This window comes from Epilithonimonas hominis (genome assembly GCF_003730015.1).
Classification (GTDB): domain Bacteria; phylum Bacteroidota; class Bacteroidia; order Flavobacteriales; family Weeksellaceae; genus Epilithonimonas; species Epilithonimonas hominis.
Genome location: NZ_RJTU01000053.1, coordinates 1 through 104,822, shown reverse-complemented (window position 1 = coordinate 104,822; position 104,822 = coordinate 1). Strand labels below are relative to the sequence as shown.

Annotated in this window: 75 protein-coding genes and 1 pseudogene; 36 read left to right on the top strand and 40 right to left on the bottom strand. The window is 37.3% G+C overall.

What is annotated here, in order from left to right:
• Nucleotides 1–255: 255 nt before the first annotated feature.
• Nucleotides 256–1,887: a M1 family metallopeptidase gene (locus EGH73_RS07775; RefSeq protein ID WP_123281371.1), complete on the top strand. Its 1,632-nt coding sequence runs from the start codon at nt 256–258 to the stop codon at nt 1,885–1,887.
• 66 nt (nt 1,888–1,953) lie between these two features.
• Here the strand turns inward: EGH73_RS07775 and guaA are convergent, their stop codons facing one another.
• The 11 genes from guaA to ilvE all read right to left on the bottom strand — a co-directional run bounded on the left by guaA (nt 1,954) and on the right by ilvE (nt 16,130).
• Complete coding sequence (guaA, locus tag EGH73_RS07770) at nt 1,954–3,483, bottom strand: glutamine-hydrolyzing GMP synthase (RefSeq protein WP_123281370.1); 1,530 nt, start codon at nt 3,481–3,483, stop codon at nt 1,954–1,956.
• 328 nt (nt 3,484–3,811) lie between these two features.
• Nucleotides 3,812–5,050: a phosphoribosylamine--glycine ligase gene (gene purD, locus EGH73_RS07765; RefSeq protein WP_123281369.1), complete on the bottom strand. Its 1,239-nt coding sequence runs from the start codon at nt 5,048–5,050 to the stop codon at nt 3,812–3,814.
• Nucleotides 5,051–5,233: 183 nt separating this feature from the next.
• Nucleotides 5,234–5,950 (bottom strand): pirin family protein, encoded by a 717-nt coding sequence (locus EGH73_RS07760; RefSeq protein WP_123281368.1) that lies wholly within the window; start codon nt 5,948–5,950, stop codon nt 5,234–5,236.
• A 201-nt stretch (nt 5,951–6,151) separates the two neighbouring features.
• Entirely contained in the window at nt 6,152–7,420 is a 1,269-nt protein-coding gene (gene ilvA / locus EGH73_RS07755; RefSeq protein ID WP_123281367.1) for a threonine ammonia-lyase IlvA, read from the bottom strand.
• A gap of 191 nt (nt 7,421–7,611) precedes the next feature.
• A complete protein-coding gene (locus EGH73_RS07750; protein WP_123281366.1) occupies nt 7,612–9,066 on the bottom strand; it encodes an ATP-binding cassette domain-containing protein in 1,455 nt (484 codons plus the stop codon).
• Nucleotides 9,067–9,082: 16 nt separating this feature from the next.
• Nucleotides 9,083–9,370, bottom strand: coding sequence for an antibiotic biosynthesis monooxygenase family protein (locus tag EGH73_RS07745; RefSeq protein ID WP_123281365.1), 288 nt, complete (start codon nt 9,368–9,370; stop codon nt 9,083–9,085).
• 2 nt (nt 9,371–9,372) lie between these two features.
• Nucleotides 9,373–10,854: a ketol-acid reductoisomerase gene (gene ilvC / locus EGH73_RS07740; RefSeq protein WP_123281364.1), complete on the bottom strand. Its 1,482-nt coding sequence runs from the start codon at nt 10,852–10,854 to the stop codon at nt 9,373–9,375.
• A gap of 100 nt (nt 10,855–10,954) precedes the next feature.
• Nucleotides 10,955–11,545, bottom strand: a complete 591-nt coding sequence (gene ilvN / locus EGH73_RS07735) for an acetolactate synthase small subunit (protein WP_123281363.1) — start codon at nt 11,543–11,545, stop codon at nt 10,955–10,957.
• A gap of 186 nt (nt 11,546–11,731) precedes the next feature.
• Nucleotides 11,732–13,474, bottom strand: a complete 1,743-nt coding sequence (gene ilvB / locus EGH73_RS07730; protein WP_123281362.1) for a biosynthetic-type acetolactate synthase large subunit — start codon at nt 13,472–13,474, stop codon at nt 11,732–11,734.
• A gap of 75 nt (nt 13,475–13,549) precedes the next feature.
• A complete protein-coding gene (gene ilvD / locus EGH73_RS07725; protein WP_123281361.1) occupies nt 13,550–15,235 on the bottom strand; it encodes a dihydroxy-acid dehydratase in 1,686 nt (561 codons plus the stop codon).
• Nucleotides 15,228–16,130: a branched-chain-amino-acid transaminase gene (ilvE, locus tag EGH73_RS07720; RefSeq protein WP_123281360.1), complete on the bottom strand. Its 903-nt coding sequence runs from the start codon at nt 16,128–16,130 to the stop codon at nt 15,228–15,230. The genes ilvD and ilvE overlap by 8 nt, the downstream gene beginning before the upstream one ends.
• A gap of 516 nt (nt 16,131–16,646) precedes the next feature.
• Between ilvE and EGH73_RS07715 the strand changes: the two genes are divergently transcribed.
• On the top strand, nt 16,647–17,996 hold the full coding sequence (locus EGH73_RS07715) for a sigma-54-dependent transcriptional regulator (RefSeq protein WP_089769212.1): 1,350 nt from the start codon (nt 16,647–16,649) through the stop codon (nt 17,994–17,996).
• Nucleotides 17,997–18,032: 36 nt separating this feature from the next.
• Here the strand turns inward: EGH73_RS07715 and EGH73_RS07710 are convergent, their stop codons facing one another.
• Nucleotides 18,033–18,959: a 1-phosphofructokinase family hexose kinase gene (locus EGH73_RS07710; protein ID WP_123281359.1), complete on the bottom strand. Its 927-nt coding sequence runs from the start codon at nt 18,957–18,959 to the stop codon at nt 18,033–18,035.
• 399 nt (nt 18,960–19,358) lie between these two features.
• Here EGH73_RS07710 and EGH73_RS07705 point away from each other — a divergent pair, with 399 nt between their 5' ends.
• From EGH73_RS07705 to EGH73_RS14295, 9 genes are all read left to right on the top strand, one after another.
• On the top strand, nt 19,359–19,436 hold the full coding sequence (locus EGH73_RS07705; RefSeq protein WP_089769290.1) for a potassium-transporting ATPase subunit F: 78 nt from the start codon (nt 19,359–19,361) through the stop codon (nt 19,434–19,436).
• Nucleotides 19,437–19,608: 172 nt separating this feature from the next.
• A complete protein-coding gene (gene kdpA, locus EGH73_RS07700; RefSeq protein WP_123281358.1) occupies nt 19,609–21,306 on the top strand; it encodes a potassium-transporting ATPase subunit KdpA in 1,698 nt (565 codons plus the stop codon).
• 17 nt (nt 21,307–21,323) lie between these two features.
• Complete coding sequence (kdpB, locus tag EGH73_RS07695) at nt 21,324–23,345, top strand: potassium-transporting ATPase subunit KdpB (RefSeq protein ID WP_184808083.1); 2,022 nt, start codon at nt 21,324–21,326, stop codon at nt 23,343–23,345.
• 112 nt (nt 23,346–23,457) lie between these two features.
• Nucleotides 23,458–24,018, top strand: a complete 561-nt coding sequence (locus EGH73_RS07690) for a K(+)-transporting ATPase subunit C (protein WP_123281356.1) — start codon at nt 23,458–23,460, stop codon at nt 24,016–24,018.
• A gap of 15 nt (nt 24,019–24,033) precedes the next feature.
• On the top strand, nt 24,034–25,122 hold the full coding sequence (locus tag EGH73_RS07685; RefSeq protein ID WP_123281355.1) for a porin: 1,089 nt from the start codon (nt 24,034–24,036) through the stop codon (nt 25,120–25,122).
• 79 nt (nt 25,123–25,201) lie between these two features.
• On the top strand, nt 25,202–26,323 hold the full coding sequence (locus EGH73_RS07680; RefSeq protein WP_123281354.1) for a sensor protein KdpD: 1,122 nt from the start codon (nt 25,202–25,204) through the stop codon (nt 26,321–26,323).
• A complete protein-coding gene (locus EGH73_RS07675) occupies nt 26,323–28,053 on the top strand; it encodes an ATP-binding protein (protein ID WP_123281353.1) in 1,731 nt (576 codons plus the stop codon). Before EGH73_RS07680 ends, EGH73_RS07675 begins: the two co-directional genes overlap by 1 nt.
• A gap of 76 nt (nt 28,054–28,129) precedes the next feature.
• The gene (locus tag EGH73_RS07670; protein ID WP_123281352.1) at nt 28,130–28,618 is read left to right on the top strand and encodes a hypothetical protein; all 489 of its coding nucleotides are present in this window, start codon (nt 28,130–28,132) and stop codon (nt 28,616–28,618) included.
• Between the two features lie 71 nt (nt 28,619–28,689).
• Complete coding sequence (locus tag EGH73_RS14295) at nt 28,690–28,815, top strand: hypothetical protein (protein WP_262605832.1); 126 nt, start codon at nt 28,690–28,692, stop codon at nt 28,813–28,815.
• 226 nt (nt 28,816–29,041) lie between these two features.
• On the opposite strand, the gene EGH73_RS07665 is transcribed toward EGH73_RS14295, so the two are convergent.
• The 8 genes from EGH73_RS07665 to EGH73_RS07630 form a co-directional block, all read right to left on the bottom strand.
• Entirely contained in the window at nt 29,042–30,421 is a 1,380-nt protein-coding gene (locus EGH73_RS07665; RefSeq protein WP_089768669.1) for an MFS transporter, read from the bottom strand.
• Between the two features lie 80 nt (nt 30,422–30,501).
• Nucleotides 30,502–31,017 carry a nuclear transport factor 2 family protein gene (locus EGH73_RS07660; RefSeq protein ID WP_123281351.1) on the bottom strand — a complete coding sequence of 172 codons (516 nt, stop codon included), beginning with the start codon at nt 31,015–31,017 and terminating at the stop codon, nt 30,502–30,504.
• 7 nt (nt 31,018–31,024) lie between these two features.
• A complete protein-coding gene (locus tag EGH73_RS07655; RefSeq protein WP_123281350.1) occupies nt 31,025–31,498 on the bottom strand; it encodes a DUF1572 family protein in 474 nt (157 codons plus the stop codon).
• 203 nt (nt 31,499–31,701) lie between these two features.
• Nucleotides 31,702–33,549: a glycoside hydrolase family 13 protein gene (locus EGH73_RS07650; protein ID WP_123281349.1), complete on the bottom strand. Its 1,848-nt coding sequence runs from the start codon at nt 33,547–33,549 to the stop codon at nt 31,702–31,704.
• Nucleotides 33,550–33,787: 238 nt separating this feature from the next.
• Complete coding sequence (locus tag EGH73_RS07645; protein WP_123281348.1) at nt 33,788–35,944, bottom strand: glycoside hydrolase family 97 protein; 2,157 nt, start codon at nt 35,942–35,944, stop codon at nt 33,788–33,790.
• An 80-nt stretch (nt 35,945–36,024) separates the two neighbouring features.
• Complete coding sequence (locus EGH73_RS07640; protein ID WP_123281347.1) at nt 36,025–37,038, bottom strand: SusE domain-containing protein; 1,014 nt, start codon at nt 37,036–37,038, stop codon at nt 36,025–36,027.
• 20 nt (nt 37,039–37,058) lie between these two features.
• Entirely contained in the window at nt 37,059–38,639 is a 1,581-nt protein-coding gene (locus tag EGH73_RS07635) for a RagB/SusD family nutrient uptake outer membrane protein (RefSeq protein ID WP_123281346.1), read from the bottom strand.
• A gap of 12 nt (nt 38,640–38,651) precedes the next feature.
• On the bottom strand, nt 38,652–41,372 hold the full coding sequence (locus EGH73_RS07630) for a SusC/RagA family TonB-linked outer membrane protein (protein WP_123281345.1): 2,721 nt from the start codon (nt 41,370–41,372) through the stop codon (nt 38,652–38,654).
• A gap of 694 nt (nt 41,373–42,066) precedes the next feature.
• On the opposite strand from EGH73_RS07630, the gene metG reads away from it, so the two are divergent.
• Nucleotides 42,067–44,100 carry a methionine--tRNA ligase gene (metG, locus tag EGH73_RS07625; RefSeq protein ID WP_123281344.1) on the top strand — a complete coding sequence of 678 codons (2,034 nt, stop codon included), beginning with the start codon at nt 42,067–42,069 and terminating at the stop codon, nt 44,098–44,100.
• Nucleotides 44,101–44,153: 53 nt separating this feature from the next.
• Here the strand turns inward: metG and EGH73_RS07620 are convergent, their stop codons facing one another.
• Complete coding sequence (locus EGH73_RS07620; protein ID WP_123281343.1) at nt 44,154–44,858, bottom strand: class I SAM-dependent methyltransferase; 705 nt, start codon at nt 44,856–44,858, stop codon at nt 44,154–44,156.
• Nucleotides 44,859–45,155: 297 nt separating this feature from the next.
• Between EGH73_RS07620 and EGH73_RS07615 the strand changes: the two genes are divergently transcribed.
• Together EGH73_RS07615 and EGH73_RS07610 are read left to right on the top strand one after the other, a co-directional pair.
• Nucleotides 45,156–46,298 (top strand): vWA domain-containing protein, encoded by a 1,143-nt coding sequence (locus tag EGH73_RS07615; RefSeq protein WP_184808082.1) that lies wholly within the window; start codon nt 45,156–45,158, stop codon nt 46,296–46,298.
• Nucleotides 46,299–46,379: 81 nt separating this feature from the next.
• Nucleotides 46,380–47,834 (top strand): sigma 54-interacting transcriptional regulator, encoded by a 1,455-nt coding sequence (locus EGH73_RS07610; RefSeq protein ID WP_123281342.1) that lies wholly within the window; start codon nt 46,380–46,382, stop codon nt 47,832–47,834.
• Nucleotides 47,835–47,992: 158 nt separating this feature from the next.
• Here EGH73_RS07610 and EGH73_RS07605 read toward each other — a convergent pair whose 3' ends face one another.
• The 13 genes from EGH73_RS07605 to gpmI form a co-directional block, all read right to left on the bottom strand.
• Complete coding sequence (locus EGH73_RS07605) at nt 47,993–49,585, bottom strand: MFS transporter (RefSeq protein WP_123281341.1); 1,593 nt, start codon at nt 49,583–49,585, stop codon at nt 47,993–47,995.
• Nucleotides 49,586–49,587: 2 nt separating this feature from the next.
• A complete protein-coding gene (locus tag EGH73_RS07600) occupies nt 49,588–50,709 on the bottom strand; it encodes an HlyD family secretion protein (RefSeq protein ID WP_089768699.1) in 1,122 nt (373 codons plus the stop codon).
• Between the two features lie 21 nt (nt 50,710–50,730).
• Nucleotides 50,731–52,038, bottom strand: coding sequence for a TolC family protein (locus EGH73_RS07595; protein ID WP_123281340.1), 1,308 nt, complete (start codon nt 52,036–52,038; stop codon nt 50,731–50,733).
• An 88-nt stretch (nt 52,039–52,126) separates the two neighbouring features.
• Complete coding sequence (locus tag EGH73_RS07590; protein ID WP_123281339.1) at nt 52,127–52,972, bottom strand: helix-turn-helix domain-containing protein; 846 nt, start codon at nt 52,970–52,972, stop codon at nt 52,127–52,129.
• A 97-nt stretch (nt 52,973–53,069) separates the two neighbouring features.
• Nucleotides 53,070–54,473: an efflux transporter outer membrane subunit gene (locus tag EGH73_RS07585; protein ID WP_123281338.1), complete on the bottom strand. Its 1,404-nt coding sequence runs from the start codon at nt 54,471–54,473 to the stop codon at nt 53,070–53,072.
• Between the two features lie 19 nt (nt 54,474–54,492).
• A complete protein-coding gene (locus EGH73_RS07580) occupies nt 54,493–57,639 on the bottom strand; it encodes an efflux RND transporter permease subunit (RefSeq protein ID WP_123281337.1) in 3,147 nt (1,048 codons plus the stop codon).
• 77 nt (nt 57,640–57,716) lie between these two features.
• A complete protein-coding gene (locus EGH73_RS07575) occupies nt 57,717–58,865 on the bottom strand; it encodes an efflux RND transporter periplasmic adaptor subunit (protein ID WP_123281336.1) in 1,149 nt (382 codons plus the stop codon).
• A 218-nt stretch (nt 58,866–59,083) separates the two neighbouring features.
• Nucleotides 59,084–59,851: a class I SAM-dependent methyltransferase gene (locus EGH73_RS07570; protein WP_123281335.1), complete on the bottom strand. Its 768-nt coding sequence runs from the start codon at nt 59,849–59,851 to the stop codon at nt 59,084–59,086.
• Between the two features lie 24 nt (nt 59,852–59,875).
• Nucleotides 59,876–60,685 carry a type I methionyl aminopeptidase gene (gene map, locus EGH73_RS07565; RefSeq protein ID WP_089768708.1) on the bottom strand — a complete coding sequence of 270 codons (810 nt, stop codon included), beginning with the start codon at nt 60,683–60,685 and terminating at the stop codon, nt 59,876–59,878.
• 47 nt (nt 60,686–60,732) lie between these two features.
• On the bottom strand, nt 60,733–61,083 hold the full coding sequence (locus EGH73_RS07560) for a four helix bundle protein (protein ID WP_089768710.1): 351 nt from the start codon (nt 61,081–61,083) through the stop codon (nt 60,733–60,735).
• 48 nt (nt 61,084–61,131) lie between these two features.
• Nucleotides 61,132–61,563 (bottom strand): BT0820 family HAD-type phosphatase, encoded by a 432-nt coding sequence (locus EGH73_RS07555; RefSeq protein ID WP_089768767.1) that lies wholly within the window; start codon nt 61,561–61,563, stop codon nt 61,132–61,134.
• 110 nt (nt 61,564–61,673) lie between these two features.
• Nucleotides 61,674–62,651 carry an acyl-ACP desaturase gene (locus tag EGH73_RS07550; protein WP_123281334.1) on the bottom strand — a complete coding sequence of 326 codons (978 nt, stop codon included), beginning with the start codon at nt 62,649–62,651 and terminating at the stop codon, nt 61,674–61,676.
• A 150-nt stretch (nt 62,652–62,801) separates the two neighbouring features.
• Nucleotides 62,802–64,328, bottom strand: a complete 1,527-nt coding sequence (gene gpmI / locus EGH73_RS07545; protein WP_123281333.1) for a 2,3-bisphosphoglycerate-independent phosphoglycerate mutase — start codon at nt 64,326–64,328, stop codon at nt 62,802–62,804.
• Nucleotides 64,329–64,699: 371 nt separating this feature from the next.
• Here gpmI and EGH73_RS07540 point away from each other — a divergent pair, with 371 nt between their 5' ends.
• The 7 genes from EGH73_RS07540 to argS all read left to right on the top strand — a co-directional run bounded on the left by EGH73_RS07540 (nt 64,700) and on the right by argS (nt 72,595).
• Nucleotides 64,700–65,032, top strand: a complete 333-nt coding sequence (locus EGH73_RS07540) for a translation initiation factor (RefSeq protein WP_123281332.1) — start codon at nt 64,700–64,702, stop codon at nt 65,030–65,032.
• 83 nt (nt 65,033–65,115) lie between these two features.
• Nucleotides 65,116–65,970 carry a nucleoside phosphorylase gene (locus EGH73_RS07535; RefSeq protein WP_123281331.1) on the top strand — a complete coding sequence of 285 codons (855 nt, stop codon included), beginning with the start codon at nt 65,116–65,118 and terminating at the stop codon, nt 65,968–65,970.
• A 167-nt stretch (nt 65,971–66,137) separates the two neighbouring features.
• Nucleotides 66,138–66,476, top strand: coding sequence for a hypothetical protein (locus EGH73_RS07530; protein WP_184808081.1), 339 nt, complete (start codon nt 66,138–66,140; stop codon nt 66,474–66,476).
• A gap of 94 nt (nt 66,477–66,570) precedes the next feature.
• Complete coding sequence (locus EGH73_RS07525; RefSeq protein WP_123281330.1) at nt 66,571–67,740, top strand: M28 family peptidase; 1,170 nt, start codon at nt 66,571–66,573, stop codon at nt 67,738–67,740.
• A 255-nt stretch (nt 67,741–67,995) separates the two neighbouring features.
• Entirely contained in the window at nt 67,996–69,180 is a 1,185-nt protein-coding gene (locus tag EGH73_RS07520) for a sigma-54-dependent transcriptional regulator (protein ID WP_123281329.1), read from the top strand.
• Nucleotides 69,181–69,299: 119 nt separating this feature from the next.
• On the top strand, nt 69,300–70,658 hold the full coding sequence (locus EGH73_RS07515) for an MATE family efflux transporter (RefSeq protein WP_123281328.1): 1,359 nt from the start codon (nt 69,300–69,302) through the stop codon (nt 70,656–70,658).
• Between the two features lie 173 nt (nt 70,659–70,831).
• Complete coding sequence (argS, locus tag EGH73_RS07510; protein ID WP_123281327.1) at nt 70,832–72,595, top strand: arginine--tRNA ligase; 1,764 nt, start codon at nt 70,832–70,834, stop codon at nt 72,593–72,595.
• Between the two features lie 76 nt (nt 72,596–72,671).
• Here argS and EGH73_RS07505 read toward each other — a convergent pair whose 3' ends face one another.
• Nucleotides 72,672–74,759, bottom strand: a complete 2,088-nt coding sequence (locus tag EGH73_RS07505) for a S8 family peptidase (RefSeq protein WP_123281326.1) — start codon at nt 74,757–74,759, stop codon at nt 72,672–72,674.
• A gap of 133 nt (nt 74,760–74,892) precedes the next feature.
• On the opposite strand from EGH73_RS07505, the gene dnaE reads away from it, so the two are divergent.
• The 3 genes from dnaE to EGH73_RS07490 all read left to right on the top strand — a co-directional run bounded on the left by dnaE (nt 74,893) and on the right by EGH73_RS07490 (nt 82,542).
• On the top strand, nt 74,893–79,545 hold the full coding sequence (gene dnaE / locus EGH73_RS07500) for a DNA polymerase III subunit alpha (protein WP_123281372.1): 4,653 nt from the start codon (nt 74,893–74,895) through the stop codon (nt 79,543–79,545).
• 195 nt (nt 79,546–79,740) lie between these two features.
• Nucleotides 79,741–81,327, top strand: coding sequence for a T9SS-dependent choice-of-anchor J family protein (locus EGH73_RS07495; RefSeq protein ID WP_123281325.1), 1,587 nt, complete (start codon nt 79,741–79,743; stop codon nt 81,325–81,327).
• A gap of 237 nt (nt 81,328–81,564) precedes the next feature.
• The gene (locus EGH73_RS07490) at nt 81,565–82,542 is read left to right on the top strand and encodes a T9SS type A sorting domain-containing protein (RefSeq protein ID WP_148041688.1); all 978 of its coding nucleotides are present in this window, start codon (nt 81,565–81,567) and stop codon (nt 82,540–82,542) included.
• A gap of 240 nt (nt 82,543–82,782) precedes the next feature.
• On the opposite strand, the gene EGH73_RS07485 is transcribed toward EGH73_RS07490, so the two are convergent.
• Nucleotides 82,783–84,807, bottom strand: a complete 2,025-nt coding sequence (locus EGH73_RS07485) for a M13 family metallopeptidase (RefSeq protein WP_123281323.1) — start codon at nt 84,805–84,807, stop codon at nt 82,783–82,785.
• A 249-nt stretch (nt 84,808–85,056) separates the two neighbouring features.
• On the opposite strand from EGH73_RS07485, the pseudogene EGH73_RS07480 reads away from it, so the two are divergent.
• From EGH73_RS07480 to EGH73_RS07425, 12 genes and pseudogenes are all read left to right on the top strand, one after another.
• Nucleotides 85,057–86,664, top strand: a pseudogene (locus EGH73_RS07480) (Na+/H+ antiporter).
• Nucleotides 86,665–86,930: 266 nt separating this feature from the next.
• Complete coding sequence (locus EGH73_RS07475) at nt 86,931–87,386, top strand: MarR family winged helix-turn-helix transcriptional regulator (RefSeq protein ID WP_123281322.1); 456 nt, start codon at nt 86,931–86,933, stop codon at nt 87,384–87,386.
• Nucleotides 87,383–88,765, top strand: coding sequence for a TolC family protein (locus EGH73_RS07470; RefSeq protein WP_123281321.1), 1,383 nt, complete (start codon nt 87,383–87,385; stop codon nt 88,763–88,765). Before EGH73_RS07475 ends, EGH73_RS07470 begins: the two co-directional genes overlap by 4 nt.
• Nucleotides 88,766–88,770: 5 nt before the next feature.
• Nucleotides 88,771–89,727, top strand: coding sequence for an HlyD family secretion protein (locus EGH73_RS07465; RefSeq protein WP_089768741.1), 957 nt, complete (start codon nt 88,771–88,773; stop codon nt 89,725–89,727).
• A 2-nt stretch (nt 89,728–89,729) separates the two neighbouring features.
• Nucleotides 89,730–90,890 carry an ABC transporter permease gene (locus EGH73_RS07460; protein ID WP_123281320.1) on the top strand — a complete coding sequence of 387 codons (1,161 nt, stop codon included), beginning with the start codon at nt 89,730–89,732 and terminating at the stop codon, nt 90,888–90,890.
• Between the two features lie 59 nt (nt 90,891–90,949).
• Nucleotides 90,950–91,825, top strand: a complete 876-nt coding sequence (locus EGH73_RS07455) for a helix-turn-helix domain-containing protein (RefSeq protein ID WP_123281319.1) — start codon at nt 90,950–90,952, stop codon at nt 91,823–91,825.
• A gap of 98 nt (nt 91,826–91,923) precedes the next feature.
• Nucleotides 91,924–93,513, top strand: a complete 1,590-nt coding sequence (locus tag EGH73_RS07450; protein ID WP_123281318.1) for an oleate hydratase — start codon at nt 91,924–91,926, stop codon at nt 93,511–93,513.
• A 168-nt stretch (nt 93,514–93,681) separates the two neighbouring features.
• Nucleotides 93,682–94,641 carry an alpha/beta fold hydrolase gene (locus EGH73_RS07445; protein ID WP_123281317.1) on the top strand — a complete coding sequence of 320 codons (960 nt, stop codon included), beginning with the start codon at nt 93,682–93,684 and terminating at the stop codon, nt 94,639–94,641.
• A 36-nt stretch (nt 94,642–94,677) separates the two neighbouring features.
• On the top strand, nt 94,678–95,439 hold the full coding sequence (locus EGH73_RS07440; protein WP_028122566.1) for an MlaE family ABC transporter permease: 762 nt from the start codon (nt 94,678–94,680) through the stop codon (nt 95,437–95,439).
• A gap of 9 nt (nt 95,440–95,448) precedes the next feature.
• Nucleotides 95,449–96,216 carry an ABC transporter ATP-binding protein gene (locus EGH73_RS07435; protein ID WP_123281316.1) on the top strand — a complete coding sequence of 256 codons (768 nt, stop codon included), beginning with the start codon at nt 95,449–95,451 and terminating at the stop codon, nt 96,214–96,216.
• Between the two features lie 3 nt (nt 96,217–96,219).
• Nucleotides 96,220–97,218, top strand: coding sequence for an MlaD family protein (locus EGH73_RS07430; protein WP_123281315.1), 999 nt, complete (start codon nt 96,220–96,222; stop codon nt 97,216–97,218).
• Nucleotides 97,219–97,344: 126 nt separating this feature from the next.
• Nucleotides 97,345–99,114 (top strand): oleate hydratase, encoded by a 1,770-nt coding sequence (locus EGH73_RS07425; RefSeq protein ID WP_123281314.1) that lies wholly within the window; start codon nt 97,345–97,347, stop codon nt 99,112–99,114.
• A gap of 107 nt (nt 99,115–99,221) precedes the next feature.
• On the opposite strand, the gene EGH73_RS14345 is transcribed toward EGH73_RS07425, so the two are convergent.
• The 4 genes from EGH73_RS14345 to EGH73_RS07405 form a co-directional block, all read right to left on the bottom strand.
• The gene (locus EGH73_RS14345; RefSeq protein ID WP_123281313.1) at nt 99,222–101,027 is read right to left on the bottom strand and encodes a 3-hydroxyacyl-CoA dehydrogenase; all 1,806 of its coding nucleotides are present in this window, start codon (nt 101,025–101,027) and stop codon (nt 99,222–99,224) included.
• 62 nt (nt 101,028–101,089) lie between these two features.
• Nucleotides 101,090–102,226 carry a catalase family protein gene (locus tag EGH73_RS07415; protein WP_123281312.1) on the bottom strand — a complete coding sequence of 379 codons (1,137 nt, stop codon included), beginning with the start codon at nt 102,224–102,226 and terminating at the stop codon, nt 101,090–101,092.
• Between the two features lie 11 nt (nt 102,227–102,237).
• Nucleotides 102,238–103,596 carry a Dyp-type peroxidase gene (locus tag EGH73_RS07410; protein WP_123281311.1) on the bottom strand — a complete coding sequence of 453 codons (1,359 nt, stop codon included), beginning with the start codon at nt 103,594–103,596 and terminating at the stop codon, nt 102,238–102,240.
• Nucleotides 103,597–103,599: 3 nt separating this feature from the next.
• Nucleotides 103,600–104,151 carry a hypothetical protein gene (locus EGH73_RS07405; RefSeq protein WP_123281310.1) on the bottom strand — a complete coding sequence of 184 codons (552 nt, stop codon included), beginning with the start codon at nt 104,149–104,151 and terminating at the stop codon, nt 103,600–103,602.
• Nucleotides 104,152–104,822: the final 671 nt, after the last annotated feature.

Here is a 104,822-nt window from a genome sequence, read left to right as displayed (position 1 = left end):
TCAATAATAACCAAAAAAAATCCGCCTCAGTTGTGAGACGGATTCTTTATTTTTTATCAATGTACAAACGTTGATGCACCAACAAAATCCATAGCCCCGATAGAAACGGCATCCTTTTTCTTTTTCTTACTAAAAAAGAAAATGATATAATGGATAGCGGGATTAAGCTCCTAATAATGGTTTTATGATATACTTTTATTTAATTTTGTAACGTTTCATTTCATAAGTGGAACTAATTATAAAGAAAAATTAAAAATGAATAAATTATTACTTCTCGCCATATTAATATCGGGAGTTTCACAAGCTCAGTTTTTTGAGGAAGCAAAACCTACAAAAATAGATACTTTAAAGGGTTCTAATACAGAATTCAGGAACTTTTGGGATGTCAAGAAATATGATATTGTTCTGGAGCCAAATTTTGAAGCAAAAAGTATCAAGGGAAGTAATAAAATCAGTTTGACGATTGAGAAAGATGTTGTGAATCCGGTTTTTCAAATCGACCTTCAAAGTCCGATGAAAGCAGATAAAATCACAGCAAGTTTTCCAATTGCCGAGAAAAAAATTGACGGAGATTTCATTTTCTTAACTACAAAAAAGAAATTAAAAAAAGGAGAAAAATATACGATTGCTATTGATTATTCCGGAAATCCTGTGATTGCAAAACACGCCCCTTGGGATGGTGGTTGGATGTTTACACAAGACAAAAACGGAAATCCGTGGATGACTGCGGCTGACGAAGGAATTGGCGCGAGCATTTGGCTTCCTGTAAAAGATATTTGGAGTGATGAGCCAGATAACGGAATTACTTTCAAAATCATCACGCCAAAAGATCTGGTGGGTGTAGGCAACGGAAAATTAATCAAAGAAGAAAATCTGGGTGATAAAAAGTCTTGGCTTTGGGAAGTAAAAAGTCCGATCAACGATTATTCCATCATCCCATCGATTGGGAAATATGTGAATTTTAAAGATACTTTTGACGGCGAAAAAGGAAAATTGGATCTGGACTATTGGGTTTTGGATTATAATCTTGACAAAGCTAAAAAGCAATTTGAGCAAGTAAAACCAATGATGAAAGCTTTTGAACATTGGTTTGGACCATATCCTTTTTACGAAGATTCTTACAAATTGGTAGAATCACCACATCTTGGGATGGAACACCAAAGCAATGTTGCTTACGGAAACAAATATCAAAATGGCTATCTCGGAAGAGACCTTTCCGGAACAGGAATTGGTCTGAAATGGGATTACATCATCATCCACGAAACGGGACACGAATGGTTTGCGAACAACATCACAGCAAAAGACCAAGCCGATATGTGGATTCACGAGAGTTTCACCACTTATTCCGAAACCTTGTTTGTGGACTATGTTTTTGGGAAAGCCGATGGTAACAAATATCTGCAAGGTTTAAGAGGCAATATCCAAAACGATAAACCAATCATCGGAACATACGGAATCCGAAATGAAGGCAGCGGCGATATGTATCCAAAAGGTGCGAATATGATTCATACGATTCGTCAGGTGATTAATAATGATGAGAAATTCCGTCAGATTCTGAGAGGTTTGAATAAGGATTTTTATCATCAGACTGTAACCGCATCACAAATTCAGAATTATTTTTCTGAAAAATCAGGCATTGATTTGAAATCAATTTTCGACCAATATCTTACGACCATCAAAATCCCAACTTTGGAATATAAACAGAATGGAAATCAACTAACTTACAAGTGGACAAATGTAGTTCCGAATCTGAAACTTCCAATCAGACTGGCTGATGGACAGGAATTGAAGCCAACGGAAGAGTGGCAAACAGCAACACTTAAGTCTTCTGATGAGTTGAAAGTAGATCCTAATTATTATATTTTTACGAAGAAAATCAACCCATAAAAACCAAAAACCTCCGAAAATTCCGGAGGTTTTATGATTTATAGATTATAATTTATCAATTATAAATTACTCCCATTCAATCGTTGCAGGCGGTTTTGAACTGATATCATAAGCCACTCTATTGATTCCTCTCACTTCATTAATAATCCTACTGGAAACGGTGTCCAAAAATTCATACGGAAGTCGGCTCCAAGTGGCCGTCATAAAATCAATCGTATTGGCTGAACGTACAACTGCTGTGTATTCATAAGTTCTTTCGTCACCCATCACACCTACAGATTTTACTGGGAGAAGAACTACGAATGCTTGAGATACTTTCTCATACAAATCGTTTTTATATAATTCTTCGATGAAGATATCGTCGGCTTCCTGCAGGATTCTAACTTTCTCTGCATCCACTTCGCCCAAAACCCGGATGCCTAAACCTGGACCTGGGAACGGATGTCTGTACACCAATTCGTGCGGGATACCCAATTCCTCTCCTACTTTTCTCACCTCATCTTTGAACAATTCTCTCAATGGTTCCAACAATTGGAATTCCATTTCTTCAGGAAGTCCGCCTACATTGTGATGGGATTTGATAACTGCAGAAGGGCCTTTCACAGATTGAGATTCGATGACATCTGGATAGATTGTGCCTTGTGCCAAGAATTTCGCTCCTTCGATTTGTTTTGATTCTTCATCGAAAACGTGAACAAACTCGTTACCAATGATTTTACGTTTTTCTTCAGGGTCACCGATTCCGGCTAATTTTGAAAGAAATCTTTCGGAAGCATCTACCATTTTGATGTTCATATCGAAGTGCTTTCCGTAATTTTCCATGACTTTTTTACCTTCGTCTTTTCTCAAAAGTCCTGTATCAACGAAGATACAATTCAGTTGGTCACCGATTGCTTTGTGAATCAAAACCGCAGCAACAGAAGAATCTACACCGCCAGATAAACCAAGAATCACTTTTTGGTCACCCACTTTTTCTTTGATTTCTGCAACGGTTTTCTCGATATAATTAGTCAGTTTCCAATTTTTATCTGCTTTACAAATTCCGAAAACGAAGTTCTCAATCATTTTGCCACCTTCTTCGGAATGCGAAACTTCCGGATGAAACTGTACTGCATAAATCTTTTTTTCAGGATTAGAAATCGAAGCGATAACACCGGATTTTGCATTGAGTTCAAAACCTTGTGGCAACTCTGCAACCTCATCGAAATGACTCATCCAAACGACAGAATTCTGATAAACTCCTTTAAGTAATTCATTTTCTTTAACGATTTCGAGGTGTGCTTTTCCATACTCTCCTTTTTCGCCTTTAGCCACTTTTCCGCCTAAAAGATGTGCAGTTAATTGCATTCCGTAGCAGATTCCTAAAACCGGAATTCCTTGCTCATACAATTCTTTTTCTACAAGGTGTGCGTTTTCTGCGTTCACAGAACTTGGACCTCCGGAAAGAATGATTCCTCTTGGTTTTTTTTCAAGAATTTCTGATAATGGTGTGTTGAATGGTACTATTTCCGAATAGACTTCCATTTCACGGATTCTTCTTCCAATTAATTGGTTGTACTGTGAACCGAAGTCTAAAATGATAATTCCGTTTTGCATATAATGTTGTAATATTTTTTATTTTCACTTTTGTCATTCCGTAGGAATCTAAACTATGCTGAGATTCCTACGGAATGACAAACTTGTGTTTTGATGGTAATTTTAAAATTTTTAATATTTGTAAATCTTCTATGAATTGATAAATATTCAATTGTTGTTGTAACCCATAGCCCCGATTGTAACGGCATCCTTTTTTTTTATTGCGATTGCTGAATGGTTCTACGGATTGCTTCACTTCGTTCGCAATGACAAAAAAGATATAGTGGAAAGCGGGATGAAGCTTCTTAAAAAACAAAGAGACATTGGTCGCCCAACATCTCTATATATTTTAGAATTTCGCAATATCTTCTCGGTAAAATCCGTAGTCGAAATCTACAGGAACTGCGTCTTCATAAACTTTTTTACGTGCCTCTTCAAAGGTGTCTCCAAGTGCTACAAGGTTCAGAACTCGTCCGCCTGTAGATACAATTCTGTTTCCTCTGTAATCTGCGCCGGCATATAGCAATTGGCTGTTTTTTACTTTTTCTGCGCCGGTTATTTCGTATCCAGTCTCGTGATTCTGAGGATAGCCGCCAGAACAAACCACCAAACAAACTGCTTTTTGATTTTTGAATTTCAGTTCCAATTCTTTTCCTTGAAGACAATCCTCGATAACATCTACCAAATTGTTCTCCAAAAGAGGTAAAAGAACCTGAGTTTCTGGGTCGCCTAATCTCATATTGTATTCCAACAGATAAGCGCCTTTTTCAGTCACCATTAATCCGAAGAAAATAAACCCTTTGAAACTAAGACCTTCTGTTTTAAGACCTTGAACTGTTGGATTCATAATATTATTAACGAAATCTTGGAAATGCTCGTCTTTGAATTCCGGACTTGGCGCCGCAGAACCCATTCCGCCAGTGTTTGGACCTTTGTCACCGTTTCCTACTTTTTTATAATCTTTTGCAGGAACGAAAGGGAAAATCTTATCTCCGTTGGAAACTCCAATAATTGAAGCTTCGAAACCTTGTAAAAATTCTTCTATTATCACCTGAATCCCAGCATCGCCGAAAATTCTTTTAATCATAAAATCGTGAATCGTTCCTTCTGCTTCTTCCAAATCTTCTGCAATCACAACACCTTTTCCACCAGCCAGACCGCTTGCTTTGATAACAATTGGGAATGTTTTATTTTGAAGATATTCTTTAGCATCTGCGTAAGAATCAAAGGTTACAGACTCCGCTGTTTTGATTCCGTAAGTTTTCATAAACTTCTTAGAAAATGCTTTACTTCCTTCTAATGAAGCCGCTTTTTTTGCAGGACCAAAAACCTTGAGGTCAACTTTTTTGAACTCATCTACGATTCCTTCTACAAGAGGTTTTTCTGGACCAACAATCGTCAAATCTACTTTGTTCTTGATTGCAAAATCTCTAAGTACGATGATATCCGTCTCGTTGATATTTTCTCCTAGTTTTTCGGTAGTGGCGTTGCCGGGAGCAAAAAACATTTTTGTAATTCTGCTGTCCTCACTCAGCTTAAGCGCCAGAGCCGAAGCACGCCCACCATTTCCTACAATAAGTAATCTCATTATGTTTTCAGTTTAACTTTTTAAAGTGCCAAATTTAAGATTTTTTGAGGACAAATGTTATACTGTTAGAATGGTATTTTTCTTAAAAATCTATTAAAATATTTGAAAATCTATAAAATACACAAAACAATAAACGGTGAATTTCCAATTCCTATTCAAGTTATTTCTTCTGGAAAGTTTAGATTATCTTGGCAATTCCATTGGGACTTCCATCAATAATATTTCTGAGCTTTCCTGAGCTTCTAAAGTAAAACTGTTTGTATCCCAAATCCCTAAACCATCTCTTTCATCCAGAATTTGTTCACTAACTTTTGCTTTTCCTTTGATCACGAAAACGTAAACACCGTTTCCAGATTTGTTGATTTTATATTCTTTGGAAAAACCTTTGTCGAATTTTGCCAAGTTAAACCAAGCATCCTGATGAATCCAAACGCCAGCATCATCTGCATCTGGCGAAAGAATTTGCTGAAAATCATTCTGAACTGATTTTTCCTCGATGTTTATTTGATCATATCTTGGAGTTACATCAGTTTTGTTTGGGATAATCCAGATTTGCAAGAATTTCACAGGTTGTTGCGTTGCATTTTCTTCGCTGTGCATTATTCCGGTTCCGGCTGACATTACTTGAATATCTCCTCTTTTGATAATTCCGGAATTGCCCATATTATCGCCGTGACGCAAATCACCTTCCAAAGGAATTGAAATAATTTCCATATCGCGGTGTGGATGTCTCCCGAATCCCATTCCGCCTTCTACGTAATCGTCATTCAAAACTCTCAAAACTCCGAAATGATTTCTTTCCGAATTGTGATAATTGGCAAAGCTAAAACTATGATGACTTTTCAGCCAACCGTGGTTAGCGTAACCTCTGCTTTCTGCGCTGTGATATACTGTTTTCATAACTGATGATTTATAAATGATAATTGATTTGTTTTTATGTTTACAAATATCTTCTATTACAAATCCTTATGCATTGATGTACGGTAAGAATGAAAAACTCCGACGATTGTCGGAGTTAGAAGTATCTTAACACAAAGGCAAAAAGATTTTACCAAATCACCTCTATGCTTTTAAGGCGCGAAGATTTTAACTTCGTTAAAATCAAACAAGCATACTCAAAACATCCGGGTTATCATTCAAATAAGATTCAAAATAACCGAGGTTTTGCATTCTTTGTTTCAAACCATGGAAATCAGAGATATTAGAAAGCTCGATTCCGACGATTGCCAAAGCCGTTTCTCGTGAGTTTTTCTTGGTATATTCGAAATGAGTAATGTCGTCGTTTTCTCCTAAAACATTCAGAACAAAATCTTTCAAAGAACCAGGACGCTGCGGAAATTTGACCATAAAATAATGTTTCAAACCATTGTAAAGTAAAGCTCTTTCTTTGATCTCCTCCATTCTTGTAATGTCGTTGTTGCTTCCACTTACGATACAAACTACGTTTTTACCTTTTATTTGATTTCGATATTGTTCCAAAGATGAAATAGACAAAGCTCCGGCTGGTTCCAAAACAATTGCATCCTTGTTATATAACTGAAGAATTGTTTCACAAATTTTCCCTTCATCCACAGGAATACAATCTGAAAGTGACTTTCTGCAAATCTCAAAAGTCAAATCTCCTACTCTTTTCACTGCCGCACCGTCAACAAAGCCGTCAACTTCAAGCAATTCTGTATTAATATTATTATCTATGGAAGTCCTCATAGAAGGCGCTCCTTTTGGCTCAACACCGATTAATTGAGTTTCTTGTGATAATTCTTTAAAAACTGTTGAAATTCCCGATGCCAAACCACCACCGCCAATCGGAACGAAAACAAAATCAATAGTTTCTTTTTGTTGTTCTAAAATTTCCAATGCCAGAGTTGCCTGTCCTTCAATAATCTGAACATCATCAAAAGGATGAATAAAAGCTGCTCCCGAAGTTTTTGCAAATTCCAAAGCTGCGTTTTTTGAAGCATCAAAAGTATCGCCGACCAATTTGATTTCGGCAAAGTTTCCACCAAACATTTCTACTTGCTCCAATTTTTGTTTTGGAGTTGTCACAGGCATAAAAATCGTTCCTTTGATTTGGAGTTGTTTACAGGAAAAAGCTACACCTTGCGCGTGATTTCCCGCACTTGCACAAACAATTCCTTGCGAAACTTTTCCTTCGTTGAAAAGAGTTTTAATTTTATTATAAGCCCCTCGCAATTTGTACGACCTTACAGGTTGTAAATCCTCTCTTTTGAGGAAAATATTGGCACCAAATTTTTCTGACAATCGGGAATTATATTGCAAAGGCGTATAATTCACGACATTTTCTATACTTTTTCGAGCTTCTTTAACCGCTTCCAAGGTTGGAAATATCAGCGTTTCGTTCATCTTCATTTATAATTTTTATTTTTTAAACCACAAAAGTCACAAAAGATATTATTTTCTTAAAGTTTAAATAGTTGAAAATAAGAAGCTCACAAAATGTTCATCATTTTCGACATTCTTTTTGTGAACTTTAAACACATCTTTTTAAAGCTTAAAAAAACTTTTGTGCCTTTTGACTTCGTCGAATCTACGATTTGTGGTCAAATCATTTCTTTAATTCTTGTTGTTCCGTTTTCCAGAACGAGTTTGTGACTGAGTTTTTTTGGTAATTGAGATTCAAAATGTCCAACATAAATCAACGATTGTCCCTGAGTGGCCAAATCATCAATTACCTGATTGAAATATTGCGTCTGTTCATTATCCATTCCCTGACAAGGCTCATCCAAAATCAGGAGTTTTGGTTTTTTAATCAATGTTCTTGCGAGCAAAGCCAGACGTTGTTTTCCTAAAGGAAGTGTGCTCAACTTTTTGTTTTTATCATCTTTCAAATCGAAGAAATAAAGAATCTGTTCCAATTGTTGTTGCTGGTCAAAACTCAGTTTCTGATACAAACTCATCGAATCAAAAAAACCAGAAGCAATCGTTTGTCCGACATTCGCATTCATATCAAAATACCAATGTAATTCGGGAGAAATCATCCCAATTTTTTCTTTGATATCCCAAATACTTTCACCACTTCCCCGCTTTTGTCCAAAAAGATGAATTTCATTGGCATAAGCTTGCGGATGGTCGCCATTTAATAAACTTAATAATGTTGATTTTCCAGAGCCATTATGACCTTGCAACAGCCATTGTTCACCGGAATTGACTTCCCAATCGATATTTTTCAAAACTTGTTTTTCGCCGTAAGAAATATTGATATTTTCTAATTTGATGAGACTCTCCTGTTCATTTTCCTGATTATTTTGTAAGAAAAACGGAAGCGATTTCGGAATTCTTTCTTCGCCCTTGGAAAATTCTTTTGGAGAATTTCGATGAACTAATTTCCCATTTTCTATTTCAACAAAATACTGAACACTTTCTGGATATTCGTCATCATTATTAATTAAAACCAATGTGACATTTTCCTTTATTAAATCATCAAAAGCCTGATTCAAAAACTGTCTCGATTTTACATCCAAACCTGTGTAAGGTTGGTCTATAATCAAAACCTGAGGTTTTATCCAAAGTGCTTTCAGTAATTGTAATTTCTTGTGTTCGCCACTCGACAATTCTATTAATTGCTGATTTTTAAAATTTTCAAATCCAAAAGGTTGTAAATAGGATTCTAATATTCTGAAGTCCAGATTTTCCTCTTTCCCGAAATGATTCAGTTCTGCAAAAACAGTAAGTGTATCATTTTTTACCTGTTGATTATAACGTTGCTGATAATAAAAATTACGGTCGCCTTCCAGATTACTGAACTGAAACCAATTGGAAACGTACAGAACTTTCTTTGGCAATTCTGAATTTTCATTAAAATTGACCTCAACTTTTCCTTCAAAATTCTTGACTTCTCCCGAAATGATTTTGGCTAAAGTTGTTTTTCCGCTTCCACTTAATCCGCCTAACATCCAACATTCTCCGGAAGATATTTCCCAATCTAAGTTTTCCAATACAGCATTACTACCGTATTGAAAACTTAAATTTTGGATTTCTATAATCGACTTTATCATTTTTGTAAATCAATTACTAGATATTAACATAATGTTCCACAACAGGAAAAGGCTTATAATAATGATGTAACAATTTTTTCCATTCCAAATACTGTTCAGAAGTTCTAAAACCAATTGTATGGGCTTCTAAAGTTTCCCATTCAACTAATAAAATATACTTATTCTCTTCCTCCAAACACTTTTTCAAAGAATGCTTGATATAACCTTTTATAGTGGAAATGTATTGTTCTGCAATTTTAAAATCCTTCTCAAAAGAACCTTCCTTTCCTGCGATCACATTTAGAATTGCAACTTCTAAAATCATTATTAAACTGTTTTGATAGATTTCATCGCAGTCATTGCAGAGCGCAGTTTTCTGCCGACAACTTCTACCGGATGATTTCTCAAAACATCGTTCACGTGAACCAATTGCGCGTTGTCTACAGAAGCATCTTTACCTTCGTTAAAATCTTTTCCAACCAAATCTGTATCCACGGATTTCATAAAATCTGCCAACAACGGTTTGCAAGCTTGGTCGAAAAGGTAACAGCCGTATTCTGCCGTGTCGGAAATCACACGGTTCATCTCGAACAATTTTTTTCTGGCGATGGTATTGGCAATCAAAGGGGTTTCGTGAAGAGATTCATAATAAGCGGATTCCGGTTTGATTCCAGCTTCAACCATTGTTTCGAAAGCTAACTCAACACCCGCTCTGATGAACGCTGACATCAAAAGATAATTGTCAAAATATTCTTGCTCATCTATTTTTACATCGCCTGCAGGTGTTTTTTCGAAAGCGGTTTCTCCTGTTTCTGCTCTCCATTTCAAAAGATTTGCATCGCCATTTGCCCAATCTTCCATCATTGTTTTGGAGAATTCTCCCGAGATAATATCATCCTGATGTTTTTGGAAAAGTGGACGCATAATGTCTTTCAATTCTTCCGAAAGTTCAAATGCTTTTAGTTTTGCAGGATTGGAAAGTCTATCCAACATTCCGCTCACACCGCCGTGTTTCAAAGCCTCGGTGATGACCTCAACGCCGTATTGAACCAATTTGGAAGCATAACCTGCATCAATACCTTTCTCCACCATTTTATCGAATGAAAGAATAGAACCCGTTTGTAAAAGTCCGCACAAAATAGTTTGCTCTCCCATTAAATCGGACTTCACTTCGGCAACAAAAGAGGATTTTAAAACACCAGCTTTGTGACCGCCAGTTCCAACGCAATAGGCTTTTGCTTCTGCCCAGCCTTTTCCTTGAGGGTCATTTTCTGGATGAACGGCAATCAAAGTTGGAACACCAAAACCACGTAGATATTCGGCACGAACTTCGGAACCTGGACATTTTGGAGCGACCATAATTACGGTCAAATCTTTACGAATCTGCATTCCTTCTTCCACAATATTGAACCCGTGAGAATAAGACAAAGTTGCGCTTTGTTTCATCAAAGGTTGAACTGCATTGATTACTGAAGTGTGTTGCTTGTCCGGCGTTAAATTGATGACCAAATCCGCAGTTGGAATGAGTTCTTCGTAAGTTCCGACTTTGAAATTATTTTCGGTTGCATTTTTCCAAGAGTCTCTCTTTTGGTCGATTGCTTCCTGACGTAATGCATAAGAAACATCCAGTCCACTATCTCTCAAATTAAAACCTTGATTCAGACCTTGAGCGCCGCAACCAACCACTACGATTTTCTTTCCTTTCAACGCAGAAACGCCATCAGAAAACTCTGAACTATCCATAAATTCCGCCTGTCCTAACTGATGCAACTGGTCTCTGAGTGATAAGGTATTGAAATAATTTGCCATTATATTATAATTGATAAATGATTAGTGATAATTGATTTTGTTTGAACTTTGAACATTAGCTCAAAACTATTTTGAATATGAATTTTAATTTTTTTAATAATTACATTGTGAAAACGTCGTCTCTTTTGTCGAGGTATTCGTTTTCCACAATCTCGTGAGAAGGTTCTCTTTTTTCGAACTCAATTACTTTTTCGTGGATTCCTGCGCTGTTTTTGATGATTGCGATTCTTGCTCCACGAACGAATTCGATGAGTCCGTATTTGTTGAGTTCTTCTGTTAATCGATCAATTTCTTCACGATGTCCTGCAGTTTCGAAAACGATGTAATCCTGACGAATCACAACTGTGGAAGCGCCATACTGACGAAGCAATCTTTCTACATAAACCTTTTCTGTCACCACATTTGCGGGAACTTTATAAAGTGCCTGTTCCTGCCAAACAATCTCATCGTCAGTATTGAAATAAGCTTTCAGAATATCGATTTGTTTTTCAAGTTGGCGGCAAAGTTTTCTGACAACTTCTTCGGTTTCATTAATGAGAATCGTGAATCTATGAATGCCTTCAACCTCAGATGGAGAAGTATTTAAACTCTCGATGTTGATTTTTCTTCTAGAAAAAATCCCTGAAATTCTGCCGATTAATCCAACCGAATTTTCTGTGTATAACGTGATGGTAAATTCTTGTTTTTCCATTTTATGATAAATTAAAGTTCCAAAGAGTTGGAAATGGTTTGCAGATATTTTTTAAACGCAAAGTCCGCAAAGTTTTTTATTTAATTCAATGTTTTAAAGTTCGCAAAGGCGTAAAACTTAGCAAAGTTTATTAGACTGATAATCTATCTCCTAATTTCTTTGAATTGTTTTATAAATAATTATAAATTATTTAAGTCTGATTTCCGAAACCGAAGTCCCTTGTGCTACCATTGGAAAAACGTTATTTTCTTTTCCAACCATTACTTCCAAAAGATAAGCGCCATCATGATTTATCATTGTTTCCAGAGCAGTTTTGAGGTCTTTTCTTTCGGATATTTTTTGTCCGTCGATGTAATAACCTTTCGCAACGGCTACAAAATCAGGACTTGTGATGTTCACAAAAGAATAACGTCTGTCGTGGAAAAGCTGTTGCCATTGTCTAACCATTCCAAGGAATTCATTATTGAGAATCAGAATTTTAACCTTCGCACCGAACTGCATAATTGTTCCTAATTCCTGCAAAGTCATTTGAAATCCACCATCGCCAATGATCGCAACAACCGTTTTTTCAGGTGCGCCATACCAAGCTCCAATTGCCGCAGGCAAACCAAATCCCATCGTTCCCAAACCTCCTGATGTTACGCTGGATTTAGAATTATTGAAATTAGCGTAACGACAAGCAACCATTTGATGCTGGCCAACATCTGTTGTGATGATGGCGTCACCATTTGTCAGTTCATTCAGAACTTTGATAACCTCTCCCATTGTCATTACATCAGTTTTTGGATTAAGTTCGTCTTGAATAACTTCTTTGATTTCTTCTTTTTCCAACTCGCGGAATTTTTCCAACCACGCTGAATGGTCATTTTCTTTAAGAAGCGCCGTCAACATTGGAAGTGTTTTTTTACAATTTCCCCAAACAGGAACTGTGGTTTTCACATTTTTATCGATTTCGGCTGGATCAATATCAAGATGAATAATTTTTGCTTGTTTCGCATATTTGTCCAAACGACCAGTCACTCTGTCATCGAAACGCATTCCGACCGCAATCAGAACATCACATTCATTAGTCATTACATTTGGCGCATAATTTCCGTGCATTCCTAACATTCCGACGTGTAAGTTGTGATTGGTCGGCAATGCACTCAATCCCATCACCGTTGCTGCTGCAGGAAGATTAACTTTCTCAATAAAAGCTTTGAATTCTTGTTCCGCTTTTCCTAAAATCACACCTTGTCCAAAAAGAACGAATGGTTTTTTTGCCTGATTAATAAGCTCTGCTGCTTGCTCTATATATTCATTTCTGATTTCAGGTTCAGGACGATAACTTCTGATATGATTGCACTTTTTGTAACCTAAATATTCGAATAATTGTAACTGAGCATTTTTGGTAATATCAATCAAAACCGGGCCGGGACGACCTGTACTTGCAATATGAAAAGCTTTGGCGATTGCTTCCGGAATTTCTGTAGCGTCAGTCACTTGATAATTCCATTTTGTAACTGGCGTTGTAATGTTGATAACATCTGTTTCCTGAAAAGCATCTGTTCCCAAAAGTGAGGCAAAAACCTGACCTGTAATGCAGACAATCGGGTTGCTATCTATCATCGCATCTGCCAAACCCGTTACTAAATTGGTTGCCCCGGGACCACTTGTTGCAAACACAACGCCTGTCTTTCCTGAAGTTCTCGCAAATCCCTGCGCTGCGTGAATAGCACCTTGCTCGTGACGAACCAAGATATGTTTCAGTTTTTCGGAATAATCGTACAAAGCGTCATAAATCGGCATAATCGCACCACCTGGATAACCGAAAACCGTATCAACATTTTCCTGCAACAAAGCTTCCAAAACGGCTTTTGAACCAGAGATTTCTATCGCTTTCTGCTGTTCAGATTCTGCTTTTTCTATTTGTGAAATGGTATTACTCATACTAAATATTTTAAGTTTTGGCTAAAGCCCATAATTTCTGTTTACAAAAACGGGCTAAAGCCCATTCCTATTGATTTATATATCGGTTACACAACCTTGTGATGCGTCTGCTACAGATTTAGCGTACTTGTATAATACACCGCTCTTCACTTTGTATTCTGGTTGTTGGAACTCGGATTTTCTTTTAGTGATTTCTTCGTTTGATAATAAAGCATTGATCGTATTTTTCTCTGCATCCAATTCAATGACGTCACCGTCTTTTATCAAGCCTATCAATCCTCCAGCAAAGGCTTCAGGTGTTATATGACCAACCACAAAACCGTGCGTTCCGCCTGAAAATCTTCCGTCTGTGATTAAGGCTACATTTTTACCTAAACCAGAACCCATCAAAGCAGAAGTTGGTTTCAGCATTTCTGGCATTCCGGGTGCGCCTTTTGGTCCTTCGTTTTTGATAACTACAACGTTTCCTTCTTTGATTTTTTTATCTTCGATTCCTTTGATGAATTCTTTTTCTCCGTCAAAAACAATCGCTGTACCTTTAAAATAAGCACCTTCTTTTCCTGTAATCTTCGCAACAGAACCTTTTTCAGCAAGGTTTCCATACATAATTCTGATGTGTCCCGTTTCTTTGATTGGATTTTTGATATCGTGAATGATATTTTGCTGTCTGTCGATAATTGAAGTGACGTGTTCCAAGTTTTCTGCAATGGTTTTTCCTGTAACTGTTAAACAATCGCCGTGAAGTAAGCCTAAATCCAATAGATATTTCATCACCGCCGGAACTCCACCCACTTTATGAAGGTCTTCCATCAGATATTTCCCACTTGGTTTAAGGTCTGCCAAAAATGGAGTTTCATCACTGATTTTCTGGAAATCATCCAAAGTCAAATCGTATCCAATAGATTTTGCAATCGCTATAAAATGGAGAACCGCATTGGTACTTCCACCTAAAATCATAATCAGCCTCAAAGCATTTTCGAACGCTTTAGGAGTCATTATATCGGATGGTTTAATATCTTTTTCCAAAAGAATTTTAATATAATGACCGGCAAACTGACATTCTTCTTTTTTCTCTTTGCTTAATGCTGGATAAGAGGATGAATAAGGCAAACTCATTCCCAAAGCTTCGATGGCAGAAGCCATTGTGTTCGCAGTGTACATCCCGCCGCAAGCACCTGCACTTGGACAAGAATTTTGAATTACTCCTTGAAAATCTTCCTCAGAAATTTTACCTGCGATTTTATTTCCTAACGCTTCGAAAGCTGAAACGATATTCAAATCTTCGCCTTTGTAATGTCCCGGTGCAATACTTCCACCATAAACCATAATCGAAGGACGATTAAGACGAGCCATTGCCATCAGAGAACCGGGCATATTTTTGTCGCAGCCGGGAACAGTAATTAATCCGTCATAATATTGTCCGGCGCAAACAGCTTCGATGGAATCTGCAATGATATCTCGGCTTACTAACGAATAACGCATTCCGTCCGTTCCGTTGGTCATTCCGTCACTAATACCAATCGTATGGAACATTAATCCAACTAAATTTTGTTCCTTGACTCCTTTTTTTACAATCTCGGCAAGACCATTCAGGTGCATATTGCAAGTATTACCATCGTAACCCATACTTGCAATTCCAATCTGTGCTTTGTCGAAATCTTCTTTTTGAAAACCAATTCCGTAAAACATCGCCTGAGTTGCAGGCTGAGTCGGGTCTTTCGTGAGTGTCTTGGAATATTTATTAAGTTCTACGTTACACATATTGCAAGTCTGATTTTAAATAAGAGTAATCCTCTTCTAATACTAAATGACGATAAGCTGTCTGAATTTTTGATGATAAACTTTCTTCCCAATTCAGTTTGAAAGGAACGTTATCAAGAGAATCCAAGGCTACAATTTCTGCTGCTGTTCCGCAGAAAAATCCTGCGTCTGCGCCTTGCATTTCTTCCGGTTTGAAGAATTTTTCTTCATAAGGAATTGCAAGATTATCACAGATTTCAAAAACTGTTGCACGGGTAATTCCTGGAAGAATACTTCCTTTTGCCGGAGTGAACAGTTTTCCCTCTTTCTCAAAGAAGATATTAGCTCCTGAACTTTCAGCAACATTTCCTTCTGCATCCAGAACCAAAGCTTCATCAAAGCCTTTATCTTTCGCTTCCTGACAAGCCAAAATTGAGTTTACATAATGTCCACTGACCTTTGCTTCGACCTTGAAAGCTTTCGGGTTTGGACGTTCAAATGACGACGTCATAATTCTCATTTTATTTGCCATATAACCGTTATCCCAATTCCAAACTTCTATAACGAGATAGCTTTTTTGACCTTTAGACAAAGCCATATTCGGAGAGCAAATCACTAATGGACGGATGTAAGCATTGCTTAGATTATTTTGTTCCAAAAGTTTGTAGGTAATCTCAATCATTGCTTCGGTAGAATAATCGAAAGGCATCATCATTGTTTCGGCAGATTTTCTAAGTCTGTCGTAATGTTTTTCTGCTTTGAAAATCTTGGTTCCGTTGGCAGTTTTGTAAGATTTGATTCCTTCGAAAACAGCATATCCGTAGTGTAAAGATTGACCGTACAGGTCGGTTTTAGCATCTTTTGCTTTCACATATTCCCCATCAAAAAAGAGAACACTGTCATCATTGTAATACATTTTGTATCGGTTTTATATTTTATTAAATGTTTTGTTTTCTTACATAAAAAAACCATTCTCTTGATGAGAATGGTTTGTATTATTTCAATTTCAAAAATTATCACAAGCCATCACTCACCACCGGAATCCGATAATGACAGAAATGACAATAATAATTATTGAGTTATGCATCTGTTTGTTTTGAACGGTACAAATGTATAAACTTTTTTATTACAAACAAGTCTTATCATTAATTTTTCCACAACAAAATTCTGCAAAAAACATCAAAAACATATCTAAAATTTGTTTTTATACGATATTCATCAAAACTTAATTTCAATTTAAAGCATTGGCAATCAACTGTTGAAGTTTTGAAAAAATACGATGTCTAAAATGTTATTTTTTTTTTGATTTTTAATCAAGCATAACTACTTTTTTTCATACGGGACTATACGGGATATGTACGGGACTGATAAGAAATATATAAAAGTAATTTATTGGGTATGATTGATTACATTTGCTTCAAAATAATTGCATTTGAACACTATTCTCATCATCGACGACGAAGAAAAAATCAGAACACTGCTTTCCAGAATTATCAGTTTGGAAGGTTTTGATGTATCCCAAGCTTCTGATTTGAAAAATGCTAAAAAACGACTTGAGATTTCTGAATTTGATGTCGTTATCAGCGATGTCAAACTTCCCGACGGAAGCGGAGTTGAATTTTCTAAAATCATCAAAGAAAAATATCCTGCAACCGAAGTGATCCTTCTGACAGCTTATGGCAATATTCCCGACGGCGTTCAGGCGATAAAAAACGGCGCTTTCGATTATATTACGAAAGGCGATGATAATAACAAAATCATTCCGTTGGTTTACAAAGCTGTAGAAAAAGTAGCGCTTAACAAACGTGTTATTCAGCTCGAAAAACAATTGGGAGACAAGCTTTCTTTTGATAATATCATTGGAAAATCAAAAACTATTCAATCTGCCATTGATTCTGCTAAAAAAGTAGCAGTGACAGATGCAACCGTTCTTTTGACAGGAGAAACCGGAACCGGGAAAGAAGTTTTTGCTCAAGCGATTCATAATGCGAGCAACAGAGCCAAACACAATTTTATTGCCATCAACTGTTCTGCGTTTTCTAAAGAATTGTTGGAAAACGAATTATTCGGACACAAAGCTGGTGCTTTTACAGGCGCTGTGAAAGATACGAAAGGAATTTTCGAAGAAGCGAATAATGGAACGGTTTTTCTCGATGAAATTGGCGAAATGGCTTTGGATTTACAGGCAAAACTACTTCGTGTGTTAGAATCGGGAGAATTTCTGAAGGTGGGAGATAACAAACCTACGAAGATTAATGTACGAATCATTGCGGCGACTAACCGTGATTTGCAAACTGAAATTGAGAATGGTAATTTCCGGGAAGATCTTTATTATCGTATTAATATTTTCAATATTCAGCTTCCGCCATTGCGGGAAAGAGTTGTTGATATTGAGGAATTGGCTAAATATTTTTTAGTAAAATTCAGTCAGAAAGCCGGAAAAAAAATGATCGCGATTTCTCCCGATTATGTAGAAGCTTTGAAACAACATTCCTGGAAAGGAAACATCCGTGAACTTCGAAATATCATCGAAAGAAGCCTTATTCTAAGTGATAATGAAGAATTGAAAGTAGAGAGTTTACCCAGCGAATTTCAAAGTCCATCATCGTCTAATTCTCAATTTTCAACCAAACCTTTGTCAGCTTTTGAATTGGCGAGTGCAGAGAAAATCCACATCCAAAAAGTTCTGAATTATGCCAACGGAAACAAAACCAAAACCGCAGAATTGTTGGGAATCGCACTCACAACTTTGTACCGAAAAATAGAGGAATATCAGTTGTAAGAAAAAGTGAGAAGTACAGATTACACTTCTTACGTTTCACATCTCGCGTTTTACCTTTCCCAAAAGTTTATCAACGTCAGATTTGTTGAAAAGTCCGGTCCCGTTGACCATTGTTGTAGCAGAACCGCAAGCAATGCCTAGTTTTAAAATTTCTCTTAGACTTTTGTTCTTTGATAATGCGGAAACCATCCCCGCAACCATACTGTCACCTGCACCAACTGTGCTTTTAACCTCAACTTTGGGGGCGCCCACAAAGATTTTTTCTGTTTCGGAAAATAGAAATGCGCCTTTTCCGCCCATAGAGACTACCACAATATCTGCTTTTCTGTTTTTGATGATTTCTCTTGCAGAATTTTCGATGGAGTTTTCATCAAGTTCTTTTTTATCTGTGAGAGTTGCTAATTCACCAATATTGGGTTTGATAAGAAAAACACCTTCTTCAGCAGTTTTCATCAGCGCTTCTCCGGAAGTATCGACAATGATTTTCGAATTTTTATTTTTAAATATTCTAATAATCCCAATCAGAAAATCTGAAGAAACATCTTGAGGAAGGCTTCCGCTAATTACAACCCATTTTGGAAATATATTATCGAATGATTTCAGAATATTATTTTGGTCTTCTGCTGTAATTGTTTCCCCGGGAAATCCAAAACGAAACTGTTTTTCTGTTATAGAATCTTGTACAATGAAGTTTTCCCGGGTTTCATTAGATACTTTGAAAGGATGAATTTTGATATCTTCTTTCTCAATAAGATTTTCCAGTAAATCACCAGTTCTGCCGCCGGAAACGAAAAACGTCTCAGCTTCTGTTCCCAATCTTTTCAGTGCTCTGGAAACATTGATTCCGCCACCGCCCGGTTCATATTTAGGAGCCGTGCAGCGCAGTTTTTTTTCGGGTTCGATTCCTTCAACAGAAGCGTTTTTGTCAACAGAAGGATTCAAAGTGATTGTTAAGATTTCCATTTACTTGATTATATCAAACAAATATATTACAAAAAACTACGTAAACCCTTTCAAAACGACAGTAATGATCCTTTCAAAATGAAAGGGTTTTTGTTTTAAAAAATTTAGATACAATTTTAAGTGATTGATATTTAGTTATTTATAAAATATTTTTTCATCTGGAATCCCATTTGACAAGATTCTGGCATAATATAAAAAGCAGGTTATGCAAAAATTGAAAATCAGAATGTACAAGAGATTGAAATCTTGGCATCTATTAGCAATCCTTTACGGACTTATTATATTCTTTGGCATTACATACAGAATCTTTAATCTATAATCTATGACAATCGTATTGACTATCTCAGGTATTGTACTTTTTGTACTCTTTTTTTTACCCGTAAAATATTTTGAAAAAATATGACAGCATTATTTATTATCGCCGTTGCCGTATTTGTCTATATGTGCTATGTGCTTGTGAAACCTGAAAAATTTTAAAAAGATGATGACTCCTAACATAAAAAGAAAATTGATGGAATGGCTTACACTATTCTTTTGGATGTCTTTTGTGGCAGCATTTATTTATCTGGTTATTGTTGTGAGAGGTCTAACAATAGAATGAATTTTATCAATCTAATAAACTATACAAGAAAAAATTATTATTTAAAAAATGAATACAGAAATTTTAGGAATTATATTGATGTTCGTATTGGTGGTATTATTCGCTATTCCACTGGGGCGCTACATTGGTAAAATATTCAGCAACGAAAAAACTTGGCTCGACGGGATTTTCAATCCAATAGACAAACTATTTTATAAAATTTCCGGCATCAATCCTGAAAAGGAAATGAACTGGAAACAACATCTTGGAGCATTGCTGACCATCAATGTGGTATGGTTTCTCATTTCGATGTTTGTTTTGACCAATATGAGCTGGCTTCCTCTAAATCCGGATAATAACCCGTCAATGAGCGGCGATCTGGCTTTCAATACGGCAGTAAGTTTTGTGACCAATACTAATCTTCAGCATTATTCCGGAGAATCAGGGTTGTCTTATTTGGGGCAATTGACATTGATGCTGTGGCAGTTTATCTCCGCAGGCTGCGGTATTGCTATTGCAGGTATGGTTTTCCTGGCTATGAAGGAAAGAACAGCGGATAAGTTAGGAAATTTTTACTTTTTATTTATCAGAACTTGCACAAGAGTTTTATTCCCAATCGCTGTAGTTGTAGCTTCATTATTGGCTTTTAACGGAACACCAATGACTTTCGAAGGAAAAGACCCGATTACAACATTACAGGGTGATAAAGTTGAGGTAAGCCGTGGTCCGGTAGCAGGATTCGTTGCCATCAAGCAACTAGGAACCAATGGCGGTGGATTTTTTGGTCCTAACTCTGCGCATCCTTTAGAAAACCCAAATTACTTTACCAATATTGTCGAAACAGTTTCTATTATGTTGATTCCGATTGCAATGGTATTTGCGATGGGTTATGTTTTAAGAAGAAAAAAATTGGCGTGGACTATTTTCGGGGTAATGACCGTAGGATTTCTGTTATTGTTAACGCCAACAGTTATTAATGAAATTAATGGAAACCCAGCTATCGAAAAAATGGGAATTGCTCAGAATTTGGGTAGTATGGAAGGCAAAGAAGTTCGTTTCGGACCCGCCGCTTCTGCTTATTGGGCAATTAATACAACGGTTACCAGCAACGGTTCTGTCAACGCAATGCACGATTCTCTGACACCGCTTTCCGGAATGAACACAATGCTCGGAATGATGGTCAATGCGTTCTACGGAGGTGTAGGTGTAGGTTTTTTAAACTTTTATATATTCATCATCCTCGCCGTTTTCATCAGTGGATTAATGGTAGGAAGAACACCTGAATTCTTAGGGAAGAAAATCGAGGCCAGAGAAATGAAAATCGCAATGATCATCGCATTGCTTCACCCTTTCCTAATTCTTGTAGGAACTGCAATCTCAAGTTATATGGTTGCACACAATCCAGATGAATACGGAAGTTGGTTGAACAATCCGGGCTTCCACGGTTTCAGTGAAATGTTATATGAATTTACGTCATCAAGTGCCAACAATGGAAGTGGTTTTGAAGGTTTGGCTGATAACAACCCATTCTGGAATATTGCGTGCGGAATCGTAATGCTGATGGCCAGATATTTACCAATTATTGGCCCGGTTGCCATCGCAGGAAGTCTCGCGGCTAAAAAATATATCCCTGAAAGTGCAGGAACGCTCAAAACAGATACAGCAACATTCGGTTTAATGGTGTTTGCGGTGATTGCAATTGTAGCAGCGTTGTCATTCTTTCCGGCGTTAGCATTAGGTCCAATCGCTGAATATTTTTCACTTTAATTCTTATCTATATTATAATGAAAGGAAATAACAACTTGTTTCAGGCAGAATTAGTCAATGAAGCGCTGAAACAATCATTTATAAAACTGCACCCGGCAAAGATGTTCCGAAATCCGGTGATGTTTATGGTGTACATAGGGACTTTGGTAATGGCAGGTGTTTGTCTGTGGATTGCAATGGGTGAGCAAAGTCAGGGAAGTTTGATCTATAATATTATTGTAACATTTATATTATTCATCACTTTACTTTTCGCCAACTTCGCCGAAGCTATTGCCGAAGCAAGAGGTAAAGCTCAGGCAGATTCTTTGAGAAAAACAAGAGAAGAAACACCTGCAAAAATGCTGACTTCAAGTAATGAAGTTAAAATAGTGCCATCCAACCAACTAAGAAAAGGAGATGTCTTTGTTTGTGAAACAGGAGATATCATTCCGTCCGATGGCGAAATTATCGAAGGTTTGGCAACGATTGACGAAAGCGCCATCACCGGAGAATCTGCTCCCGTCATCCGTGAAGCCGGTGGTGATAAAAGCAGTGTAACAGGAGGTACAAAAGTTCTTTCTGATAAAATAAAAGTGAAAGTAACGACGGAACCGGGAGAAAGCTTTCTTGATAAAATGATTGCTTTGGTAGAAGGTGCATCAAGACAGAAAACACCGAATGAAATTGCTTTAACCATTTTATTGGCAGGATTTACCTTAGTATTTATCATTGTTACTGTGACATTAAAACCATTCGGTGATTACGCCAAAACACCAATTACCATTGCAGCATTCATCTCACTATTTGTTTGTCTTATTCCAACTACGATTGGTGGTCTGTTATCAGCCATCGGTATTGCGGGAATGGACAGAGCTTTAAGAGCCAACGTGATTACTAAAAGTGGTAAAGCAGTGGAAACTGCGGGTGATATTGATGTTTTATTATTGGATAAAACCGGAACAATTACCATCGGAAACAGAAAAGCGACAAATTTTTATCCGGCAAATGGGGTGGATGAAAGAGCTCTAATAAAAGCAGCTGTCCTAAGCTCTATGGCTGATGAAACACCTGAGGGGAAATCAATTATTGAATTGGCAGGAATTAATCCTCTGAGTTATGAAGTGAAAAATCCTGAATTCATCACGTTTACGGCAGAAACCAGAAGCTCAGGTATTGATTATGAAAACACACGAATTAGAAAAGGTGCAACTGACGCAATTAAAAATATTGTTACAAATGCGGGCAATACTTTCCCACCCGAAGTTGCAGAGAGAGTCAGAGAAATTTCGCAAAACGGTGGTACGCCGCTCGTGGTTTCAGAAAATGAAAAAGCACTTGGGGTTATAGAATTACAGGATATTATCAAACCTGGAATCAAAGAGCGTTTTGACCGATTGAGAAAAATGGGTATTAAAACCGTAATGGTAACAGGAGATAACCCATTGACTGCAAAATTCATTGCCGAAAAAGCTGGAGTTGATGACTTTATCGCAGAAGCCAAACCTGAAGATAAAATGAACTACATCAAAAAAGAACAGTCTGAAGGTAGATTAGTGGCGATGATGGGAGACGGAACCAATGATGCGCCGGCTCTTGCTCAGGCAGATGTAGGAGTTGCAATGAACAGCGGAACTCAGGCCGCAAAAGAAGCCGGAAATATGGTGGATTTGGATAATGACCCAACCAAACTGATTGAAGTAGTGGAAATCGGAAAACAGTTATTAATGACTCGTGGAACGTTGACAACCTTCAGTATTGCGAATGACGTAGCTAAATATTTTGCAATTGTCCCAGCATTATTTATTGCTTCAATTCCGGCATTGCAAGGACTAAATATTATGGGACTTCATTCCCCGGAATCAGCGATCCTTTCAGCGGTCATTTTCAACGCAATCGTGATCCCGATGTTGATTCCGTTAGCTTTGAAAGGTGTGGCTTACAAACCGATCGGTGCGAGTGCACTTCTCAGAAGAAACCTTTTGATTTATGGTTTAGGAGGAGTTTTAATTCCATTCATCGGTATCAAGATCATAGACTTAATCGTATCAGTATTTATTTAAATTATTAAACAAGGGAAAGAGTAAAGAAGTTGGTGTAAAAGTAATCTCAAAAAACTTTGGACTGTATCCAATTTCCTCATCCGCTTTTTATTTACCTTTAAAAATTAAAAAAATGAAACAAAATATATTACCAGCCATCAGATTAACATTGTTCTGTGCAGTTTTTTTTTCAGGATTCTACACGCTTTTCATTTTCGGAATTGCACAGGCTGCTCCTAATAATGGAAAAGGAGAAATCATCGAACACAACGGTAAGAAATTCTACGCCAATGTTGGACAAAAATTTGACAAAGACGAATATTTCTGGTCACGTCCTTCAGCTGTAGATTATAATGCAGCAGGAGCGGGAGGCAGCAACAAAGGACCTTCAAATCCTGATTACCTGAAAGAAGTTGAAGGAAGAATAGAGAACTTTATGAAGCACAATCCGACAGTTAAAAAATCGGATATTCCTTCAGATATTGTAACTGCCAGTGGAGCTGGCCTCGACCCGAATATCTCTGTTCAAGCGGCTAAAGTTCAGGCTCAAAGAATTGCTGACATCAGAAAAGTCGACATCAGCACAGTCAATTCACTTATCGAAAAAAGTGTCGAATCTCCTTTTCTTGGAATGTTCGGAACCGAAAAAATCAATGTTTTAAAACTTAATATCGCATTAGACGGTTTGAAGTAAATTATATAATTAGAAATGAAGAAATTATCATTGCTTGCATTTTTTATGCTTGGAGCAGTTTCTACACTGCACGCTCAGGAAGAAACTGAAACTAAAAATCCTTTAAAAATCTCTGGTTATGCAGAAGTGTATTATCAGTACGATTTTAATAATCCTGAGAACAATACAAGACCCGGATTTGTGTACAGCCACAACAGAAACAATGAGGTGAACCTTAATTTGGGATTTGTAAAGGCAAACTACGAAACGGAAAGATTAAGAGCTAATATAGCATTGGGAGTAGGAACTTATATGAATTCAAACTACGCCGCAGAACCTGGAGTTTTGAAAAATGTTTATGAAGCCAATGTTGGGGTAAAAATATCAAAAAACAAAAATCTCTGGATTGATGCTGGTGTAATGCCATCACACATCGGTTTTGAAAGTGCCATCAGCAAAGATTGCTTTACTTTGACAAGAAGTATGTTGGCAGACAACTCGCCTTATTTTGAAAGCGGTGCCAAAATCTCTTACACCAGCGACAGCGGAAAGTGGTTTTTGAGCGGTTTAGTTCTAAACGGTTGGCAAAGAATTCAGCGATTAGACGGAAACTCTACAGTTGCTTTCGGTCATCAGTTGACTTATAAACCTTCAGAAAAAATCACTTTAAACAGCAGTTCTTTCATCGGAAACGATAAACCGGACAGCATCAGACAAATGAGATATTTCCACAACTTGTACGGAAGTTTCCAAATCAGTAAAAAGTTTGCTTTGATTACAGGTTTCGATATCGGTGCAGAGCAAAAAGCAAAAGGAAGCGACCAGTATAATATTTGGTATTCTCCGGTTGTAATTGCTAAATATTATCCGACAGAGAAATTCAGCATTGCAGCAAGAGGCGAATATTACAGCGATGAAAAAGGCGTAATGATTGCAACAGGAACAGCCGACGGATTTAAAACGTTTGGCTATTCTGTAAACGCAGATTACCGGATTCTTCCGAATCTCGTTTGGAGAACAGAACTTAAGAATCTAAGCAGTAAAGATGACATCTTTATCAATAGAGATAATAATTTGAAATCAAACAACTTAATGGCAGTGACTTCATTAGCAGTAAGTTTTTAAAATCTCCATATTTAGCAAAAAAATCCCTTGTCAAAAATTTTGACAGGGTATTTAATAACTTTGAATAAGACAATCTGTTATGGATGAAAAGAATTCTGCACAGGACTTTCTCAATCTCATCAAAAAATCGAGAAGAGGGAAATTCAAAATCTACATCGGAATGAGCGCAGGTGTGGGAAAAACCTATCGTATGTTGCAGGAAGCACACGCTCTTTTAACAAGCGGAATTGATGTGACAATCGGATACATCGAAACTCATCAACGTAAAGAAACGCACGCTTTGCTGGATGGCCTTCCCATTATTCCAAGGAGAAAATTATTCTATAAAGGGAAAGAATTAGAAGAATTAGACGTTCAGGCGGTGATTAATCTTCGCCCCGAGGTTGTAATTGTGGATGAATTGGCTCATACCAACATCCAAGGAAGCAAAAACGAAAAACGCTGGCAGGATGTGATGGATATTCTGGATTCTGGAATTAATGTCATCAGTGCTGTGAATATTCAACATATAGAAAGTCTGAATGAAGATGTGAAAATGATTACCAATATCGAAGTTCAGGAACGTATTCCCGATAATGTTTTGGCTCAGGCAGATGAGGTGGTAAATATCGATTTGACTTCCGATGAATTGATTAACCGTTTGAAAGCTGGAAAAATCTATGACCAATCAAAAATCCATTCAGCGCTCAATAATTTTTTTAAATCTGAAAATATTCTCCAGCTTCGTGAATTGGCTTTGAGAGAAGTTGCTTCGCAGGTGACGAGAAAAGTGGAAACTGAAGTAACCATTCATAAATCCGTCAAAAAAGAAAAATTTCTGGCCTGCATCAGCTCCAACGAAAAAACAGCAAAAAACGTTATCCGAAAAACAGCAAGATTAGCCAATTATTACAACAGCCAGTGGTATCTTCTGTATGTTCAGATTCCGAGAGAGAGTTCTGATAAGATTGCTTTGGATAAGCAAAGGCATTTGATTAATAACTTTAAGCTGGCAACAGAATTAGGCGCAGAAATCATCAAAGTGGAAGATACAAAAATTGCTCACTCCATAATGGAGCAATGTGAAGAACGGAAAATCACAACAGTTTGCATCGGAAAGCCACATCTCAATTTATGGAAAGTGATTTTGGCAACAGATACTTTCAATACTTTACTTAATAAATTATCTCAGGAAAACATAGACTTAGTAATTTTGTCATAATGAAAATAAAAACTAAACTCAATATAGGTGTCGGTCTGCTTTTTATGATGATATTGGTATTGTCAGTTTTAAGCGGCTGGTATATCAATCAGCTTAAAAAAGATACCAATAACATTTTGAAAGATAATTATAACACGCTTCAATATTCCAGAAATATGCTGCTAGCTCTGGAGGAGATTAATTCTGACCCATTAGCCTTCAGTGTTTTTGAAAAACACCTTAAACAACAACAGAAAAACGTAACCGAACCTGGAGAAAGAGAAGCCACGGATAATGTTGCTGGTCATTTCGAAGCTTTGAAAAAAGATTCTGCCAATCTCGGACTTCAATCTTCTATCAGAAAAGACCTCGCTGAGTTGATGCAAGTTAATATGAGCGCGATTGAACATAAAAGTACAGTGGCAGATTCAACGGCAAAAAATGCGATTATTGTGATTTCTTCAGTGGGAATGGTGTGCTTTATTATTGCTTTTATTTTGATGGTGAATCTTCCTTCAAACATTGCTGACCCAATCAAAAGTCTCACTGAAAGTATCAAACAGATTGCCAATCAAAACTATAAAGAACGGGTACATTTTGAAAGTCGAAGCGAGTTTGGAGATTTGGCAAATTCATTTAACACAATGGCGGAAAAACTTCAGGAATATTCTGAAAGCCGTCTCGATAAAATCATCAGAGGAAAAAAACGGATTGAAACTTTGATAGACAATATGCACGACCCCGTAATCGGTATTGATGAAAACCGGAAAGTTCTTTTTGTAAATGATGAAGCATTGAAAATTACAGGACTGAAAAAAGAAAATTTTGTAGGAAAATTGATTCAGGATGTTGCCGTGGCAAATGATTTGGTGAGAGATATTATCAAAGATGTAATTGTCTCAGAAAAGTCAAACCTGGAGAAAGAATCGATGAAAATCTACGCCGACGGGAAAGAAAGTTATTTTGAAAAAGAGATTGTTGACATCAATATTGTTCCGACAGGAGAACAACAGAGTCGTTTTATTGGACAGGTGATTATGTTGAGAAATATTACACCTTTTAAAGAATTAGATTTAGCAAAAACCAATTTTTTAGGCACAGTTTCCCACGAATTTAAAACACCGATTTCCTCCATCCAAATGGGATTGCAATTGCTGGAAAACAATCAGATTGGAACTTTGAATAGTGAACAAAAAAACTTAGTAAACGGAATCAAAGACGACTCCAACCGCTTATTGAAAATTACTGGAGAATTACTCAATATCACTCAGGTTGAAAGCGGTGCTATCCAGCTGAATATGAAAGAGTCAAGCATTCATAAAATAATTGAGTATGCTGTTGAAGCGAATAAATCTTCTGCTGAACAAAAACATATTCATTTCAAAATCGATGTAGAAGAAGGCTTATCAACAGTTTTGGCTGACAACGAAAAAACGGCTTGGGTTCTTAATAATTTGTTGTCAAACGCTATTCGTTATTCTTATGAAAATTCGAATATTAAAATTAATGTCAGAAAGATTGAAGATAAAATTCAGTTTTCTGTAACCGATACAGGACAGGGAATTGCGCCTCAATATTTATCCAAAATCTTTGACCGCTATTTCCGAGTTCCCGGAAGTAAAAAAGAAGGAACAGGCTTGGGATTAAGCATCAGCAAAGAGTTTATCGAAGCGCAAGGTGGAGAAATTACCGTTAAAAGTGAATATGGAGCAGGAAGTACATTTGGTTTTTTGTTGAAAAATCAGATTTAAACCAATCTTTCTGATTAAGTCATAATTATTCTCAAAAAAGCCATTCAGATTTGTAGATTTGTTAAAACTAAAAACGATGGCTCAGAACAAAAATGCGCAAATCCGATACAAAGCTTTGGACCAATGTTTTTCTAATGCTTATAAAAAATTTTTCATTCAGGATCTTATAGATTATTGCTCCAAAATCCTGACCGATCATTATGTTTCCGAAACCACAGTTTCCAGACGTCAGATTTTTGACGATATTGATTTTATGAGCAGCGAAGCCGGTTATGATGCGCCCATAGAAAGCTATAAAGATGGCAAAAAAGTTTTCTACCGCTATTCTGATTCGGAGTTTTCCATTCTAAAAAGTCCGCTCAGTCCGGCAGAACGCAACTCTTTGAACGAGGCTTTGGAAACGCTTTCCCGGCTCAGTAATCTTCCGGGTTTTGACTGGGTTTTTACCTTGCAAACCAAGCTACAATCCGGAATTTCCGAAAAGAAAGAAAATTCGCAAATCATCAGTTTCCAGGACAATGAATTCCTGAAAGGTCTGGAATTCCTCAATATGCTGTATCCATAAATTCTTAATAGGTAATCTCTTATTATCACTTAAAAAATTTCAATTCTGAACAAGAAAAAACATTCATCATTTTGCATTATTATCTAAAACAATACAACAACCGCTGGTTTCTTTTTGGTGTATTTGAAGAAGATAAAACTTCTTTTAAAATCATCCAACTGATAGATGAGCTGAATCTAAACGAAAATCTGGGATAACTTCTAAGGGCATTTATATTTTAAATTTACTGCAATAAGATTGAACTCCTCTGGAGTTCCTCTCTGTTAGGTTCATTTTTTCTACACAGATATTGCACCTCTGGCGCATTGTCTAAACAGTAATTTCAAAGATAAAATGATATAAAACTTTTAATCACAAAAAAATCCGCCGAGTTGGTGGATTTAATATTTTAGAAACTTTGACAAGCTCAGTCTGGCAATTCAATTAAAAATGAACCTGTTGGATTTCTTCTTCAATTTCTTTTGGTGTTTCGTCCTCAGATTTGATAAAAAGCATTGTTACAACAGCTCCAATCAACATACAGATTCCACCGACAACAACGTAATCAATTGCCATTTTTCCAAAAATATTGGAGACAATTGGTCCACCGAAAATCCCGTTGATGATTTGAGGAATAACGATGAAGAAATTGAAAATCCCCATATAAACGCCCATTTTTCTTTGCGGAATGACTTCTATTAACATCGCATAAGGCATCGCTAAAATACTTGCCCAAGCAAATCCCAATCCTATCATCGAGATCCAAAGCAACGATGTATCTTTTATAAAATACATTGATATTAATCCGAAACCTCCAGCTAATAAGGCCAAAGCGTGCGTCTGTTTTTTGCCGAGGAATTTAGCAATTGGTGTTAATAAAAATGCAAACGGAATTGCCCAAAGATTATACATCCCGAATAATTTTCCTGTCAAATCCCCTGCATTATTAAACGCTTCGGAATGTGTATCGTCCGGCGATAATCCGAAATGGTGCGTAGCCAAAGCACTTGTGGTGAAAACCCACATCGTAAACAATGCAAACCAAGAAAAGAACTGAACAATTCCTAATCTCTTCATCTGAGTCGGAATGTTAGCAAAATCCTTGAATATATCAGAAAATTTGGACGGTTCTGCAACTTCTTTTCCGTCCTCAAATGATGCAAATTCTTCCGGTGAATATTCTTTGGTTGTGAAAATCGTGTAAAGAATGGTTAGAATCAAAAATCCTGCACCAACATAGAAAGAGAAAATAACGTTATCAGCTACAAATCCTTCTGGCGCAACATTCGAGATTCCTAATTTGGTCAGCCAATCCGGAAGATAAGAACCGATTACAGCACCAATCCCTATCAAAATCGTCTGTACGGAAAACCCGATTGTTCCCTGATGTTTCGGTAACATATCGCCCACCAAAGCACGGAAAGGTTCCATAGCCACATTGATAGAAGCATCCATCATCGCTAAGAAAATCACGGCAAGCAATAATACATTGGCAGCGATAAGATGCGTCACAGAAGCAGCATTAGGAAGTAAAACCAATCCGATGGCGCACAAGACCGCTCCAATTAGAAAATAAGGTTTTCTTCTTCCTAACGGACTCCAAGTATTATCTCCCATATGCCCGATGATTGGCTGAACAATTAATCCCGTAACAGGCGCAACCAGCCAGAACCAAGAGAGTTCGTGAACGTCTGCACCAAGATTCGCCAAAATTCTACTGGCATTTCCATTTTGTAAACCAAACGCCATTTGTATTCCTAAAAATCCCATACTCATATTGATAATCTGAGCTATGGAAAGATTCGGTTTTATTTTTTTTGTCATAGATATTTTAATTTATAAGTGATAAACGATAATTGATAGTTGATCATTAATTATGCTTCGACAGGCTCAGCAAGACAGTTTTATTTTAATTTCTGGATAAGAGCATCCTCGATTGGTGTTTTGATTTTGGTGACTACATCTATCACTTCATTTGGGATGGTTGCGGAAAGAACGTACTGTTTGATTTTCCATTTTCCGCCGATTTTTTCGAGAACACCGGAACCTCTGCAGATTTTCATTTGTGTATCCAGAACTTCATCAAACCAAGCATAATTTCCGTCTTTGCTGAAATAGATATTTCGTTTTAATGATTTGAAATTCCAACCTTGTCCTTTGTCAAAATGTGGTTTTGCATAATCCATAAATTGCTTTTTGTCCCAAACTTCTGTAGCGTCAGTTCCGATATAAGTAGATTCGTCAGCAAACAAAGCAAAATAATTTTTGAAATCTGCTTTTGCTGCATATTCATTAAGATTATCCAAAACCAATCCGACATTTTTCTTTTGAACACCTTCGTAAAAGCCTTTTTTCTGAGCAGAAACTGGAATTGAAAATATTAAAAAAGATAATAGGAAAATGGAAATTATTTTTTTCATTTTAAAATTATTTTTGAGTGTTTATAATTTTTTTGATTAGCACAATCTGACCGAGATGATAATAACTATGTTCTATCATTCCGTCAAGATTTCTGATATAAGTCCCGTATTTTTCATTGGCAAAATCCGCATTGAGTTTTTCTTCCGGCAAGGTTTCTATGAGTCCTGCAAATTCTTCAGAATCTTTCCAAAAATTGTCCAGAAAATTTTCCCATTGCTGCTGAGATTCCATAGGTGGAAAATCGAAACTGAATTTATCTCTTATTTCCAAATCGCCGCCAAGCAAAACATTTTTGATTCCTTTGATATAATAATGAATGTGCTGTGCAAGAACAGAAATCGTATTGAGATCCTGAAACTTAGCCGTAGCCACTTTATAATCCAAATTTTCCAGCTGGTCTTTGAAATTCGTATTCGCAATCCAGATTCCGTTCAGGATTACTTCCCGAAAACGATTGGCCAGTTGTAATTGGTTTTTCATTATCATTATCATTTTTTTATGACGAACTCCGGAGGAGTTTTATCTGTGTAGAACCTACATCAATATTATTAGTGCGTTCCGTAGGAACGCTATTTTTAAACTAATAAGATATTTCAGATTGCAATCCTACGGATTGCTTTTTCAAATCAACATTATATTCTACACAGATTATGCTCCTAAAGGAGCAATTTTCACATCTCTTATTATTTCAGTTCTAAAATTAATGAAGATTTTGCAGGAACAGACAAATTAGTTTTCAAATCAAAATCTTTATCAGAAATGATGTCTTTTCCTTTTGTAAAATTCTTCAAACCTTCAGAAAAACGCTTCAAATCCAGATTCTGAGTTTCCTTGTTGTTATTAATTACAACCATTACTCTTTTGCTATCTGTATATCGGAAATAAACATAAACATTGTTGTTCGGGATGTAATGCAACGTTTTTCCGGAGTGAACTGCTTCGTTTGTTTTTCTCCAGTTCAACAATTTTTTGGTATAATCGAAATATTCGTTTTGAGAAGCTGTTCTACCCGATTTTGTAAAAGCATTATTTGCATCTCCAGCCCAACCTCCAGGGAAATCTTTTCGGATTTCACCATCGCCACCGTTGTTTTTGTCGCCAGCCATTCCGATTTCGGAACCGTAATACAATTGCGGAATTCCACGAACCGTCAGAATCAAACTCATTGCCAGTTTGTAGTCTTCTATTTTGGGATAGATTTGATTCAGTCTGTTTGTATCGTGATTCTCAGCAAAAACCAAGATATTATTGATATCAGGATAAAGGAAATCATTCGTAAAATTATCATAAACCCTCTGCATACCGGAATCCCAACCGGAATCTTCGCGGAAAACCTGACCCAACGCATCGTGAAGCGTAAAATCCATCACAGACGGAAGATGAGAATTGTAACCTTCTATCGCTGCAATTTTGGAATCCTTCTGCCAATAAGACATCTGCGCTTGGTCGTGCATCCAGACTTCTCCAACGATATTGAATTTTGGATATTCGTCAGTGATTCTTTTTGTCCAATCTGCAATGCCTTTTTTGTCATTGTAAGAATAAGTATCCACACGGAAGCCGTCCAAACCTGCATATTCTATCCACCAGATCGCATTCTGCGCCATATAAGTGACCACCATCGGGTTGCTTTGGTTCATATCCGGCATTGTGGTATCAAACCAACCGTCCATACAATCTGCAGCATCAACTTTTGCAGCGTTGATGTCAAATTGGGTCGTCATTTTATAATTACTTCGTTTGAAACCATTTTCGTGCCCTTCCCAATAATGAATCCAATCTTTCGACGGCAAATCTTTGATGATCCAGCTTTTGGAACCCCAATGATTGGTTACATAATCCATCACCAGTTTCATTTTTCTTTTATGAAGTTCGTCTGCCAGGTTTTTGTAATCATCGTTGGTTCCGTAACGCGGGTCTATTTTGTAGTAATCGCTTTGTGCATAACCGTGGTAAGAATAACTTGGCTCATTGTCTTCCAGCAGCGGCGTGTTCCAAATCGTTGTAACGCCCAATTCCTGAAGATAATCCAAGTTCTTGACGATTCCGGCAATATCACCACCGTGACGTCCGCCAGTTTTGGTTCGGTCTGCTTTTTCAGTTGTGTCGGGAGTATTGTCATTTTTTGGATTTCCGTTGGCAAAACGATCCGGCATTATCAGATACATTACATCCGAAGAGGTGTAAGAATCTCTGTTCGCCGAGTTTTGTTGTCTTTGTTTGAATTCGTAATGGATGGTTTTTACGGTTTTGTTTCCATTTTTGAAATTCAGTTTTGCTTTTTGTGGCTGAACTCCGTTGGTGTCGATTGTTACGAAAAGGTAATTCGGGTTCTCAACTTTTTTAACTTCTTTGATTTTTATTCCGTTTGAGAATTCGGGTTGAAGATTTTGGATGTCTTTTCCGTAAACTAGCAATTGTAGTTCAGGATTTTTCATTCCACTCCACCAAAAAGCAGGCTCTACTTTCTGTACTTGAGAATAGAAAATAGAAGAAAATATGATGGAAGAAATCGTGAATATTTTTTTCATAGTATTGAATTTTTGAAAAACTTTGTCAACGGTTTAAACTTTGGCTGCGCCGAATCTTTGGTTGACAAAGTTTTGATTAATGTAGAAACCCATAGCCCCGATAGTAGCGGCATCCTCTTTCTTTTTTAAAAAAAAAAGGAAGAGAGATAGCGGATAGCGGGATTAAGCTCCTAAACAATTAACGAACAAGTTTTCTGAAAAAGTTCGAAAATCTCCCCTTCGCGTCAGGGGAGATTTTTTATTTTATTGGTTTTAGAGATATGGCATAACCACCACTTCTAACCAAGTGAATTGGAAGTTTGGTTTTACTGTCTACCGTTTTTTTATAAATCTGATAGCTTTGTGGATTATTGATATAGTCAGCGTCTTTTCCATCGGCATAGATGGTAGCTTCGTATTTTCTACCCTTATCCAGGAAGGAAAAATCGACTGTAAAATCTCTTGGATTTTCATCGGTAATCCCACCTACAAACCAATTATCTGTACCTTTAGCTTTTCTTGCGGTATGAATGTAATCTCCCGGTTCAGCAGAAAGAATCTTGGTGTCGTCCCAATCTGCTGCTACATCTTTGATGAACTGGAACGCATCCATATGTTTCGCGTAATTCTCCGGTAAATCAGCCGCCATTTGCAAAGGCATATACATCACAACATAAAGCCCTAATTGTTTTGCCAAAGTTGTCTGAACGAAACGCTTATCGCCTGGGAAATAGTAATCTAACTTAGTCTGGAAAATACCTGGCGTGTAGTCCATAGAACCTCCCATCCAACGTGTGAAAGGCAAAATCGTTTGATGGTCTGGCTTGTTTCCACCGAACGCTTCATACTCTGTTCCACGCGCTGCTTCTGCTGAAATCCAGTTTGGATAGGTTCTGCTTTCTCCACCAGGACGCACAGACTCGTGAGAGTTAACCATAATTTTATAATCATTAGCTTTCTCTGCAATTCTGTAGAAATGGTTGATTGTCCACTGAGAATAATGGTGCTCTCCTCTCGGAATAATGTCGCCCACATAACCTGTTTTCACAGATTTGTAACCGTATTTGTTCATCAATTTGAATGCATCGTCTGCCCATCTTTCGTAGTTGGTTGCAGAGCCAGAAGTCTCGTGGTGCATAATCAAATTGATACCTTTTGAATGTGCATAGTCATTCAACATTTTGATATCGAAATCCGGATAAGGTGTGATGAAGTCGAAAACAAATTCTTTGGAATGTCCAAACCAATCTTCCCAGCCTGTGTTCCAACCTTCGATTAACAAACCTTGGAAACCGTTTGCCGAAGCAAAGTCTATGTATTCTTTAACTTTTGTATTGTTAGCAGCGTGTTTTCCGTTGGGTGTTAATTTTGAAAAATCAGTTTTTCCGATGTGAACATTTTCTGCTGTAGAATATGCCCACTGTGATTTTCCGATAATCATTTCCCACCAAACGCCCATATATTTTGTAGGTTTGATGTACGATGTGTCTGTGTATTTTGTTGGTTCGTTCAGATTGAACATCATTTTAGAATCCATTACTTCTTCTGCTTTTGGCGACACGATGATAGTTCTCCAAGGTGTAACAGAAGGCGTTTGGATATAACCTTTTGCGCCTTGTCTGTCAGCTGTTAAATGCGTTTTGAATTTGAAATTCTGAGCATCAACTTCCAGATGAGAAGCCGGATAATCTAGAACTGCCGCTTCACCAACGTTAACATACAATGGTTCTTTACCTTCTTTTTTGAGCATCAAAGGTGACTGAACTGCATTTTTCACAAGTGTTTGAGAAGCATTAGAATCAAAAGCTTTTGACCATTGAGTCGGAATTTCGGAAATCTTTGTGGTTTGGTATTGATATTCCTGAGAATCATAATCGGCAACAATCCACCAAGCTTTCATATCGGTTGGGAAATCAATCTCAGAATCTTCTTCTCTGATGACGAAATAATTAAGATTTTTTTGTTGAGGGAACTCATATCTGAATCCTAATCCATCATTGAACAATCTGAATTTCACAACGATGCTTCTGTCAGAAGAAGTTTGATTCAGCGTCAGTGCTAACTCGTTGTAATTGTTGATATAGTTTTTCTTTTCTCCAAGAATTGGTTGCCAAGTTTCGTTTTTAGAATCTCTTTTCTCCGCTGTTTTTGTAAAGCCGTTATTAAGGTCAAAACTTGCATCTTCCGGTTTTGCAATTTCGGAAGCGAACTTGATAGAAGAATCTTTGAACAATCTTAATCCTAATTTAGAATCCTCTACAACTACCTTTCCGTTATATTTCAGATTATAAAAAGGGACTCCGTTTTTCAATTGGAAATTCATCTCGAATTTTCCGTCCGGAGACTTTAGACTTTGAGCATAAACTCCGTTAAACATCATAGTAAGCAAAGCTGCTCCAATGGTGATTTTTTTCATTTTTTCTAAGGTTTATATATGTGTTACAATATAAAAAAAGTGCTGCGAAACCGCAACACTTCTTATGATTTTTTATTTGATCACTGTTTGGTTACAGTATAAGATAACTTAAATGGATCAAATGTTATTTTGTAAGTTCCCGCTTCTGCAACAGCTATATTATCTCCTCCAGAAGACGCACTACCATTTGAACCTCCATAATTTTCTGACCAATCATTATTAACTCTGAATTTGAAATTTCCTGCAGCTAAGCTGGTAGTAATACTCCAAGACAGATTAGCATCATCCCAACTCATTCTAGTGTCTGGACCATTCCAACCATTAGCGGTAGCATCCCCTACAAGTCCCATTGAATAAGGTATTAATGTAAATTTTTTCGTATTTAAATTAACAGATAATTTCTGAGGACCTGCATTTGCCGCCTTCATATTTCCTCCTCCGTTATATATCAAATTAACATTATCGTTGGTACCATAACTATTATCCCAGTTTCTCTCTACTGTGATTTTAAATTCTGAACCAGCTTCAGTAAAATTAATATAAGTCACATATATACCATTACTGGTTGCCGAAACGAGAGTATTAGCCGTAGCAGGATTCCATTGTTGGTACGCACCCGGAACATATAAATAAGATATTAATGCATATGTTTTGACCGTCATTTTAATTACTGGAGAGTATGTCTCAGGAATAGAAGCTCCAGCAGATGATTTTAAACGCAGCTCAAATTTTGCAGTTTCTCCTGCGGTAGCCCCGGCATTTAATAGTAATGCATTGAAGTCCTGTACTGTATAAGATATTGATGATGACCCAGCAGCAAGGTCAACAGCTTTTGCATTTTGGAAATCAGTTCCTTCTAAAGCAATTTCTAATTGATTGGATAATGCTAATTTCGGACCATAGCTTGGATCATCCCAAGAGAATGTTACCGCTGTTTGATCTGCATTCTCTTGTGCAAGAGTCAAATCTGTCTTATCTGATCTGAGCAATCCTTCTGTTACATTTCCTATAACAGCTCTATCTTCATCTTTTTCACAAGAAAATAATAAAGAAGCTATAAAACTTACAAATAAAAATTTAAATATATTTTTCATTTTGATTTAACTTTAAAAAATTAGTAGCCTTGATTTTGAACTAAGTTAGGATTAGCAATCAAATCATTAGTTGGAATAGGATAAAGTTTTCTATAATCTTCAACAGCACGTCCATCCTGAACTCCTCCTTTGAAGGGCCACAAATAAGAACCTGATGTAAATTTACCAAAACGAATAAGATCCGTTCTTCTTGTTGCTTCCCAAGCTAATTCCCTTGCTCTTTCATCTAAAATAAAATCCAAGTTAATAGACGTTACATTGCCACTTGTATTACCATAAGCTCTAGTTCTTAAAGCATTGACATATTGCAGAGCAGTAGACATATTGCCTCCGCCACCTCTTAGAACCGCCTCAGCATAAATCAAATAAGCATCTGCTAAACGGAACAAAGGAAAATCTGTATCCACAAAATCACCTCCTGTATCCGAGCCAGCAGCTCCAGATTTTGTTATATTTTTAAATTTGATAAGTGGATAACCATCTGTAAAAGCCCCTATTGCATTAATCTCCAAATTTTGCCCATCTGTATGAAAAACACCTCTTTTATCTATAGAACCATCTGTAGAAGGAAAAAGATTTACTAGATTTTTAGTACTTCTAATTCCGCCCCAACCACTATTGATGCCAAAATCAGCGGCTTTCATAGAACCTCCCGTGGAAGCATGAATAATAAACGTTGTTCCACCATAAGTCCTAGTATGTGTGCCATCAAAATTAACAGAGAAAATAACTTCGTTATTTTCCAAATTGTTATCTGCTAAGAAAAGCTCATTATAATTACTTTTAAGAGAATAGCCTGAATTAATTACTTTTTCAGCATACAGCAATGCATCTTTATATCTATTTTGTCCGGTGTAAACTTCTGCATTTAAATATAATTTTGCTAATAACATGTAAACAGCACCCTTGTCCGCTCTACCGTATTCATTAGTTCTGGGATCTTTTAAGAGTCCTTCAAGGTCTTTTAGCTCAGACTCTACATACTGGAAAAGTTCTTTACGCTCAATTCTTGGAGGAGCCGTTACACCTACATCATTTTTTTCAGTTACGAAAGGGCCGTTACCAAACAGATCAATGGCGTGCGAATAACTTAAAGCTCTCATAAAACGAGCTTCATTTCTATACAACCTAGCTTCATCAGCGTCTATTCCTGTGATATTTCTAGAGGATAATTTATCATCTTGAGTTTCTCTTATGAATTCATTAGCCATAGCAATCTGATAATAGATTCTATAATAAAGAGCTGTTACGTATTGATTATTGGCAGCCCAATTCATATTATGAATATCTGGAAGCCCCGAATCCGACCAAGCAATAATTGCTTCATCAGTTGGTAGCTCTTGCAATTGGAATAATTGTCTCAAATAATTCGAAGTTCCTCCGTCAATACCTCCAATGTCGGCATTACCATCACCACCTTCTTGCCCACTCATCGCAAGACCAGCATAGATTTTCGCTAAAACACCTTTATAATTACTAAAATTAGAATATACAGATGCTGAAGTAACTTCTGTCTCCGGCATACGATCTAAATCTTTTTCACAAGAGGCAAGAAATAATGATGCTGCTATACTTATTGTTAATATATTTTTAAATTTCATGATTTTTTTTAATTAAAATTGAAAGTTTAACCCAATAGAATACACTCTTGGTCTTTGATAAAGGTTATTATCAATACCATTAAATACTTCTGGATCTAATCCACTGTAATTAGTGATTAAGAATGCGTTTTGAACAGAACCAAAAACTCTTAATTTAGAATTTTCATTAATAAAGCTTGGAAAATTATATCCTATATTGATATTATCCATTCTTAAGAATGACCCATTTTCGACATAATAGTCACTGAAAAATTGAGGAGTATCAAACTGAGTATCCAGATAACTCGTATGTATGTTCTGTAAATAGTTGTTTGCTTTTATTCCTGATAGGTTACCAAATTGGGAAGCTTGGTTATTATAAACATAATTACCAAAACTCGCTCTCATTGTAAATCCTAAATCCCAGTTTTTATATGTAAATCTAGATGAAAAACCCAGTAATAGTTCTGGTGCAGGAGATTTATATTGATACAAATCCCCACTATTAATAATCCCATCCCCGTTACGGTCCACATAGACACCTTCAATCGGTTTACCTTCCTGATTATAAACCTGTTGATAAACATAGAAAGCATTAGGTTGATATCCTTCCGCATGAACTTGGATTGTACTTCCCGTACCTCCAGAAATTCCACCTGTTAAAACAGAAGTTGATGCAAGGTTGGTAATTTCTGATTTATAATGAGTGGCATTCAAATTAAACTCCCATGAGAAGTTTTCATTTTTGATCGCTTCAACTCCAATATTGAATTCGACACCTCTGTTTCTCATATCTCCAACATTGGTCAACAACAAGTTTGTTAAATTAGCTCCAGCAGGGACAGGCACTACACTCAACAAATCTTTTGTTTCTTTTTCATAAACCTCAATACTACCATTAATTCTATTATTTAAGAATCCAAAATCAAGTCCCAAGTTCTTAGTAGTAGTAGTTTCCCATTTGATATTTTTATCATAACCCTCTCCTCGTAAGGTATTATAAAAAACATCTCCAATTTGATACTGGGCACCACTGTTAGATTGTACATATCTGGCTAAATAAGGGTAATCATTGTTATTAATATCCTGTTGACCAGTTTGTCCCCAACCAGCTCTCAATTTTAAAGTAGAGAATACATTGGTATTTTTAATAAAGTTTTCCTGATCTATTCTCCAAGCTAATGCCACAGATGGGAAATATCCTACTCTATTATCTTCACTAAATCTTGAAGAAGCATCTCTTCTTACCGAAGCTGTTAAAAGGTACTTTTTATCAAAAGTATAGTTCAATCTGGCAAAGTAAGAAATCAATGTATTTTGGGTAAAGAAGTCGTTTCCTGTTTGTGGATTCATTGTTCCATTACCATAACTTGTTGGTGCAAAAGGTTCGCTTCGTTTCCAATCTTGATAAGAGTACCCCGCAGTAATATCCACTAATGAATTGATTGCTGATATATCTTTGGTATAATTTAAATAAAACTCTAATAACTTGTTTTTTTTCTCTTGAGTATATCTTCTGTAAGAGCCTTTTCTATAGTACTCTGTTGCTGCTGTTGGTAAAACCGTAGTATTCCCGTTAGAATCAGAATAATCGTAGCCTAAATTAAGATTTGCTCTTAACTCAGGCAGGAAATGCATTTTATAATCAAACTGGATATTACCCAAAACTCGGCTAACATACGAAAGATCATAGCGCTGATTAAGCATAGATAAAGGGTTCTTTGTTCCATTCGTATTTGGTGTACCGGTAGAATCCAACCATTCAAAATATCCACCATAGTTCTCAAAACCCGGTGCAAAAACAGATTGTGTTGGATCAAACACCACAGCAGCACCTACAGCTCCATCATCCTTGAAACGGTTTTCAACATATGTACCTTTCAAATTGAAATTAATATCTAAATGATTATCAAAAAATTTAGGATTCAAATTTAATGAAGCAGTTGACCTTTCAATATTATTAGTTTTAATAATACCATCTTGATTAAGATAACCTAAGGATAATCTATATGGCAACCCTTTCACTCCTCCAGATAGAGAAAGTGTGTTATCGAACCCAACCGCAGTTTGGTAGATTTCTTTTTGCCAATTAGTATTAGATTTTCCTAAAAGAAGTTTGTAATTATTAGCAGCCTTAGAATTGACTACATCCCTGAACTGATCAGCCGATAACATCTCCACAGTCCCCATCTTATCATAAACAGAAGTAGTGGTGGTATAAGTCGCTTTTAATTTACCCGTTTTCCCTCTTTTCGTAGTGATAATAATAACTCCATTAGATGCTCTTGACCCATAGATAGCAGTAGCAGAAGCATCCTTCAAGATATTAAACGACTCAATATCATTGGGGTTTATCAATGCCAATGGATTAGAAGCTCCATTAATACCATTATTATCCAAAGGCACACCATCAATAACGATCAATGGATCATTACTAGCATTAAGGGAAGCTCCTCCTCTAATTCTAATAGTTGAACCAGCACCAGGCGCTCCACTGTTTGTAGTAATTTGTATACCCGAAGCTTTCCCTTGTATCAGTTGTTCTGGCGAATTAACACTCCCTTCGTTAAAGTCCTTTGCTGAAATAGCAGTAATAGAACCAGTAAGGTCTGTTTTTTTCTTAGCACCATAACCAATCAGCACAACCTGTTCGATCTCAGTTTCTTTTTTCACCGAATCATTTTGTTGTGCATGTAGCATTGATCCGAGCAATAGAAAAGCTGGAGCAATTTTTAATACATTATAGTTTCTCACAAAAAATAAATTTTTAAGGTTTATATTATTTTCTTATTTGTCTCTAAATTACACTTAATCTAGTTTTGCAATTTATAAAAAAAACCACATCGTGTTAAAATATTTTTAAAATCAGTGAATTTAGTACATCATTTTATCAAAAAAAACACTACTATTAAATTTAAAGCACTAAAAATCAAATATTTAAAGTAATGTTATTTTTTTTAACAAATAATGATATTTAGTAATTTTTTCGGTTTTCAAGCTTGTTTTTCTTCTTCTAAATTAACCAATATTAATCCTATATTAATCAAAAATGAAACAAATTATAATTTTTAGAATTTTTCCAATTGCTAAAAACTTCAATAAATTCGTGACTTTAACAAAACTTAAAAAATTCAACCTAATTAATTTTTAGATTAAATTAATTAACCAAAAATCATTAAAACATTAAATTTCAAACAAACCGTTCAAAAACGAACAATGGACGAACAAACGATCTAGAACGGACCTACAAAAACAAGTGGAAAAATTTCATTTCTAATAATTTGATTTTGCAATTACAATTCAAAACTGGATATAAGTTAAATGCTCTTGTTATAATCTCAATTAAACTAAAAACTTAATTGTTCTTGATCCATTTTAATATTGCTTTCACTTATCTGATTTTAAAAATGAAAATCGTATTTTTGCAACTCAAAATTTCAATTAAAAAATGTCAAACAGAAAGATGATTACGGCGGCTTTGCCTTATGCAAACGGACCGGTTCATATAGGGCATTTGGCGGGTGTTTATATTCCTGCGGATGTTTATGCTAGATTTCAAAGAAGATCAGGAAAAGATGTGGCGTTTATCTGCGGAAGCGATGAGCACGGGATTCCTATTACCATAAGAGCTAAAAAAGAAGGCGTTACTCCGCAAGATATTGTTGATAAATACCACGAAATCATCAAAAAATCATTCTCAGATTTGGGGATTTCTTTTGATGAGTATTCAAGAACGACCTCAGCAAACCATCGTGAAACAAGTCAGGATTTCTTCAAAGTTCTTTATGAAAAAGGGAAATTCACGGAAGAAATGTCTGAGCAGTATTTTGACGAACAGGCTGGAGAGTTTTTAGCAGACCGATATATTGTGGGTACTTGTCCGAATTGTGGCAACGAAAACGCTTATGGAGACCAATGTGAGAAATGTGGTTCTACTCTTTCTCCATCGGAGTTAATCAATCCAAAATCGATGTTGAGCGGCAATGTTCCTGTTCTTAAGGAAACCAAAAATTGGTATCTTCCTCTGAACGAATATGAAGATTTCCTAAACGAATGGATTATCGAAGGTCACAAAGACGACTGGAAAACCAACGTTTACGGACAAGTAAAATCTTGGTTGAATGATGGTTTGAAGCCTCGTGCAATGACAAGAGATTTGAATTGGGGCGTTCCGGTTCCTCTTCCTGGTGCAGAAGGAAAAGTGCTTTACGTTTGGTTTGATGCGCCAATCGGTTACATCTCTTTCACTCAGGAATGGGCAGAGAAAAATGGAAAAGATTGGAAAGATTATTGGCAAAATGAAAATTCTGATTTGATTCATTTTATTGGAAAGGATAATATTGTTTTCCACTGTATTATTTTCCCTGCGATGATGAAGGCTCACGGCGATTTCAATATGCCGAAAAACGTTCCTGCTTTTGAATTTTTGAATCTTGAAAATGAAAAAATCTCCACTTCAAGAAACTGGGCAGTTTGGGCACACGAATATGTGGAAGACTTCCCTGGACAACAGGATGTTTTGAGATATGCGTTGCTTTCATCAGCTCCAGAAACTAAGGATAACAACTTCACTTGGAAAGATTTCCAAACCAAAAACAATTCTGAATTGGTTGGGATTTTCGGAAACTTTATCAACAGAGTGGCGGTTTTGATACATAAATATTATGATGGAATCGTTCCTCAAGGTGATGTAAACGCTACTGAATTAGCTGAAATCAATAAATCAGCAAAAGAGATTTCAGGTTTCTTAGAAAACTATGAATTTAGAAATTCCTTAACAGCTTTGATGAATTTAGCACGTTTTGGAAATCAATATCTTCAGACAGAAGAACCTTGGAAAACAATTAAAGATAATCCTGAAAAAGCGGCACATTCTTTATTTGTAGGCGCTCAGATTGCAGTTGCTTTGGCACAATTGTGTGAACCGTTTATGCCTTTCAGTTCTGAGAAATTGTTGAATATTTTCAACGTTCAAAAATCTGATTGGAGTGATGTTGAAAATAAATCTGTTTTAATTGAAACAGGTCATAAAATCAATGAAGCATCTCTTCTTTTCTCGAAAATCGAAGATGATGTTATTGAAGCTCAAATCCAAAAATTAGAAAACACCAAACAAAACAATAAAAAAACCAACCCTAACGCCAATCCTATGAAGGAGGAAATACAATTTGATGATTTTGCTAAAATCGATTTGAGAACTGCTACTATTCTTGAAGCTGAAAAAGTAGAGAAAGCGGACAAATTATTGAAGTTCAAAGTGGATACTGGTGTCGATATCAGAACTGTTGTTTCTGGTGTTGCGGAGAGCTTTTCTCCAGAAGAATTGATTGGTAAGCAAGTAATGATTTTATTAAATCTTGCGCCAAGAAAAATCCGCGGAATTGAGTCTCAAGGAATGTTTTTATTGACAACAAAACCAGACGGAAAATTATCTTTCGTAACACCTGATGAAACCGTTGAGAATGGGATTGAGATTGGGTAATATTAAAAATTACATAAACAAAAAGAGGCTGTCTCAAAAGGATAGCCTCTTTTTTATTTCTTAGTCAGTTTCGCCAAATAAGAATCTTCTTCCTGCAAAACTTTTTCGATTTTAAAACCATTATTTTCTGCAGCGTTTTTCAAGGTATTGTAGTCCAGGTAAAGCCATTTAATCGGGTCTTCCGACTCGCCTTTATAGTGAACAATGTAATCCAGCTCCCCATAATATCCATCGGCAGGAATTAAAATCCCACCATCTTCATCCTCATCAAACATATAGAGAATATCGGTGCTGTCAACCAGAATCTGACCTTTTGCGCTTAATAAAGAATAAAGTTTTTTGAGATAAATATCAATAACATTCAGGCTTTGGAAAATTCCTGTTCCGTTCATCAACAAAAGAATCGTATCGAAATTACCTTCTGAAAACTGCAACATATTCTCTGCAACAGCACTCTTCACGCCTCTCAATTTACAAACCTCAATCGATTTTGGAGAAATATCTAATGCTGTAACTTCAAGATGTCTTTCATTCTGAAGATAAAGCGAATGCGAACCAGCTCCAGCTCCGATATCCAAAACTTTTCCGCTCGCCAATTTTAAAGCTTTTTGTTCGATTTTATTCATCGCATCAAAATCTCGGAAAAGATAATCCACGGGAAGTTCATCCAGTTCAGAAATCGAAGTTTCGGTTTCTAAATCTTCAGGATTATCGTTGTGATAATAATCCCAGATTGCGCGTCCCATTAAGTCTTTCATAGCGATAAATCTTTTGCAAAGATAGAATTTTAGTTTCGTAGTTTAAGTTAAACACAAAGACACAAAATATTTTTTTTCGATTCGTTTTTAAGGCACAAAGATATTTTCACAACAATATTTCATCTTTCTTAAAGTTGAAAACTTTTGTGCCTGCAAAGAATTATTGAATAAAAATTAAAACCTTGTGTCTTTGTGTTTAATGTATAAGTTTATCATTGTCATTACTTTTTTCTATTTTCTTACGGTTCAGATTTTGCTAATTATGCCTAAATTGTATCTCAAATTTGAAATCAATCTATGACAGATAAAAATAAAAACTTCCAGACGGGATTCACTTTCAGCAAGCATATTCCGGAAGAGGTTTCGCATTTTGACAGGGTATTTGGCGTCTTCAAAGACTTGCTCATCCACACTTCCGGAGATTTGGACGAGGCTTTTGACTGGCTAGATATGCTCGATAAAGAGTACGACATTTTTAATGAAGAATATGGCTTGGATGACTTCATCGAAGACCTTAAAAAACGAGGTTACATCAAAGAAGAAATTAAAACTGAAGATGGTAATACAGGTTCTGGAGAAGGCAAAAATATTCTGACAGCTAAACTGGAAGCAGCTTTAAGAGATTATGCCCTCGACCAAATATTTGGAAAACTGAGAAAAAGCGGCGTTGGTAATCACAGAACTAACAAAAGTGGTGTTGGTGACGAGAAAGATGGAGAAAACCGAAATTTCCAATTTGGCGATGACCTCGCAATGGTTAATCTGACTGAAAGTATCAAGAATGCACAAATCAACAACGGAATTTCGGACTTGAGGTTAACGGAAAACGACCTGATTGTTGAAGAAACCAAACATAAAGCGCAGATGAGTACGGTTTTGATGATTGACATCAGCCACTCGATGATTTTGTATGGCGAAGACCGAATCACGCCTGCTAAAAAAGTTGCGATGGCTTTGGTGGAACTGATCAAAAGAAAATATCCGAAAGATTCCATTGACATCATTGTTTTCGGGAATGATGCGTGGCCAATTCAGATTAAGGATTTGCCTTATCTGCAAGTTGGACCTTATCACACCAATACCGTTGCTGGATTAGAATTGGCAATGGACATCCTCCGAAGAAAAAGAAATACGAACAAGCAAATCTTTATGATTACCGACGGGAAACCAAGTTGTCTAAAACTTCCGACCGGCGAATATTATATGAACAGTGTGGGATTGGACGAAAAAATTGTTTCGGAATGTCTCAACAGAGCCGCACAGGCCAGAAAACTGAAAATCCCTATTACCACTTTTATGATTGCACAAGACCCATATCTGAGACAATTTGTGAAAGCCTTCACAGCTCAAAACAAAGGAAAAGCTTTCTTAACCGGACTCTCTGGTTTGGGACAAATGATATTTGAAGATTACGAAAAAAATAGAATTAAAAGAATTTAAATTAAAGCGGGAAGCTGGATGTCAGAGGTTGGAAGACTCCCAGCATCCATCTTCCAACATCCATACAAATAAATATTAAAAATGAAAAACGATACAACACTCAAAGAACTAAAAAAATCGGGATATACAGATAAAACCATCAATCAGGAAATCCAAGCCAATCTGATTGCAAAAATCAAAGCTAAAGAACCAGTTTTCGAAGGACTTTGGGGTTACGAAGACACCGTGATTCCACAATTAAAAAAAGCAATTTTGGCTGGACATCACATTAATCTTTTAGGATTGCGTGGACAGGCAAAAACCAGAATTGCCAGAAGTATGGTTAATCTTTTGGACGAATATATGCCGATTGTGAAAGGCTCGGAAATCAATGACAGTCCATTTCAGCCGATATCGAAATTCGCAAGAGATTTAATTGCTGAGTTGGGAGATGAAACACCAATTTCTTGGGTTCATCGTTCAGAAAGATTCTTTGAAAAACTAGCAACACCCGACGTAAACGTAGCAGATTTAATTGGCGATATCGACCCAATTAAAGCCGCGACTTTGAAGCTACCTTATTCGGACGAACGTGTTTTACATTATGGAATGATTCCGAGGGCGAACCGTTCGATTTTTGTTTTGAATGAATTGCCAGATTTGCAAGCGAGAATCCAAGTTTCTTTGTTTAATATTTTGCAGGAAGGCGATGTCCAGATCCGAGGTTTCCAGTTGAGAATGCCTTTGGATATTCAGTTTGTGTTTACCGCAAATCCTGAAGATTATACCAACAGAGGAAGTATTGTTACACCTTTGAAAGACAGAATTGGTTCTCAGATTTTCACACATTATCCAAAAACCATAGCATTAGCAAGACATATTACCGAACAGGAAGCCTTAATTTCCGAGGATGATAAAGCAAAAATCCAAGTTCCAGATTTGGCAAGAAATCTTTTGGAAGAAGTCGCTTTTGCAGCCAGAGAAAGTGAATATGTAGATGCGAAAAGTGGCGTGAGTGCACGTCTAACAATCAGTGCGATGGAAAACCTAATTGCAGCTGCCAAATTGAGACTTTTGGAATCTGATTCGGATAAGACACAAGTTCGTTTGTTGGATTTTATGTCAATTATTCCATCCATTACAGGAAAGATTGAATTGGTATATGAAGGCGAACAGGAAGGCGCAGATTTCGTAGCCAAAATATTAATCGACGACGCTGTGATGACACAATTCGAAAGTCTTTTCCCGAGAGTTCCAAAACTAGAAAAAGAAGGTTTGAAAACACCTTACACTGATATCATCCAATGGTTCAACAACAATCATCTGGAGCTTAATTATTCTGATACGGATAAAGAATTCTATAACAAATTGGACAGCGTAAAACCTCTAACCACTTTGATTGAAGAAAATGTTCCTGAAATGAATGACAATGATAAAAACTTCTGCAAAGAGTTGGTGCTTTGGGCTTTGACCATCAGTAAAAAATTGGATAAATCGGAGAATGCTTCTAATTTCAACTTTGAATCGGCGGGAATTGGGCAGTTTTTTAGAAAATAAGTTTTACAATAAATTTCAAAATACAAAACCTCGGAGAAATTTCTCCGAGGTTTTTATTTATAGCCCCATCTACATACTTAGGATAAACTATAGTTTCTAAAAAAAGCAAAGCCCAATCTCCTAAGAAACAGTGCCTAGCTCACGAAAAACAATTATTCCTATATAACAGATCCTGCAGCATCCTTCACGCCTTCTGTAAATTTTTTCCGTTCTTTTAACCTTCTTCTGGTAATAACTGTTTTTCCTGCTAAAGCTTTCATAAACTTCAGCTGTTCAAACCTTTCTCTTCCAAAATGATGAAAAAGAACATAAACCAGAACGCCTGAGCCTGTGATGATGATGTAACCAAATATTCTTTTAGTTGCCACTATAATGGCATTCAGCTGCAATAGCCTGATGTTTTTGGAAAGTGTTTGCGGGGTAATTGTCATCCCATCCAAATAAACAGCAGCATTGCCAATACTCTCTATCTGAAATCTGTACTGAAACCACGAATATAATGTAGAAAAAATCCCAACAGCCAAAAACGTTCTCCAAACCAGAACCAGTCCAATAGCTGCAATCATATCATTAAGTTCTAATTTGTCCAACGTATAGTACCAAACAGATATAAACAAGGCGCCCATCCCGTAGCCTTTGAGAAACATGGGCAAATACCAATCATTATAGCTGAACTCTAAAACCATAGAAAAGTACATTATGATAGCATAGCCCAGCATCGCAGAGAAACCAGAAAAGACAAACATCTTAACCGGTAATTCTTTTTTGAACCAAAACATCGCCAATATACCGGAAACAATAATCCCTGGAATCATCAATGTACTTAGTTTTGCATTTGTAAGTTGATCATAGCCCAACACGCCCATTGAAAAAGTGTTCTGAATAGAAGCAGTTCCAAGATACATCCCCAGAAAGAATAACATGATCAAACCATTGACAACATTGCTTTTTTTAAAAATATTAAAAGAAAGGTAAGGTCTTTTAAGAGTTAATTGTCTTACACAAAGCATCCCAAAACTTACAAAAGCAACTACACTTGCATGAATAATCTTGCGGGAGTTCCACCAATCCTGTTGTTTACCAAATGCATAAACATAAGCCGAAAACATAAAGGTTGAAAAAAACAACACAATACTCATCCAATCGATATAATGCAAAGGCATTTTGATGGCAAAATATTTATCATGCATAAAAAACCAATGTAAAAAGGCCATCAATAAACAAGCTATAGCAGCTAAAATGTAAAACTGCTGCCAATTATATACTAAGGATACTTCTGTTGCATAATATGATGCCAATTGTTGAAGAACCAGCACGAAGGTATAAAAGGCACCATAGAAAAATCCTCTATTCCCCATCATTACCATCAATGGTAAGAAAAATTCCAGAGATGCTATCATCTTCAAAAAACCTATCAAAAGTGCTGTGAACACAAAAATCATTGGGGAGGTTGCTGTTGCATTAATAAAACAAAGAATCGCCAAAGCAATCAGAATGAAAATAATCTTATCTCTGACTTTAAATCGTTGTTTCAGTCTTACAACAATAGGCATACAAGCTCCCATTCCAATTGTATTGGCATAATTGGCCCACAAAAAGTATTCGGATTGCGTACCTAGTCCGCTGGATAAACTGGTAATATTCCCTGTGTAAACGCCACTAAGCGGCATAAGCAATGCAAGCATCAACACTATCAATAGCAACTGCAATGGCTTGGGAACCCAATCGTTATATAGACCTTTGTTGTACATTATTATTTATTAGATTCTAGCTTGATATTCATATTCATGCCGGCACTCAGTTTATCGATATCTTCTTTTTTGTTATTGGAAGTAAACTCTATCCTTACCGGAATCCTTTGTTGAACTTTTATAAAATTACCTGTCGAGTTATCTGTAGGAACACTAGAATATTTTGCTCCTGTAGCCGCAGAAATCGCAGTCACTTTGCCTTCAAATTTTTGTCCGCCCAAAGCATCTGCTGCCATTATCATCTTTTGTCCAATTTTGATATTAGGCATCTGACTTTCCAAAAAATTGGCAGTAACCCATTTTTGACCATTCAGAACAATGGTTGCAACCTGTTGACCTGGCTGTATCAATTGACCTTCTGATATTGTTCTTCTTCCCATTACTCCATCATAAGGTGCTGTGATCACGGTATAAGAAAGGTTGATTCTCGCCATATCCAGAGCTGATTTTGTTCTTTTGATCTCAGCATCGTTAATCCCCAATCTATTTTTGGCTTCGATAGTAGAAAGATTGGCCGTATTCTTTTGATTAAGTAATGTTTCGTACGCCGCTTTTTGCGCATCATATTCCGTTTTCACCTGATCATATTGCTGTTGCGTTACTGCTTCTGCTGCAAGAAGATTTTTATAACGGTTGAGGTTTTGTTCAGCATTCCATAATCTAGCTTTTGAACCTGCAATATTAGACTGTACCACATTGGTATTATTAGAGACTGTAACTACGGAAGAACCTGCAGTCATTTTTTGAGCTATTGCATTTTGATACGCCGCTTCTGCCTGTCCCAATTGTGTAAGAATCTCCCGGTTGTCCAACACCAAGAGTGTATCTCCTTTTTTAACCTGCTGATGTTCTATAAATTTGATTTCCTTGATATAAGCCGACACTCTGGTATTAATCGGGTTAATAAATTCTTCTACCTGAGCAGCTTCTGTATAAGTTTTATCACCTAGGTGGTAATACTCGCGAATCAGATAAAATAAACCCACTCCTATAACGATAAACACGATAATGTTAGAAATAATGGCTCTAACTTTATTTTTTTTATTTTCTTTTTTCTTGAGTGCAACCGCAGACTGTACAGGCGCAGATTTTGTTTCTGGAGTATTTTGTTTCTTGTTTTCCATTGTTTTGTTTTGAGTAAATAATTATAACGAGCCTGTAGTTTTTAAAAGATTATAATATTGGTATAAAACATTGATCTCGCCATTTGTATAATCCAATTCCGATTGTAATTTTTGATTTTGTGCATCGATCATTTCTGTCTGGACAGCTAATTGATTCAAATATTTTGCTTCTGTAATTTTATAATTCTCTTCCGCTAGCTTTTTAGCTTCATCCAGAATATCTACCTGCTGGATAGATTCTTCATACTTTATATACGCTGCATTCACAGACATATCGATATTCTGTTTCACAAGAGTCAAGGCATCTTGTGCCTGATGTTTCTGCATCTCTCCCAGCTCTATCTTTCCTTTGCTTTTGAAAAGGCTATCAATATTATAACTAAGTTGTACACCTGTTTGCCAAACGTTTAGATAAATATCCATCGCAGGCATTACATTCGTAAAAGGTCTTTGAACGGAATATCCTCCAAAAGCAGCTAAGGTTGGCATTTTATCCGTTTTTATGATCTCAATATTTTTATCCGCTACATCAATATTGGTCTTTGCAGATTTTAACTGAGGATTATTTTCATGTGCTAAGTTTTTATAATATTCTAAACCCAATCCAGCTTCTTTACTACTCAGATCTTCTATTGGCACTATTTGAGTCTCATCAGATAATCCCAAAGCGATATCAAGATTATAATTAAGGATTTTCCTATTATTTGATAATGTTAAAATTCCTTGATCAAGATTTTTTATCGCAAGTTCTGCACGGATAACTTCGTTTCTCGTGAGCATCCCTTGCTGATAAAATTTTTGAATATTTTTCAGACGTTCAAGCGCTAGTTTTTTATTATTTTCATAAACGATTTGTTGGTTTATGATTTTATAGACATCCAAATAATTGGAAATCACCAACAGTTTTATATCTTGTTTATTTTTATCAAAATCCAATAAAGCCAATTGCTCCCGAAGTCCTGCTAATTCTATATTTTTTTTCACGAGACCACCTTTAAAGATGAGTTCAGATGCCTCAATACCATAGGTACTGCCATAATGCGGCATCGTCACATTTTGAAAATCTGTGAGATCTTTTTCTAAAACGAATGCATTACCAAGATAGAACTGGCTGGTAGAAGCCTTAATAGAAGGTAATTTGTGCTCTTTTGCTATTTCCACATTCTGCTTTGCAATGTCAATATTTTGAGCAGCCACCTTGAGTTGCTGATGGTTCACAATTGCCATATCAGCTACTTCCCTCGCTGTCATCTGTCTGTCCTGCGAGAAAAACAGCGCAGGGCAAATTGCTAACCATATAGATAGTATAGCCTTTGTACACTTTATCATTATACTTGTTTTTCGGGTACAAAATTATGATAATCGTAAATGGAAATAAATGCTTGAGACTTGGAAAAAGATGTTCAAATGTAAGATTTTACTTTACAAACTGCGCGCGGTATTGATTAGGACTAATCTCCATATGCTTTTTGAAAAAATGAGAAAAAGAGTACTGATCACTAAACCCCAATACTGCAGAAATCTCAGATATAGGCATTTTAGAAGAATTAAGATATACTTTTGCTTCATTGATTACAATGGAAGCTATAATCTGACTTGCAGACCTTCCCGTAATGGACTTTACCACCGACGAAAGATGTCTGGTTGTAATGGATTGTTGCTCCGCATAGAACTCAACATTGCGGTTATTCAAATGATGATTTGACAAATCATTAAGGAATAAAAAAACAATCTCTTCCTGTCTCGACATCTGATTCATAGAGCTGTTGTCTTCATTGGCAATAATTCCTGCAATCTGATAACAGAAAACCGAGAAAAGATGTTCCACAATCTCTTTCTTATAGATCATTTCAGTGTCAGAATCGAGAATATATTTTAAAAAATTGACGCTTTTCCAAACCACTTCCAGATCATCCGGAGAAAACGGAACACCGACATTCATCTGCTGACGGAAATACCGGTAGGTAATTAACCTGTTAAATTTCAACGACAATGTAGAAATAAATTCGCGCTTATAAGAAACCATCCTCGACTGGAAATTATCGCTGATGGAAATCAACTCATATACTGTTTGCGGGTCTGTTACTATAAAAGTATTGGCGGTCAATTCCAGATCACTAAGATGTTGGCGAAGTTTTATTGTTCCGCTTTTGATAAATAAAAACGCAGGATTATCGGGGCGAAAAGGTTTGTCTGTCGCGATTCTTTGGTTAATAGTTTCCTGAGTAAAAATCTCAACTCCGAATTGTTCTAAAGCTGTCATCCCACAAATTTAATGTTTTATGAATTTATAATTTTAGACAATAACAAAAACCCAACAAAATTGCCAGGTTTTCAAGTATCGTAAAAAAATTTAGTGTCTAAAATTGTCCGCCTCCAAGTGCTCTGTAGAATTCGGTAACGGCTTGTAACTGTTGAAGTTTATCATTCACTCCAGCTAATTTTGCGGCTAATAATGATTGTTCTGACGTTAACACATTCACATAATTAACATTAGACGAATAAGTTAACAACTCTTTATTAAATTCAACAGCCTTTTCCAAAGATTGGATTTGAAGTTGTCTTGTCATTTCCTTTTCTTTAGCTTTTTGATAAGACAATAATGAATTAGAAACTTCGGAACCTGCTGTGAGCAAAGTCTTTTCGAATGTATAATAAGCCTGCATTTTACGAGCTTCCATTATTTTGACCTGCGCTTTTCTATTTCCCATTTGGAAGATATTCTGCGTTACAGTTCCACCAAGCGTATAAAACAAAGAATTAGTAAAGAAATTTTCCAGTAATCTTGTAGATAATCCCAAAGTTCCTGTGATACTAATTGTAGGATAAACCTGCGCCATCGCCATATTTTTGTTTTCGAAAGCTTGACGGAACGTCAATTCAGCCGCCTGAACATCCGGACGATTTTTCAGTAAGGAAGCAGGAACTCCGGTTTTCAAATCGCTGTAAATAACCTGAGAATCGATAGAATTTCTTTCAATCGTTTGAGGATTATCATTCATTAAAATATTCAAAGAATTTTCCGCCTGCTGAATCTGTAATTCCAAATCCGGAACCGACAATTGCGCCGAATAAAGGTTTGCTTTGCTTTGTTCGACATCTGCACCCGTTAAATAAGCCGCATCCATCAACAACTGAACAGATTCTACATCTTTCTTACGAAGTTCTATTGTCTGTTTTGTGATTTCTAATTGCTTATCCAAAGAAATCAACTGGTAATATAAAGTTGCAGCTTGCGCAACCATTTGAGTTTGAATTGCTCTTTTCGCTGCATCTGTCTGAAGAAATCCTGCATAAGCTGATTTTTTCAGAGATTTGATTCTTCCCCAGATATCAACCTCCCAACCGGTGGAAATTCCTAATCTGTAAACCAATAAATCCGGCATTATAAAATTGCCGCCTTGCGCCGCCGCACTGTTTTTAGTTTCGGTAACAGAAGCTGTAGCGTCTAAACTGGGAAGATTCTGCAATTTCGATTGTTTGAAAACCGCATCGGCTTCCTGAATCCTGGCAACAGCAACTTTCAGATCAAGATTATTCTCAATGGTTTTTTTAATTATAGTCTGAAGTTTAGAATCGGTAAAAATCTGATTCCATGCAACATTAGCTGTAGAAATACTGTCATTACCGGTTTTCTGTCGAAAAAGATTATCCTGCCTGCTTTTTTCTATCTGCGGATCCTGATAGGTATCCGTTACTTTACAAGAGTAAAAGAAACCCGCAATACCGGCCAACAGAACTAAATTTATGATTTTAATTTTCATTGCTTTAGGTTGATTTAAATTACTCGCTTAATTGTCCATCGTATTTTTCAAGGTCTTTTTTACCGCTGACTTTTTCCTGAAGGTACATAAAAACAGCAAATAAGATCGGGATAAAGAACACTCCGAAAATAGTTCCGAACAACATTCCTCCAATAGCACCGATGCCAATAGACTGGTTACCGACAGCACCGGCTCCTGTTGATACGGCTAATGGAATCAACCCAAAGATAAAGGCAAATGATGTCATCAGAATCGGTCGGATTCTTTGCTTTGCTCCACTTATAGCGGCGTGACCGATGGTATAACCTTTTTTCCTGGCGTCCAAAGCAAATTCTACGATCAGAATTGCATTCTTCGCCAAGAGACCAATCAACATAATCAATGAAATCTGCGTATAAATGTTATTGGAACCACCAATCCAGGCACTGAACATCATTACCCCAGCCAAACCTACAGGTAACGATAACATTACTGCAAATGGAAGCAGATAACTCTCGTACTGCGCCGCCAATAAAAAATAGACGAAAACGCAACATAAAATAAAGATATAAATCGTCTGGCTGCTGGAATTGACCTCTTCCCTGGTTAGTCCGGAATATTCGAAACCGTAGCCTTGAGGTAAAGTCTGCTTAGCTACTTCTTCCACAGCGTTGATGGCATCACCCGAAGAGAATCCAGGATTCGGTGTTCCGTTTATTGAAATTGCCGTAAACAAATTGAATCGTCCGATCGCCTGAGGTCCGTACACTCTTTTAGCCGTAATGAATCTGCTAAGCGGTGCCATTTCACCATTTTTATTTCTGACCTGAATCTGATTAAAACTTTCGACATTTTCGCGACTTTCAAACGGCGCCTGATAAATCACTCTGTATTGCTTACCGAATAAATTGACATTGGAAGAGTAAACACCGCCATAGTAACCTTGCATGGTTCCCAATAAATCAGATACTGTAAACCCAGCAGCTTTAGTAGCAGCCACATCTATATCGATCATATACTGCGGATAGTTCGGGTTAAAAGAGGTAAAAGTCCTTTGGATCTCCGGGCGCTGGTTCATCTTGTCAATAAAATCATTGGTCACTTTGGTAAGGTCGCTGATGCTTCCGCCTTTTTGATCCTGGATCTGCAATTCAAAACCGGCGGCATTACCAAACCCTTGAAGCGTAGGTCTTCCGAAGAAAGTCAATTTCGCATCTTTAATACCTGCTGTTTCCTTATATAATTTTGCTATAAATGACTGGATATCCGATCCTTTTGCCGTTCTGTCTTTCCAATCCTTCAGCTTTACAATCAGCATTCCGTTATTGGATCCGCTACCGCTAATCATCCCTCTTCCCGAAACTTTGAATATATGCAGCACTTCTGGTTGTTTTTCCACAATTTTTTCAACCTTTGCCATCACTTCTTTCGTTCGGTTTTCATTGGAACCGATTGGTAATGAAATATCCATAAAAACACCGCCCATATCTTCACTTGGAACAAAAGATTTTGGAGTGGTATTCATCAGCCACGCAAAAATTCCTGCAAAAACAACTAATCCTGCAAAAGCCATCCATTTTTTTCTAAGAAGAAGCAAAACACCTCTAGAATACCGCTTTACAAAAGCATCAAAAATGATATTGAAATTGGTAAAAAACCGTTGTATAAAGTTCCGCTTCTTCTCTTCGTCGGAATGAGGTTTTAAAAATATAGCACAAAGTGCCGGGCTTAATGTCAAGGCATTTACTGCAGAAAGAACAATTGAAATTGCCAATGTTAATCCAAATTGTTTATAAAAAACACCTGCAGAACCTGTAATGAAACTGACCGGGATAAATACCGCTGCCATTACCAATGTTATACTTATAATCGCTCCACTGATCTCATTCATAGCATCGACAGAAGCTTTCAGCGGAGATTTTTCACCCTGTTCTAGCTTACTGTGAACTGCTTCTACCACCACAATGGCATCATCCACCACGATTCCTACTGCTAATATCAATGCGAAAAGGGTTAACAAATTGATGGTAAATCCAAAAATATCGAGAAAGAAAAACGTTCCCACAATAGCTACCGGAACCGAAATAGCCGGAATCAATGTTGAACGCCAATCCTGAAGAAACAAGAATACAACGATAAATACAAGGATAAACGCTTCAAACAATGTATGAATTACTTTTTCAATAGAAGCATCCAAAAAGTCATTGGCATTCACTAAGGCCACATATTTCACTCCTTTCGGAAATGATTCTTGGGCTTTATCTAAAACCGCTATCGATTGATTAATAACATCCTGAGCATTGGAACCCGCAGTCTGCGCCACTGCCATACCAATAGCCGGATGACCGTCCGTAACGCTACTTCCAGTGTAATCCTGAGCACCTAGCTCAATTTTTGCAACATCTTTCAGCTTTAGGATCTGACCGTTCTCAGTGGCTTTGATAATGATGTTATCAAATTCCGGAATTTCTGTCAATCTACCTTTATACTTAAGCGTATAGCGAAAGCTTTGGTCACTTTCATCACCCAAACTTCCTGGTGCTGCCTCAATATTCTGCTCAGCAAGAACCGTATTAATATCGGACGGAACCAGTCCATACGCCGCCATTTTATTAGGATCGAGCCAGATTCTGACGGAATAATCCTTATTACCAAAAACCGTTACATCCCCCACACCGGTTACCCTTTTGATCTGCGGTGTAATATTGATGCTTGCATAATTCTGAAGGAAAGTCATATCATACGCCGGATTTTCACTGTATAGAGAGAAAATCAAAACGTTGGAGCTTTGTCTTTTGGTGGTTGTAACTCCGGCTCTCGTTACTTCTGCAGGTAGCAAAGGTGTGGCTCTGGAAACCCTGTTCTGTACATTGACAGCAGCAATATCAGGATCAACGCCCTGTTTGAAATAAACCGTAACGGAACCGGAACCATCATTGGTTGCAGAAGAGGTCATATATGTCATCCCTTCCACACCATTGATCTGCTCTTCTAGCGGAACAATGACACTTTTCAGAATAACATCTGCATTGGCACCTTGATAACTTGCACTCACAACTACTGTGGGCGGTGCAATATCGGGGTATTGTGAGACCGGAAGCGAAACAATACCCAAAACACCAAGAATAACAATGATGATGGAAATTACTGTAGATAAAACCGGACGTTCTATAAATTTTTTAAACATATTTTTTAGACTAGAAGGAAGTAGATATATGAAGAAGATTAAAAATCACAACATCTATCTTTCTGATTAAACTACGACTACTTTTTGTTGATGGCGCTTTGCAAGCTCACTTCTTTCGGCACTACCTGAGTGTCATCTTTCAGAAGACCAATACCTTCCACCACCACTTTGTCACCTTGTTTTAGGCCGGAGGTTACAGCATAAGCAAGCCCATCCGGAAGTTCTTCGATTTTGATCTCTACAGATTTGACTTTATTATCAGTCCCGATTACATAAGCAAACACTTTTCCCTGCAATTCGTAAGTTGCTGACTGAGGTATAATGATAACATTTTCCAGGTTGTTTGGAAACTGTATTGTTGCGCTGTAGCCGCTTCTGAGTAATCCGTTTGGATTAGGGAAAGTCGCACGCATTGAGAAGGATCCCGTGCTAGGATCTACCAAACCACTGATTGATTCTATTTTTCCTTTATGATCATATTGGCTTCCGTCCGACAAAATAAGATTTACTAAAGGAGAATTTTTGATTTTATCATGAATCGTAGCACCTTTGGAATGTTTGAAGAATTCCAGCTGTTGCTTTTCATTAATTGAAAAATAAGCGAATATTTTTGAAACGTTTGAAACTGTAGTTAGAGGTTGTGATGTAGCACTGCTGATGTAACTTCCTGCTTTGTAAGGTAAAGTTCCTACAACACCACTTACTGGACTGAAAATCTTAGTATAACCCTGGTTTACCTGTGCATTACTTAGCTGAGCCTGAGTTTCGGCCAAAGCTGCTTTTGCTGATCTGAGTGCTAGTTCTGCTGCTTGAAGTTCATAAGCCGAGATAATCTTTTTATCTACCAACGGCTTGGTTTTTGTCACCTGCATCTGGGCGGTTGCCACTTGCGCTCTTGCACTATTTACCGTTGCTTGTGCGGCTAGCACAGATTGCTCGTACTGTGGATTTCTAATCAGGAAGAGCAGCTGCCCTTTATTCACCTGGCTGCCCTCGTCCACAAAAATCTTTTCTACAAAACCATCAATTTTTGGACGAATCTCAACATTTTGTATGCCTTCCAATCTTGCAGGATATTGAGAAAGATTTTCGGCTGGACCAGTTTTCGCAACGATATACTGATACGGTTGTGGTGGCAGTTCTTTTTTGTCATCTTTTTTCTCAGCCTTTGAACAAGCCGTCAAAATACCTAAAACAACAAAAATGCATAACGCAATATTCCTCATAAATACTTATTTTTAGATCTATTTTCAAACAAACGTTCAAATTTATAAATTATCTGCAATTTATACGTTATGTAAATAATAATAAAATCTATCAAAGATAATCAACAAAAACTATTTTTGCTGATATTCAATCTTTTATAAAATAATTTTAGAGAATATTTAACACTTACTAATCAAACATTTGTTTGAATTGATTATCTGATTTTAAGTAATAGCAATTAGAGTTTCCTTACCACAGGAAGAATTTCATTCTTATTTAGACCGAATCTTTTGATATCAGCCTCAGAGAATTTTTGAGAATAGAAATTGATATCCGCGTCAAAACCTACACTTTTCAGACGGTCAAAATAATCCATTCCGTACCAGCGAACATGGTCGTACTGTCCAAAATGCTTTTGACGTTCTTTAGGATCTGTTATTGTAAAATCTTCGTAAGTTTTTTCCAGAGAGTTTCTCATTGGAACTTGAACAATTCCCCAACCTCCAGATTTCATCACTCGGTAAAGTTCGGACATCGCTTTTCTGTCATCTACAATATGTTCCAAAACGTGATTACAAATAATGACATCAAAACTATTATCTTCAAATGGTAAATCCACAATATCTGCTTTTACATCCACAATTGGCGAAAATAAATCAGCAGAGGTGTACTCCAAATTCTTCATTTTTTTGAATTTTCTGAGAAATTCCTGTTCTGGTGCGATATGAAGAACTTTTAATTTATGGGTAAAAATATTGGTTTCGTTTTGGAGGTAAAGCCACATCTGGCGGTGTCTTTCTAAGGATAAAGTCCCGGGAGACAACGCATTCGGACGTTGCTTCCCATAACCGTAAGGCAGAAACTTGCGATAAGATTTCCCATCAATTGGGTCGGTGAAATTGCTTCCTTTGAAAAACAAAACAATTACTGGACGCAAAAAAATGCTCAGGTTAATAAGCATTGGTCTTGGAATCGCGTTCAGTAGGAATTTGGCAATTTTTTTCAAAATCGGAAATTGAGATTAGCTTAATTAAAAATCAACCTGAAAAGCTTTCTCCTCATCAGATTTAATGCCTAGAGCTTCGTAAATATAATCGTACGTCGACAGCAAAACCGGTTTACCATTGTAAACACAAACATCATGTTCAAAATGCGCAGAAGGCTGGTTGTCCAATGTTGTAACCGTCCACCCATCATTATGAAACTTCACTTTTTCTGTTCCAAGGTTAATCATAGGTTCTATAGCCAGGCAAATGCCATCTTTCAGCACTTTCCCGCTTCCTGGTTTTCCGTAGTTTGGAACTTGTGGATCTTCGTGCATTTGTCTTCCGACACCGTGACCAACCAATTCTCTAACAACGCCATAACCTTCTTTCTCACAATGTCTTTGGATAGCGTGAGAAATATCGCCTACACGTTTTCCTCTTACACACTGTTCAATTCCTTTATACAATGATTCTTTGGTAACTCTCAATAGTTTTTTAACCTCATCGGATACTTCTCCAACTTCAAAAGTGTAAGCATGGTCACCGACAAATCCGTTCCAGAAAACACCACAATCTACGGAAAGAATCGTTCCTTCTTTTATCGGTTCTGAGTTTGGGATACCGTGGACAACCTGTTCGTTTGGAGAAATACATAGTGAAGCCGGAAAACCACCATAGCCAAGGAATGCCGGTTCTGCACCGTGGTCTTTTATAAAATCGTAAGCCAATTTGTCAAGATAAAGTGTTGTAACACCAGGCTTTATTTCCTTAGCCAACATTCCCAATGTCTGGGAAACCAATCTTGCACTTTGCTTCATCAGGCGAAGCTCGTCTATATTTTTAAGTTGAATCATATCTTTATGTAAGAATCAAGATTAAAGTTAAAAGAATAAATTTTAAATCAATCTTCTTTTGTTTTATTTAAAATAGCACCAAGAATATTTTTAATTTCAAGACTTTCTTGCAAAAGCCCAGAAAGCTTATCATTATCTGATACTTCTAATTCTTTGATTATTCTAAGCCAGTAATTGGTTTCTCTAGCTTCTCTCAAAGCAATTCTAATTTTATTTCTAAAATCTGCTCTTGATGAACCTGCTTGCGACTCTTCATAATTAGCACCTATAGAAGTTGAAGATTTTGAAAGCTGTACTTTAACAACATTAATTTCATAAGAGTTTGGCAATGTCTTAAGAAACTTCAAACAATTGACTCCAAAAACAAAAGTTCTGTTAAGTAAATCATTTTCTTTCATACGAGTGTAATACTTGAATCTTTTGCCTTTATTCTTGTTTCTTCTAAATCACCAAAAAAGTCCTTTCTTCTTTTCTTTTTTCATTTTGGAGTAAGCGTGAACTTCTCCACCGGCCACTTGGAACTCTATTTTTTCATTGATGATTTGGTAGATTTCGCCCCAGCCAGGGAATCCTCCAAGATTTCTGTCATCAATAAAAAGATCTGCATCAATCTTTCTTGATTGTGTTTCCGAATCAAAAACTTCGCCTTCAAAACTAGAATTAACTGCATAGAATTCTAATCCGTTTTTTCGGCAAAATTCTACAGCGTCTTCTAGAGATTTTCCGTGACGGTATGTCCACAGAATTAATCGGTAACCCTCGCTCTGAAGTTTTTTTAAAGTTTCAAATGCAAATGTTTTGGCTTTTCCAATTCCCGGATAAGCATCTTCTACGATGGTTCCGTCAAAATCGATTGCCAGTTTTTTGTTGCTTTTTATCATTTGGTTTGTAAATAAACATTAAAACGTACAAATATACGAAATAATAAAAAGTGAGATACAGAATATTCTGCAATAAAAAAGTGCACCCATTGGTGCACTTAATTAATTTAGTTCTTAACCCATTTGAAACTGTAAGGTAGCTGTGGTGCAGGTATCCTGTCGGATATTCTTTGTAATCTGTCCGGCAATTTCATCAGATAATCTCTTGCGCGTTCTGCTTTGTCATTCAGGTTTTTCATACCTTCAATTTTCCACTCTTCCAAAAGATCTTTCAGAATATTGATATAATCTTGTCCTGTGTACACCATAGCACGTTGAGCCGCATCAGAAAAATGCTCCCAAAGCTCGCCTGCTTTCTGTCCCGATTCTCTCAGAAGATGCGCCGGCATTACAATTTTCCTTCTCATCATATCTTCAAACGCAAGCATCATTCCGCTGGCATCCATTTCAAAAATTCTTGCAGAAAAATCTTTATAAGCTTTGGCGTGTCTGGCTTCATCGGCAGCAATGACTCCACACATCTGCGCCAGCTTTTTATTACCCGATTGTTTTGCCAATGTTCCCACTCTTCTGTGGGAAATATTCGTTGCTGTTTCCTGAAAACTAGTATAGACGAAATTTTTATATGGATCTGAGCTGGTACCAATGTCAAAGCCATCATTGATCAAATGATGCGTTGTGATTTCCATCTCACGCATATTCACTCGTCCGCAGAGGTACAGATATTTTCCTAAAAGATCACCGTGGCGGTTCTCTTCCGCTGTCCAAGCTCTCACCCATTGTGTCCAACCAGTTTTATTTTCCTGATTTACTCCTTCTAATCCCATCAGCCAAGATTCATAGGTAGGCAACGCCTCTTCAGTAATGCAATCACCTATCAGTGTTACAAAAAGATCATACGGCATCTCTCTGGCAAATGTCTGAAGTTCTTCGATTTCTTCTTTGAAATTCTCACCTGAACTGTCTGGTAGAAAATCCGAAGGTTGCCATATTTTTTCTATTGGGGTAAGATATGAACTGATGAACTCGTCCATATTTTGCTCCAATGTTCTCATAACTTCTAATTGTAACTCTTTCTCTTGCATCAAAAAAATAATAATTTAAGTCAGTAAATGTACAATAAAAATATTATTCAACGCATAATGAACCAAGATTTAACATAATCTCAAGGCTTAACATACAAAAGCCGATTCTAATAATCGGCTTTTGTATTTTTAATTGATTTAATTGATTTTTTAACTTACAAGAATATTCCCTGTCATTTCCTCAGGAATATCTACGCCCATCACTTTAAGGATTGTTGGCGCAACATCGCCCAGTTTACCAGGCTGAAGATCCCAAGATTGTTCTTTATCCATTACAATAAACGGAACCAGATTTGTGGAATGTTGTGTATTCGGGCTCCCGTCTGGATTGATCATCACGTCAGAATTACCGTGGTCTGCCAAAATAAAAACAGCGTAGCCGTGCTCATACGCTGCAGTTGCTACTTTCTGGATACATTCATCCACCACTTCCGCTGCTTTTACCGCTGCTGAGAAAACACCTGTATGCCCAACCATATCTGTATTCGCAAAGTTAAGAACTACAAAATCTGCAGATTCTTTTTCCAATTCCGGAACGATGGCGTTGGTAATATCATAAGCAGACATTTCCGGTTTCAAATCGTAAGTCGGAACATCTTTCGGGCTTGGACAAAGAAGTCGTCTTTCACCATTAAATTCAGCTTCGCGACCACCAGAGAAGAAGAATGTCACGTGCGGATATTTCTCTGTTTCCGCAATTCTGATTTGGGATTTCCCCGCACTTTCCAAAACCTCACCCATTGTTTTCTGAAGAACATTCTCATCAAAAACAACTTTTACATTCTGGAACGTTTTATCATAATTCGTCAAAGTCACATAATACAAGTCCAGCTTTTTCATTCCATATTCTGGAAAGTCTTGTTGAGAAAGCACTTCGGTAATTTCACGACCCCTGTCTGTACGGAAATTGAAACAAATGACCACATCGTGGTCTTCGATTTTGGCAATCGGAAAATGATTCTGAACACCTACAATCGGTTTGATAAACTCATCGGTCACATCCTGATTATAAGAATCCTGAATTGCCTGAACGAAATCTTTGGTTTCTTTTCCTACCCCATTTACCATCACATCATACGCCAGCTTCACACGCTCCCAACGTTTATCTCTGTCCATTGCATAGTAACGCCCAATGACCGATGCCAGTTTTCCTGTTGTGGATTTCATATGATTCAGCAAATCTTCAATAAAACCTTTTCCCGATTTGGGATCGCAGTCACGGCCATCTGTAAAAGCATGGACGAAAACATTTTCTGTAAATCCAAATTCGTGAGCTGCCGTAAGAAGACCTTTCAGGTGATTGATATGCGAATGCACACCTCCATCTGAAACCAAACCAATGAAATGAACTTTCTTGTTATTAGCTTTGGCATATTCGAAAGCGTGCTGAATGACCGGTTCCTTTCCAAGGCTACCGTTTTCTACCGCCATATTCAGTTTTACAAGGTTTTGATAAACCACTCTACCCGCACCCAGATTCATATGTCCTACTTCCGAGTTTCCCATTTGTCCTGCTGGTAGTCCAACCGCTAGTCCACTAGCTTCAAGTGTGGTATTTGGGAATGTTTTTAAGGCATAATCCATAAAAGGTGTGTTGGCCTGAGCAATGGCGGAAACAGCGGGATCTGGCCCGATTCCCCAGCCGTCCAATATAGCGAGAATTGCTTTTTTTGACATTGTTGATTTTGTTTTGTTATCACAAATTTACGAAATGGAAAAGCATTGACAGAATTCCAGAACTTATTTTTTAATAATTGACATATATTCCATCATTTATATTTAAGTCCTATAAAAATTTATTCTCTAGCATCCCTCACTTCCTTGGGCATATGTCCGATACAACTCCGATATAATATCAGTGTTACATCGGATCTATATTATTGTTACTACGCATTTAATACGAAAGAAATGATCTACCAAGCATATAGTAATATACGTAAATCTCTTCTTTCTAAATCGAGAAAAAAAGCAGGCGAACAATAATTTCCGGGGTGTTTTGCCAATCGACAAATATTCTTACCTTTAAGACCCTTTTTTAAAAAAATAAAATGGACTTAAGAGACCAACTAAAAAACCTTTTCCCCGAACACGAAGAACAGGATTTTCAAATGCCGGATGAAGCGAAAGAAAATTTCAAACAGAAAGAACCTTTGGTCTGCAAATTCGAGAAGAAAGGCCGAAATGGAAAACCGGTAACTCTAATCGAAGGTTGGGAAGGCGACGATGAAGGTCTGAAAGACATATCGAAAAAAATTAAAACTACACTTGGCATTGGCGGCTCAGAAAAAGACGGCGTTATCATTATACAGGGTGACAATCGGGATAAAATCATGAATATCCTGAAAGAAATGGGCTACAAAACAAAACGTGTAGGAGGATAACATCAATGATAATTGATAATTGATAATTGATAATTGATAATTGATAATTGATACTTAAAATTTAAAATCTTAAAATAATATATATGATTAACAAACTAGCAGCTTCCGAATTGGTTCTAAACGACGACGGAAGTGTTTATCACCTTAATCTGCTTCCAGAAGACATTGCAGACAAAGTACTTCTGGTGGGCGACCCAGACAGAGTTCCGAAAGTTTCTAAATTCTTCGATACCGTCGAAATCAAAAAGAATAAGAGAGAATTCTATACGCACACGGGAACGTTGCGTGGTGAAAGAATCACGGTAATGTCTACGGGAATCGGAACAGAAAATATTGATATTGTGATGAATGAGCTCGACGCGCTTGTTAATATCGACCTGAAAGAAAAAGAATTTAAAAAGGATCATAAAGCTTTACAGCTATTCCGAATGGGAACCTGTGGCAGCGTGAATCCTGATATCGAGGTCAATACTATGTTGGTTACTCAGAATGTGGTAGGCTTAGATGGATTGTTGCATTTCTATCAGGATTATCAGTTTGAGAATGAATTCAGCAAAAATTTCCTCGAGAAGTTTCCTTACGAAAGAATCAAGCCGATGCTCTACTTTGCAGACTGGGCGGAAGAACTTAGCGCATTATACTCCGATGCAAAATACAAAGGGAACACTGCAACTTTCCCTGGCTTCTATGCACCACAAGGTCGCCAGCTGAGGTTGAAAGCTTTGGATGACCAGTTCCTGGAAACGCTTAATGATCTTGGTGTTTCCAACTTTGAAATGGAAACATCTGCTATATATGGCTTGTCAAAATTATTGGGTCACAAAGCCATTACGGTAAACTGTGTAATCGCCAACAGAAGACGAGGCGAATTTGCAAGTGACCACCACGCATCAGAAAAAATGATGATTGAATGGGTGCTTGACAGAGTTATCCAATAAAAATTATAAAATTAGTTTTAATAAGCAACTTTCATTTGGAGGTTGCTTTTTTGTTTGTAAATTTTTATAGTTTTATTAACGTTCGTTAAGACTTTACGGCATCCTTATTGGATAAATGATAAGCATCAAATCAAATTTTTCAATATTAACCCAAAAATCAAAATATTATGAGTACGCCAAATGAAAATTACAATGATGCTGAAAGAGCTGTGGACAGAACAGAAAATTCATTAGAAAATGCAGCTGATACCGCAAAAGACAAAGTCAATGAATATGCTGCCAAAGCGAGAAATTATATTGAAGAGCAAAAAAGAAAGAACGAGGAGCCAACAAGAGAAGGATTTTTTGATAATCTAAAATCTAACCTCGCTGATGCATGGGAAGACACCAAAGATTTTGCTGATAAAGCATGGGAAAGCACAAAAGACACAGCTAACGATGCTTGGGAAAAAACAAAAGATGCAGCAGAAGATGTAAAAGCAGAAGTTAGAAAAGCAACCAATTAGTTTTTAAGTTAGTAATAGTTTTTCATAACGAAAGGAGAAGATTTTTATAAGTCTTCTCCTTTTTATTTTATATTTGCTGATTATTTATTAAGCAATGAGAAAACGTTTTGTGTTCCGTTTATTTCTACTCAGTTTTTTAGCAAATTCCCAAACATTCAATCAGAAATATGCGAATGTGAGCAATCTTGTTTCACAAAGCAACATCAATACTTACCTCCAAGAATTTGAAGCACTTGGTGTTAAGACTACCGGATCTACGGCTAATAACAATGCGTACACGTGGCTTAAAAATAAGTACCTGTCTTTTGGCTATACAGAAAATGACATTAGTAAAGATAATTTCACATACAACGGACAATCCACTTCCAACATCATCGTCACCAAACAAGGTACAAAATATCCTAATATCTATATCATAGTGTGTGGTCATTACGATACCATTGTAGGAACCGGAACCAATGATAATGGCAGCGGTGTATCCGTCATTCTGGAAACAGCAAGGCTTCTTAAAAATATACCCACAGAATATTCTATCAAATTTATCAATTTTTCCGGTGAAGAACAAGGGCTTTTGGGCTCCGCTCACTATATGAGCAGTGTGGTAAACGCTACCAGCCCTAAGATGAACATCCGACTGGTTCTTAATATTGATGAAGTAGGCGGTATAAAAGGTCAGACAAATGATACTGTAACCTGCGAAAGAGATGAATCCAATTCCCCAAGTGCTAACAATGCCGCTTCCAACACCTTCACACAACAGTTGATTAATTGCATCAAATTATATTCTCCTCTCAAAACCAATCTGAGCTATGCATACGCTTCGGATTATATGCCTTTTCAGTCCAATGGAGAAATCATCACCGGCCTTTTCGAATATAACGAAACACCGTACGCCCATACAGCAAATGATAAGTATGCCAATCTGGATCCTGTGTACATCTACAATATAGCAAAAGGAACCGCAGGAGCGGTACAGCACTTTGCCGTTGCATCTGGTAATCAAGATCTGGACGCTTGCACGCCGAAACAAATTACCGGAAGTTTCAAATTCTACCCAAATCCAGCAAAAGATTTTATCCAGCTCGAATTCCTAAACAGTAAAACCCAACGCTTCAGCTTTGTAATTACTGATTTTGAAGGCAGAGTTCTCAGCAAAACAGAAAATCAGACCAGAGTTGATATTTCCGGTCTTCCAAAAGGTAGTTATCTGGGAACTTTCTATGTAGAAGATCAGCAAATCAGCAAAAAAATCATCATAGAATAATCTTTTCTCTTTTAAAAATAAATTAGGGCAATCCCCTCGCCTTCTCTTTTCCCTCCACTCGGGTGGCGCTATCCGCTCATATCTTTTTTGCCAAAGCTTTTGTCCAAGCAAAAAAAGGATAACCGCTACTATCACTATTGCGTTACAGATTACCCACTTAATTTTGGTTTCGCAAGAAGACTACTTTCATTTTGAAAATAAAACAATTGTAATAATACAGTTTTACGAAAACAAAAATTCTTATCTTTGCAACCTATGCAGAAAATCTTAATCGTAGAAGACGAAAAAGCAATATCGGGAGTTCTACACAGTATTTTATCAGACGAGTTACCAGATTACCATTTCGAGATTGCGGAAGACGGTCTGGAAGGTTATAAATATATCGAAAAAGAAGATTTTGCTTTGGTAATTTCCGATATCAAAATGCCTAAACTTTCCGGAACAGAACTGCTGAAACAAACTTTGCAAGTTAAGCCTGACACCACATTTTTAATGATTTCCGGTCACGCTGACATTGATACAGCTGTGAGATGTCTGAAAGAAGGCGCCTATGATTTCATATCGAAGCCAATAGACATCAACAGGCTGATTACAAGTGTGAAAAATGCCTTAGACAAAGGTAATCTTCAGAAGGACAATAAGCACCTGAAGCAGGAAAACAATCAGCTTAAGAAAAAGGTGAACAAGAAATACCAAATGATTGGTAATTCTGCGGCACTGAAAAGAATCCAGGAAATCATTGATAAAGTCGCTCCATCGGATGCAAGAGTTATGATTACAGGACCAAACGGAGCCGGAAAAGAATTGGTAGCACACGCCATTCATTCGCAAAGCGAACGTTCCCGAGGACCAATGGTAGAGGTAAACTGTGCGGCCATTCCTTCTGAATTGATTGAAAGCGAATTGTTCGGCCACGTAAAAGGTTCATTTACAGGCGCTATAAAAGACAAGTCAGGTAAATTCGAACAAGCCAACGGCGGAACTATTTTCTTGGATGAAATTGGAGATATGAGTTTAGTTGCCCAAGCAAAAGTTCTAAGAGCACTGCAGGAAAGCAAAGTTTCCCCAGTTGGAAGTGATAAGGAAATCAAAGTGGATGTCCGTGTGATTGCAGCGACGAATAAAAATCTGACAAAGGAAATAGAAGATGGAAAATTCCGTGAAGACTTGTTCCACAGGCTTTCTGTGATTGAGATCAATGTGCCGTCACTTAATGACAGAAGAGAAGATATCCCTTTGTTAGTAGAATATTTTACGCAAGTAATTGCTAATGAAACCGGCAGTTCTCCTAAAAAGTTTGATGAAAAATCTATCAAAGCTTTGCAGCAATTTGACTGGACTGGAAACATCAGAGAACTTAGAAACGTAGTGGAAAGACTAATCATCTTAGGTGCAGATCCTGTAACTGCTGATGACGTAGCTAATTTTGTTAAGAAATGAGATTAAATAAATAAAAATATTTAACCGTCTCGTTCTTTGGTGCGAGACGGTTTTTTTTTGAATAAAAATGAAGAGTTTGCCATTATGACTTTTCTTTTAATAAAATTATATGAAATAAAATGAACTTTTTAAACAAACAATATACTCAAGAAGGACTGAAGTTAGCGCTTCCTGTAATGCTGACACAAGTGGGGCAAGTTTCTGTCAATCTGTTCGATAACATTATCGTTGGAAAACTTCTGGGAGCGCAGGCTTTGGCTTCGGTTTCGCTTGGTAACGCTTTATTTTTCTCAATTTTCGTATTGGCTTTAGGCTTTTCTTTTGCGATTCCACCATTGGTTTCAGAAGCAAATTCTCAGAAGAAACACGACGTGATTAACTCAGTTTTCAGACACGGATTTGTGATTAATCTGGGAATCGGAACATTGCTGATGATTATTTTGTTGGCGGCTCTACCTTTGATTTATCATATGGATCAGCCTAAAGAAATTATCCCAAATACAATTAGTTTCCTAAGCATAATGGCGTTTACAATGATTCCTTTTATGATGTTCCAGACCTTGAGAGAAGTTTCTGAAGGATTGTCGTTTACAATTGGAGTAACGAAAGCAACTATTATTGCGAACGTGATTAATATCTTTTTAAATTATGTTTTTATCAAAGGACTTTTCGGATTACCAGCAATGGGCGTTCAGGGTTCTGCTTTAGCAACTTTGATTGCGAGAATTTTTATGGTGGTATTCCTTTACTTTGTCTTGGTAAAAGAACCAAAAACAAGACGTTACATCAAAGAATTTTCTTTGAAAATCAGTCTGTTCACAAAAGAGATGTTCAATAAAATGTTCAAACTTGGTTTACCAACTGCACTACAAATGTTTTTTGAAGTTACAGCTTTTGCTGCAGCAGCTTTTATCTGTGGATTAATCAGTTCTACTGATATTGCTTCACATCAGATTGCGCTCTCTATGGCCTCATTTACTTTCAACCTTTGTATTGGTTTCAGTGTGGCTTCTACGGTGATGATTGGAAACAAAATGGGTGTTGGAGATTATGCAGGTTTGAGAAAAATCGGAATTAATAACTTTAAACTGACTCTGATTTATATGGGATTCTGTGGATTGATGTTCATTCTTTTCAGAAATGTTCTACCACATTTTTTCACGAAAGAAAGTGATGTTTTAGTTATCAATTTAGCTTCGAAATTAATGATTATTGCGGCGCTTTTCCAGTTATCAGACGGAATCCAAGTGACGGCTTTAGGTTGCCTGAGAGGAATTCAAGATGTGAAGATTCCTAGTATTATTACTTTTGTTGCGTATTGGGTTTTCACAATTCCAATGGGTTATTTTCTTTGTGTCACTTTGAAAATGGGTGCTTTTGGGATGTGGATTGCGTTGGGAATCGGTTTGACGATTTCAGCGATTCTTTTAGTAATAAGATTTTTGAGGTTGAGCAAGAGGAAAGCTTTGGCTAATTAATTATACTCAAACGCTAATACAACCACATAGGCACAATAGGAAAATCATTAAAAGATTAAAATAGAATTCTATTTAAACTTAAAAGAATTTTAAAAAAACTATGTGTCTATGTGGTTAATAAATTATTTCAAAACCTATTTTAAATCTTTAAATTTGCAACACAAAATTTCGAAATGAATATTAAACAAAATATACAGTCAAAAATAACCGAAATCATCGCTCAGCTCTACGGAATAGAAGGCGTAACGCTGGAAGTCCAGAAGAACAAAACGGAGTTTGAAGGCGATTTCACAATCGTGATTTTTCCGCTGGTAAAATTGGCAAAAAAAAGTCCTGATGTTCTTGGAAATGAACTTGGCGAAGAAATCAAAAACCAAATCGAATTCATAGAAAACTTCGGAATCGTGAAAGGTTTCTTGAACTTGAAAGTTAAAGATTCGGCTTTCTTACAAGAGTTTTCTGAAACGGAACAAAACTTCGACTCCACACCTTCCAAAAACGAAACGGTAATGGTGGAATATTCTTCGCCAAACACCAACAAACCGCTCCATTTGGGACACATCAGAAATAATCTTCTCGGTTTTTCTGTTGCTGAAATCTTGAAAGCGGACGGTTACAATGTTATCAAATCTCAAATTATCAACGACCGTGGAATCCACATCTGCAAATCTATGTTGGCATGGGAAAAATTTGGGAATGGGGCAACTCCAGAATCTACAGGTTTGAAAGGCGATAAATTGGTCGGAAACTATTATGTAGAATTTGATAAATTATATAAATCCGAAATCAAAGCAATGGTTGCTGACGGAATAGATGAGGAAACTGCGAAAAAGCAGGCGCCATCGATTATCGAAGCACAGGAAATGCTTTTGAAATGGGAACAAAATGACCCTGAAGTTCGTAAACTTTGGGAGATGATGAACGAATGGGTTTATGCAGGATTCAACCAAACTTACTCCAGATTGGGTGTAAATTTTGACCAGGTTCAGTATGAGAGCAATACTTATATTCTTGGAAAAGATTTGATTCAGAAAGGTTTGGAAGACGGTATTCTTTGCAAAAAAGATGACGGTTCTGTTTGGTGTGATCTGAAGGATGAAGGTCTTGATCAAAAACTATTGTTGCGTTCGGACGGAACTTCGGTTTATATGACTCAAGATTTGGGAACTGCTGTGGAGCGTTTCAAAAAGAATGATATTCAAAAGTTGATTTACACTGTTGGAAATGAGCAAGATTATCACTTCCAAGTACTTTTCAAAATCCTGAAAAAATTGGGTTATGAATGGGCAGATCAACTCTTCCATTTGTCTTACGGAATGGTAGAATTGCCAGAAGGAAAAATGAAATCCCGCGAAGGAACTGTGGTTGACGCGGATGATTTGGTGGAAGAAATGTACAAAACTGCGAAGGAAAAATCTCAAGAATTAGGCAAGTTAGAAACGCTTTCTGACGAAGACAAAGAAAAATCTTACGAAACTGTTGGATTAGGCGCATTGAAATATTTCATTTTGAAAGTTGACCCAAAAAAGAAAATGCTTTTCAATCCAGCGGAAAGTATTGATTTTAATGGAAATACGGGACCTTTTATTCAATATACTTATGCCAGAATCCAGTCGCTATTGGATAAAGCCGGCTTTGAAACAAAAGAATTAACTGATTCTTATCTTCCAAACGACAGTGAAAAGGATCTGATTATGCTTTTATCCGAATTCAAAGATGTTGTAAATAAAGCTGCAGCATCACTTAGTCCTGCTCTGGTTGCCAACTATGTTTATGAATTGGTGAAAGGCTATAATTCTTTCTACCAAAATAATCCGATCCTGAATCAGGATAATGAAACGGCGAAACAATTCCGTCTTCAGTTGTCCGACTTAACAGGAAGAACCATTAAAAAAGGATTATCATTACTTGGAATTGATACTGTGAACAGAATGTAAACCTATTATTCATAAAAAAACAAGAGCCTTGAAAAATATTTTTCGAGGCTCTTGTTTTTTATAAAATCCGGCTGGATTATTCCTTGATAACTTTCTTAGCTACAATTCCGGATTTTGTTTTAACCGTCACTATATAAAGACCTTTTGGATATTGAGCAAGACTTAACGTCTGAGTTCTGGAATTAATCAAACTTTCGAAAATCATTTTACCATTCATATCAAACAGCGCAATTCTTTCCGGATTATTCTGAAGATTTACATTTATAATATCCTTCGTTTTTGTAGGGAAAACTTTTACTTCATCTTTTGTGATGTCAGCAGAAGCCATTGTTATTTTCTTAGTTCCGGTGGCAACCAAAGCAAAGTCCTGTGTTGCAGCATTTCCGTCCTGATTTACAAGCGGATTCTTATTAGTAACCTCAATTCTGTACAATCCGTTTGCAGTTGGATTATCAATCACAATCTGTTCTACATTATCTACCGAGTTATCGCCTTTTGTGGCATTGGCATTAGGATTCGAAATATCAAGTTTCCACGGAAAATAAACGCTACCGTTAGCTTCATCAATTACTCTCACATCCAAGTCATTAACCAATCTGGAACTATTATTTTGCTGAAGATCTGTATCATTAGTAAAATATGCAATTGCGGGATCAACCCAAGAAACGCTGACTTTGAGAGGTTCACTTCCGGAAGCTTTGACCTGTTTTGTAAATTTAATACCAGATTGGAGATTATTTTTTTCCAGATAAGCATCTTCATTCAGCCTATTGACTAAAACCTGAGCCGCCTTTTTGGCGTCTACCAAGCCCCAGCCATACCAGACATCTGGACCAGGTCTTCCAGCCTCATTAGCCGTATGCGTTAATAAAGCCTTCATCTCATCTGCTTTAAAAATAAAGGAATTGTTTCCGGATATATTTCTTTGAATTTGGGTCAATGCACCTGCAATTCCGGTTACGATTGGTGCGGCGTAAGATGTCCCATAATTTACTACATACAGATTAGTAGCACTAGGATTGGATGTTATGTAGTTTGCCATGATCATATCTACACCAACAGCTGTGAGATCAGGTTTCACTGCACCATCTTTTCTAGGACCGGCACTACTGAAGCTTCCTTTTACCACATCAGAAGCCTGTGTATATTTTAGATCTGGCGTAGTCAGCTGATTAACTGCACCCACTGTTATAATATTTTTTGCTAAAGAACCGAAATAGATACAATTATTACCTTGGCTGCAATTCGCCGGAGGCACTTCATCATTAGCGTCAAAGAGAACCCAAGCATTTGTAGTTGTATTATATCTGTATTTTACAGAGCTTGCGTTAGGTCCTACGCCATAGTAATTCCCTGTAGATTTTACAATGATCTGTTGAGGCTGAGAATAAACAATTTTATCAAAATTATAATCCTGCACGCCATAAGCTCCGGCATAAGTATCCTGGTGATTAAGATCATAATTGCCGTACCAATAGTAAGTATTAGCTGTTCCCGGCTTATTCCATCCGGAATTGATTCCATAAGAGTGGTTCGAGATATTAAGATCTGGCAAACTCGCCAGCTTTTCATAATTATTCTGAACAGTACCGTTGATGGTAGTTGCTCCAAACATATAATTATCTGTCACAGCTTGCGGAAGTATCCCTTTTGCATTGGCTTTGGGATAGGAAACACTGCTTTGAGTAAAATTACCCGTTGCCAATCCATTTCCAATTAAAAGACTATTTACATTAGTTCCGTGATAATGTTTTGCTTCCGTTGAAGCCTCTTTGTTTACCGCTCTGTTAGTTGCAAATTGCTCGTGGGTATCTTGAATACGTCCAGCATCAAAAACAGTCAGTTTGATTCCATTACCATTTACAGGAGAGGTAATCCCAGGAACAGTCCCCGATTGAAGTTCATCTATATTCGCAGTGGCATTGGCACTGGTCTCTTCAATGGAATAAAAAAGTGGAACATCACCTGCAAAACCGGCCAGATTTTTCTTAAGATCCTCAGCTGATTTATCAGAATAATGCTTGGCAGTTTTAGGAAGGAATTGATCTAATTTTTTTTCATTTTCAACACGCTGTAAGGCAAACTCATTTTTCAGTTTACGATCCTGACCATTGATGTAATACAATGAAAATAAAAAACTTACACTGAATAAAACTTTTGTCATCGGAGCTATTTTTTGCAAAGATAATCAATCATTCAGCAACTTATAATCTTTTTAACACTATTAATCTCATTAATATTTATAGACTTTTTTTTTGTCTTTCAAAACTGTAACTTTACACAAATTTCTAATGCAGATGTATTTAGTTTTCGATACCGAAACCACAGGTTTACCCAAAAATTTCAACGCACCGCTTTCCGATTCCGACAACTGGCCCAGAATGGTTCAGATTGCGTGGCAGTTACACGATGAAGATGGAAATCTTATAGAAAACCAGGACTATATCATAAAGCCAGAAGGTTATGATATTCCTTTCAACGCTGCCAGAATCCATGGAATCACGACAAAAATAGCCCAAGAAGAAGGCCGGGATCTGCAAGAAGTTTTGGAAGAATTTGCTCAGGTTCTGGAAAAAGTCACCGTAGTTTCCGGTCATAACGTAGAATTTGATTATAATATTGTTGGTGCCGAATTTCTTCGGAAAAACATCACCGATAATTTACAGCAAAAACCGAAAGCCGATACGATGATTTTGGGAACAGATTATTGTAAATTGGAAGGTGGACGTGGCGGAAGATATAAATCTCCAAAACTGGAAGAGCTCTACGAAAAACTATACGGTCACAAATTCGACGAAGCGCACAATGCCGCCGCCGACGTAAATGCAACTGCGCAAGTTTTTTTCGAGATGATGAGGATTGGTGTGATTCCTGCAGATGTCCTGAAAATCACTGATGACAAGTTAAAAGAATATCAGGCTGCCAATCCAAATCCTATAAAACCGTTCGGAATTGTCATCAGAAGACAGGTTGCCAGCTTCAACAATAAGAAAAAGCAAAATGACTTTGGCAGTGTGGACGAAATTGATCTGGGAAAATATTTCCATTTCGACAACCACAGTGTTTTCTCTACACTCACCGCCACTACCAATATCAATGACCTCATCAACAAAGCCAAACAGGATAATTTCCCTGCTGTAGGAATGGTAGATCTAGGCAATATGATGGGCGCATTCAAATTTGTATCTGCAGTAGAAAGCGCCAATTCCGAGATCAGTAAAAAACATAAAGATTATCTTGCTAAAAAGCAGGAAGCGGAGGAAAAAGGCGAGGTATTCAATGAGGAAGAACCCAATGCCAATCCGCTGATTCCAATTGTTGGTTGCGAATTTTATATTTCTGACCGCTACGAGCAGAAACAATTTACAAAAGATGATCCGGACAGAAGAACACAAGTTGTGCTTTTGGCGAAGGATTTTAACGGTTATAAAAATCTTGTAAAACTATCAAGTATTGGCTTCCAAAAAGGTTTTTATTTTGGCGTTCCAAGGATCAGCCGAGAACTGATTGCGCAATATAAAGAAGGTCTAATAGCCCTCACTTCTGGGATTTTTGGAGATATTCCCAGCACCATTCTAAACATTGGTGAACAGCGTGGTGAAGAATTGTTCCAGTGGTGGAAAAATACATTTGGAGACGATTTCTATGTTCAGATCCAGAATCATAAACTACCGGAAGAAGAGCATTTGAATGAAGTGTTACTGCAATTTGCAGATAAGTATAATGTAAAAATCCTTGCTCAAAACGAAACATTTTACACCAATAAAAGCGATGCTAACATTCAGGATATTTTGAGTTGCATCAAAGATGGCGAAAAACAATCAACTCCAATTGGAAAAGGCTTTGGAAAAAGAAAAGGCTTAACAACGGATGAATATTACATCAAAAATGCAGACGAGTTAAAAGAAACTTTCCTTGCTTATCCCGATGCATTCGAAGCTTATGAAGAGTTTTTTGCAAAATTCACTCCATACACTTTGAAACGTGATGTGTTGCTTCCGAAATTCGATATTCCTCAAGAATTCATCCATCCGGAAGATGATTTAGACGGTGGAAAGCGCGGCGAAATGGCGTATCTTACTTTCCTTACATATGAAGGTGCAAAAAAACGTTACACAGAAACAGGCATCACGCCAGAAATAAAAGAACGCCTTGATTTTGAGCTGGATGTAATTGCCAACACCGGTTATCCAGGCTACTTTTTGATTGTTCAGGATTTCTGTAATGAGGCCCGAAATATGGGCGTTTGGGTTGGTCCCGGCCGTGGATCTGCGGCGGGATCTGCAGTTGCTTATTGTATTGGAATTACCAATGTGGACCCGATTAAATACGATTTACTTTTCGAGAGATTCCTGAATCCGGAAAGGGTTTCGATGCCCGACATCGATATCGATTTTGATGATGAAGGACGAGATAAAATCATCAAATGGGTGGTGGACAAATATGGACAGGATCAAGTGGCGCAAATCATCACTTATTCTGTTTTAGGAGGCAAATCTGCTATAAAAGATGCAGGAAGAGTTTTGGATCTTTCTATTCCGGAAACCAATATGATTGCCAAATTAATCCCATCTACACCTGGGATGAATATCGCCAAAGCATTATCAAAATATGATAAACTGAAACCGGAAGAGCAACAACTGGTAGATGAAATGAAGGCCATCCTGAACAACGAAAACGATTCTAGATTTTCCGTTTTGGAAAGTGCCAAAAAAATGGAAGGCTGCATCCGTAATACAGGAATCCACGCTTGTGGTGTAATCATCACGCCAGAACCTGTTAGCAACCTTGTTCCGATTACCATTGCTGCGAAAGATGCCGATATTTTGGTTTCCCAATTCGACAACTCTGTTGCGGAAAGCGCAGGTCTGCTGAAAATGGACTTTCTAGGTCTGAGAACTTTAACGATTATTAAAGATGCCGTAAAACTGGTTAAAGAACGTCACGGTGTTGATATTGACCCGGATGCTATTCCGCTGGATGATGCTAAAACGTATCAGTTATTCAAAGAAGGGCGAACTATCGGGATTTTCCAATATGAAAGTCCGGGAATGCAAAAATATATGCGAGAGCTGAAACCAACTGTTTTTGCAGATCTTATTGCAATGAATGCGCTGTACAGACCTGGTCCAATTAAATACATTCCGAATTTCATCAACAGGAAACACGGAACAGAAGAAATCATTTATGATTTACCGGAAACGCAAGAATATCTGGAAGAAACTTATGGCATCACAGTGTATCAGGAGCAGGTAATGCTCTTGTCTCAGAAACTCGCCAACTTTACCAAAGGTGAGGCCGATACGCTGAGAAAAGCGATGGGTAAAAAGCAGATTGACGTCCTCAACAAAATGTATCCGAAGTTTATAGAAGGTGGACGAAAAAACAATCTGGACGAGGATAGATTAGAAAAAATCTGGAATGACTGGAAAGCCTTTGCGGAATATGCTTTTAACAAATCCCACTCTACTTGTTATGCGTGGATTGCCTACCAGACTGCCTACCTAAAAGCCAATTATCCGGCTGAATATATGGCAAGTGTGATGAGCAATAACATCAACAATACCGCTTCTATCACGATGTTTATGGAAGATTGTAAAGCGATAGGTGTAGATGTTTTGGGTCCCGATGTGAATGAGTCTCAATATAAATTCTCTGTAAATGACAAAGGTCAGATTCGTTTTGGTTTGGGCGCCATCAAAGGAATTGGCGAAGGTCCAAGTGAGGCTATCACCAAAGAGAGACAAAACGGAAGATTCAAAACGATTTATGAGTTTTTTGAGCGTGTTCCTTCTTCTCAAGTCAATAAAAGAGTGGCGGAAAGTTTGGTTATTGCTGGTGCATTTGATGAATTGGATTCTTATCACCGCGGACAATATTTTGATATTGACACAGCAGGAAGAACCAATCTGGAAAGACTACTGCGCTACGGGCAAAGTTTCCAGGAGAGTAAAAACGAAATGGAAAATTCGCTTTTTGCAGATTTTGCAGAAGAGGTAAAAATAGAACAGCCCAAGTTATTGCCTTGCGCAGAATGGCCTAATATGCACAAACTGAATAAGGAAAAAGAAATCATCGGGTTTTATCTCTCTGCTCATCCGCTAGACGAGTTCAAATATCAATTTCAATTTTTGCAAGGCGTACTTTCTAAAAAAGCCGTTTTGGAAGAGAAGAAAGAAGAAATTGTTTTGGAAGAAGTGGTTCCCATTTTAGAAAAAGATAGTTCTCCCGATGACGAAGTTCCTGACATTTTAGTTTCTGATGATCCTGGATTGGAAGACGAAATCATCGAAGAATCTACAAAAAAGGCAGAGCCAAAAGGAAACTTTAACTTCCTGAATTTGGAAGAAGTGGAGGCTTTCAAAGACTTGGCTTTCCCACCAAAAACAGCAGAATTGTTTGAGGAAAAGAAAAGCTGGAAAGACAAAATGAATGAGAAAGACAATACTAAAGAATATACTGTTGCGGGTCTAATTACTGAATATCGTGTGACAGATGGTTTCCGAAGTGGGGAAAAAGTAGCTTTTGTAATGTTAGAAGACTACACAGGTTCTTATTCTTTCCGATTGGGCGATAGAGATTATATGCGATTGAAAGATAAATTGGAAGTTCAACGATTCGTGATTATGAAAATCAAATATTCTCAAGGAAAAGACGGACGTGTATTTGTAAATGTGAATGAAGTTCTGGAGCTGAAAGAAGCATTCGAAAAATTTGCTAAAAGTTTATCCGTTGTAGTTCCGCTAAATTCATTACGGCAATCTGATATTGAGTTTTTCAAAGAAAACATCATACAAAATCAAGGCGAGCAAAAACTTAATTTCTTTATCAAAAATCCGGAAGACGAATCTGTTTTAGAAGTGGTTTCTATGCAGCATAAGATTAACATCAATGAAAATCTTTTGGAAGTGATTCATCAAATTAATAATTACGAGGTTTTTTTGAATTAACCAAATAAATAATCTATTCTAGCTTTACAAATCCAATTAAGTTTTAAATTTAGTTGGATTTTTTATTATAAATTAATTTAGCAATAAAATATCCTCAAATTAAAATAAAATATTAATTGAAAATTATTCAAAATTTTAATTGTTTAATTGAAAAGTACTTATTATATTTGGACGAATTTTAAAATTAAAATAATTATGAAGAAACTTTTACTTTCAAGCTTTATAGCTTTGGGAATCTTTGCCAATGCTCAGTTTGTACAAAATTTTGACGCAGGCATTACAATACCAGCTGGGTGGACTGTTATCAATGGCGGAGACGTCAATGGCTTTGTATTTGGAACAGTTCCTGGTGGCGGATCAGTAACAGCTGCACAATCCGGATCCAACGTTGCCAGAATTCAGTATGACGCTGCAGCGCATGATGACTATTTAGTAACACCAGCCATTACTGTTCAAGCTGGTGTAAATGACAGGTTATCATTTTATGTTGCAAGTTATAGCTCCACATTTACGGAAAATTATAACGTAATGCTATCAACTACCACTCCTACAGCAGCTGCGTTTACTACTACCCTAAAAGCTACTTCAAAAGCACCTGGTGCTTGGACAAAAGTCACTTTAGACCTCACGCCTTATGTGGGACAAACGGTTTATGTTGGTTTTCACGCTGTAGATACAGACCAGTGGTACTTAATGTTTGACAGTGTTGTTAACGACACTACACCAACTACTGTACCTTCTTGTACAACCGCAACAAGCCCAGCTAATGGAGCTACAGATGTTAACGTAAGAACTACTTTCACTTGGGCAGATGCTGCGGGAGCTTCTGGATACAAATTATATCTAGGAACAGCACCGGGAGCAACAGATGTTATTAATGGAGCAGTTGCAGCATCAGGAGCAACCCTTACAAACAATCCTCCATTACTAGCCAACACAACTTATTACTTAAAAATTGTTGCTACTAATGACATTGGCGACGCTACAGGATGTACTGAAACAAGCTTTACAACAGGAGCAAACCCGTACGCCCCTTATTGCGGTCCATTTACATCTAGTGTTCCAACCTCAATAGCTCCAATTACCTCTTTCACTTTGAATGGAGTAACTAATAGTTCAGACGCTACAGCTACTACGGTTGGATCATTTGCTACAAATCAAAGTTTCACAAGTACTGCAATTGAAGTGAAAAATAATATGACCACAATACCTTTTAGTGTAACAGGAATTGGAGTTGCAAATAATGGTTGGGGTGCTGCTGTATTTATCGACTGGAACGAGGATGGAGACTTCCTAGATGCAGGCGAATCCTATTTTAATACTACAGCCACCATTTTAAGAACAACGACTGTGACCAATGGAAAAGCAACTCTTTCTGGCAACCTAGCAATACCTACTGGAGCTAAATTAGGTCCAAAAAGACTGAGAGTTAAATACAATTATACTGGTGCTACTATTAACTCACCATTAACGACAGCTTGTACGGATTTAACTAATGGACAAGTTGAAGACTACACTATTAATTATAAATCATTCCTAGCGGTATCTGACCTTAATAAAGCTGATATTTCTGTATATCCTAATCCATTCAAAGACATCTTGAAAATATCTGATGTAAAAGGCGTTAAGTCAATTACTGTAAATGATATGTCTGGAAGAGCGGTTAAATCTCTGGAGCCAGCTGCAGAAATCAACTTATCTAATCTTAAAGAAGGATTATATATCGTAAACCTTAAGATGGAAGACGGAAGCGTGAAAACTTTCAAAGCGATTAAAAAATAATTTGAAACTTAATTAAATTATACAGCCACTTCTTGCACAGGAGTGGCTTTTTTGTTTCACTAATACTATTTAAATTTTGATGTTAATTTCCTTTTAATAATTTAAAAAAAACTTTATATTCGTATTAAATTTGATAAATTTATAATATTATGAAAAAAAATTCTACTTTCTTGCCTCTTGGCGAGCACATCCATCTCTTTTTACGCACAATCTATTTTTAATGAAAATTTTGAAGCTTTGACCCTAGGAAACCTTGGTACTGATATCACGGGAACTACTGCGGGCCAAGGCGGCTGGTACACTACAGCGGCAACTACTGCTGCCAATTCTGCTGTAACTAATTTTCAAGTAACCAATAACACTACTGTTCACGGCAAAGTCTTGTCTATTTTGGGATCTGCGAGTACTACAGGAACTAAGCAGATTAACCAGAACAACAAGCTAACGTCTGTCTGGGGAACCAGAACACCAGGAAACAACATTCTTCAGTATGAATTTGATGTGTACAGCGGCGCTGCGACCACTTCACAAAATACTGCACGGGTTTATTTATGGGATGGATCTTCTGCTAATCAATGTGTCATTGGATTTGCATTAAACATGGCAACCAAACAACATACACTTATAGCATATTCGGATCCTGCTAATATCAATGGAACAACTGGACAAACAGTAGGAAACTGGGGTTATACATATAATACAGCTTTAGCTGCGGACACCTGGTACAAAGTGGGAATTGCGTGGGATTCTGTATCTGGCGAAATATCTTATAAAATTATAAATGAAGCTACTAATGTTGTTGTTTTAGATGAGTTTTTCCAAGGTTCAGCAGCCGGAGCAACTCCAAATCTCGCAAACATTCAAGTATTAGCTGTGCCAAACACTACTGTAACAAGTAACACCGTAGCTGCAAATATTTTATTTGACAATATTAAGTTAAAAGCGACTAATACAGTAGATCTATTAGCGGTAAACGATATTACTAATAATAAATCAGTTTCAATTTCGGTATTTCCAAATCCAACTACAGATTATTTAAAATTTGATAATAACTATAAGGTAAGCGCAGTACAAGTCTACGATGCATCTGGGAAATCTGTGCCTACACAACTTTTAAATGATCAATTAGATGTAAGAAACCTTCAAAATGGAGTTTATCTTATTAAAATAACGACGGATAAAGGTACTGCTACACAAAAATTCATCAAAAAATAATCTTCTACAGATATAATTTTTAACCCGCTTCTAGAAGCGGGTTTTTGTTTTAAAAACAGATCTTTATAGCTTATAATTGTATTGCTGATTTTTGACCGATTTAAAATACAGTCATTTTTATATTACTAATCGTAATGGATATTAAATACATCTTCTGTAGGTAGCAATCAGCTTCTTTACAAAAAAAATCCTGTGAATTGCTCCACAGGATGTTGTACTATTATAAATTTGATGAGTATTTTACCAAATCTTAATTCTTTCTTCCGGCTTTTTATAAAGTTTATCGCCTTCCTTAAGATCAAATGCCTTATAAAAAGCATCTGTGTTAACCAACGGTCCAAAGCTTCTGAAGAAACCTGGAGAATGCGGATCTGTCTTCACCTGATTGCTCATATACTTGTCCGTAGATAACGTTCTCCAAACAGTTGCCCAGCTTAGGAAAAATCTCTGTTCAGGAGTATACCCGTCAATTTTGCCAGGATTTCCTTTATCTTTAAGATACATTTGCAAAGCATCAAAAGCGATATTAACACCACCAAGATCTGCAATATTTTCACCATTGGTAAACGTACCATTTACGTGAACATCTTTCACTGGCTCATATTTGTCATATTGAGAAGCTAAGCTCTTTGTTGCTTTTTCAAAATTGGTTTTATCTTCTGCAGTCCACCAGTCTGTAAGATTACCGTCACCATCGAATTGCGCACCACTGTCATCAAAACCGTGCGTCATTTCGTGACCAATTACACCACCGATTGCCCCGAAATTAACCGCAGCATCTGCATTTGGATTGAAGAAAGGAGGCTGAAGAATAGCAGCAGGGAATACGATCTCATTATTTACAGGATTATAATAAGCATTTACCGTTTGCGGAGACATTCCCCATTCGGATTTATCTACAGGTTTGCCAATTTTTTCTAATTCTTTATTATAACTCCAGCTTTCTACATTTTGAAGGTTAGAATACAATGTTCCTCCATCTTTCTCAGATTTAAGTTGTAATTTAGAATAATCTTTCCATTTGTCCGGGTAAGCAATTTTAACCGTGAACTTATTCAGCTTATCCATCGCTTTCTGCTTAGTTACTGATGACATCCAAGCAAGATTATTGATATGCATTGCAAAGCTTTTCTTCAGATAATCAACGTAAGTCATCATCTGAGCTTTAGCTTCCGGTGTAAAATACTTTTCTACATACACCTTTCCGAAAGCCTCACCTACGACACCATTTATCAATGATAATGCTCTTTTGTTGAGTGCTCTTTGTTCCTTTTGACCTTGTAGATATTTGCTGTAGAAATCAAACTTAATATCATCCATTTTCTGGTTAAGATAACTTGCGCTACCGGAAGTCAGATGGAATTTAAGATAATCCTTGATCAGCGGGATATTTTTTTCTGTAAGAAACGTGTCTAGATTTTTATAGTAATTCAGTTCTCCGATAATTACTTTATCCGTATTAACGCCAGCATCAGTAAGGTATTTTGCAAGATTTACATTTTTTACCAGCGTTTTCAGTTCTGGTAATGTTTTCGGATTGTACTGTAGGTTGGCATCACGGATCTGCTCATTAGTCAGCAATGTTTTCGCCATTTTCTTTTCAAAGTCTACTATTTGACTCGCTACAGCATCAGCATTTTTATATCCGATCTCTGTAAGAACCTTTGCTACATATTTTTTGTATTCCGCAATAGTTTCTGCATTCTTAGGAGATTCTTTCTGATAATAGTCTCTTCCAAGCCCTAAAGACGCATCGCCCAGATAAACAGCATTCATTTTAGAATTTTTGAGATCTCCGTCTACACCCCATCCGTAGAATGCATTCTCACCTCTTCTTGTGGCTTCAGTCAGATATTTCTGCAGGTCGGAAAGGTTTTTAATGGCATCAATTTTTGCAAGATCTGCTTTAATAGGGTTCAATCCGTCCGCATTACGCTTGTTCATGTCCATATAAGTTTCATACAGCGCTTGGATTTTTTGACCTTCCGATCCATTCTCAAATTTTTCTTTCAGGATGTTATCCAAAAGAAGAAGTGAGTTGTTATCGGTCGTTTCCCTAAGTTGATTGAATGAACCCCAGCTAGGTTTATCTGCAGGAATTTTAGCCGTTTTCATCCATGTGCCGTTCACATAGCTGTAGAAGTCATCTTGCGGACGCACAGATGTGTCCATGTAGTTGAGATCTAATGCAGCTTGTTTTGTTTGTGCCGATGTCATTCTGAAAAAAGAAGCAAGCATCAAAGCACTAAGAGAGATCTTTTTCATTTGTTAGATTCTGATATTTAAATTAATTGGTATAAAACCTTATTTAAAAGTTACAAATAGCTATAAAAATTTTACGAAATAAAAAAAATAATATTGTGATAGTGATCTATATTTATAATCTTCTAAAAATTAAACATTTACCTACTACGCAATACTTTTAACCATTCGTTTATCATATAATTATTCAGATCTTTAGGAATTTAGACTGTATAATTATATTTTTACTCAAAAATATTTTAAAGTTATAAAATGCATCATAATTTATTACTGATATTGGCTTTACTATTTTCCGTATTTATGATGGTAATGGCCGCCCAAAAAATGAAGATCGCTTATCCTATATTTTTGGTTTTAGCGGGATTGGTCATCAGCCTATTACCTGGTATACCGGATGTGGAACTGGATCCAGATCTTGTGTTTCTGATATTCCTGCCGCCCTTGCTCTATGAAGCCGCCTGGTACACATCCTGGAATGATTTCTGGAGGTGGAAACGTCCTATATCATTATTAGCATTTGGGTTAGTATTTGCCACATCTTTAATCGTTGCTTATCTATCACAAGCTCTGATTCCTGGATTTACATTAGCTTTAGGCTTTCTTTTGGGCGGAATCGTTTCTCCACCAGATGCTGTAGCGGCAACTACTGTTCTAAAAGGCTTACCTGTACCTAAAAGAATCTTAAGCATCTTAGAAGGCGAAAGTCTGGTGAATGACGCCTCATCGCTTATCGTTTTTCGTTTTGCATTGGCTGCAATCCTTACAGGAACTTTTTCTATACATCAGGCTGTGGGTCAGTTTTTTTTAGTCGCAGGAATGGGAATTGTAGTCGGATTGATTGGTGCCACAATTATGTATTTGATTCACCGGTTTTTGCCTACCACTTCAGCCATAGATGCTGCACTTACATTAATGACTCCTTATCTGTTATATCTTGGTGCAGAGCAATTTCATTTTTCGGGTGTAATGGCTGTGGTTACGGGCGGACTTTTCATATCCTACAGATCTCACGAGATTTTCAAAAACGGAAATACACGGTTGAATATGCTCGGCGTATAGACCACAGTTATTTTTGTGATGAATGCGATGGTTTTCGTACTAATTGGACTATCCCTTCCCTCTATTATCAATGGCTTGGAAGAGTCCTCCTTAATTCAAGGTATAAAATACGGTGTTATCATCAGTCTCGTGATCATCCTGATAAGATTTCTGTGGGTATATCCAACGACCTTTATCCCAAGATGGCTTTTCAAATCTGTTCGAAAAGAGCAGTCACCCGGCTGGAAAGTTCCTTTAGTTATTGGCTGGACAGGGATGAGAGGAGTTGTGTCTCTCGCCACCGCACTATCGATTCCCTTTGCTTTGGATAATGGCTCGCCTTTCCCACATAGAAATCTTATCCTGCTCATCACTTTTATTGTCATATTCATAACACTGGTGATACAGGGCCTTACATTGCCTCTTCTGGTGAAAAAGCTAAAAATTCCAGCTATAGATTATGTCTTACCTCAAGAACAACAGGAAGCTCAGATTAAAATAAGCCTAAACCGTCTGGCTCTCAATCATATAAATACTAATTACTATGAGATGATTGAAAGGAGTAATCTTTTAAAAAATTACTATTCTCAAATCCTGACCGAAACGGAGAATACTGAAAATCAGCTTGATATTTTTGAATGTAACACTTGTACAAGTCAAGAAATGGAAAGATTTGAAACTATTTTGAAAGAAATCTATCAGAAGCAAAGACTTGCTATATTCCAAATGAGGCGCGAAAAATATTATGATGATAAAGAAATCAGAAAAGCAGAACTCCAATTGGATCTCAACGATCTAAAAATTAACCCGAATTTCCACTAAAAAAACTCTTCCATTTTTGGAAGTGTTTTTGTTTATAAATATGATGTCTAGTCCTACTAATGCAATCATCTTCCGTAGATATCTATCGAAATTATGAACAGCTTTTTTTTAGCCATAGTTCATTTTGACTAATCACAAATTATCTTAACAATAATTAAATCAAAAGCTTATGTCATCTCAATGATATTAAGATTAAAAAAAATTTAACATAAATAGTTGTTGGTACAACTATTGTTTGATTAACTTTGTTCAATAATAAATTTTATATGAAAGCTGAAAAAATATTAACTGAACAAGATCGATACAATCTGCTTACCGGCAATGTACCTCTACTGTTCAACCGTTTTTTGGGTCAGCAATTCAAATTGAATAATATTAACCTGACCCTGGAACAATGGTCGGTGCTAGTACCTTTATGGAAACAACAGGGATGTTCACAGCAGGCAATAGCAGATTTTACCCACAGGGATAAACCCAGCATAACTAGACTTATTGATCAATTGGAAAAAGAAGGTTACGTAGAAAGAAGGTCCCACCCTACTGACAGAAGGCAAAATCTAATATATTTAACAAATAAAGGAAAGGAGATAGAGGAAAAAGTAATGTATATTGTGAACAATGTCACCGAAAGAGCAACCAGAGGACTTTCAGAAAATCAAATTATGGAGATAAAAAACTTCTTTCAGCATATTCAAAACAACATTCAAAACGAAATGGTATGAAAAAAATAAACTTAGCCATTACATTGATCCTATTCGGCACTATCACCAATGCACAGATTCTTATAAGTAAGGATTTGGATTATGCTATCGGAAAGGCATTGCAAAAAAACACTGAAATAAGGAATCAAGATCTTGAATTACAAAAATTAGAATTAGAACGCAAAAGCATATTGGCCAAATATATCCCGAAGGTCGAGGCTTCAGGTTTATACTCTTACATCAGCAGTGATGCAAAATTAGATCTAGCAACCCAGAATTTACCCATCACAGGATATCCTATTTTTGGGGGATCTTCCGATTTCAGCACAAATGCGAATATCCTTTATGGAGGTCTTACCGCAAAAGCTGTACTGTTCAGTGGCGGACAAATCCTAAATGGAGCCAAAGCTCTCAAAGAAAAAAATACAGGAACAGCTTTTATGATGGAAAATCAGAAAGATGAGGTGATAAAAGATATCATAGGGAGCTTTGACCGTCTCAAACTTCTGGAAACCGCCGAAACACTGATCGATAACAGCGAAAAGAGATTGAATAAGGAAAAAGAAAGAGTAGAAAAGGCGATATCCGAAGGGTTGGCAATTCCTTATGACCGCGATAAAATCAAACTCTCCACTCTGGAATTGGCTTCCAAACGTGCAGATGTTCAAAATAAAAGAAAACTTCTGATACTCAAGATAAAACAGTCCACCAATCTTTCAGAAGAAGAAATTCTTAAAACCAATCATCAGTTGGAGCCCATCATTATTTTGGACAGCCTGAGCACAGCCGAACGAAATGAGGTAAAAGCACTGGAATATTTCAAAAAAGCTTCCGAATATGCCGTTAAAAAAGAAAAAGGAAGCCTTCTTCCCACAGTTGGGGCTTTTGCGGGATATAGCTATGCATCATTATATAATGCCAATACAAAAGTGCCGATTGAACAATTAAATACGACCGCCAATTTGAAACTAAATGAATTGACACTACATCCTAACTGGATGTTGGGCGTGGCCGTGAAATGGGAACTCTTCAGCGGATTTGAACGTAAACATAAAATAGACGAAGCCAAAATAGGACTCGCCCAGGTTGAAAATAAACTGGCAGACACCAAAGAAAAAGTAGACCTGGAATTGGAAAAAAACAAGGTAGAATACAATACCACGTTACATACGGTAGATATTGCGATCCAAAGGGAAAAAATAGCACAAAATAATAATGAGATAGCATCAAAACAATACAGATTAGGGCTTATTAACGTCACTGAACGCCTGGGGGCGGAAAACGATATATACAAAGAATCCTTAAACAAAGTAGAAACCGTGATTGAACAGCGTAATGCTGCTATTGAAGTTTACCGTGCATCGGGAAAATTATCAAACTTTATTAAAATCCAAAACTAAGCAAAATGAAAAAAATTATTTACATACTAAGCATTGCAGGCATTTTAGCTTCTTGTGAGAATAAACCGAAAGTATCACAAACCATCCAGGGAAAGACCGAGCGGGAAGAGATTGCAGTAGTAGGCAAAATAGCAGGCAGGATAGATAAAATTCTGATCAGCGAGGGAGCTCTTGTAAAAAAGGGAGATACATTGGCGATATTGGAAATCCCGGAAGTAGACGCAAAAAAATCACAGGCACAAGGTGCGGTAAAATCTGCTCAGGCACAATATGAGATGAGTGTACATGGTGCTACTGCCAATCAGTTGGCACAGCTCTATGCCAAGAAATCCGCTTTGGTAGAGCAATATGAGTTTGCAAAAAAATCCCTGGCAAGAATGAACGCAATGGTAAAGGATTCATTGGTTCCGCAACAGCAATATGATGAAGTATTCGCAAAGTATCAGGGAGCCAAATCACAAATGATAGCCGTAGATGCAGAAATTGCCGATGTTAAAAACGGGGTCCGCATAGAACAGCAAACAATGGCGTTGGGACAAAAAGACCTTGCTCAAGGAGCTTTGGAAGAAGTACAGGTTGCCGAGAAAGAAAGGTATATCATTGCACCACAGGATATGAAAATAGAATCGATCACATTGAAGCTGGGGGAACTGGCACTACCAGGATATACGCTTTTCAAAGGTTCTCTTAATAATTCCATTTATTTCCGCTTTACTATTCCTGAAAGCCAATTGGCAAATTATGCACAAGGAAAAGAAATCAATGTGCATATACCTTACAAGAATCGGGATATCAAAGGGAAAATCAGAAATATAAAACAAATAGGTGCCTATGCTAATATTGCTACAGCATATCCTGATTATGAAGTGCAGGACGCTTTGTATGAAATATTGATAGACCCTATTAACATCCAACAAGCAAACGATATCCTAAGCAAAACAACAGTAACGCTAAAACCTTAATAATGAAAATATTTCTCAATCTGATCAAACGGGAGTTCGGCTTATTCTGGAGCAACAAAGTTCTCAGAATTTTGTTTATTGGGGCTCCTTTGATGTACGGTGTTTTGTTGGGATATGTGTATAGCAAAGGGAAAGTGACAGATTTACCAATCATAGTGGTAGATTATGACCAAAGCGCACTCAGCCGGAAAGCCATAGAAATGATGAATGACAACGAAGTTTTGTCTGTTGCAAGGCTGCAGTTTGACGAGACAAATCTCAATCGTTTGATGATTGAGAAAGATGCAACCTGCGTCGTTATTATCCCAAAAGATTTTGAGAAAGATGTGCTGACAAAACGATATCCTGAAGTTACTACCATCATCAATACCGCAAATGTATTGACGGCAAATTATTCTTCATCAGCCCTTCAGCTGGTATTAGGAACCCTCAAAGCAGGAACACAGGTCGAAACCTTACGTAAACAAGGAGTTCCGGAAAATTTGCTAATGAGCCAGTATGAGCCATTTAAAACTACGTTTATAAAAAAGAACAATAGAAGCACCAACTATATGTATTTTTTGTGGCCAGGTGTTTTGGCTACTGTGCTTCAGCAGGTATTGTTATTGGGGCTTGCTCTTTCTTTTGCTTCCGAGTTTGAAAACGGCACTTTCAAATATCTGGTACATAAAAGCCGTTCTGCATTTATGCTGATGCTGGTTAAAATCGTGCCTTATCTCATAATGAGCTTCGGGATATGGCTGATGTACTGGGGTTTTACCAAGTGGTTCAGAATTCCTTTTTATGAAAACATTTTTCCGCTTACCCTTATAGCGGGCGTTTTTGTAATCTCGGTCTGCTTTATAGGAATTTTGGTAAGTATCCTTGTTCCGAACCAGCTGAAAGCTACGGAAATCCTTATGGTTATTGCCACACCCAGCTTTATCCTGTCAGGATTTACCTGGCCGCTCAGCCAAATGCCGGCTTGGGTTCAGTACATTGCAAATATCATCCCGCTTACACATTTCCTGCCTGCATTTAGAATACTTATCATAGAAAAAGGCGCTGTAGACCTCACCTATCCCTATGTTATAAAAATGATAATCATAGGAACAGTAAACGCCATTGCCAGTTATAGTGTTTTATTTTACAAAGTCCGAAAGATTAAAAGAGAGGAAATGTAGCGAGATAAATATAAGCCAAAAATTATATCGGCCTGCATAAATCTATTAAATAAGATGCTATGAAAGCTTACGAAAGTATTAAAGAAATATTATCTTTTTATCACGTACATTGTGAGGAACCTTACTTTATATCGTCAGGAAAACTCATTTTTGAATTCCCAAAAAGACTCTTCCGAATGGATTTTTATGCATTCTGCATCTGTGTTTCTGGTAGTATAGATTTAGAAATTGATAATCAGCATTACAAGATATCCCAAAACGGATTCCTGATATCTGCTCCATCAACAATTATAAAATTTGTAAATACCAGCAAAGATTTCCGTATGAAGGTTCTATTCTTTGAAAAGAATTTCCTGCTCAGGAACATTTCTAATCCATTTTTTATCGAGAATCTGTCTCTATTCAATAAAAATAGCTTTAACGTAGTAATTTCCGACGAATCAAGTAGCACGCACTTAATCAATTTATTGGATTATCTTCAACAGCAGACCACGAGGAATGGTCGTTTTACAGAAGATATTGTTCGTACTATTATTATTAATATTTTATTGGAAGTTGCAGTCCTAACTGATGAAGACAGAAAAGACAACGCATATCCTACTCCACAGGATAACAATCATATTTTTTTTAAATTCAATGAATTGGTAAAAGAAAATATTTTGCAGCATAAGGACGTACAATACTATGCTGACAAGCTATTCATTACCAACAAATATCTTATTCTGATTGTAAAAAAAGCGACCGGCAAAACGCCACATCAGATTATTGATGAGGCCTTATTAAAAGAAGTATGCGTTCTGCTCGGCTATCCAGAAAAAAATATTTCTCAGATTGCATTTGAAACAGGCTTTAATTCTACCTCTGCATTCGGCCGTTTCTTTAAAAAGCATGCGTCAATATCGCCCCAAAAGTACCGAAGACAACAGCATTTTTAAAAAAGAAATTCCGTATATGATTTTCGAATTTAGGGATACCAAGGAATTAAGGTATATCAATACCTTTATCATATAAAAATAACCTAAAAAAATATCATATGAGCAATTCGAACAAACATGCGTATTTCATCGGAGGCGGATTGGCAAGTCTTGCCGCAGCAGTTTATCTTTTGGAAGATGCTGGATTTAAAGGCGAAAACATACACATCATTGAAGCCCTGCCGATTTTGGGAGGTAGCAACGATGGTGCAGGATCTAAAGAAAAAGGTTTCATCTGTCGTGGCGGGCGTATGCTCAACGAAGAAACCTATGAAAATTTTTGGGAATTAACATCCCGTATCCCTTCTCTGGATGTCCCGAACATTTCAGTAAAAGACGAAATTCTGGCATTTGACCACGCAAATCCGACAAATGCAAAAGCGCGGTTGATTGACAAGAACGGAAACATTTTACCCGTAACGGATATGGGTTTCAACACTCAGGACAGGATGAAATTTGTGAAATTGTTTTTTGCCGATGAAAATGATTTAGACAACATTACCATTCGTGATTGGTTTGACGACCATTTTTTTACAACCAACTTCTGGTATATGTGGCAAACCACTTTCGCCTGGCAGGAATGGAGCAGTATTTTTGAATTTCAACGCTATATGAAACGTATGCTGTTGGAATTTTCACGTATTGAAACATTAGAAGGCGTTACCAGAACACCATACAACCAATATGAATCCGTTATCTTACCGTTGAAGGCATTTCTGGATCAGCACAAAGTGGACTTTTCATTAAGAAAAACCGTTACCGATTTGGATTTTGCCGATAATGATGGCATTACCGTAACGGAAATAGAATGCATCAATGCAGAAGGAAACACAGAGAAAATAACCGTGAATGAAGGCGATTTGGTATTCTTTACCAACGGATGTATTACAGACAATTCTAATAACGGCGATTATAACACGCCTGCAAAATACTTGCCGTCAAATCCGCCAAGTTTTGCATTATGGCGTAAAATTGCCAACAAGAAACCCGGCAAGTTGGGTAATCCCGACCCGTTCTTTACCAAACCTGACGAAACAAAATGGTATTCTTTCACACCAACATTCAAAGGAAATAAATTTCTGAAACTTATTGAAGAATACACTGGAAACAAACCCGGTAGCGGAGCTTTGATGACATTTAAAGATTCATCGTGGCGGATGTCAATTGTGGTGGCTGCACAACCGCATTTCAAAGCGCAAGGCGATGATACTACTATTCTTTGGGGCTACGGATTATATCCAGATGCAGTGGGAGATTATGTGAAAAAGCCGATGATTGATTGCACGGGCGAAGAAATTTTGACGGAGTTGATTCATCATTTGCATTTTGAAAAACACGAACAGGAAATAAAAGACAGCGTTATCAATGTTATTCCGTGTATGATGCCTTACATCGATGCTTTGTTTCAGCCAAGAGCTAAAGCAGACCGCCCTGCAGTTGTTCCTGAAGGCAGCACCAACCTAGCAATGATTAGTCAGTTTGTAGAAATACCGGAAGATATGGTATTCACAGAAGAATATTCGGTTCGTGCAGCACGCATCGCGGTATATACCCTACTCGGTCTCGATAAAAAAGTAACACCAGTAACAGAACACTGGAAAAAACCAGACGTGTTGGCAAAAGCCATTCATACCGCGTACAGAAATTAAAAATAAAAAAGTGTTGCTTTTAACTTTGTCCAAGTTCTTTCTTGCTAAAGGCGTATCTCTCTTTAATCTATAAAAGAAATTGTCTATAATAACCAATTTATCTAACTTTATTCTGCTCTTGCTTTTGTCAAGGGCAGAATATTTATTTTTGTACAAAACCAACCGACTATGGCAAAACACACATCAGGATATATAAAGAGGAAGAAAATTGCCAACTCAGGTACGCACAATCTTTTTTATGAATTATTCGAACCAATAAATGAACCTCCAAAGGCTACTGTCCTTATACTACACGGGATGCAGGAGCATAGCGGTCGTTATAAAGATTTTGCGGAATATCTGGCGACCAAAGGTTTTGCAGTTCTATTATATGACCATCTCGGACACGGAAAAACGGCGGAAAACCAGGAAGAACTAGGTTATTTTCAAGAAGAAAATCCCAAGCAGCAACTGATAGACGATGCCGCAACGATGGCAGCATATTTAGAAAACAACTATCCTAACATTTCTCATTTTTTACTGGGGCATTCTATGGGGTCTTTCATTGCAAGATGCTTACTTCAGAATCAGGAAGCTGATTTTAAAGGCGCTGTCATCGTGGGAACGGGAGGAAAAATCAACGGAATCGGTTTGGCTAAATTTTTCCTGTCCATCAACAATATTATTGCTCCAAAACACCGGAGCAAATTCATCAACCAAACTTTTTCAAAAATTAATAATCAACATTTTAAAGGCGAGAAAGATGGCGACCTTACCAGTTGGCTGAGCCTCAGCAAATCCAACCGGGAATCATTTTGCCGGGACAGCCTATGCGGAGTACCTTTTACCAATAATGGTTTTTACGCATTAGTTTCTCTAAACCAACAGGCAACGGAAAGAAAATGGGCAGAAAAATTACCAAAGGAATTTCCTTTTCTTTTTGTAAGCGGAGCTGATGATCCGATAGGAGACTTCGGAAAAGGTATTGAAAAAACGGTAACACAAATGCAAAAAGATGGTTTTACAGATGTTAAAACTAAAATTTATCCTGCTATGCGGCACGAAATACTTAATGAGGATATTAAAGAATATGTATATGAAGATATAAGGGATTGGCTCAATAAAAAAATACAGCAATTGGAAAAGTAGACTAAAAATATTTTAATTTAAAAAAATAATTTGTTAATGATTAAAATACGTAGTTTTTTACAGGAAACAGGCAATATCACACAGTTTACCAAAAATTACTTTCTATTAGGTTTCCGTCCACCATATGAAATAAAGGAACTGCTCGCACAATGCTATCTCATAGGTTACAAATCTTTGGGGCTTATTGCCATGACAGGCTTTATCATCGGCTTGGTTCTTACGATGCAGCTGCGGCCAAGCCTCGTACGCTATGGTGTGGAATCCCAGCTGCCTGTAATGGTAGGCATTGCCATCATCCGTGAAATAGCACCCGTAATCGCCGCTCTCATCTTTGCAGGTAAAATTGCCAGTAGCATCGGGGCAGAGCTGGGCTCGATGCGGGTTACCGAACAGATAGACGCAATGGAAGTAAGCGGTACACATCCTTTTAAATACCTTGTTGCCACACGTGTCCTGGCTACAACATTTATGCTTCCCGTACTTATCATACTGGCGGATGCCATTTCACTATATGGTGCCTGGATAGGTGTTAACATTGGCGGTACAACTAGCCTGTCACTTTTCTATTCACAGGTTTTTGACTCCTTGGATTTCAGTGACATCATACCAGCTTTTATCAAAAGCTTTTTTTTCGGTTTTGCAGTGGGAATCGTGGGTGCCTATAAAGGCTATAATGCAGTAAAAGGAACACGGGGCGTGGGGAACGCCGCCAATTCAGCGGTCGTGCTCTCCTCTATCCTTATCTTCGTTTTGGACCTGATTGCGGTACAGATAACCGGCATTCTCGGATATAATTAAATCATCATTATGGCGGAAACAAAAACAACAGCAAACGGCAATAATGACAATGGACCGGCCATCGTCATTGAAGATATTTATAAAAGCTTTGGTGAAAAAAAAGTGCTTAACGGTTTTAACCTAACGGTCGATAAGAACGAAAATGTTGTAGTTCTCGGAAAATCAGGCACGGGAAAATCTGTGCTTATCAAATGTATCGTCCGGCTTTTAACACCTGATAGCGGTAGGATAATGATTTCCGGGCAGGATATTGTCCAACTGGAAAATCAAGAGCTGGATAAGGCACGCTCAAAAATAGGTTTTCTTTTTCAGGGAAATGCCATCTATGATTCTATGACCATCCGCGAAAATCTGGAATTCCCTTTAAGAAGACGGTGGTTCCGGCTGAAGCAGGATGAAATTGACGCACGGGTTGAAGAAGCACTCGATAGTGTGGGGCTTAAACATACCGTAGACCTTATGCCATCCGAATTGTCGGGAGGGATGCTGAAAAGAATAGCTCTGGCACGTACTGTCATCCTTAAGCCGGAAATCATCCTTTATGATGAACCTACCACCGGACTTGATACGGTAACAGCAAAAGAAATTGACAGCCTCATAATGGATATACATAACAAATACAAAACATCATCTATAATTATCTCACACGATATGAACTGTGTGAAAAATACGGCTGACAAAGTAGTCTTGCTGCTTGACGGAAAATGCTACGCACAAGGTACTTATCAGGAATTTGAAAGTTCTGATGACGAAAATATTAAACAATTTTTTGATTAAAATATGAATAAAAATAATATCAAGCTCGGCTTATTTGTAATTTCGGGGTTTATACTTATGATGGCTGTTTTCTTTTACATCGGCAGCGGTTCAGGCATTTTTACCAGCAAATTTGAGCTCAGGGCAAGATTCAAAAACTCCAATGGACTCAGAGAAGGAAGCAATGTGCTATTTTCAGGGATGCAGGCAGGTTCTGTAAAGTCAGTAAAATTGTCCGGAAGGGATGATATAGAGGTCATTATGCTTATAGACAAAGATATTGCAAAGCATATAGACAATAATGCCAAAGCCTCGATTGGAACAGAAGGCATTATCGGCAATGCGGTGGTCAATATTTTGCCTTACGGTAAGCCGGGCAGACCAGTGCAGGAAAAAGAATATCTCACGGCAGATACCAAACCAGGTGTGGATGAAATACTCAACACGCTATCGGCAAGCAACAACAATATACAGGATATATCCAAATCTCTTAAAAACACTGTGCATAAAATTGACAGCAGCCAGATTTTAAAATTAATTAATGACAAGTCGTTTGCCGAAAACTTAAAATTATCCATCCTGAAAATACGCCAAAGCACGGAAAATATAGAAAACCTGAGCAGTACTGCAGAAGCCATCATTACGTCTACACGCCAGGGAAAAGGAGCAACGGGACTTCTCCTTGCCAACAAAGATTTTGAGTCCCAGCTTAAGCAGACTTTCAATAACGTCAATGCCGCCAGCAATAATCTTAATACAGTAAGCAATGAACTTATCATAGTTGGTAAAAACCTGCAGGCATTCAGTAAAAATATAGAAAATGGAAAAGGACCGATAAATGCCCTTATCACTGATACCGTTCTTACAAAAAACATCAATAACAGCCTTTACAATATCGAAAAGGGAACCGAAGGCTTCAACCAGAATATGGAGGCTCTGAAGCATAATTTTCTCTTCAGAGGTTACTTCCGCAAACAGGAAAAAAAGAAAAAGGAAGCCGAAAAACAGAATCTCCAAAGATAACATCATTGGAATATCAGCACATACAATTAGAATTTTGGGATATATAAAGTGAAAGCAATATGTATAACTTTATTAAACAAAAACAAGGTTATTTTATCATATATTATAAACTAAAAAATTCTAATTATGTATTACAGTAATGGGAATTACGAAGCATTTGCCCGCCCGAAAAAACCGGCAAATATTGAACAGAAATCTGCCGTAATTATCGGTTCGGGATTAGCTTCATTGGCCGCCGCAGCTTTTTTGATACGCGATGCGCAAATGGAAGGAAACAAAATCCGTATTCTGGAAGAATTAGCTTTACCCGGTGGCAGTATGGACGGTATCTGGAATGAGCAGAAAGGCTACATCATACGAGGCGGACGGGAAATGGAAACACATTTCGAAACCCTTTGGGATTTGTTCCGCTCGATACCCTCATTAGAAGCGGAAGGCGTTTCCGTACTGGACGAATATTATTGGCTCAATAAAGAAGACCCTAGCTTTTCCCACGCCCGTGTTATCGAAAACCGTGGAGAAAGACTGCCCACGGATGGTAAGCTTACCCTGTCCCAGAAAGCCATCCACGAACTTATAGCGCTGGTTCTTCTTCCTGAAGAAAAACTACAGGATGTACAGATAGACCAGGTATTTACAGAAGAATTTTTCCAATCCAACTTTTGGACATACTGGGCTACGATGTTCGCATTCGAACCTTGGGCAAGTGCGATGGAAATGCGCCGATATGTTCTTCGTTTCATCCATCACGTTGGCAGCGTAGCAGATATGTCCTCATTACGCTTCACGAAATACAACCAATATGAATCACTGATTCGTCCGTTGGTAAGCTACCTTGAGTCCCACGGTGTTACCTTCCAGTATGATAGCCAGGTTCAGAACATACTTGTAGAAAATGAAAACGGCAAAAAAGTAGCGAAGAAAATCGAATATATTAAGGATGGCAATGCAGAAAGCATCAGCCTGACCGAAAACGACCTGGTGTTTGTTACCAACGGCTCCATTACCGAAAGCAGTACATACGGTGACAATCATAACCCTGCTCCTGTTGCAGACGGCATTGGCGGAAGTTGGCAGCTTTGGCAGAATCTGGCAGACCAGGATGATGCCTTTGGAAAACCCGAAAAGTTCTACAAAAACATTCCCGAAGCCAACTGGGTAATCTCCGGAAGCATTACCTTCTTCGACGAAAAAGTGATTCCGTATATAGAAAAAATAACAAAAAAAGACCCAAGAAGCGGTTCAATAGTGACTAGCGGACCTGTCACAATAAACGATTCTAACTGGTGGTATGGCTTTTCCATCAGCAGACAGCCCCACTTCAAGGCTCAGAAAAAAAATGAAATAATTGTTTGGGTTTATGGGTTGTATTCTCATAAACCAGGAAATTATATCCAAAAGAAAATTACGGAAGCCACGGGGATAGAGCTTTGCAAAGAATTTTTATACCATATTGGTGTTCCTGAAAATGAAATAGCAGAAATTGCACAAGCTGCCAACAGCATCCCTTGCCGTATGCCTTATATCACATCTTACTTTATGCCTCGTGCATTGGGAGACCGCCCATTGGTGGTTCCAGAGGGTTCTGTAAACCTGGCTTTTATCGGTAATTTTGCCGAAACTGGAAAAGACACCGTATTCACAACCGAATATTCCGTGCGTACAGCAATGGAAGCAGTTTACACCCTTTTGGATGTAGACAGAGGTGTCCCGGAAGTTTTTGCTTCTTCATATGACATCAGGGTACTGCTGAAATCCATCTATCACCTTAATGACAACAAAAACCTCAATGAAATTGAATTTCCTTGGTTGATTTCAATCCTTGAGAAATATGGTATCAAGAAAATAGAAGGTACTTATGTTGAAGAGATTTTAAAAGAAGCTAAGTTGTTATAAGAGGTTGTTTTATACTTGAAAAACTCAGGATTTTAAAAATCCTGAGTTTTTTATGGTATTTATACTTATGGCTTCTTTCACTGTTTTCGATGAGAATTCAGGATACTTTAAGCTTTCAAAAAATCCTTGCTTTGCCATTCCGGTTCAGGATATTTGTAAAAACCTTCGCCGGATTGCTGACCAAGTTTTCCTTTGTCGATAAGTTCGGTTTTTAGCTTTTCTGCTATTTTCTGTGTTAGTTCTCCCGGGATTTCTTTTAAGATGTTGTAATTGGTGTTCATCCCATTCAAATCTAAAATAGCCATTGGTCCAAAAGGAGCACCTGTTGCTATTCTCCAGGTTTTATCGATTGTTGCAGGATCGGCAACGTCATTCGCCCACAGTGCAAGGCCAGCCACCAAAAGCGGAATCAACAAAGAATCCAGAACGTAGGCTGATTTTTCCTTCCTCAGTTCCACGGGTAGCATAGCAATGGATTTTGCAAACTCTACAATCTCGTTATAAACTATTGGGTCGGTTTGATCAGAACCCATTATTTCTGCTGTATTGCGAACCATTATATGATTGGCAAAATGTAGATGGATGAATTTTTCCGGACGATCGGTAAATGTGCTTAATCTGCTCGGCAAAAGTGTGGATGAGTTACTCGCAAATGTGGTTTTTTCCGGCGCGTGCTCAGAAGCTTTTTCCCAGAAATCTTTTTTGATATCGATGCTTTCCGGTACGGCTTCTATCAATAAATCAGCATCCTGTAAAGAAGCATTCAAATCTGTAGAATAAGTGAGATTATTTTTGGTATTTTCGATTTTTTCTTCATCAGCTTTCAGGTAGTTTTTATATTCTTCAGCCAAGACATCAAAACGGTTTTTTGCCTTATTTAAAGCTTCATCATTAACATCATAAACCGTGACTTTATAGCCGAAATAAGCGCACTGCACCGCAATCTGAAAACCGAGAACGCCACTTCCAGCCACCACAACATTTTTAATACTGATTTTAGATAAATCGGCTTCCGGCACTTTCAAAAAATCTGGACTTTGCCACGAAGGATTTGGATATTTGTAAAAGCCTTCGCCAGTAGAAATTCCCAGTTTATTTTGGTCTATGAAGGTTGATTTAAGTTTATCTAGCACAATCTTATCATCTGTTTTGCCCTTGTCTACTTGCAGTTTGTAAATGTTGTAGGGTGTCGTCAATCCGATAATATCATACAAAGCCATTGGTCCGTAAGGCGAACCAGTTCCCAGCATCCAGGTTTTGTCTATGGTTTCTGGCGTAGCATAATCGCCAATCCAAAGCTGCATTCCGGCATTCAGAAATGGATTTAATAAAGAATTGAGCACATAACCTGGAACTTCTTTTTTTACCAAAACAGGCACCATCCCTATCGCCTTGGAAAAATCGACTATTTCCTCAGTTATTTTTTCGTCGGTTCCTGGATGTGGCATAATTTCCGCCGTATTTCGCAACCATATTTGATTGGCAAAATGCAGGTTAAGGTATTGAGCCGGTCTTCCTGTCACCTCAGCAAACTGACTTGGCAACAAGGTGGATGAATTACTTACAAAAATGGTTTTCTCCGGTGCAATTGCGGAGAGTTGCTTATAAAATTCCGTTTTTATTTTAATATCTTCTGGCACTGCTTCTATCAAAAGATCGGCATCTTTCACAGCAAATGCCAAATCGGATGAATAGTGCAGTCTTTCCCTGGCTTTTGCAATTTGTTCTTCGGTGGCGCCAAGATCCTTTTTATGACTTTCGGCCAAGCCCTCGAACTTTGCTTTCGCCTTTTCCAACACTTCATCGCTGATATCGTAAACCGTGGTTTCAAATCCGTGAATTGCTGTTTGAAAAGCAATTTGGAATCCTAAAACACCACTTCCAGCTACCGTTACATTTTTTATTTTGCTCATAATTTTGGTTGATTTTTGGTAATAAACTTTACGGAACTAGGACTCAGAATCTTCATTTTCAATTATAATTGATAAAACTCCGGACTGAATGCTTCCTCCAAATTCTTTGGTTCTTTACGTTTTTTGTGGTTTAGCTCGTGTCTTGAGGTTGAAGATGTTACATACGCTGACTGTCGTGAACGCTGTAAATTTCCAATCGGTGAATTCTCTTCTATAGTTCTGAACGGTGTAAACGACAGATTTTCCATAATTTCAAAATTACCATCCTCAGGAACCGTTTGTTTTGGTATTGTGATTTTTGCCACCGTACGGAATGGTGATAATTCCTGCGACCATTCTTTTGTAAGGTCATTCACAGGCATTTCTTTCAGGTCTTTGCAAAGTTGTATTTGCAACTCAAACGTAAGGTTTTTTTGAGCTATTTCTTTGATAATTCCTTTTCTGTACGGCCATTCTGCGCTGTCTAGATCAATATCTTTTTCCGTGATGGCGTTCGTGGTCTGCTCAGTTGGGATCACTCTTACTTTGGCGATATAATCACCGTGGCGTACCGCTCCCATACTGTAAAATTCATAAAGAAAACTGTTGATTGAAGGGATTTTTTTAAAAGTTTTAAGAGCGCCCAATTCCTTCAAAGCCTCAAAATTTGGAAATGCTTTTTTATTTTCGGTGACCCAAAGTGTGGCAAATTCCAATTTTCCCAAGGCTCCCTTTTCAAAGAAATCATTTAGCTTTAAAAAAAGCTTTGAAATGAAAACATAATGTTCTGCCGAGTTACAGAAAAACACCGGATTATTAATCAGGTTAAAATCAACATTGGGAGAATCTTCCTCTCCGGGAGATAATTTTTTGCCATCTATCCCAAAAATCTTTAAAGCAAATCCTTGTGCATTACCGCTTAGTTTATCGGGCAAAACTCTGGACGAACCATTGGAAAAGCGAACTGCTGCCTGGTGTTTTCCGGGTTTCGCATAAATGCCCTGCGCCAGTTCTTCGGGCAGATTATCCAATATTTCAACCTCTGCTTTCAGCACTGCATAGCCATTGGCGTGCGCATCTCTTGTATGATGGGTCGCCCTGCTTAGGTTTGGCGTATTTTTGATGTATTCGCGGATATCGTTATTAATGGTGGTAATATACTCATCGAAATTTTCTGGAATTTCTTCCACTTCGTAACTGTACTTGATGTATTCTTCCATAGTGCTTTTTTTTATTTTAATTCGCTAATCCATTTTAAAGCAGAAATGCTTGGGATAAAACAATATTCGCCGCCTTTCACGATGTTGTAGGTCTGCAAACCACGGTATCTTTTGATGAGGGGTTCTCCAGGTACAGAAAACAGTGCGTCTTCGTCCTGTACACCGATCAAAGGATCTTTTTCTGTTCCCAGATTTTGGGCGTTACCATCGTTTGCCCATTGTTTTTGAAGAAATTCCAGTGTTCGCATTGCATCGGCACTAATGCCAATAAAATACTGTCCACGTTCCTTACCGTCATTTTTGGTTACCTCCGGCGGAACAATGTCGCCAAAAGTTACACTTTTTCTGATGATCCTGTGCAAACGTTCATCCTCCAAAACAAAAGATTTGGAATCTCTTGGGTACATCCTGCGGATATGCGAACTGAACGGACACTTTTTACCGTACTCATCATTCTTGAAAGAAAAATCATTGTTTTTTTGCATATCATCTCCTAGCGATTTATCATCCTTTTCGGGAGCTAAAACCAAAGGTGCACCACTTCGCCAGCGACCTACCATTTTAGCAGCCAAGAGCTCTCCCTCTTCCGGCGAAGAAGAATTTTCTTTAACGAATTGATTAAATTCTGCCACTTGGCTCTGGTACTTTCTGAAAACCATAAAAGAACCGTTCTTTCCTAAAACTTCAGGTTGTGGAAATGGCTTTATGAAGCCTGCTTCTCCAGGATAGCCCATTATAAATTCGCCTGCTTTAATTGGACGATCAAATCCGGGCGGCACATCTATCCCACTGCCTTCAATCTCCGGATTACTGATGCCATCCCTGAATCCGAATACATTTTTAACCTCTTCAGATACTGCGAAATCGTGGCTCATTATTACTTCTACGCCGCTGTTATTCGCCAATTCAGAACGAAATTCCTCCAGCTTGCTTTTCCACGCCTCTTCATTGTTGGCGATAACTGCCGCTGCGATGTGAATATGTGATCTTTTAAAAACCTTTTCCCAGTTTTTAGGGTCATTGACTCCAATGTCATACAGAAACCGGGAACGTTCTGCCATTCCCTCCTTGAAGGATTCGGGGAAAGTCTCAAGCGACTCTTGAGGGACACCGATTTTTTCTAGACCTTTATAAGTGAATGTCAAAGTAAGCGATGCGCCTTCATTCTTATGCCAGTCTTCCGCAGAACTCACAATCGGCAAAAGTTTTTGGAGCATTTGTCTGGCTGCCACGGCATCTTTGATTTCAATAATAGCCACTGTTCCGAAATATGGTATAGGTCGGCTTCTGAGAATTAAGGCCTGTATTTCATTCAGCTCAATTTCTACTTTATTTGGATTAAAAATCCGCTTTAAAAATTCCAGTGCCATAGATTAGATTGTATTTGCTTCGTCAATTGCCTTATTCAGTCCTTTAATGATTTTATCATATCTCCTTGTATCATTCACCGTAAGATGCGGAACACCTACATACCAACCTGTCGCGGTAATCTGATGGTCTAGAATGAACTGTTTTACACTCGGGTCTTTTATGCCTGGCCATCCTTCTATATTCCCAAAAATGATGTCCATCAGCTGCGGAATTTTTGTAGCGAAATCATCAATATAAGAATCCCAATCACCATCGTAAGCCGTGCAGAAAAGAATCTTGGTATCGTTATCAAACAAAACTATACGAAGATCATGCAGCGTTCCTACTCTGTTTGCACCTTTCAGATTTCCGCCTGCAATTTCCATTATGGTTTTGAGATTTTCTGCACCTCCGGGTTTTAGGTTTGCCATCGCAGTTAACTCAGATACACGACCGGATCTTAACCCTTTTTTTCCGGCAGATGTAGTGGAATGGTCGTAACCATCATCGATACCTTCACTGAAATTCGCCTTTGCTAGCTGGGCAACCAATTTTACTTTGTCTATAATACTCATAATTAAGATTTTGATTAATAATTTATATTGTTTTGTAAATCAACAATAATTTTGAGGAGAATAGTACAAATATTACGCCATAGCAATCTATCGTAATGTACCGAAATTCGTATTTTATGTACTGAAACTATGAATTTTTAAGCTTTATTAAAAGACGTCAATTGACAAATGATAAAATCTTAAGTCTACTCGTATTGTAATTATTGACAGAATATATTACATTAAAATATGGCAACATCGAAAAAGAAAAGAACCTACACGTAAAAGAAACTCGGCTGTATTGATTCAATCTACCTATTGCTAATTCAATTCCAATAAGCTTCTCCTCACGGTCATTATGGTCTTTGAAAATACAGATTAAAGTTCGTAGCCGCTCATAGTTACTTACCTATTTATTTCATAAGCATATTTTGTATGTTCTCAACAAAGTATTGTAAACTGCGCTGTCGAATTCAACTTAGTAGTATGCACTTTTTGATGTAAATTCTGTAAGTCACTGAAATAGATTATTTCTTAAGTCACTAATCTTAAAAAAATTCTTTTTGAAAGTTCGAATTGTTCGTTTACCTATTTTATCAAATCTTTTTAGGGCACTGAATGGTAACTTTTATTGGATCAATCTCAAACCTTGGGGAGGAAAATAAAAATGATAACTTTGGTAAATGTTAAAC

Coding starts and splice junctions, on each gene's coding strand:
- EGH73_RS07775 (WP_123281371.1), top strand. CDS start 256: ATGAATAAATTATTACTTCTCGCCATATTAATATCGGGAGTTTCACAA.
- guaA (WP_123281370.1), bottom strand. CDS start 3,483: ATGCAAAACGGAATTATCATTTTAGACTTCGGTTCACAGTACAACCAA.
- purD (WP_123281369.1), bottom strand. CDS start 5,050: ATGAGATTACTTATTGTAGGAAATGGTGGGCGTGCTTCGGCTCTGGCG.
- EGH73_RS07760 (WP_123281368.1), bottom strand. CDS start 5,950: ATGAAAACAGTATATCACAGCGCAGAAAGCAGAGGTTACGCTAACCAC.
- ilvA (WP_123281367.1), bottom strand. CDS start 7,420: ATGAAGATGAACGAAACGCTGATATTTCCAACCTTGGAAGCGGTTAAA.
- EGH73_RS07750 (WP_123281366.1), bottom strand. CDS start 9,066: ATGATAAAGTCGATTATAGAAATCCAAAATTTAAGTTTTCAATACGGT.
- EGH73_RS07745 (WP_123281365.1), bottom strand. CDS start 9,370: ATGATTTTAGAAGTTGCAATTCTAAATGTGATCGCAGGAAAGGAAGGT.
- ilvC (WP_123281364.1), bottom strand. CDS start 10,854: ATGGCAAATTATTTCAATACCTTATCACTCAGAGACCAGTTGCATCAG.
- ilvN (WP_123281363.1), bottom strand. CDS start 11,545: ATGGAAAAACAAGAATTTACCATCACGTTATACACAGAAAATTCGGTT.
- ilvB (WP_123281362.1), bottom strand. CDS start 13,474: ATGAGTAATACCATTTCACAAATAGAAAAAGCAGAATCTGAACAGCAG.
- ilvD (WP_123281361.1), bottom strand. CDS start 15,235: ATGTGTAACGTAGAACTTAATAAATATTCCAAGACACTCACGAAAGAC.
- ilvE (WP_123281360.1), bottom strand. CDS start 16,130: ATGTATTACAATGATGACAGTGTTCTCTTTTTTGATGGGGAATATGTG.
- EGH73_RS07710 (WP_123281359.1), bottom strand. CDS start 18,959: ATGGAAATCTTAACAATCACTTTGAATCCTTCTGTTGACAAAAACGCT.
- EGH73_RS07705 (WP_089769290.1), top strand. CDS start 19,359: ATGACAGCATTATTTATTATCGCCGTTGCCGTATTTGTCTATATGTGC.
- kdpA (WP_123281358.1), top strand. CDS start 19,609: ATGAATACAGAAATTTTAGGAATTATATTGATGTTCGTATTGGTGGTA.
- kdpB (WP_184808083.1), top strand. CDS start 21,324: ATGAAAGGAAATAACAACTTGTTTCAGGCAGAATTAGTCAATGAAGCG.
- EGH73_RS07690 (WP_123281356.1), top strand. CDS start 23,458: ATGAAACAAAATATATTACCAGCCATCAGATTAACATTGTTCTGTGCA.
- EGH73_RS07685 (WP_123281355.1), top strand. CDS start 24,034: ATGAAGAAATTATCATTGCTTGCATTTTTTATGCTTGGAGCAGTTTCT.
- EGH73_RS07680 (WP_123281354.1), top strand. CDS start 25,202: ATGGATGAAAAGAATTCTGCACAGGACTTTCTCAATCTCATCAAAAAA.
- EGH73_RS07675 (WP_123281353.1), top strand. CDS start 26,323: ATGAAAATAAAAACTAAACTCAATATAGGTGTCGGTCTGCTTTTTATG.
- EGH73_RS07670 (WP_123281352.1), top strand. CDS start 28,130: ATGGCTCAGAACAAAAATGCGCAAATCCGATACAAAGCTTTGGACCAA.
- EGH73_RS07665 (WP_089768669.1), bottom strand. CDS start 30,421: ATGACAAAAAAAATAAAACCGAATCTTTCCATAGCTCAGATTATCAAT.
- EGH73_RS07660 (WP_123281351.1), bottom strand. CDS start 31,017: ATGAAAAAAATAATTTCCATTTTCCTATTATCTTTTTTAATATTTTCA.
- EGH73_RS07655 (WP_123281350.1), bottom strand. CDS start 31,498: ATGAAAAACCAATTACAACTGGCCAATCGTTTTCGGGAAGTAATCCTG.
- EGH73_RS07650 (WP_123281349.1), bottom strand. CDS start 33,549: ATGAAAAAAATATTCACGATTTCTTCCATCATATTTTCTTCTATTTTC.
- EGH73_RS07645 (WP_123281348.1), bottom strand. CDS start 35,944: ATGAAAAAAATCACCATTGGAGCAGCTTTGCTTACTATGATGTTTAAC.
- EGH73_RS07640 (WP_123281347.1), bottom strand. CDS start 37,038: ATGAAAAATATATTTAAATTTTTATTTGTAAGTTTTATAGCTTCTTTA.
- EGH73_RS07635 (WP_123281346.1), bottom strand. CDS start 38,639: ATGAAATTTAAAAATATATTAACAATAAGTATAGCAGCATCATTATTT.
- metG (WP_123281344.1), top strand. CDS start 42,067: ATGTCAAACAGAAAGATGATTACGGCGGCTTTGCCTTATGCAAACGGA.
- EGH73_RS07620 (WP_123281343.1), bottom strand. CDS start 44,858: ATGAAAGACTTAATGGGACGCGCAATCTGGGATTATTATCACAACGAT.
- EGH73_RS07615 (WP_184808082.1), top strand. CDS start 45,156: ATGACAGATAAAAATAAAAACTTCCAGACGGGATTCACTTTCAGCAAG.
- EGH73_RS07610 (WP_123281342.1), top strand. CDS start 46,380: ATGAAAAACGATACAACACTCAAAGAACTAAAAAAATCGGGATATACA.
- EGH73_RS07605 (WP_123281341.1), bottom strand. CDS start 49,585: ATGTACAACAAAGGTCTATATAACGATTGGGTTCCCAAGCCATTGCAG.
- EGH73_RS07600 (WP_089768699.1), bottom strand. CDS start 50,709: ATGGAAAACAAGAAACAAAATACTCCAGAAACAAAATCTGCGCCTGTA.
- EGH73_RS07595 (WP_123281340.1), bottom strand. CDS start 52,038: ATGATAAAGTGTACAAAGGCTATACTATCTATATGGTTAGCAATTTGC.
- EGH73_RS07590 (WP_123281339.1), bottom strand. CDS start 52,972: ATGACAGCTTTAGAACAATTCGGAGTTGAGATTTTTACTCAGGAAACT.
- EGH73_RS07585 (WP_123281338.1), bottom strand. CDS start 54,473: ATGAAAATTAAAATCATAAATTTAGTTCTGTTGGCCGGTATTGCGGGT.
- EGH73_RS07580 (WP_123281337.1), bottom strand. CDS start 57,639: ATGTTTAAAAAATTTATAGAACGTCCGGTTTTATCTACAGTAATTTCC.
- EGH73_RS07575 (WP_123281336.1), bottom strand. CDS start 58,865: ATGAGGAATATTGCGTTATGCATTTTTGTTGTTTTAGGTATTTTGACG.
- map (WP_089768708.1), bottom strand. CDS start 60,685: ATGATTCAACTTAAAAATATAGACGAGCTTCGCCTGATGAAGCAAAGT.
- EGH73_RS07560 (WP_089768710.1), bottom strand. CDS start 61,083: ATGAAAGAAAATGATTTACTTAACAGAACTTTTGTTTTTGGAGTCAAT.
- EGH73_RS07550 (WP_123281334.1), bottom strand. CDS start 62,651: ATGCAAGAGAAAGAGTTACAATTAGAAGTTATGAGAACATTGGAGCAA.
- gpmI (WP_123281333.1), bottom strand. CDS start 64,328: ATGTCAAAAAAAGCAATTCTCGCTATATTGGACGGCTGGGGAATCGGG.
- EGH73_RS07540 (WP_123281332.1), top strand. CDS start 64,700: ATGGACTTAAGAGACCAACTAAAAAACCTTTTCCCCGAACACGAAGAA.
- EGH73_RS07535 (WP_123281331.1), top strand. CDS start 65,116: ATGATTAACAAACTAGCAGCTTCCGAATTGGTTCTAAACGACGACGGA.
- EGH73_RS07530 (WP_184808081.1), top strand. CDS start 66,138: ATGAGTACGCCAAATGAAAATTACAATGATGCTGAAAGAGCTGTGGAC.
- EGH73_RS07525 (WP_123281330.1), top strand. CDS start 66,571: ATGAGAAAACGTTTTGTGTTCCGTTTATTTCTACTCAGTTTTTTAGCA.
- EGH73_RS07520 (WP_123281329.1), top strand. CDS start 67,996: ATGCAGAAAATCTTAATCGTAGAAGACGAAAAAGCAATATCGGGAGTT.
- EGH73_RS07515 (WP_123281328.1), top strand. CDS start 69,300: ATGAACTTTTTAAACAAACAATATACTCAAGAAGGACTGAAGTTAGCG.
- argS (WP_123281327.1), top strand. CDS start 70,832: ATGAATATTAAACAAAATATACAGTCAAAAATAACCGAAATCATCGCT.
- EGH73_RS07505 (WP_123281326.1), bottom strand. CDS start 74,759: ATGACAAAAGTTTTATTCAGTGTAAGTTTTTTATTTTCATTGTATTAC.
- dnaE (WP_123281372.1), top strand. CDS start 74,893: ATGTATTTAGTTTTCGATACCGAAACCACAGGTTTACCCAAAAATTTC.
- EGH73_RS07495 (WP_123281325.1), top strand. CDS start 79,741: ATGAAGAAACTTTTACTTTCAAGCTTTATAGCTTTGGGAATCTTTGCC.
- EGH73_RS07485 (WP_123281323.1), bottom strand. CDS start 84,807: ATGAAAAAGATCTCTCTTAGTGCTTTGATGCTTGCTTCTTTTTTCAGA.
- EGH73_RS07475 (WP_123281322.1), top strand. CDS start 86,931: ATGAAAGCTGAAAAAATATTAACTGAACAAGATCGATACAATCTGCTT.
- EGH73_RS07470 (WP_123281321.1), top strand. CDS start 87,383: ATGAAAAAAATAAACTTAGCCATTACATTGATCCTATTCGGCACTATC.
- EGH73_RS07465 (WP_089768741.1), top strand. CDS start 88,771: ATGAAAAAAATTATTTACATACTAAGCATTGCAGGCATTTTAGCTTCT.
- EGH73_RS07460 (WP_123281320.1), top strand. CDS start 89,730: ATGAAAATATTTCTCAATCTGATCAAACGGGAGTTCGGCTTATTCTGG.
- EGH73_RS07455 (WP_123281319.1), top strand. CDS start 90,950: ATGAAAGCTTACGAAAGTATTAAAGAAATATTATCTTTTTATCACGTA.
- EGH73_RS07450 (WP_123281318.1), top strand. CDS start 91,924: ATGAGCAATTCGAACAAACATGCGTATTTCATCGGAGGCGGATTGGCA.
- EGH73_RS07445 (WP_123281317.1), top strand. CDS start 93,682: ATGGCAAAACACACATCAGGATATATAAAGAGGAAGAAAATTGCCAAC.
- EGH73_RS07440 (WP_028122566.1), top strand. CDS start 94,678: ATGATTAAAATACGTAGTTTTTTACAGGAAACAGGCAATATCACACAG.
- EGH73_RS07435 (WP_123281316.1), top strand. CDS start 95,449: ATGGCGGAAACAAAAACAACAGCAAACGGCAATAATGACAATGGACCG.
- EGH73_RS07430 (WP_123281315.1), top strand. CDS start 96,220: ATGAATAAAAATAATATCAAGCTCGGCTTATTTGTAATTTCGGGGTTT.
- EGH73_RS07425 (WP_123281314.1), top strand. CDS start 97,345: ATGTATTACAGTAATGGGAATTACGAAGCATTTGCCCGCCCGAAAAAA.
- EGH73_RS14345 (WP_123281313.1), bottom strand. CDS start 101,027: ATGAGCAAAATAAAAAATGTAACGGTAGCTGGAAGTGGTGTTTTAGGA.
- EGH73_RS07415 (WP_123281312.1), bottom strand. CDS start 102,226: ATGGAAGAATACATCAAGTACAGTTACGAAGTGGAAGAAATTCCAGAA.
- EGH73_RS07410 (WP_123281311.1), bottom strand. CDS start 103,596: ATGGCACTGGAATTTTTAAAGCGGATTTTTAATCCAAATAAAGTAGAA.
- EGH73_RS07405 (WP_123281310.1), bottom strand. CDS start 104,151: ATGAGTATTATAGACAAAGTAAAATTGGTTGCCCAGCTAGCAAAGGCG.